Raw genomic sequence first — 92,324 nt, forward strand, 5'->3', positions numbered from 1 at the left:
GACGTGCTGGGCGGCTACTCGGGGAGCGCATGGCCGACACAGACGACGGTGAGGGACCGGGGATCGGAAAAAGCGATGCGGCGATCGCTGCGACGGCGATGGAACGTGACGAGCCGGTTCTCGCCGGCGACAACCACTTCGAGAACATTCCGGGAGTCGTCCACGAAAGTTATCGATAAACACACCGCCGCAAACAGTTTATAAGGCGCCTACGGCGCGCGGGCGACGACGGCGAACGTCTCGGTGCGCTCGGACGCGGAGACAACCTCGAAGCCCGCCGCCTCCAGCGCCGCGACCGCGTCGCTCGCGTCGAACCGCTCGTCGGCCGGCGGGCCGTGCTCGCCGTCGCCCGCGGCCGACCAGTCGAAGAGCGCGAGCCGGCCCCCAGTGCGGATCACGCGGGCCAGCTCCCCGAGGGCGTCGTCGCTCGCGAACTCGTGGTACGTCATGGTCGAGAACGCGGCGTCGAGCTCGCCATCGTCGAACGGGAGCGCCGCCACGTCGCTCTCGACGAGGTCGACGTTCTCGGGGACGCCCTTCTCGCGGTAGAACGCGTGCATCTCGGCCTGCACGTCGACGCCGTAGACGGTCTCGACGTGCGACGCGATATCGTCGGTGTAGAAGCCGGTGCCGCTCCCGAGGTCGGCGACGGCCGCCGCCGCGCGGTCGTCGCGCTCGGCCGTCAGCGCGCCGATGATCTCCTCGGCGGAGACCCAGCGGAACCGGACCTCGGGACGCTCCAGTTGTTCGGCCTTCTCGGCGTCGAACGTGTGAAATCCCATACGCGGTCTTGTGTACGAACCACTAAAACGCGTCCGATCGAACGCTCACCACTCGGCGGCGAGGGCGTCGACCAGCCGGTCGATTTCCGATTCGGTGGAGACGGCGTGTATCGACGCTCGGACCCCGTCCGGGTGCGGTAGCGAGCGGACGACGATCCCCTCGTCGGCGAGTCGGTCGACGGTCGCCTCGGGGTCGTCAACGTCGATCGTGACGAGACCGGATTCGTACTCGCGGGGGCTCAGGAGGCGGCCCTCGGGGACGCCGTCCTTGAACCGATCCGTGAGCGACGCGATCCGGTCTTCGATCGTCGGGATTCCGACCGCATCGATCACGTCGAGCGCCTCGACTAACCCGACGTGGGCGGCCGGCGTCGTCGATCCGACCTCGAAGCGCTTCGCACCCGGTTTGAACTCGATCTCGTCGGCGTTCGGGTCTTCGACGCTCCGGTAGCCGACCGCGTGCGGCGCCAGCTCGGCCGCGGCCTCGCGGTCAACGTAGAGGAACCCGGCCCCCCACGGGCCGAGCACCCACTTGTGGCCGGCCGCCGCCACCGCGTCGGCGCCCCACTCAGACACGTCCATCGCGACCTGCCCGGGCGACTGGACGGCGTCGACGAGCGTGAACGCGCCCGCCTCGTCCGCGATCTCAACGAGGTCGGCGACCGGGAGTCGCGTCCCGTGGGTCCACGTGATCGCGCTGAAACAGACCAGTCGCGCGTCTGCCACGGCCTCCGCGTACGCCTCGCGGTCGATCCGGCCGTCTTCGGTCTCGACGACGCGAACCTCGACGCCCTCGCGTTCGAGCCGCTTCCACGGGAGGACGCCGGCGGGGTGTTCTACGTCGGTCCGGACGACCACGTCGCCCGGCTCCCAGTCGATCGCGCCCGCGATCCGGTTGATTCCGTCAGTCGTACTCTCGGTCAGAGCGATCTCGTCGGGCTCGGCGCCGACGAACTCGGCGACGCGTTCTCGCACCGTCTCGTACGTCCCGAAGGCGCGACTGTACGGGTCCGTCGTCGCCGAGCCGTACTCGTGGTCGGCGAGGTACTCGGAGGCCGCCTCGACGACGTACTCGGGGCTCGGCCCGTGCGCCCCGAAGTTGAAGTACGCGGCCTCACCGAGCGCGGGCACGTCCGCGCGCAGTTCTCGCGGGGTCATCCCGTAGTCGGCCTCGGAGACGGTCATTCAGGCGGTGTGCTCCTCGACCGCGTCGGTAAGCGCCGCTTCCATCTGCGCGCCGACCATCCGCTCCGCGAGCTCGCCGCCGGCGAACACGAGCAGCGTCGGGATACCCTGCACGCCGTACTCGCCGGCGAGCGCCTGGTGCTGGTCGACATCGACCTTCAGGACGGCGGCGTCGGTGTCGTTCGCGACCGCCTCGACGGCCGGCTCCATCATCTGACACGGGCCACACCAGTCCGCGTAGAAGTCGACGAGGACCACGTCGTGGCCCGCGACGTAGTCGTCAAACTCGGTAGCGTCGGTCAGCTGGATCGGCTCCGTCGGAACGGCGTCGGTTGAACTCATCACCTCATCGTACTCGCTCCACTCGGATAATGGTTTTGGATAGAACTCACAATACCATACATCCGGCCGGGCCGCACGTCGATCGCTCCGGCGGCGCGGGTCCGAGGGTTCAAATCCGACCCCGCCGAACCCCGCGACATGTACGCGGTCGTCGGCTGCAACGAGTGCGCGGCGATGTGGCTGCTCACGGATCCCCGGACGAGCGACAGCGCAGGGTGTCCCCGCTGCGGGAAGACGCATCAGACGGCGAAGCTCAAACGCTTCTTCGAGTCGGAGGACCGCGACGCGGCCCGCGAGGCCCGGGCCGCGCTGCTCGCGAAGAAGCGCGACGAGAGCGCGGCGTTCGCCGAGATCGACCACGTCTCGGAGCTCGAACGCGCCGTCGACGAGTCGGGGATCGACGACCGCGAGTACCTCGAAGCGTCCGGGATCGACGCCGACGCGGTCGATGAAGCGGGCGCCCGCGCCGAGGGCGGCGGGTCGAACTCCCGGAGCCGGACCGAACTCGTCCGCGACGCGGTGGCGGCCGTCGACGAGCCGACCGAAGAGAATGTCGTGGCCCACGCCAGCGACCGTGGCGTTCCCCCCGAGACGGCCAGAGAGATCCTGACGCGGCTCGCGCGCCGCGGGGACCTCTCCGAATCCGGCGGCCGGTACCGGGTGCTCTGACCGGGTCGGTAGCCTCGCGACACGGTCTGCGCTTCCCGTCTCTGACAAAGCACTTATGTTGCCGTTCAGACGTGACGCGTATGGACATCCGAACTGCCCTCCTGGCGGCCGCCGCCGCGCTCCTTCTCGCGGGCGCGGTCGGCGCCGTCGCCGCGCCGGACGCAATCGTCGACCCGCGTGAGACAGACGAGCGTCCCGGCGACGTACGCATCGTCGACACGGTCGTCTCGCCGGGTGAGGTGCGCGGCGAGACCGCAGGCCTCCGGCTCGGAGTCGACCTCCGACACCACGGGTCGGCCGTCGAGAACGTCACGGTCCGCCACCGCGCGATCGGCGCCGACTCGGGGCTGCTCGTCGACGAGACGACGGTCGACGTCGGCGAGGTCGACGGCGGCGGCGAGCGGACGATAAACGGCTCCGTCAACGTGGAGCGCGCCGGCGGCTACCGGATCGAGACAGTCGTCTTCGCCGACGGCGAGCGGCGCGCGAGCCAGACGACCCGCGTCGGCGGCGTCGCGGCGCTCACTCCCGACTACGCCGACTCGCGCGTCGGCTTCACCGAGAGCAACGTCTGGCCGACCGTCGCGGTCAGCGTGCGGGAGGCCGACAACGAGACCGCGACGCTGTCGGTGTCGATCTCGGTGACGAACCGCGGCGACGCCGCTTCGGAGCCGCTGGACCTCCGCGTCCTCGTCCGGCAAGCGGAGTCGAACGTGATCGCCGACGAGGCGAGCGAGACCGTCGACGAGGTCCGGGCCGGTCGGACCGACACCGTGACGACGACCGTCGAGGTGCCCGCGAACTACAACTACTACGTCGACGCCGCGCTGTGGAGCGACGACGTGCTCATCGACGAGACACAGGGCGTCGCCAACCTGGATCCTCGCGAGACGATCAGCGCGGACGAGTCCGTCGAAGAGGTGCAGTTCGCCGTTGAGGACTTCAGCCGGGGCGGCGGTAGCGACGAGGCGGACGGCGCTGACCGTGCGCCAGACCGAGGCGCGGACGGCAGCGACCGCGGGACCAGCGGGGACGGAACCCCCGGCTTCGGTCCCCTCGTCGCGCTCATCGCGCTCGTCGCCGCGGCCCTCGTCGCGCGGAGGCGACAATGACCGACGAGCGCGACCGCGGCGACACCGGCGACGACCGCGTTGACTCGAACCGCGACCCAGACGTCGCTGCTCCAGACGACCCTGACAGCCCCGACGACACCCCAGACACACCCACCGGACCCATGACCGATATCGCCACCGACACCGACGACGCGACCGAGACGAACCACGCACCGCGCACGACCGACCCCGCGAGCGACGCCGGGAGAGACACGAACGGGAGCGACGGTCGGTTCGGTCGGCTCTCGACCGACGCTCTCCGCGGGCTCATCGATCGGATCGGGCTGGCGGCGCTGATCCTACTCGCGCTGATCGCCGGCTGGGGCTTCTACAGTCAGGCCGGCCGGGCCATCCGGACGTGGCTCGACCCGGCGTACCAGCCGATCGCCCTCGCGGCGTTCAACCTCGCGGTGCTGCTCGTCGCGCTCGCCGGCGTCGCCCACCAGCTCTACCGGATCCGCCGGAGCGAGCGGAGCGACGGCGAAGCGGGCGAGTAGCGGTCGACTCGCTTTCACGCCCGCCGCCTACTCCTCGGGGAGGTCACCGGTGTTGGCCGGAATTTGCTCGACCTGTCCCGCGAGCGTCGCCGCGTCGCCCGCGACGGTGGAGGCTTCGACGCCCGCTTCGTTCGCCACCAGTCTGACGTGCGCGGCCAGCAGCGCGAGCGCCCGGAGTCCCTCGTTCTCCGCGTCGCCGTCGCCCCGCTGCGCGAAGGTGGTATCGATCTCACCGTCCCGAACGACGCCGACGTGAACCGCCTCGATGTCCTCGCCGTCGAGGAGGTCGCGGGCGCGGTCGATCTCCGCGGCGAACGCGTCGTCGTCGGCCGTCGATTCGTCTGCGGGACCCTGGTCGTCGCTCATGAAGTCCCGTACGCGAAGCGGAGAGAAAAGCGCGGCGCCCGTCGGAACGCGAGGCTGTCCGACGGCTCCGCGGAGTCTGCTGGTTACTCGTCCGGACGCGGGCGAGCGATAAACAGCGCCTCTTCGAGGGTGAACGGGTCGTACACGGACTGGTGACAGACGCAGTAGCTCCCATTCTCGGCGTCGTATCGGGCCGACTCTTCGAGCACCTTGTAGTCGGGGATACAGCAGAAGTGCGTACAGACGTTGAGGTACGCGATGAACGCCTGGTCGGTAGACGCTTCGAGCCACTCGTCGTCCGAGTTCTCGACTGCCTCTTCGATCCGCGGCGAGCGGATCACGATCGCGTTCAGGTTGGTGTCGGCGTCTTGGGAGCGCCACGTGACGGACGCCGGCTTCCCGACGCCGTCGTCGCCGATTCCGTTGCCCCACTCGGCGTAGTTGTCGAAGTCGTCGATGTGGATCTTGTCGCCCGCGTCGTACGTCTCGTCCTGCCAGTCGTACTTGCCGGGCGCGGCGCGGAAGAGGTTGTCAGACTCGAAGTCCGGAGAGATGTTCTCTTGGGACTCGACGCCGCAGTACTGGAACCACGCGCCGGTGTACGTCCGGCCGCCGAGCTGCTCCTGTGCGACCTGGACCTCTTGTCCCTCCTGCGTGACAGTCTGCGTTTCGGGCCAGATGCCTTCGATAAACCCGTCGTCGGTCACCCGAAGCGGGATCTGCGGGAGACCGCGCGGCGCCGGGCCACCGGTCTTGGCAATGGTCGTCGCGACCGTTGCCCCGCCGCCGACCCCGCCGGCGGTTGTCAGGGTGTTCACCGTCGCCGACCCCATCGCACCGACCCCGGCGAGGGCCGCGCCGCCGACGACGCCTTTCACGAAGCGCCGCCGGCCGGACTCGGCCGGATACTTGTCGGACTGACTCATACTCGATGTTCGGGCTGGGCCGGTAAAAAGGGTGACGAACCCTCCACCCAAGCGGGAACAGAAGCGATCGCCGACACGACAGCGGCCTGAACAGTCAGCGTGATGCCAAACGATCGATCAAGACGTTTACTCGAAACTGAGGCAAACCTTCGTTCAGGCATCGGTTTTAACCCGTCCCGACGGCTGTATCTGTGGTATGGTGTTGCACAATCGAGACGTGCGGACGGATGCCCGCGAGCTCGGCGCGCTCGTCGGGGACGTCCTCTCTACACAGGCCTCCACCGAAGCGTACGAGACTGTTGAGGATCTCCGTAACGCAGCGATCAGATACCGACACGGCGATGCAACGAACCGGAACGCCCTCCACGAGTCCGTCAAGGGGCTGTCGACGAGCCGGGAGGAAATCGTCGCCCGCGCGTTCACGACCTACTTCGAGCTGATCAACCTCGCCGAGGAGCGCGAGCGGGTCCGCGCCATCCGGGACGCCGACGAGGAGGGAGCGCTTCACGACTCTTTCGACGCCACGATCGCCGAGTTTGCCGAGACCGGCGTCGGGCCCGACGAGCTCCGACAGCTGTTGTCGGACGTGCTCATCGAGCCGACGTTCACCGCCCACCCCACCGAGGCTCGGCGGGCCACCGTGAAGGCGAAGCTCCGGTCGATCGGTAACCACCTCGGTGCGCTCGACGAGCGCAACCTCACCGAGCGCGAGCGCAACGCGATCTGGCGCGACATCACCGCCGAGGTGACAAGCCTCTGGGGCACTCGACAGGTACGCCAGCGCAGCCCGGAGCCGGAAGACGAGGCGCGCAACGTTCAGTGGTACTTAGAGAACACCCTCTTCGACGTCGTGGGCGACGCCTACGAGGAGTTCGAGGAAACCATCTCGAAGGAGTACGACGATATCGATTGCCCCAAGCTCTTCGAGTTCCGCTCGTGGGCGGGCTCCGACCGCGACGGCAACCCGTTCGTCACGCCCGAGGTCACCGACGAGACGCTGGCACGCCAACGCGAGGTCGCCGTCGAAAAGTACCGCGACCAGTGCAAGCGGCTCTCGGCCGTACTGAGCCAAGACGGTGAGCGCTACGCGGATAACGATCGGCTCGCGGAATCGCTGGCGGCCGACACCGAGCGGTTCCCGACGGTCGTCGAGGAGGCGCGCGCGCGGTACCCCGACGAGCCGTACCGCCAGAAGCTCCGGCTCATGCGCGAGCGGCTCGACCGCGTCGACGACGTACGGCCCGGCGAGTACCCCGACGGCGACGCGTTCCTCGCGGATCTTAACGTGATCGCCGACTCGCTGGTGGCCGACGGACAGGACACGGTCTGCGAGTCGTTCGTCGAGCCGCTCCGCCGCCAGGTGGACACGTTCGGGTTCACGCTCGCGTCGCTGGACCTCCGCGACCACCGCGAAAACCACACCAAGACGGTCGCCGAGGCGGTCGCCGTCGAGGGCGTCGACTACCGTGAGATGGACGAGGACGCCCGCCAGGAGTTTCTCACCGAGGCGATCTTACAGGACGATCCGGTCATCGACATCGATGAGCCCGGCGACGTCTCCGAGATCACCGAGCAAGTGCTTCGCCGGTTCGAGGAGTTCGCCGAGTGGCAGGACGAGTACGGCGCGCAGGCGATCGACACCTACTGCATCTCGATGACGGAAGAGCCGAGCCACGTGCTCGAAGTGCTCTTCTTGGCCGATCAGGTCGGCGTCGTCTCGCTACCGGACCACTCCGGAGTCGACGTGGTCCCCCTGTTAGAGACCGAGTCCGCGCTCAACGGCGCCGAGCGTATCCTCGGCGAGCTGTTCGACAACGAGGCGTACGCGACGTCCCTGGAGGTCCGCGGGGAGGTTCAAGAAGTAATGCTGGGCTACTCCGACTCCAACAAGGAGAACGGGTTCCTCGCCGCGAACTGGGACCTCTACGAGAACCAGCGTCAGATCGCGCGGTTCTGCCGCGAAGAGGATGTCACCCTCCGGCTGTTCCACGGGCGCGGCGGCTCCATCTCGCGGGGCGGCGGCCCGATGAACGAGGCGCTGCTCGCGCTCCCCAACGAGACCGTCACGGGACAGGTGAAGTTCACCGAGCAGGGCGAGGCGATCGCCGAGAAGTACGCCAACCCGCGGATCGCCGAACGAGAGCTCGAACAGATGCTCGACGCGCAGATACGCGCGCGTCAGGAAGCCAACGAGGAGCCCACCGAGGACGTGCCCGAGCGCTGGGTGGACGCGATGGAGACGATGGCGCCCGCCGCCCGGGAGACGTACCGCGATCTGTTGAACACCGACGGATTCGTCACCTACTTCGGGCAGGCGACGCCCATCTCCGTCGTCGAGAACCTCAACCTCGGGTCGCGTCCCGCCTCGCGCTCCGGCGAGCGCACCGTCGAGGACCTCCGAGCGATCCCGTGGGTGTTCTCGTGGACCCAGACCCGGCTCATCCTCCCGGGGTGGTACTCGCTCGCGTCCGGCCTCGACGCCTACCTCGACGAGGTCGGCGAGGAGGAGGGCTTCGAGACTCTCCAAGAGATGTACGAAGAGTGGCCGTTCTTCCGTACCACCCTGAACAACGCTGCGCTCGCGCTCGCCCGCACTGAACCGGAGATCGCCGCCGAGTACGCCGACCTCGCGGACGACGAGCTCCGTGAGCGCTTCTTCCCCGAGCTGGTCGGCGAGTACGAGCGCGGCCGCGAACTCGTCTTGGCGATCAGCGGCCGCGACGAGCTGATCCGGCGCGAGTGGCTCGAAGAAAGTCTCGACCGGCGGAACCCCTACGTCGACCCGCTGAACCTGCTGCAGGCGAACCTGCTCGGGCGCACCCACCGAACCGAAGAAGAGGAGCGGACCCTCCGGCTCACTGTCAACGGCATCGCCGCCGGGATGAAGAACACGGGGTAGTTCGGCGCCCCCACACGGCCGTCCGCCGCCGCGAGGAGTCCGACGGTTTTCCGTGCGACTTCTTCATCGACGTCGATACGACAATACCAACGGAGGCGGTTCCGCACCTCCTGCCCGGTGGCGTCGCTGCGGGCGGTGGCGACACCGTAGGGTTCCCCGACCACCGGAGTCGGGAACCACCGTATACCGCCCTCTTCGACGGGTTCAGCGTCCTTCGAGAAGGCACTCGGGCCCTCTGCCATCAAGTGAGATCTGAATCCTCGTTCTCTGGGATCGAAATACCTTCAGAACACACCGATGATGAATCCAACGCCCATGATGATGAGGACTCCAGCCGAGAAGACCGGTACGTACGGCCGATACTGTTTAACTGTCTCCTCATGGTGCTGATAGCCCGCAACCAACAGCATCGTCAGTCCCACGATGCCGATAATAACGGTAATCGCGTATGCACTCATCAGTTCAAGACAGTAGTTCGACCCGGCACATAGGGCGATAATCTCGAACTCTTCCTCGTGAGCGAACCCGAGCAGGAAGGCGAACCAAGCGATTCCGAACAATCCCCGCTCGGCGACATCATCGGAACTCTCGTGTGTATGTGAGTATCCCTCGAAGAACGGAAGTGTGCGCTTCAGGCGAGAGCCGAGTCTCTCGTCGTCCTGTGAATCGAGGTGGTCGTGGGTATCTCCGTGGCCGTGGTCGTGTGATGTGTGTTTCGTCGACTCGTAGTCGGGACTCTCGTGCGGGTGGGAGTGGTTCCCATCGGGACTGTTATGCGAGTGGTCGTGGCGGTACTCTCGGATCCCAAGACCGATCAGTAGTACGCCAGCAACCAGACTGACCGGGCCACCTATTTGGATCCCTCTGAGAATCGTGAGTGGCTCGTTGATTTGAGTGAGACTGAAATAGGATTTCGCGTAGAAGAACACGCCAACCATCGCGATGCTACTGATGAGGTGCCCGACACCGAGGATGAAACTCGCAGCAAAGCCGTAGAGCCACTTGTTTGTCTGATCCAACGCATACGAGGCGGCAACAGGCCACCCATGACCAGGTTCGACCCCGTGGACGGCCCCAAGTGCGACCGCACCGAGAAACAAGCCGAAAGCGTCTCCTGGTACCATCATCGTACCCTGAACTCGGCAAGAACGCCGAATAACGGTTGTTAATACCTGATCAGGGGAACCGTCATACTCGGGACTCTTGTGTCCGGATACCGGATATGACCGTATGCGAACGAGTTTCAATATCCCCGATGCGGTGGTTGACGAGTTCGATCAGGTCTGGCAGGACGAGGGACTGGACAATCGGTCTCGGGCCGTCCGGGAAGCGATACAGGAGTACATTGAATCGCATTCTCGACTCGAAGACCTCAGCGACGACGTTATCGCACTCGTCGCGTTTGACTACCGTCATCACGAAGTGATCGGAGAACTCCACGCCGTCCAACACGAGCACCAAGACGTGATTCTCAACACGAGTCACACACACCAGGGGGAATGGTGTCTCGAGTCCTTATTTTGCCAGGGAGCAGGCGAACGGGTTCGAGAGCTGACCTACCGACTTCGTGACTTCGACGGGGTGAACCGAGTGAAAATTATGGTGATTCGAGACAACTGAGAGCGGCCCACGCTTTGTTGATCCGCTCACTCAGTCTGCTGTTGTTGCCGTGTTTTTGCTCGGCTCGGACGGCGTGTTCAAGTAGAGATAGACCAACACGAGGATCAAGACGACCTGAACCGCCTTGTCGACGTAGTCGACAATCCCGTACTCCGACTTGACCACGAGCCAGAGCGGGATCTGGACAGCCGTATACGGGATCCCAACTAAGTAGAGCAGTCGCCGCCGATAGTCTAAGAAAAAGAGCATAAGTGCGCCGGCGTAGCCAACGCCTGCCAGCGCAACAGGAATCCGTCCCTCGATGACACCAGCATACACGTGCAAGACGCCAGTAATCACAATCAGTACAACTGCCAACCATTGAATCTGGGTGAGCGACCCGATCCGAGTTGCTGAATTATTTTGTGCTTTCACTACAATACTAACCTGTATTGGTTGGGTGATAAGGACTGTTATTATCTAACTCATAGTGTCATCATACGACGCCCATAAGCCGCAATTCTGCTGTTGCAGCATCTGGCCATAGGTCCGTCTTTGCTCGGAAAAATAGTATCCGCACAGCAGCTCCGGTCGATCGATACTGGTTATGCGTTGAGGTCACCCGATCTCCCACAATCTCGGAGGATGTGTTTGATGCGTAACTTATTTTCACAGCTATTAGAGATAGTTATTTGTTGAGAGAATGTGCGTATTAATCGCCGTCGTCACCGACTAGATGACTGAGTGAAAACAGCGATAGAGACGAAGCTTAATCTCCGACGGCATTTGGTTAATTGTCATTTATAGATACAATTTTAGACGTGACAAGATTATTTTTGTTAGTGTATTTGTGACAGGCCTCGTAGCTGTCGGCGCTTTTGGGGCATTTATACTCGGACAAACGCCCTCTGTGTTTCTCCGTGACAAATTTACTGACCCTATCTGGCTATTCAGCTGTGTGTTTCTGGTGACCATCTGGGTTTGGATGTATCCAAGATTACAAACGAACCGCGATAAACAAACAAACTAATTCTCTGCTGGCTTGTCATCTACTTGGTCTGTATTGACCGCGACCGGGTCAACACGTATCACTAACTGAGGATCTCAACAGGCAAGTCAATAAAAAGCGGGACTGCTTTACCTACTTCCCACGAATACACACCGAGATGGCTCGGCGCGTCTTCTATCACCACCCACAGGCCGAGAATTTCTCACTCAAATATAGCTCTGCATCCTTAGCAGAGCTCCGATCTCAGCGAGAGCAATCCAACGAGTCGACGAAGCTCGTCCGGTACCCCTTTGAAACACCGATCTATGTGCTCTACGAAGGCGATTCAGAGATCGAATCTGCCCAAGACATCGACTTCGATCAGGAATGGCTGAGCGGACGCATCCGTGACCTCCCTCGTGCTGGGCAAGTTGTCGCATTCCGATTAGTGGAGCTGCTCGAAGCCGCTGTCGATGTTCGAGATGAAGATGAGTTCCGGCTCTACAAAGAGTTCGAACCGCAAAAGATCCAGCAGGCACTCGATCACGTGTCCTGGGGAGCACCACTTCCGAACGTCGCTGGGGAAGTGATGTCGAATTTGATTCTCCGGCACTCTCTCCCGAATGCGAATCATCGAACTGGCATCGCGATGCTACAATTCTGTATTGAGAGCGTAGAGCCGGGTTTTGAGATGCCACGAACACACGTCGACGACGATACCTGGCGAGAATGGGTCGATCCCTACATCGTTGATTCCAAGCGGCTCATTACTGTTCGTCGGAACAACCTTCGTTTCAAGCAGCTCAAAGAGTTGGACGTCGACCTCGTCGAGCGGAAAGACGGGATCCAAATTCGATTGTCCGAATTCGAACTGGATATGCACTGGCGAGAAGCCCTCTCAGAGTACGCCGGGCAGCACGAGTCCCACTGTACGGACTTCGCTCAGGCAATCCTCCAACGTGCAGAACGGGATGATCTGCTCGATCGTCAAGGACCAACGAAACAAGAGTTCATCACGTATCTGGAGGACGGACTCGTCGAACGAGACTTCAGAGAAATGTTCTGATCAGTCGCGAAGCTCGGCGACCGACTGGCCGACCTCACGGACGTGTTCACTCCGCTCAAGGTCAAGTTCTTCAGCGAGGTAGTCAACTGTCTCTTCAAGACTCATACTGGAAGGAAGTCCGTGAAGCGGGATAAATCTAGTGCTGATATTTGCGCTCTATCGTTTCCGTTGAAATCCTCTTCTTCAGAGATATTATCGTCTGAAACAGCCGGTCGCTGAAGAGTGCGGTATAGGGCGCTCGTCGTTTAATCAGACAGGGAGCCAGTATATTTATTCATCTTACACTTCAAGACAGAGTATGGTTTCACGAGAAAACAAAATAATCGTAGTCTTCGTGCTCGTAGGATTTGCTCTCCACACAGCTACGTTCTATTTTACCGAACTCCCGGACAAAGTGAGGATAGGCCTTCTAATATTGGTGGCTGTCATTACTCCGATGACGATGAAGCCTCTGGACGACTACTCTCGCTTACCGGGGCCGAGTCCGGGTTTCGAGAACCCGCAACGGTCGCGATCGACATCACGAAGGTTCCCTACTATGGCCAAGTGGAAGGAATGCCGATGGTGAGTGGCGATACTAATGGTGAAGGTCATGTGTTCAAGTACGCGACTCTCACGATCGTCGGCAGAAACATTCCCTTCATCCTCGAAGTAGAGCCTGTTCGCGAGAGTTCTGCGTGGGACGAGAATCCATCAAATCGGATACATAGGACGGTGCGACGGCTTATTCAGCGGGCGCGTGAACACGTCGATATCGAGATGGTTCTCTGTGACGCGGAGTTCGATTCAAACCATGTCCTTCAGACACTGTCGAACCTGAATGTGGATTATCTCATCTCGACACGAGTCAATGGGCCTGAAAAGGAGGCCATTGAACGAATGAATAACGACGGGCAGGAAGTTGCTGTTGAGAAGAGCAGTGTCCATCTCAAGAATGGGTCCCACTCGATGCGATTCCTGTACGTTCCATCAAAGAACAGCGATGGGACAAGTGTGTTCGCAACGAACGTCGACGTCGGTCCAGCTGAGGCAAAGTCGCTCAGTCGGAGATACAGTTCGCGCTGGCAGATTGAGAGTGAATACAAATCGATCAAACACGAGTTCCTCGCTAAGACATCTTCCAAGGACTACCGCGTCAGGTTGTTCTACTTCGTGTTCGGTGCGTTGTTGCACAATATCTGGCGGATGACAGATTTCCTGTTAAAAGCAGAAGTCGGTGGACTCGAGGACGGAGTATTCGATTGACCACCAGTCCTTACAGCCGGAGAGACGACGGAGTTGGTCTCATCAGCACTTCTGCCGTACGGGTAGTGCTTAGCTGAGAACCCGATTCTCGTGACGGCTATGAGTGGCAATACTGCCACTTCAGAGGAAATTTCGGTCGTTTCTTCGTTTACTCTCCAGATTCTCTTGGAGATATCATGCTACTAGTGAGTGAACTGCTTTGAGACCCTTTCTTCGGGTCCTCCAATCCCGGAAACCTATCTATTTCTGGCTATCCTCCGAAACGGTAATCTCCGAGACCCGCCAATTCTATATAGCGATACTCGATATATGCCGCCGGACGAGAGATGATCGTCGCTGAGCGTCGACACAAGAGCAGAACCGCTGAGCCGTCGACCATCGCGGAATTAGACGGAACACACCGCAGAGCTGCGGCTCAAGGAGCGAACGAGACGCACAAAAAGCGAATCCTCGATCTACGCGTAGCGTTCGAGTTCCGGTCGGTCGAGGTCGTCGAAGACGTCGGTGGCGACCTCGGAGAGGAACGCTTCGCCCTCGTCGGAGAGCCGACGGCCCTCGCCGGCGGCGGTCATCACGAGCCCGTCGTCTTCGAGGGCCTGGAGCGACGTGCGGATGAGGTTGCGGGAGCCGCCCTCGTGTTCGCCCGGGCGGACGGAGTAGCGGTTCGAGCCGCGCTTCTTCGAGCCGTACTCGGTGGCGAGCCGCTCGATGCCGATCGGCTCGTTCTGGGCGACCTTCCGGAGGAGGCTGGCGGAGCGCACGTACCAGAAGTCCTCCTGTTCCGGCGGGAGCTCTTTACCGGCGCCGCTCTTAGCGAACTCGACCCAGTCGGGCTCGTCGATCCGGTCCTCGAGTCGTGCGGCGACCTCCTCGATGAGGGCGTCGGCCGGCACGTCGTAGATGGTTACCATTGCAGTGTTTTTCAGCCTAACGTCGTTTAAACCCATCGTATTCGAGAAACGTCGTGTGACCCGTTTTCACGGGGCAGCGGAGCCATAGAACCGGAATCAGGAGCGAAAACTCTCGTCGTCGACGCTCCGAACAGCTACTCGACGTACTCGTACTTTCGCTCGTTCATCCGGCCCCAGCCGGTGAAGACGAACTCCGCCTCGGGCTGTGTGAACTCCTCGATCTCGCGTTCGACGTCCATGTCGTACTCGTGGACGTCGTGGACGTCCTCGTACTCTTCCCACGTGAGGTCGTAGCGGGCCGCGAGCCGGTCGTCGATGTCGAGTTCTTCGATCTCCTCGCGCCATCCCTCACGAATCGTCTCCGCGTGGATCTCCGCCTGTGCGCCGGAGCCGTAGGAGGCGACGAGCAGCGTGTCGTCCACGAACGAGCGGTCACGGGTCAGCGCGTCCCGCAGCGCGCTGATGCGCGCGATGTGGACCGAGCTCGTGTACCAGTTGCCGACCTCCCGCGAGAGCCCGAGCGTCGGCTCCACGGCGGTGTCGTACCACGTCTGGTACTGCTCGGTCGTCTTCAGCTTGTCCATGTAGTCGCGGATGGCCTCCTCGTAGGCCTCGCGGTCCGCGTAGTCGCCCTCGCGAGGCTGCCGGCCGATCTCGCCGGCGAGCGCGTCCTCATGCTCCGTGTCGCGGATGACGTGTCGGTACGCCAGCAGCGCCGCCTTCCGGACCATCCCCGGGAACGGCGTGTGGAACGGGGCGTACACGAAGTCGTCGAGTTCGATGTCGTCGGTGACAGACTCGTAGTCTTCGAGGGCCTCGCGCATCCGGGAGAGGTACACCTGCACCGAGCGTTTCCCGTCCACGCTCGGGAACTGCTGGTTCGGCTTCAGAAAGTCCGTCTCGTCTTTCGAGCCGTACCCTTGGTCCGTCGAGAGCGCGACGACCGAGGGGTCCTCGTCGATCAGCATCGCGACGGCGCCGGCGCCCTGCGTCGCCTCGCCCGGGTCTCCGCGGGCGTACAGCGCGGTGTCCGTGGTGATAACGATCGCCGGGCGACCGCGGTTCCGTCCCGCTCGGATCCAGTTGTAGGCGTCGTCGATCGCCTGCGTGCCCGCCAGGCAGGCGAATTTGCGCTCGCCCTTGTTGGCGTGGGTGAAGTCGCCGTCGTACACCTGTTCGAGACAGCCCGCGATGTACGTCGACACCGGTTTCGAGTGGTCGAACGCCGACTCCGTGGCGACGTCGATTCGGCCGATGTCCGACGGAACGAGCCCTTTGCGGTCCATCAGCCCCTTCGCGGCGTTCGCGCCCATCGTGACGATGTCCTCGTACACGTCCGGGAACGAGGAGTTGTTGAGCCCGAGCCCCTTCGTGTACTTCTCCGGGTCGTCGCCCTTCTCCGGCGCGAACGTGCCCGGTAAGTCGAGCTTGAGGTTTCCGGTCCAAATTTCGACGGCGTCGATGCCGACTTCGGTCATACACGGTCGTTCAGACGGCCGGCATATGGCTTTGTCGATGGTGGGTTACGTCGATCGTGGAAGTATTTGCGGTGAACTGTTTACGCGGCTGGTCAGTGTCGAAGTTATCGTAATTACTGATCTACTTCGCGTGATTGCAGTCGGTTTAAGCAAAACGTATCACTGGGTAGTATTCAATCACTTCGGATCTTAGTTTATCAGTTTGACTTTGTGGTAGCTATACGCTCGAATTAGCAAACGTGTGTACTTATACTAGTGAATTAGTGACAAAATTGCAGATTTAAGATACTAGGCTGATACAAAATATTGTGCTCTGGTGCCGTCGTCGTAATCGAGTGTTACAATGAACCAATCATTTTTATTGGCCTTTTGCATACCCCTAATTTCCAAGTCTTTGGTCTCGGCTGCTGACAAGGACACAGGAGGATCAAGAGGTACACGATCTCCTCCTACGTCGAACGGGACGAGGCCTGCAGCAGATCCATCGCGAACATCTCCATCGGTGACCTGACCACCTTGGTTATTCGAGTTGTAATAGTTCAGTCTAAATTGGGTGATATTCTGCTCTGTGTCACCAGTATTGGTAAATTCAAGATTCCATCCATTGTTAACTTTCTCAGCCCCCTCAAATACAACTCCATTGACGTTAGGGTTGGCTTCTGATTCTCCTCCACCCACACCGCCTGCGGCACCGAGGTCGGCAAAGAGGACCGATTCCCAAGGCCGGTCCACGTCCTCAAACTCGTTGATATGGAATTCGACGTCGCGGACTGCGTCTACCTCGTACTCCACACGGCCCGATTCGTCGGTCGAAAGGGTTGCGTCGGCTGTCCCGTTATTCTCGACGTCGACTTCGACCTCGGCACCCACAACCGGATTGTTGAACCGGTCTCGAACTTCGGCGACGGCGACACCGTCAGTTGACGAGACGTTTGTTATGTACCCTGTCGACTCGTCCGGCGCGCTTGTGCCGGTCCCCAGTCCGACCTTCCCAAGTTCAAGCCGGTAGCTCTCGGTCCCATTTAGTTCGACTCGAACCGTGCCGCCCGCGACGGTGACGTCCTCAACGTTCGCATCGTCTTCCGCAAGCCCGTCGCGCCACGCCGACTCGAGATCCCCGGCCCGCTCCGTCGACACGTCGGTCGGCAGTTCGAGGACGATCGGGCCGGTTCCGGTCGAGTTTAGCGTCACCGAGCGCCGGCTCTGCGAGAGCGTCTCCGGGTCCAGACTCGTCCGTTCGATGCCGGACTCGTCCACGGTCCCGTTCAGCGCGGTCAGCCGGATCCGGTTGTCGCTGTCTACCACGGTCTGCCCGGTCCGAGAGAGGACCGTATTCTCGAACTCGGCGACGACGAGCGAGTGCTCGTACACGAGATCGGGACCGTCCCGGAACTCGTGGTACCGGGGCGAGTACCGCAGCGAACGCGTGTCGAACGCGATTGCTCCGTCCGTTTCGGTCCGGTTGTTCCAGTATACGACGACATTTCCGTCGCCTTCGACCGTTGCGTTCTCGATACGCAACTCACGCGGGTCGGTCGTCGACAGCTGACCCGAGGCCGGCGGGGGATTCAGCGCGAACGTTCGCTGAGGGTACCGCGTTCCGAGTTTCACTGATGTCGATCGACCGGCACCAGTCCGACTCGCGCTCAAGACTGCGTTTCGCAAGTCCAGGAACTCGCCTTCGATTTGCTGGCTGTGCTCGAACTCGATGTCGCTGTTCTCCTGCGGCACCACCTGGACCTGATACAACGAGAGCGCCAGAATCAGGAACCCGAACAGGATCACCGTCCCGACCACGACCGACTGGCCTCGACGGTCGCGACTGAAGCGCATTAGGAGATATCGACGCCGGACGGGTATAAAATCCTCCGTCCAGGGTCTCAGTCGCGATAACCACTCGTGCGGTCGCGATCGGCGTCGCAGTCACCGAGAGTCAGTCGCCGTCGACCCGCCGCGCCGTCAACCACGCCGACAGAACGGAGACGGAGGCGGCGAACCCCCCGAGCAACACGGCCTGCGTCCAGTTGAACCCGAGCAGCGTCCCCGCGACCGGGGTGATGAAGAGGAACGTGACCAGCAGCGCACCGAGCGACGACGCGAGAGAGACGGTGGATCCGTCGGAGTCAGTCATATCCCGGATCTGGCGTGCGAGAGCGATAAACCGGCCGATCGGACGACATCGGTGGGGTCGTCGAGGCCACCAGCTCAGTCGACCAGAACGTAACATAAATCTCATTTCGCGATATTAAATACGAGAACTCGCTGGCCCGCATTCCGATCACGCAGACTGAGGAGATGGCGCCTCTAGGATATGGACGCGATTCAGGCGTCGTCCTGTTCGTAGGCGTCGAACCAGCCGCTAACGGTCTGTTCGAGCGCCCCGGTCGTGCTCCCGAGGTTCAGCATCTGGTAGCCGTTCCCCGCTTTTTCGTTCACGTCGTCCATCCCGAACCCGAGGCCAGCAACGGGGACACCCGCATCGACGGCCTTCGATCGAACCGTCTCGACGGCCTCCTCTACCTCCGGATGATCGATTTCACCCGGGTGGCCGAGCGACACCGAGAGGTCGAACGGGCCGATGAAGACGAATCCCAGCTCCGGGACCGCGAGAATGTCGTCCACGTTCTCGACGGACGCCTCGGTCTCGATGGTCACACCGACGAGGGTCTCTCTGTCCTCGGTGGCGACGTACTCATCGGCAAGCCCCCAGCGAGACGCCCGGGGCGAGGCCAGTCCCCGATCGCCGGGGCCGCCATCGTAGCGAAACCGAGCGGAGCGAACTCCCTCTCGGACTTCGTCGGCGGTTTCCACGCGCGGAAGGAACACGTTTCTCGCACCGAGGTCCAGCGCTTTCCGGACGAGCGTCGGGTCCGTGTCGGGGAGCCGGATAAGTAACTCTATATCCGTCCGTTCGCCCGCGCGGAGCAGGTCTTCCAACTGGCCCCCGTCCCACGGGTCCGGGCCACCGTGTTCGAAGTCTAACCAGACGAAATCGACGCCGAGTTCGCCGTAGAACTCCACGAGCGTTGGGCTGTACGTGTTGTCGAGCACTCCGAGTGCGACGTCTCCGCCGTCGAGAGTCGCGGCGAGGTCGTTAGTGGGTTGGGAAGCGGTCACAAACTACTGGACGGGACTCGGGCGAATTGTTATACATACCGTACTCGCGTATGGCGGGAGTAATCCCCTGTTACCGGCGTGTCAGAGTGCTCCACCCAGCGATCCGAAGGGGAACAGAGTCACCCGATTCGAAGCGGATAATCTAGTCGAAAGCGTTGACGCTATCAGATCCGGATGGAAAGCGGACGTCGCACTATCTCCCGGGGTTGCGTGTCGTTCCCGCCGCCCGACCGGTCCGTTTTTGCGCGCGGCCGCTGTCTCGGCGCGTATGGCGAAACAGCCGCACCTGCTGGTCGAGGAGGGCGACGTCCACGAGATCGCGATCATCCCGGGCGACCCGGGACGCGTCGACCGAATCGCCGATCTGTGTGACGATAGCGAACTCGTCGCGCAGAACCGCGAGTACAAGATCGTCAACGCGAGCTACGAGGGGACCGACCTCACCATCTGCTCGACCGGGATCGGCTGCCCGTCGGCCGCCATCGCGGTCGAGGAGCTCTCGCGGGTCGGCGTCGAGACGTTCCTCCGGTGTGGCACCTGCGGCGCCCTGCAGGCCGACATGGAGGTCGGCGACATGGTGGTCGCGACCGGCGCAGCCAAGGAGGAGGGGACGAGCAAGCGGTACGAAGATGAAGTGTACCCCGCGGTCCCCGACTACGACGCGCTCACCGAACTCGTCGGCGCCGCCGAGGACAACGACGAGGAGATCCACGTCGGGCCGATCGTCTCCGACGACGCCTTCTACAACGAGAGCGACGAGTACGTCGAGGAGTGGAACGACGCGAACCTGCTCGCGATCGAGATGGAGGCGGCGACCGTCTTCGCGCTCGCGCGCCGGAAGGGGCTGCGCGCCGGCGCGATCTGCACCGTCGACGGCAACCTCGTCGCGGGCAGCCAGAAGGGCGCGGACTCGGACGACGAGCTGCCGGAGAAAGCCAAGGACAACGTCGAACGCGCGATTCGGATCACGCTGAACGCGGTCACCGCGCTGTAGGCGCTGATTCCGAGAATCGGTCCGTTACTCTTCCGCTCGGAACTCCACCAGCGTCAGGTCGCGGTCGAGCGCGCAGGTGTCGTGCGGGGGCTCGCCGAGCACCTGATCGATCACGCGCTCGTCGTCGAAGTCGGCGCCGTCGGGGACGCAGTACCCGTGGCTCGGGCACTCGGTGTGCGGGCACGGACCGGCGAGCGAGACTCGCCCGCCGGCGTACGCCTGCTTCGACGGGACGTTCGCGGGGACGGGCGCGGGCTCGACCTCGACCGCGCGGACGCCCGCGTCGTGGACGGCGCAGTCGAGCGTCTGCGCGTTCTCGCGGATCCCGGTCACGCGGTACCGAGTCCCCTCGGAGAGGTTGAGACACTGGCTCCGGTAGGGACACCCCTCGCAGTCGGGCGACTCCCCCTGATAGACGAACTCGCGGCCCGTGTCCGCGAGCCGCGTGCCGATGAGCGTGACCGTGGTCATATCCGGGGTGACGCGCCGAGAGTCCGTAAGCGTCCCGCCTCGCGAGGCACGGGACGGGCGATGCGGAGGACGAGCGACCGGGAGGGAGTCGGCGCTTCCGGAGGGCAAGACACATCCCCGCCCCCCGGCAACGACGAGCGAACGATGATCGCGGCGCTGGCGCGGGACGCGAAGCGGGAGGCCGAAGCGGCGAACGAGCGGCGCGTGCTCGTGTTCGCCGGCGACCGCGACCGCGGATTCGACGCGGCCTACAGCGCGATCGAGGCGGTCGAGCCCACGTCGACGGCTATCGTCTCCACGCGCGAGGGGTTCCGGTTCGAGGAGCATCGCCCGCGAAGCGCCGACGAGCTGCTCGGCCGCACCCGCGAGGTCGTCGTCCTCGACTGCCACGAGCAGTTCGTCCCGAACGCGCTCGGTCGGAGCGTCGGCGCGGTCGACGGCGGCGGCCTCCTCGTCCTCTTGACGCCCGACCTCGACGCGTGGCCCGCGATCCGCGACCGGTTCGACGACTCGCTCGCTGTCCCGCCGTCCGAGATCGACGACGTGACCGGCCGCTTCCGCGATCGCTTCGTCGGGACGCTTCGGTCGCATCCGGGGATCGCGATCGTCTCGCTGGGGGCGGGCGGGCCGGAGGACGACGCGATCGAACGCGACGGGCTCACCGGTCCAGAGAGCGATGCGGCCGCGGAACGGGCCTCCGCACCGGCCTCCGCACCGACCGCCCCGCCGAACGCAACGTTCCCGGCGGCGGTCTACGACGCCTGTCTCACGGGCGATCAGGTCCGGGCCGTGAACGCGTTCGAGTCGCTCGCAACGCCGGGCGACGCGGTCGTCGCCGAGGCGGACCGCGGGCGCGGGAAGTCGAGCGCGGCGGGGATCGCGGCGGGCGCGCTCGCGCTCGCCGGGCACGACGTGCTCGTCACGGCTCCGGCCTTCCGCAACGCGGCGGAGGTGTTCGCGCGAGCGAGCGAGCTGATCGGCGAGAGCGAGAGCGACCCCGAGAGCGACGCCCGCCGGCTCGACGCGCCGAGCGGGGGGCGGGTTCGCTTCCTCGCGCCCGCTGAGGCCGCCGACCTCCCCGACGACCCTGACGTCGTGATCGTCGACGAGGCGGCCGCGCTTCCGGTGCGGCTGCTCGAACGGTTCCTCGACGCGCCGGCGGTCGCGTTCTGCACGACGGTCCACGGCTACGAGGGCGCCGGACGCGGGTTCTCGATCCGGTTTAAAGAACGTCTGCATGCGAGCCCGTTCACGGTCCGAGACGTGCGGCTCGACGAGCCGATCCGGTACGCCCGGAACGACCCGGTGGAGGCGTGGGCGTCGCGCGCGCTCCTGTTGGACGCCCGCCCGGCGGTCGACGAGGCGGTCGCGGGCTCGGCGGTCGAGGAGGCGACGTACCGACGGCTCACCCCCGACGACCTGCTCGCGGACGAGGCCCTACTCAGGGAGGCGTTCGGGCTGCTCGTCGCCGCGCACTACCGCACGGAGCCGAACGACCTCGCGCGGCTGCTCGACGCCCCGAACCTCGTCGCGCGGGCGCTCGTTGCCAAGGAGCGGATTGTCGCGGTCGCGCTGCTCGCGCGGGAGGGCGGGCTCGACGCCGAGACCCGCCGGCGGATGTACGAGGGCGAGCGCGTCCGCGGCAACATGGTGCCGGACGTGCTCACGAGCCAGCTCCGCGACGAGGGCGCGGCCGAGCCGCGGGGGCTGCGAACGGTCCGGATCGCGACCCACCACGCGCTCAGAGGCGAGGGGTTCGGCTCCCGGCTGCTCGACGAGGTACACGAGGAGTTCGGTCGCGATATCGATTACTTCTCGGTCGGCTACGGCGCGACCCCGCGACTGCTCCGCTTCTGGCGGCGGGCGGGCTACCGGACGGTTCACCTCTCCGCCTCTCGCAACGACGCCTCCGGCGAGCACTCGGCGATCATGCTTCGGCCCGCGAGCGACTCCGGGAGATCGCTCCTCGACCGCAACGCTGCCGCGTTCCGCGACCGCGAGCGCGACGGGCTCTCGGACGCCCACCGCGACGTGGACCCCGACGTGGTCGTCGGCGCGCTCCGCGCCTGTCCGGCGTCGATGCCCATCGACCTGACAGAGACCGAGTGGTGCTCCGTCGTCGGCGCGTCGTTCGGCCCCGGGATGTACGACAGCGCGCCCGGCGCGTTTCGCGACCTCGCCCTCGCGGCGCTGATCGAGGGTGACGAAGGCAACGAGACGGACGAAATAGCCCTCGACGGCCGGGAGGAACGCCTCCTCGTCCGGAAGGTCTTGCAGGGCCAGCCGTGGGAGTCGGTCGCCGCCGAACTCGGGTACGTGTCGACGGCCGCCTGTATGCGCGCGCTCGGCGACGCGTACAAGCCCTTAGTCGAGCGGTACGGGACCGACTTCGCGCTCGCGGAGCGGGAGCGGTTTATAAACGACTGAGAGACGTCTACGCGGTTACTTATAAACAGCTGTGCGGTGGCGCGTGTCGATGAGCAGCCGTCAGGCTGCGAATCGCACGCGCGAGGGAGCGGTGAGCGCTCGGAGAGCGCGAACCGCGAGGCTGGGGAGGCGTGAGGTGCTGTGCGGTAGCTGTGCGGGGCGGGGCTCAAAGGGGCAGTCGCGAGGGCGGCGTAGGCGACGGAAGCACCGCAACGAGAGAGCGAACGAAGTGAGCGATCGAGTGAGGAGCGCAGCGAGCGTACGCCGCCCTCGCGACTGGGGCTTTGGCGGCCGTCACCGCACCGCCGACAGCAACGACGTATTGCCGAGCGATGGGACTTTGGCGGGTTTTCCGTCGATCCGCGATCAAGGACGTATAAGTGGTCTGCGGTGGCTTCGGAGGCGAGTACGACGCCCTCGACCGTTTATAAGCGGTTCTCGCGGCCGGGGTCGACATCGATCGCGTCGACGGGGCAGACGTCCACACACAACATACAGTCGATACACTGGTCCTCGTCGGCGGGGTTCGCCTTCCGCTCCGACTCGGGGTGACCGGGGGTGTCGACCCACGCGAACACGTCGACCGGGCAGTCCTCCAGGCAGGCGCCGTCGGCGAGACAGATGTCGAAGTCCACCGCGACGTGCGTGCCGCGGATCCCCTGCTTCTCCGGCGGCTCGACGGGTCCCCAGACGGCGACGCCGTCCTCCTCGCCGACTTGCTCCCGGTTCTGTTCGAAGTTCGAGTCGATAGCCATCTTGGCCGTAGTTCCGGGGCTCGCTATTTAACCCCCGCGGCAGGGAGTCACGGAACGCCCGGACCAGCCGCCCGAAGCCGCCTACGGGTGCGCGTAGTACGCGAGCAGGTCCTCCTCCCCGGTCGGCCCGTCGGGCTCGTCGGTCGCCTCGGGGTCGAACGCGTCGATCCGAGCGAATCCGACGCGAACGAACTGGACGACGGTGTCGGGAGCCATCTCGGCGAGCGCGGGCTCGGCGATCCCGCGAACGTCGCCGGAGACGGTCCGAAGGAGCGTGTCGAGCCCCTCCTCAGCCGGCACCCAGTGGATTACGTCCACGTCGCCGTCGCGGACCACGTCGATGTCGGCGTCGACGAAGGTCAGTTCGTCGCCCGCGTACCGAACGCAGCCGTACCCCTTGAGCCAGACGCGCTCGCCCTCGCTCGGGAGGTCGGAGGACTCGACGACGATCCGCCCGGCGGGCACCTCGCGGTCGCCGCGGTCGGCGTGATCGGGGTGAAGCGGCGGGTGGCCAGCCTCGGGCGCGGGGGCGTCGCCGTCGACGATCGAAAGCTCAACGGCGGGGTCGTCGTCGCGGTCGCGCACGAGGAAGTACCGGTTCGCCTCGTCGTCGACCAGGTCGCGGTTGTTCGCATACACCGACGACATCGCGAGATCGACGTCGGAGGTGGACATCCCCAGGTCCGTCATCGAGTCGACCAGCGCCTGCCCCTGGATCCCGCGGCGGCGCATGGACTGGATCGTCGGGGCGCGCGGGTCGTCCCAGCCGGTCAGCTCGCCGTCCTCGATGAGGGCTTTGATCGTCGAGGTGGAGAGTGTCACGTCGTACTCGTCGACCTGCACGTGGCCCCAGTGGAGCACCTCGGGGTACTCCCAGTCGAAGTAATCGTAGACGAACCGCTGGCGCTTCGCGGAGTCCTGGAGGTCGATCCCGCGGATGATGTGCGTGACGCCCGTGAGGTGATCGTCGACGCCCGACTGGAAGTCAAGCATGGGCCAACAGCGGTAGTCGGCGGCCTCCTCGCGCGGGTGCGGGGTGTCGATCATCCGGAACGCGACCCAGTCGCGCAGCGCGGGGTTCTTGTGCTCGATGTCGGTCCGCACGCGGAGCACCATCTCGCCGGCCGAGTGCTCGCCGTCGACCATCGCCGAGAACTCCTCGTGAACCGTCTCAGTATCCTTGTCGCGGTGGGGACACGCCTCGGCGTCGTTTTTAAGCGCGGAGAACTCCTCGCCGGAACACGAGCAAGTGTAGGCACCGCCGGCGTCGATCAGGTCGCGGGCGTGGTCGTAGTAGGTCTCCACCCGGTCGGAGGCCCGGATCACGCGGTCGGGCTCGAAGCCGAGATACTCGATGTCCTCCAAGATCGCGTCGTACGCGTCGAGGTCGGGCCGCTTCGTCTCCGGATCAGTGTCGTCGAACCGGCAGATGAACGCGCCGTCGTACCGTTCCTTGTACGTCCCGATCACGGCGGGCATCCGGGCGTGACCGACGTGCCACGGGCCGTTGGGGTTCGGCGCGGCGCGCATCACGACCTCGCCCTCCTCGGCGTTCGGGAGGTCGGGAAGGACGTGTTCGTCTTCCTCGTCGTCGGCCTCGAGCTCCGCGAGCCTGTCGGGCGCGAGCTCGCCGAGCCGTTCTCGGCGCTCAGCCTCGTCCATACCGGCGATTCGGTTCACGACCGGCGCGACGACGCCGGGGATCTCGTCGCCGTGCGGTCGGAACTCGGGGTTCTCGCCCATGAGCGGGCCCATGATGGCACCCACGTCCGGGTCGTTGCCGTGTTTGAGCGCGTTGAACAGCGCGGCGGCCTCGCCGGCCGCCTCGACGCGCTCGCGGAGTTCGTCGTCCATGCACGACGCTTGTCGGGGTCGGCTCAAAAACGCCGCGGAACGGCGGTCGAAGAGGTGACTCGGACAAAACCGGATCGCAACGGGGGGCCGCGGGCAGGGGTATCGAACTCACGAGTCCGGACCGAGTTAAACCGTCGAGACCGTTCACGCCGGTAGGTGCCCGCTACCCGCGTGAACGGTCGGTGTACTTATCAGGACTCGACGGGCTACGTGAACGGATTCGCATTTATTCGCGTCGCCGTCCGCCCGCCTCCGCCGGGTTGATATCGGGGCGAGCCGTGGATGACGCATGAACACGAGAGCGATCGAGGCCCGAGCGCGGACCGCGGAGGGGTCGGCGTGGTAGGACCGATGACGGAGGCGGAGCGCGACGCCGGCAACCGACGTATAAAAGCCGTTATCCTCCTTATCGTGGCGGTGTCGCCGCCGCTCATCGCGCTCCAGTTCGGCCCCTCGCCCGTCGAACTGCTCGCGGCCCTCGGCGGCGGCGTCGCGCTCGGGCTGGTCGTCGTGTGGTACCTCGGGCGGTTAGGCAAGGAGTTCGCCGGGAGTTCGCGTCGGCCGGGTCGGCGGCGCTGAGGCGGGGTATTTTTGGCTCTTAGTCCTGCTCGATCCGCGAGGCCGCCGATCGGGGCGCACCCGGTCCCGCCACGACCTCGCCAGCGCGGTCGCCCGCGGTCGACCGTGACGACGACAGCGGCGAGATGCTCACCTCACCCTCGATGGCCGCGAGCCGGTCGGACCCGGGATCGTCGGCGACGTCGCCGCGGAGGAACTCCCGCCAGAACCGGTCGCGGAGTTCCATCCCCATCTCTCCGCGCCGCTCGCTGAACTCCCAGCCTTCGGGCACGTTTTCGTTTTCGGGCTCCGCCTCGCCCGGGTGGAACTCGATCACGTCGAAGCCGCGCGCGGGTTCGGTCAGCCGGTAGGTCGGGTCGTCGGCCGCCTCGTCGTCGGCGGCGGGGACGTTGACGTTCAGCACGTCGGCGCCGAACGGGAGAGCGAGGGCGGCGTCGGCGTCGACATCGCGTTCCGCGCGGTCGAGCAGGTCGGCGACGACCTCCGCGGCGACCGCGAAGTCGCCGTTGTCGAGCGTCGGTGGCACCGGGAGGTTGCCGCGGTCGTACAGCGACACCGCGATCGCCGGCGTGCCGAGGAACGACGCCTCCATCGCGGCGCCGACCGTGCCGGACTGCCCGAGGATGTGGGCGCCGATGTTCGGCCCGTGGTTACAGCCGGAGACGACGGCGTCGGGGTCGAGCCCGAGCGCCACGTCTGCGACGGCGACGCAGTCGGCGGGCGTCCCCTCGACCGCGTAGCCGGCGTCGGTCTCGGTGTACTCCACCGTCGTGTCCCACCACGAGCGCGCGCCGCCGACGCCGGACTGGTTGCTCGCCGGCGCGACCACCGTCACGTCGTAGTCGCGAGAGAGCGCGTCGGCCAGCGCCCGGATCCCGACGGCGTCGATGCCGTCGTCGTTGGTGAGGAGGATCTCCGTCGTCATGGCCAATACTGGGAGGGGACGGGGGAAAACGTCGCCGGTCGCGGGTAAACGGGGACAGGCCGGTAAGCGCAGAACGAGGACCGACGGATGAGCGCAAAACGGGAAACGGAACCGCGGACGCCGGCTGGGTGGTACTCGGTGGTCAGCGAGAGGACGCGAGACGCGGGAACGCGCGCCGGATCGAAGGCGGGGTCAGTCGGCCGCGACGTGACGCGTGGGGTTCGCCAGCTCCAGCACCTCGTCGAAGAAGCTGAGCGAGTCGTGCGGGCCGGGGTTCGCCTCCGGGTGGTACTGACGGGTGATGACGTCGAGCTCCTCGCTGTCGAGCCCCTCGACGGTGTCGTCGTTGACGTTCACCTGCGTCACCTCCAGCGGTCCAGTATCCGCGACCGTGTAGCCGTGGTTCTGCGTCGTCATCACGACCTTCTCGCTCCGGAGGTCCCGGACGGGCTGGTTGACGCCGCGGTGACCGAACGCCATCTTCTCGGTCGAGCCGCCGAGCGCGCTCGTGATCACCTGCTGGCCGAGACAGATGCCGGCCATCGGTAGGTCGCCCGCGAAGGCGTCAACGACTTCCTGGGCCGCGACGAAGTTCTCCGGGTCGCCCGGTCCGTTCGAGACGAACAGCACGTCGGGGTCCACGTCGGCCACGTCCTCGGGGGTCGCGTCGTACGGGAGGACGTGGACGTCCGCGCCGCGCTCGGTGAGCGAGGAGATGATCGAGCCCTTCGCGCCGCAGTCGATCAGGGCCACGTCGGCGACGCCGTCGCCCTCGTAGACGGCCGGCTCCGACACGGACACCTGCGCGCCGATGTCGACGTGGTCGCTCATCGGCTTGCAGGCCTCCATCTCCGCGACCGCGTCCTCGGGGGTCGCGTCCGGGCCGGCGGCGATCCCGCAGGCCATCGCGCCCTCCTCGCGGACCGTGGTGACGATCTCGCGGGTGTCGACGTGGTCGACGGCGGGCACGTCCTCGCCGGCGAGCCACTCGGCAACGTCGTCGGTCAGTTCGCGGGCGATCGCCGCGCGCGGCTGGACCGAGTCCGACTCGAACCGTTCGCTTCGGACGCCGTAGTTCCCGATCAGCGGGTACGAGAAGGTGAGAATTTGTTCGGCGTAGGAGGGGTCGGTGAGCGACTCCTCGTAGCCTGTGTACGCGGTCGTGAACACCAGTTCGCCACGGGTGCGCCCCGGCGCACGAGCGCGCGCTTCGAGCACACGTCCGTCAGCCAGCGCGATATAGGCGTCCGACATTACGAGATACGTACGCGCAGTGGGTAATAAATGCGTCGTTCGTAGTTACGTTACGATATTCGTAACGAGTAAGTCGCCGGGGCGAGACGGACGGATATGGACGACCTCGATCGCCGAATCCTCTCGATACTGCGACGGGACGCGCGAACTCCGTACACGGAGATCGCGGACCGGGTCGGCACCTCGGAGGGGACGGTTCGCAATCGCGTCGACCGCATGACCGAGGAGGGGGTCATCGAGCGGTTCACCGTCACGACCCGCACCGGCAACGTGAAGGCGATGATCGAGATCTCGGTGGAGATGAACGTCGATACCGCCGCCGTCGGCGAGCGCATGGTCGACTGGGAGGAGGTGGATTTCGTCTGGCAGGTGTCCGGCGAGGACGACGTGGTGCTCGTCGTCGACGCCGTCGACACGCGCGCGGTCAACGAGCTCATCTCCCAAGCGAGGGAGATGGACGAGGTCAAATCGACGAAGACGCGGCTCATTCTCGACGAGCGGCTGGGGTAGGCGGCGACGGCTACTTATAACTGAACACGCGGTGGCGTGCGCCAGCGAGCGGTCGACAGGCCGCGAGCAGGCACGCGCCACCGCCTGAGTTATATTTCGATTTGGGGGAGTTTGTCATCCCCCGCCCGATCCGCGCTCGCCCGGAACGATACGTTGATACGTCGACCGCCGGTATCAGATGAGACGATGGACGACCGGACGCGCGAGTACCTCAAGGGGCGGTTCGGCGACTACTACCGCCGGGCCTCACCGGCGCTCCCGCCGGACGCGAACCTCCGCGAGTGGGGCCACATCCCGTGGACTCCGGGATCTGGCACGACGATGCTTCGCCACCAGTCGCTGTACGATCTGGGCGACGTCGACACGTTCTTCGCGGATAACGCGCCCCGGCACGCGTACTTCTCGGCCGCCCGCTACGACGACCCCGGCGCGTCGACGATGGCGGGAAAGGACTGGCGCTCCGCCGATCTGGTCTTCGACCTCGACGCCGACCACCTCCCCGGGGTGGACCCGGACGAGACCGCCTACGCCGACATGCTCGCCGAGTGCAAGGGGGCGCTCCTCCGGCTCCTCGACTTCCTCGAAAACGACTTCTCGTTCGACGACCTCACGGTCGTCTTCTCCGGCGGTCGCGGCTACCACGTCCACGTCCGCGACGAGAGCGTCCGCGAGCTGGACAGCGAGGCCCGCCGCGAGGTCGTCGACTACGTCCGCGCGATCGACCTCGACACCGAGGGGCTGATCCGGACGGTCTCCGACCGCGGCACGACCAAGCGCGTCCTCCGCACCGAGGGCGGGTGGGGCGCGCGCGTTCACGAGGCCCTGATCGAGTACGCCGACGACCTCCGCGACATGGACGAGGACGCGGCCCGCGAGCGGCTGATGGAGCTCGAGGGGATCGGCGAGGGGCGCGCGGAGACGATCCTCGGCGCCTTCGAGCGTAACCCCACCGCGGTCCGCGAGGGCAACGTGGAGGCCGGCGGGCCCGGCGTCCGCCGGCTCGTCTCCGCGCTCGCCGCGCGCGTGACCGCGACCGACACCGCGCCGATCGACGAGCCGGTCACCACCGATACGCGTCGGCTCATCCGGCTTCCGAGGACGCTTCACGGCGGCTCCGGGCTCGTCGTCACGCCGCTCGACCGCGACGAGTTGGAGGACTTCGACCCGCTCCGGGACGCGGTGCCGGACCGGTTCGTCGGCAGAGAGATTCGGATCGAGACCGACGTCGATCGGACGGTAGAATTAAACGGCGAGCGCGTTAGAGTTGAACCCGGTAGAAACACCGTGCCCGAGTTCGCGGGGGTCTTCTTGATGGCCCGCGGCGAGGCGCGGAAAGCCCCCGAACGATGAAACTCGACGAGCTCAGATCGGCCCAAGCGAAGGAACGCCGCAAGGACAGCCTCCAGCACCTGCGGGACTCCTTTTACGACGACGTGGCCGCCTACGTCTCCGACCTGCGCGCGGCCCGCGATCGGCGCGCCGAGCAGGTCGACAAGCCGTTCTCCGACGACGACGTGCGACGGATGTCGGACGAAGTCGAGACCGCCGAGGAGGTCGCGGAGGCGTTATACGAGCGTCGCGTCGGCAAGGTCGTCAAGCTCGCGTCGTTCGCGGCGGCGGACATGTCGGTCGACGCCGACGGCATGACCACGGAGGAACGACAGCTCTTCGACGACCTCGTCGACCGAATCAGCGAGAACAAGTCGCGCGTACTCAACGTGCTCGCCGGCGAGGAGCCGCCGTCGTCGGCCGCCGCAGTGTCGACGGACGACGCGGCGCCACACGAGGAGACGGCGACGGCGGGAGACGAGGCGGACGCGATCAGGGAGACGGACGAGAGTGCGACCACGAACCCGGCCCCGCCCGCGCCGGATCCCGAGCCTCCGGCGGAAATACCGCCGGGCAGAGACGACGGGACCGCGAACACCGCGGAAACCGAAGGGAGCGGCGACGCGCTCGCGGGCGCCATGGGCGGTTCGGACGAGGAAGTGGCCGACGCCCTCGACGCCGCGACCGACGTCACCACCGACGGCGGTTCACGGACGGCCGACGGTCCGACCTCGGACGGCGACGCGACAGCAGGCGACGGTCCGACTCTGGTCCCGCCGGAGCCCGCCCCGCCGGGAGCACCGGGCACGGAGGGGAGCGACGGCGTCGGCCCGGCTGCGAGCGACGACGGCGCGACCGGCGACACCGCAGACGCAGCGGCCGCCGCAGGCGCAACCGACGCCGACGACACCGACCGCACCACGGTCAGGATCACCCGCGACGTGGGGTCGATCTTCGGAATCGACGAGCGAGAGTACGACCTCGCGAGCGAAGACGTCGTGACCCTGCCCGCCGAGAACGCGGAGCCGCTGGTCCAGCGAGACGCTGCAAAGCGGCTGGACTGAGACGAGGCTCCGATGTCTCCCGACGACGCCACCGTCCCTCGTGCCCTCGGCGCCGCGGCGACGCTGCTCGCGCTCGGTGGGATCGCGGTCGCGATCCTCCTCGATCCGACGTTCTCGTGGACGAGCGACGCGCTCTCCGACCTGGGAGTCCGCGACCGAAGCGCTCTCGTGTTCAACTGGGGACTCATCCTCGGCGGCGTCGCGGGCGTCGGCTACGCGCTCGGCCTCTGGCAGTCGCCAACTGAGCGCGGGATTGCGGGCGCGACGCGCACAGCGGTCTTGGCGCTCGCAATGGTCGCGATGGCCGGCGTCGGGGTCTTCGATCTCACGGAGCCGCTCCACGCCCCGGCCGCGCTCGGTTTTTATATCCTCGTCACGGTCACGTTCGCAGTCGACGGCCTCGCGCGGCGCGGGACGACGAGCGGGCGCGTCGCCCTCGCGTTCGTCCCCGTCCACGTCGCCGTCTGGGCGACGTTCGCCGCGGGCTGGTGGCCGGTGTCCGGGCTCGCGCTCCCGGAGCTGCCGGGCGCGCTCATGCTCGCGGCGTGGGTGTGGGTCCTCGGTCCCTCACCGGTCCTCGGCCCGGTTCTTGACTCGGGCGCGCCGCGCCGCGACGGCGCCGACGGCGCGTAACCGATTCCGGGACCGACGAGCACTACCGCCGTGGGCGAGTACGGTTCTCGCATGGAGGTCGAGTTCCTCGGCGGCGCCCGAGAGGTGGGTCGGAGCGCGGTCCTCGTCGACGACGCGCTGCTGATCGACTACGGGCTGCTGACCGCGGACCCCCCGCAGTACCCCCTCCGCGACCCCGAGCCCGACGCGGTCGTGGTCTCGCACGGCCACCTCGACCACGTCGGCGCAGTGCCGGCCCTTTTAAAAGGAGATCGCCGGCCCGCGATCCACTGGACGCCACCGACCGCGGCGCTCGCGCGGACGCTGGCGCGCGACACCCTGAAGCTCCACGGCAACAGCCCCCTCTGCCCCTTCTCGGAGGAGCACGTCGCGCGGCTCGGCGAGGTCGAGGCGCGACACGCCTACGGGGAGCCGTTCGTCGTCGAGGCGGGCGGGACCACCTACGAGGTGACGTTGTTCAACGCCGGCCACATCCCGGGGTCTGCGCACGTGCTCGTGGACGATGGTAACACCCGCCTCCTCTACACCGGCGACTTCCACACCGACGACCAGCGACTGGTGTCGGGAACGACCGATCGGCCCGACGCCGACGTCGTGATCTGCGAGTCGACGTACGCCGACGTGACCCACGAGGACCGGCGCGCCGTCGAGGACCGCTGGGCAGAGCGCGTGCAGACGACGATCTGGGAGGGCGGCACCGTCGTCGCGCCCGCGTTCGCGATCGGGCGCACGCAGGAGCTCATACTCGTCGCCGACGCCAACGGCCTGACCCCCTACGTCGACGGGATGGGGACCGAGGTGACGCGGATCGTTCGCCGGCACCCCGAGTTCCTGCGCGATCCGGAGGCCCTCCGCCGGGCGAAGGGCGCCGCGCGCTTCGTCACCGGTCGCGACGGCCAGCGCGAGCGGATCGCCGACGACAACGAGCTGATCATCACCACCTCGGGGATGCTCGCGGGCGGGCCGGTCCACTCGTACCTCCCGAAGGTCCGTGGCAATCCGACGAACACGGTGACGCTGACGGGGTATCAGGTCGAGGGAACCCCCGGCCGGGAGCTACAGGACCACGGGCGGCTGGCGATCAACGGGACGGTGCGTCCCGTGAGCGCGCGGGTCGAGTCGTTCGACTTCTCCGCGCACGCCGACCGCGAGGGGTTGGAGTCGTTCTTGGAGTCGTATCGGGGGGCGCGGGTCCTCGTGAACCACGGCGATCGCTGTGCGGCGTTCGCCGAGGACCTCCGCGGGGACGGGTTCGCGGCGAGCGCGCCCGAACTGGGAGAGCGGATCGAGCTGTAGGTCTCAGCAGCCGACCGCGTCGCACGCGGGATCGACGGTGTCGGTCGTCGTCGACGGTGTCGGTCGTCGGCTAGCGGATCAGAATCGGGTCATCGATGTTGCGGGTCGCTACCGACTTCGCAGTCAACGACAGGGAGCTGAGGTGCGACAGATCGACCGCTGAGAGCGCGGCCGATCTTAAAAGGAAAGCGCGTCGACAGCGTCCGTCGAACCGGTGAGAGCCGACCTACGCGCCGCCATCGGTGTACGCCCGGTCGCCGAGTACGCGGTCGGCGGTCGCGTTCGCCTCCGCGGGGCTGGGGCAGTCTCCGGAGACGACCTCGTCGGCGAGGTCAGAAGCGAGCGCGAAGACGGCCGACCCGTCGGCGCGATCGGCGACGCGCTCGAAGGTCGGGCGGTAGCCGGCGGCCGTGCGCTGTCCGGTCTCGTCGAGCGAGGCGTCGATGGCGTATTCGAGCTGGCGGACCGCTTCCTCTGGTTCCATACACCACCATCTGTCCTATGCCTACTTAAATGTACTCGGATTCGGAATTGAGTTAATTGTTCGAGAGTCCATCGGTGACGCTCGCGGGATCGACGTTTATACGCGTCCGGCGGTCGGAGCGTGGCCATGGCTGACACAGACGAGCGCGCCGCCGTCGCCGAGCGCGCGGCGCGAGCCGGCGCGCAGGTCGCGAACGAGCGGTTCCGGAGCGATATCGACGTCGAGACCAAAGGCGAGGACGACGTGGTGACGGAGGCGGACCGCGCGGCCCAGCGCACCGTGATCGAGGCGATCCGCGAGACGTTCCCGGACGACGCGGTCGTAGGCGAGGAGGAGGACGAGCGCAAGACAGTCCCCGACGAGGGCGCTGCATGGGTGATCGACCCGATCGACGGCACCAACAACTACGTCCGAGACATCCGCGTGTGGGGGACCGCGGTCGCGGCGGTCGTCGACGGCGAGCCGGTCGCCGCGGCCACCGTCGCGCCCGCGTTGGGAGACGTGTACACCGCCGAAGCGGACGGCGCGTACCGGAACGGGGAGCGGCTGTCCGTCAGCGACGTGTCGGACCCGCGGCGGGCCACGGTCGACCCGACGCTGTGGTGGGCGTTCGACGCCCGCGACGAGTACGCCGCCGCCTGCGAGGCGATCGTCCGGCGGTTCGGCGATATGCGCCGCCTCGGCGCCGCACAGATCGTGTTACCGACTGTCGCCGCTGGCGGGCTAGAGGGGACCGTCTCGAACCTGCAGGCGAACCCGTGGGACTCCGTCGCCGGCGTGTTCATGGTCCGACAGGCGGGCGGGAAAGCGACGGACTTGGACGGGAATCGCTGGCGACACAACTCGACCGGGCTCGTCGTCTCAAACGGGGACCTTCACGACGAGGTGCTCGAAACGGCGCGCGCGATCGACGGGCTCGACTGAGGCCGGCTCGGGCGGCAGGACCGGGACGTTACGGCGACGCGGACGGGCCGCGCTCGCGTCGCACCGCGAGCGCGCCGTGGTAGAGGATGGTCGCGCAGACGAACAGCGCGGAGCCGACGAGCAGGACGAAGCTCACCTGATCGAGGACCGGCATCGAGAGCCACGCGGCGGCCTCGCCGAGCGCGACGGCGACGCTCGCAGCGAGGAGCATGAGCCCGAAGTAGATGGTCACGTCGTCCTCGTCCACGTACGCGGTCGCCCCGGACCCGATCCGGGCGCCGAGTGCGCTCCCGAGCAGCAGCGCGGTGACGATCCCCAGATCGATCACGCCGGCGCGCCCGTAGGTGAACGCGCCGACGCCCCCGGAGAGCAGGCCGGTGAACAAACTCGTCCCGACCGCCGCCGCGAGCGAGGTGCCGATCACGTAGTAGATCGCGGGCATTCGGACGAACCCGCCGCCGACGCCGAGGAACCCGGAGATCACCCCGACACCGGCGCTGACACCGGAGATGGTCCACAACGAGGCCGTCTGTCCGTCCGCCAGCGTCATCATCGGGGGGATGTTGTACGACTGGATGGTCTGGGCGATCGCGGGGACATCGTCGTCGTTTGCCCCTCCGCGTTCGCCGCTGGCATCGTCCTCGTCGTCGCCGGCCTCGTCGGCCTCGTCGTCGTTCAACGCGCTCCGCGTGAAGAGGAGGCCGATGGCGGCGAGCACAATGACGTACGCGACCCCGACGACCGCCTCCGCGATGCCGAGCATCTCTAGGCCGAACACGAGCCGGCTGCCCGCTTCGATCCCGAGGGCGATCCCGACGAACATCAGCGCCCCGAGCCGGTAGTCCACCTCGCCCGAGTCGTGGTGTTTCATCGTCGCGATCACGGCAGTCCCGAACACGAACGCCATCGAACTCCCGATCGCGACCGGGGCCGGATACCCGAGGATGAGCAGCGCGGGAGTCACGAGGAACGACCCGCCCATGCCGAAGAAGCCGAAGAACACGCCGACCATGAAGCCGAAGACGACGAAGAGGGCGAAGAGGCCGGGGGTCAAACCGAGTAAATCGAGCATCTATCGCCGGGCGATCCGTTTGAACACAACCGGACCGAGCCGGTCTTCGAGGATTCCGTACCCAGCGTACAACAGCAGGGCTTCGAGGACGACCACTCCGAGCACGACGAGGGCCGCCACCGTGGGTGAGCTACCGGGCAACAGCTCCGTTCCGGTCATCGGGCCTCCTCCGTGATCGACCGGCTCGCGCTCGGTGACTCGCGCAATCGGATTTCGGTCATATACCAGTTCCTAGCAGTCGGTAGGATATAATGGTTTTGGGCCTATTGTACAATACTATATCCGCATGATGAACGCGGCACCATCCGTAACGTATACCGTGGTTATGACGTTTCGCGGTCCGACCTCGTTACTATCTACCAAATCGTGGTATGGCGTAGTATGATTAGTGAGAACGTACTACATCCGCGAACCGCCTTCGAGCGGAGCGGTCGAGCGTCGATAGTCACCGCTTGCCAGAGGGGATGCAGTTGTGTGTGTAGACAAAACGATTATCGCGAGATCGTGGCGTCGTCGCAGCTACTGTTTCAGGTTGTCGTCCTGGTACCGGTCCGGGAGAAACGGCGACAGTGAGTCCGGGGCGTAGGGGATGATCCGGGCCGCGAGCTCCGCGAGATGGCGCCGAGTCACCGTGTACACGGCGGCGACGACGAGCGTGCCGAGCACGATCTGCCGAAGCGGGCCCTCGAGCAGGTACAAGAGGGGAAGCGACAGTCCGATCGACAGCGCGAGGTCCTCGACCGCGCCGTCGTATCGGACGAGCTGCCGCGGGGCGATCCACGTCCCGTGATAGTGGTTGTACACGGCGCGGTCGGAGTTCCCCTCCCACGGCCGCAGCTCCAGCCCGCCGCCGTACATATCGGCGACGCTGTGGACCGCCGCGCCGAGGAGGAACAGGGCAGCGGCGACGGTCACCGTCGACGGCGCTACGAGAGCCGCGAAGAGCGCGAGCGCCGCGAACAGGCTGTAGTACACGGGGTAGTGGAGGGTTCTCCGATGGCCGACGTACATGTCCAGGTCCGGGAAGAGCCCCCCGAGGAACCCGGCGACGAAGCCGATCGGCGCCAGTTCCGGGGCCACACGTATCAACGGCACGGCGAGCAGCATCCCGCCGAGCACGTGGGTCGGAAGCATCATTATGGCCTAACTGAAGCGACAGATCCCTATTAACGTGTCGGCAGATGGTGAGGAGTGTTGACAGGAGGCTCATACGGGCGTCGACGACGGAATCAGCGGTCACGACGGCGCCCTTATGCCGATGGAGTTCGGTGACGGCGTATGCTCATGACGCCGGGACCCACCGCGGTCCCCGCCCAGGTCCGCGACGCGATGAGCCGCGAGCTGATAAACCCCGACGTGGATCCCGAGTTCCACCGGATCTACGACCGGCTGACCGATCGGCTGGCGACGGTCTACGGCGTGGATCCGCTTGGAGGCGCCCCGGACGGCGACGCCCGAGACGCCGCCGCGACGGCGACGCGCGACATTGTCGTCCCCGGTGGCGAGGGAATCCTCGGACTCGAGGCCGCGATCGCCTCGCTGGTCGAGCCCGGGACCGAGGTGCTGTGCCTCTCGAACGGCCTCTACGGCGACGGCTTCGCCGACTTCGTCGCGGACTACGGCGGCGAGGCGACGCTGGTCTCGGCCGACTACGACGACGCCCTCCCGCTCGCGGAGTTCGAGTCGCTGCTCGCGGACGACGACCACGAGTTCGAGGTCGCGACGATGGTCCACTGCGAGACGCCCACGGGGACGCTCAACGACCTCGGGCCCGCGCTCGACCTCCTAGAGACGGCGGACGGGGAGATCGTCACCGTCGTCGACGCCGTCTCCTCGCTCGGAGGCGTCCACGTGCCGACCGATCGGATCGACGTGTGTCTGGGGGCCTCTCAGAAGTGTTTCAGCGCGCCGCCGGGGCTCACTACCGCCGCGATCAGCGACCGCGCGTGGGCGGCGATGGAGGAGCGAGACCCGCACTCGCTGTACACGAACTTCCTCCCGTGGCGCGACACCGACGAGGGGTTCCCGTACACCCACCTCACGACCGAGGTCGTCGCGCTCGACGAGGCCCTCGGGCTGTGGCTCGACGAGGGACTCGACGCGGTTCGGGACCGACACCGGGCCGCCGCAGCGCGGTGTCGCGAGCGCGGCGCGGAACTCGGGCTCGAGCCGTACCCGGATCCCGAGCGTAGCTCGCCGACGGTGACCGCCTTCAAGGTTCCAGGGCGAGCCGGGGAGTTGCAGCGCCGGCTCCGCGAGGAACACGACGTGCTCGTCGCGACCGGGTTGGCGTGGCTGGCCGACGACGTCCTGCGGATCGGGCATATGGGGCATACTGCGCGGATCGAACAGGTGGACGAGGCGATGGACGCGCTCGCGGACGTGGTATAAGTAGTGGATGCGCCGGCGGCGGGCTTCCGGCTGCCCACGCGCTTCGTCAGCGCGTAGCGGTCACTCCTCGCGGGCCGCGTCGAGCGTCGGGTCGTCGGCGTCGACCATCGGACAGTTTCGGACCCGGAACTCGTCGAATCCGACCGCCTCGAGGATGGTCGTCCCCTCGTGGCCGCAGGCGACTTCCGGCGGCGCAGAAAAGTGCGGGCACTGCTGGCAGTACGTCCGCTTCGAGATCACGCGCTCGACGCTCGTATCTCCGGCGCCGAGCCGCCCCCCGAGGCCGGAACCCGTCGAGTCCGCCTCCGAGACCGTGCTTCCGAACGCCCCGACCGGTCCGCCGCCGGCGCCCTCGTCGATCGACTTCCAGACGTCCTCCTCAGAAAGGTCGCCGACATCCATCCGCTCGAACACCTCATCGAGGGCCGCGTCGCCCTCGCCGGTCGCCGGGCCGAGTTCGTCGAATGGGTCGTCGACTTCCGATCGGTCCGTCCTCGCGGCGGACCGAGAGCCCGACGCAGCGTCGGCGTCCGTTGTGTCGGGATCGCTCTCGCCGGTCTCCGTCCTCGCCTCGCCAAAGAGCGGGCCCTCGGTCGGGGTGTCCTCCTCGGGTGCGTCCTCGTCCAACTGGTCGAAGGGATCGCCGATCGCGTCGGAGTCGTCGAGCGACTCGTCGGTCACGGGCTTCCGCCTCCGTCGGCGTCGCGGGTGCTCACGCCGCTTCCATCGGCGGCGTTCGCTTTTGGCCCAGCTGCGTCTGCGGGAGACCCGCTCACGTCGCCGTCGAGCGCCGGCCGGTCACCGACGACCAGCCGCGAGGTACCGAGGAACCCGGGATTCGGCTCTAGTTCTTCGAATCCGCGACCACAGTGGGGGCACTCCGGCGCCGTCAACAAACCGAGATCGACGGTCTCGCCGCAGTCGGTACACTTCGCCTTCCGGACTCCAGCGCGGTTCGCGGCAGCGGTCAGGGCGTCGAGCCGCTCGCGCTCGGCGCGGTCACGCTCGGCCGCCTCCAGCCGCCGGCGGATCCTGACGACCGCGCTCGCGACCCGAGAGAGCTTGTCTTCGGTTTCGTCGAGGTCGGCGACGCGGTCGGAAAGCCCCGCGAGTTCGTTCACCCGGGATTCGAGGTCGTCGAGCCCCTCGGTGCGGCGTTTCAACTCGTCTATCTCGTCGGTCCGTGACTCGACGCCGACGAGCCGCTCGTCCAGCGCGTCGATCGTGTCCTCGACCGCCTCGCCGACGGTCGCCGTCGCGGCTGCTTCGGCCTCTACGTCGTCGAGGCGGTCGGCGACAGCGTCGAGATCGGCCGCGATCGCGTCCAGCCGTTCCGTCGTTTCCTCGTGGGTATGGTCGGCGGGGGCCGTCGACTCCAGCTCGCGGTACAGCTCCACGAACCGCTCTCGGAGGTCTCCAACCTTCTCGTCGACCTCGGCGTCGAGATCGTCGAGCCGCGACTCGATCGCCGCCACTTCTTCCGCGTCCGGGACGTCGATCCCCTCCGCGTCCGCGAGCGCGACGATAGCGCGCTTCACCAGCGCCTCGTGACTGACGCCGACCTCTTCGGCGGCAGCCGTGGCGGCGGCCTCCGCGACCTCGGAATCGGATTCGGCGGCCGCAGCAGTGCTGTCGCCGCCGTCAGTCGGATCGAGATCGCTCATCGAGGATCCCCCATCATCTATGCCATCTTTTAGGAGCAGACATAAGTAATCTGTCGCGTCGTTCTCTGGATCGATACTTGGGAAGGACTCACCGGTGTCCGTCTCGGGGACCGTCCTCACCGGATCTTGCGCACGTCGCTGATGTCGAAGCCGCCGTCGTGGATCTCAGTCTCGAACCGGACGATGTTCTCCGACTCCAGCCGCGAGAGCACGCCGCGGAACTCGCGGACGAACATTGTTCTGGCCCGCTGGGACCCCCCGCTCTCCCAGGAAAACTGGAGGGTTCCGCCCGCGGCGTCCATCAGCGCGCCGAACTCGCGGTCGGTGAGCGAGTCGGTGTTGACCAACACGAGGATGAGCCCGCCCCACTCGTAGGCCGCCTTCTTGAGCCCCTTCATCACCATCGCCACGTCGCTCCACTGGGTGTCCTCGTCGACCATCGAGACGAGATCGGTCACGGAGTCGATACAGACTAAGCTGTCGTCGGCGTGCGCCGACAGATAGTCGCCGAACGCGGTGAGCACGTCCTCGTACTCGCCGCGGTCGCCGAGCTCCGTGATCGACGCCGTCTCGTCTTCGTACCAGTCGCGGGGGATCGGGCTGAGTTGGAAGTACTCCGGCGAGAGGTCTCGGAACTCGATCCCGCCGATCGCGGCGTCGACGATCTCGTCGGCCATCGTGTACCCCATCTCTCGCGTGAGCGCGTCCGTGTCGGCGGTAAAGGATAGGTAGTGGACTTCGTCTGGAAGCGCCGCATCGTTGTGAAGGTCGCCGTAGTAGAGGTCGAACAGTTCCGCGTCGGCGTGCCCGAGGGCGTTCATCGCCGCGCTGGTGTACAGGAATTCGCGCGCGCCGGCGCCGGACTCGCCCGCGAGCAACACGACGTTCCCCGGCGGCGCCCCGCCCCCGAGGATCGAGTCGAGCCGGGCGACGCCGAACGGGAGACTCGGCATACTCCGTATGGGGAGGCCGTTCCGCTTAGTGTTGTTGCTCGTTCGCGACCTTCCCCCCGCCGGTCCTCACTTCGGTCCCGTCACTCGCGCCCCGCCGTCGGTCGCCGGAACGATCGAGACCGACCCGTCGACGCCCGCCTCGTCGAGCGCACGCTCGCCCGCGGTCGCGGCCGCGCTCGCGTTCGCGGCGTCGGTGACCCCGTATACGGTCGGCCCCCACGACGACTGGCCGGCGCCGAACACGGCCGCGGACTCCGACAGCGACGCCACCACGTCCCCGACCGGCGGGCGGTAGACGCCGCCCTGCTCGTCGGCGTACCACGCGCCGTTAAGCCGGCCGATCTCTGCGACTGCGGCACCGAAGCGCTCGGCGTTCCCCGTCGCGATCGCGGGGAGCACGCGCCGGGTGACGATCCCGCCGATCCGGTCGGCGAGGCCCGGCTCCGCGCGCTCGACCGCGGTCCGCATCGCGTCGTCCTCGGCCTCGCCGTTCTTCCCTGGGTCGGCGTCGGGGCGGACGAGCAGGAACCGCCAGTCGTCGGGCACGTCGTGTTGGGCGGCCACCGGCGGCACGGTCCACTCGCCGTCGGCGGGGCGGTCGGTCGTGAACCGCGCGGTCGGGTGGCCGGCGTCGAGCACGAACCCGCCCGCCTCGAACGTCGCGACGCCGATACCTGAGCGCCCGCCGCGGCCGAGCGCCGGGGCGCGCTCGCGGACGCGGGGCTCCTTCCGGTGGGCGGCCGCGACCGCCGCGAGCGTCGCCGCGGCCAGTTGGGTGCCGCTCCCGAGCCCGGCGTGGCGCGGGAGGGTCTCGTGGACCGCGATTCGGGCGCCGTCGACGCCGAGGAGCTCGGCGGCGGTGCGGGCGTACTCGCGGGCGTCGTCGACGGGTGCATCGCCGGCGGGCGTCTCGGCTTCGACGGTCACGTGGTCGGCCGGCTCCGCGTCGACGACCACCCGCGGCTCCGCGAGCCCGAGCCCGAGAGCGCCGTACAGCCGCTCGTGTGAGAGGCTGAGGTTACAGAAGCCGAAGTGGAGCCGCGCCCCGGCGCTCACGCGTGCCATGGTTGCTCCGTGATTCGGGAGCGATTGATAAAGGGTGCGTGACAGTGGCGGGAGTTGCCCCGGAACGCGGAGCGCGACGCTTCGATCGAGGTGGTAGTTTATAAACGAGTCACCGTCGCTCACGGGTTGTAACGGGACTGAGAGAACCGAGAGAACCGCGATCGCGCCGTCGCCTCAGAACGTCTCGAGGTAGCGGTCCTCCTCCCACTCGGAGACCTGGGTGAGGTATTCGCTGAACTCCTGGGACTTCGCCTCGGCGAACTTCTCGGAGGTGTGCGGACCGAGCGCCTCCTGGAGCACTTCGTCTTCTTCGAGCTCCTCAACGGCGGCGCCGAGGTTCGGCGGGAGCGTCTCGATGCCGTACTCCTGGCGCTTCGCGTCGTCGAACTCGTAGATGTCCTCGCGGACCGGGTCGCCCGGGTCGGCCTCGGTCTTGATCCCGTCGAGGCCGGCGGCGATGAGCGACGCCATGCCGAGGTAGGGGTTACAGGACGGGTCGGGGCTGCGGACCTCGAAGCGTGCTGAGACGCCCGCAGCGTCCGGGACGCGGACGAGCGCCGAGCGGTTCGTGTCGGACCACGCGACGTAGATGGGCGCCTCGTAGCCGGGCACCAGGCGCTTGTAGGAGTTCACGGTCGGGTTGGTGACGGCCGTGAACGCCTTGGCGTGGTTCAGGATGCCGCCCATGAACTGGTAGGCCGCCTCGCTCAGGTTGAACTCGTCCTCGTCGTCGGCGAAGGCGTTGCCGTCCTCGTCGAACAGCGAGATATGGCTGTGCATCCCCGAGCCGTTGATGTTGGCAATCGGCTTGGGCATGAACGTCGCGTGGAGGTCGTGCTGACTCGCGACCGCGCGGACGACGGCGCGGAACGTCGCGATGTTGTCCGCGGTCGTGAGCGCGTCGTCGTACTTGAAGTTGATCTCGTGTTGGCCCTCGGCGACCTCGTGGTGGGACGCCTCGATCTCGAAGCCCATCTCCTCTAAGGTGAAGATGATCTCCTTGCGGACGTCGCTCGCGAGGTCCTTGGGCGCCAGATCGAAGTAGCCGCCGTTGTCGTGGGGGATCGTCGTCGCGTTCCCCTCGTCGTCGGTCTTGAACAGGAAGAACTCGGGCTCCGGACCGATGGAGACGGAGTAGCCCATCTCTTCGGCCTCTTCGAGGACGCTTTTCAGCACCTGGCGCGGGCCGCCGACGAACGGTTCGCCTTCCGTGGTCACGATGTCACAGATGAGCCGCGCGGCCCCGCTGTCGTCGTCACCGTTGCTGCGCCACGGGAGCAGCGAGAACGTGTCGGGGTCGGGAACGAGCCGCATGTCCGACTCCTGAATGCGCACGAATCCCTCGATGGAAGAGCCGTCGAAGTAAATTCCCTCGGTGAACGCCTTCTCCGCCTGATGGGCAGGCACGGAGACGTTCTTTACGACGCCGAGGATGTCGGTAAACTGGAGCCGCAGGAAATCGACGTTTTTCTCTTCGATCTCGTCGAGTACCGCCTGTTCTTCGGCCGTGAGGCCGCCGTCCGGTTTTGCGTGTTCGTCCGTCATGTTCTGGACGGTTCATTCCTCGTCTGCCAGTATAAAGGCCTTATCGCTTGGTGCATGAACCGCCAGTCGCGCAAGAATGCTGGACGTTCGTAAAATTATAAACCCCCGAGAACGTGGATAGGTTTGATGACGTACGAAAACCTCGATGCGAAACTCGTCAACTCCCTTCTCAGCAACGGGCGGGCGAGCCTCAGAAGCCTCGGCGACGACCTCGACGTATCGGTGACGACGGTGTCGAACCACCTCCGCGACCTCGAAGACGAGGGCGTGATCCGAGGGTACACACCCATCGTCGACTACGGCAAGCTCGGCTACGACGTGACTGCGGTACTCCAACTCAAGGTCGAGGGGAGCGCGCTCCCCGAGGTGACCAAGAAGCTCAAACAGGAGAAGCAGATGGTGAGCGTCTACGAGGTCACGGGCGATTACGACGTGATCGCCATCGGGAAGTTCACGGACACGGACGGCATGAACGACCAGATCAAGTCGATCCTCACGGACGCCGACATCCGCGAGTCGAACACCAGCGTCGTCCTCAACGCGGTCACCGAAAACGAGCAGTTCGACCTCGACCTCAACGTGGAGTAGTCGCGGCCAACTGATTCGCGGCCGACTGGTTCGCGACCTACTGTTCTGCGGCCGCCGCTTCCAGCGTTTCGACCGCCGGCAGCGGCTCGCCCGTCAGCGCCCGGATGTACGCCCCGCCCGCGATGGAGACGTGCGAGAAGTCGTCCTCGTCGAGCCCGTACATCTCGATTGCCCGCGAGGTGTCGCCGCCGCCGACCACCGAGAAGCAGTCGGTCTCGGCGATCGCCTCAAGCACGCCTACCGTGCCGTCCGCGAATCGCTCGTCCTCGAAGACGCCGAGCGCGCCCTTCACGAACACCGCGTCGGACTCGTGGATCGGCGGCTCGTAAGCCGTTACCGTCTCCGAGCCCACGTCGAGGTACCCCTCCGTCTTCTCGTCGATGTCGTCGACGGCGACCTCCGCGCGGTCGCCGTCGGAGCCCTCGTACGCGAGGTCGGTCGCGAGGTGGATCGCGTCGCCGCGCTCGTCGAGCACCGACTCGATCAGCTCGCGGTTCGCCTCCCACTGCTCGTCGAACAGGTCCATCTCTCCCACGTCGTGACCGACCGGGTGACCCGCCGCGCGCAAGAAGAGCTCGCCGGCGACGCCGCCGAGGAGGAAGCGGTCGACCCGGTCGTCCAGGGCGTCCATCACGCCGATCACGTCGGTCGCTTTGGTCCCGCCGACGACCATCGTCACCGGCCCGTCGAACTCGCGGGTCGCGATGGCGGTGTTGGCCTCGTACTCCGTCTCCATCACGCGACCCGCGTACGCGGGAAGCGCGAGCGGGAACCCGACGAGCGACGCGTGCTTCCGGTGAGCCGCCGAGTAGGCGTCGTTGACGTACGCGTCGAAGCGCGGCGCCAGCGTCTGCACGAACTCCGTCTCGGCCTTCTCCTCGGGCGACGCCTCGGGGAGCTCGTCGTCGCACATTCGGGTGTTCTCGAGGAGGAGCACCTCGCCCGCGCCGAGCGCGTCGATGGACTCCACCGCCTCGTCGCCGTAGGTGTCTGCAACGAACGCCACGTCGTGATCGATGTGGTCGGCGAGGATCGCCGCGTGGCCCGAAAGCGACGTGAAGTCGTCGCGGCCGGGGCGGCCTTGGTGGGCCATGAGTACGACGCGGTGGCCCGCGTCGGCGAGTTCGCGGACCGTCTCCGCGTGGCGCTCGAAGCGGCGGTTGTCCTGCGGTTCTCCGTCCTCGATCGGGGAGTTGAGGTCGAGCCGAACGAGGACGCGCGAGTCTGCCGGGATGTCGTCGATGGTGTGGAAAGCTGCCATGGGTCGTTGGTCGTCGATGAGATATTTAAGCGGTGGTTCTCCGGGGGAACGTTGCCGCCGGGAGGCGAGGTCGCGGAACGCGTCAGCCGCTTAGGCTTCGTCCTGGACGTAGGCGGCCATGTCGAGCATCCGGTTCGAGAAGCCGTACTCGTTGTCGTACCAGGTGAGGATCTTCAGGAGCTTTCCGCCGGCGATGACGTTCGTCGACTGCAGGTCGACGTAGCTGGAGAAGGGGAGCCCGGCGATGTCGCTGGAGACGACCTCGTCGTCGGTGTAGCCGAGCACGCCCGCAAGCGGGCCGGAGTCGGCGGCGTCGCGGAAGGCGGCGTTGACCTCCTCCTCGGTGACGGTTTCGTCGAGGCTGACGACGAACTCGGTGATCGAGCCGGTCGGGACCGGAACGCGGATCGCCATCCCGTCGATCTTGCCGTCGAGCTCCGGGAGGACCTTCTGTGCGGCGCCCGCGGCGCCCGTCGAGGTCGGCACGATGTTCTCGGCGGCCGCGCGCCCGCGACGGGTCTTCGCCTTCGGCCCGTCGATAAGCGCCTGCGAGCCGGTGTACGCGTGGACGGTGGTGAGGGTGCCGGCGTCGATGCCGAACTCCGCGTCGAGCACCTTCGCGACCGGCGTGATGGAGTTGGTCGTACAGGAGGCGTTCGAGATCACGTCGTCGCCGTCGTACTCGTCGTGGTTGACGCCGTAGACGAGCTGTTTGACCGGCTTCTCGCCCTTCGGGGGCGCCGAGATGATCACGGTGTCCGCGCCGCCGTCGAGGTGCGCGCTCGCGTCGTCGCGGGTGCGGAAGACGCCCGTACACTCCAGGGCCACGTCCACGTCGAGGTCGTCCCACGGGAGGTCGGCGGGGTCCTGCACGTTGTACAGCGGGACCGAGGTGCCGCCGATCGTCAGCGCGTCGCCGTCGCGTTCGACGCCCTCGAGCCGCCCCATGACGGTGTCGTACTTCGCGAGGTACGCCATGTCGTCGAAGTCCATCACGTCGTTGATGCCGACGAGTTCGATCCGCGGCGACTCCAGCACTGCGCGGAAGACGTTGCGTCCGATCCGTCCGAACCCGTTGAGGCCCACCCGGACGACCTCGTCGTCGCTCACGTCGTCGCCCGCGCCAAGATATGATTTACTCATATCCGAAAAAGGTGAGCCCAGATACTTAAATCCGACCGAGTCGCCGCGAGACGGTCACTATCGTTCGTATTCGTTACGTCCGGTCTGCGCTCGGTTGGCCGGTTTCGCGGTTTGAACTCCCCCGCAGTTCTCGGTGTCGAGAGCGGCGACCGATCGGCAGAGGGAGAACAGCGAACGGACGGCGGGGAGGCAGCGAACGGTCGACTCACAAAGACGCCGCGTACCGGCCGCGAGGGGCCTGTACAGTGGCAAAAGACGATCGTGGACAGAAGGCTTATCGGGGTCACCACCCTCACGTGAGGTATGGATAGAGACGACCGTGACGATCCGTTCGGGGACTTCTTCGAGGAGATCGAACGGATGATGAACGAGATGGCCAACGGGGACCCCGGAAGCGAGGACGCCGGCTTCGGATCGGCGACGCACGTGGACGCGTACACGACCAACGACGGCGTGCGGCTCGTCGCCGACCTCCCGGCCGTCTCGAAAGAGGAGCTCTCCCTGCAGTGCGACGGAGAAGCGCTCACCATCTCCGCGGCGTCCGATCGGCGGGAGTACGACGAGACCGTCGAGCTCCCCGTCCCGGTCGACGAGCACTCGGCGGACGCGACGTTCAACAACGGCATCCTCGAGGTCACGTTCGACCGCGACGACGACTCCGCCTCGATCGATCTCGAATAGTCGCTGACTCGTTTTTTATTTCTCCGCGGCGGTCCGCTCGATCAGCCCCGCGAGCCGGTCGTAGAAGTCGGGCTCGTATTTCGTGGCCGCATCGACCGTCGGCCGCGCGTTCGTCTCGTTGACGACCAGCCGCTCGTCCGCTTGGAGCAGGTCGACGCCGAGGTATTCGATTCCGAGCCTCTCGGCCGTCTGCTCGGCGAGCTCGCGGGCGCGGTCCGGCAGGTCGATGCCTGTCGCCTCGGCGCCGCGGTGGACGTTGTGCTTCCATCGCCCCTCCTCGACCGCATCCGGGGAAAGCTTTCGTTCGACCGCGCCGACGTACACGCCGTCGACGACCATCGCCCGGTAGTCGCGCGCGTTCGGGAGGAACTCTTGTATCAGATACGACTTGTCGCCGGTCGCGCGGTAGTCGTGGACGAGGTTCAGGTAGTCGACGACGCCTAAAAGGGAGTCGAGGTCGGTCGCGGTCGCGACGCCGACCCCCCGGGTCGCGGAGTTCGGCTTGACGACGACCGGGTAGGAGAACGGCTCGACGGCCTCGGTGACGACCGCCTCGTTGACGGGGTTCGATATCAGGGTCGTCCGCGGCGTCGAGAGTCCGGCGTCGTCGAGCGCGGCGAGCACGCCCGCCTTGTTCCGGGAAGTGAGCACGGCCTCGCGGTCGTTCACCCACGGGACCGACAGCCGCGCGTCGACCACGGCACCCTCCATGAGCCGCGAGGGGTAGACGAAGCCGGCGTCGAAACCGTCGAACTCGTCGGTAGTCCCGGCCGCACCCTTCCCGCCTCCGCCGCCAGAGACGCGAAGCGCCCGCTCTTTCGCCCGCATGTGGTCGACCGCGATTCCGCGGTCGGCGAGCGGCCCGCGCACGCGTTCGAACGTCTCGGCGTCCGTCGTCATCGCGAGCCGAAGCATACGTTCGATCGGGGCCGTTCGGACTTAAAAATCGCGAGGGGCGCGTCGCGTCCCGCTCACTGGAGGTGACCTTCCTCGCGGAGCTGTTCGGCCTCGCTCTTCTCGTAGCGCCACGCGATATCGCCCTTCTCGTCTTGCCAGTCCCACGGCTCGACGAGGACGATGTCGTCCTCGCGGATCCAGACGCGCTTCTGCATCCGGCCGGGGATGCGCGCGGTCCGCTCTTTCCCGTCCGCACAGCGCACTCTGACTCGGTTCGCACCGAGCATCTCGACGACCTCCGCGAACACCTCGTCGTCGTCGGGCATTCGGAGGTCGTTTCGACCGCCGCCGTCTCCGTTGGTCATGCGTACGCGGTGATACGCGCTCCCGAAAATAAAAGGGCCGCTCTCCGCGCGGAAACCCCCCTTTTAAACCGCGACGGCGTCGATCGAGTGCCATGCGCGACACACTCGGGTCCGAAGGCATCGCCGGCGTCGCGGTCGTCCTCGTCGCGGTCGGGATTCTGACAGTCCACGACCCGATCGTCGGCGCGGGCGTGATGATCCTGTTGGCCGGCCTCGCGCTGATCGCGAAGGGCATCGCCGACTCGACGATGCGGGCGTTCGGGCTTAAGTAGCGCGTAGACGGGAGTTCTCAGTGAACGCGGAGCGGCGCCGCGCACCCGAAAGAGTAATGTTCTATCACCGATGCGGCTCGGTATGGTCGACGCACCCGCGGTCGCTGCTGAACTGATCGAACTCCTCGCCGTCGTCGTCGGCGCCGGCGCCGCCTCGACGATCGGGGTCGTACTCGAACGCGTCGGACTCGACGCGGTCACCGGCGGCGACCTCATGCTCGGCGCGTGGGCGGTCGTGATGGGTCTGCTGGCGCTGTACGTCGGCGTCGTCGCGCTCGGCTACGAACAGGCGCTTCCCCGCCTGCAGCGGCTCACCGCCGGCGAGTAGGGCTGCGACGCCGAACCGCGGTCGAACGCTTATAACTCTCCGTCCGCCGCCATCTCTCTCACCACAGCCGCCCGCTCGCGGATCTCGGTCCACTCGTCTTCGTCTTTGTTGTCGACGTGCGAGTACATCAGTCCCATCCGGCCGGTGCCGCGGAGGGTCTCCTCATTCTCCTTCAGGAAATCCCAGTAGAGGGCGTTGAGCGGGCACGCGCCCTCGCCCGTGGTCCGCGAGACGGTGTACGGGCAGGAGGCACAGTGGTCGCTCATCCGGTTCACGTAGTTCCCCGAGGAGGCGTACGGCTTCGAGGAGAGCACGTCGGTCCCGAACGACCCCATCGCGACGACGTTCGGCGTCGTCACCCAGTGGTAGGCGTCGACGAAGCCGAGGTGAAACCACTCGTTCAGCTCAGCCGGATCGACCCCGTAGATCAGCGCGACGTTCGAGAGCACCATCAGCCGCTCGATGTGGTGGGCGTAGCCGTACTCTCGCACGTGGCCGACCGCCTCGGAGAGACACTGCATGTCCGTGTCGCCGTCCCAGTAGGCCGGCGGGAGATCCCGCGACTGCGCCAGCTGGTTGGCCGTCGCCAGCTCCGGCATCGTCTCGCGGTAGACGTGTCGCATGAACTCCCGCCAGCCGATCACCTGGCGGACGAATCCCTCGACCGCGTTGAGCGGGACGGGAGCGAGCCCACGGTCGTCTGTCGAACCGCCACCGTCGCCGAACTCGTCGAGCGACGTTGCGCCCGCGTCCGGGGTTCCGTGTTCGTCGGGATCGTACGCGCCCGGTTCGACGCCGCGTTCGGCGTACGCCGCCTCGACCGCCCGGACTGGCTCGTGCGGGTCGAGCAGCCCGAGGTTGATCGCGGGCGAGAGCAGCGAGTGCGAGAGGAACGGCTCCCCGGTCACCATCGCGTCCTCGTACCGTCCGAACGAGGGGAGCCGATCGCGGACGAACGCGTCGAGCGCCCTCTGCGCCTCCTCGCGGGTGACCGGCCACGCGAAGCCGTCGAGCGAGTCGGCCCCCCACGTGTCGAACCGCTCGCGGACCCACGCGTGGGTCTCGCGGGTGAGCTCGTCCGGTTCGAACCGCGGCCCCTCGGGCGGCTCCCAGCCGTCGGGCGGCGTCTCCTGGTTCAGGTCGTCGTAGTTCCACTCGCCGCCGACCGGCTCGTCGCCGTCCATCAGCACGCCCGTCTCGCGGCGAACGTGACGGTACCAGTTCTCCTGTCGGTAACGCCTGTCGGCGCTCCCGTCGTCGCCGACGATCGGTTCCGCCTCCTCTTCGTCCGACTGGCCCGTCCGCTCGCCCGCCCACTCGCGCCAGTCTGCGGGCGTCGTCCAGAACAGCTCGTTGTCCAACAGCTCCAGCGAACCGCCCCGCTCGGCGACGAGCTCCCGCAGCCGGTCGCCCGCGCCGTGGCTCGCGGGACGCATGAGCCGGAGGTCGGCGTCTCCCGGCTCGCCGGCGACCTCCTCGTCGAAGAACGCGTCGAGCCCCTCGCCGAACGACTCGGCCTGCAGGTACGTCACGTCGTGACCGCGCTCGCGGAGGTCGTCGCGGGCGTGGCGCATCGCCGAGAACACGAGCGTCAGCTTGTGGGCGTGGTACGGCTTCCGGTCGGCGAAGCCGTGCGCCTCGATCAGCAGCACCTCGTCGGCATCGGCGAGCGCGTCGAGGTCGGGGTTGAGCTGGTCTCCCAGCAGCCAGAGGACGGCATCTTCGCTCATGTAACACGACACGCGCTCGGTCGACGTAGGTCTACGGGAACGGGCGGGACGGTCGCCGCTTTCAACACCCGCCCTTTTTACTCGGCCTCGGCGAGAGTTTGGGTATGGACGAGATCCTTACGAACTGGCTTCTCGGTCTGATCGCCGCCCTCCTCGCCGTGCTCGTGCTCGACTCGACCGGGCAGTCGTTCCTCGAACCGCTCGCCCCCGTCGCGAACGTGCTCGCGCTCGTGACGTTCCTCGCGTTCGTGCTCCTGACGGGCGCGTTCCTCGTGTACACGGCGTCGTTCCGGAACAGCTAGGGCTCTCACGACGGTCCCGCCCGAACCCGCTCCGGCGCGGGTAGCTTTTTAGTTCCGGTCCGTCTGCTCGTCGTATGGAGTATACAACGCTCGGGAGCACCGGGACGACGGTCTCGAAGATCTGTCTCGGCTGCATGAGCTTCGGCGACTCGGACTGGCGCGAGTGGGTCCTCGACGAGGAAGAGGGGAAGAAAATCGTCGAGCGCGCGCTGGAACTCGGCGTGAACTTCTTCGATACCGCCAACATGTACTCGACCGGCGAGTCGGAGCGGATCCTCGGCGAGGCGCTGGAAGGCCACCGCGAGGAGAGCGTCGTCGCCACGAAGGCCTACTTCCAGATGGACGAGTCGAACCCGCACTCGGGCGGACTCTCGCGGAAGGCGATCGAACAGGAACTGGAGAACAGCCTCGATCGGCTCGGCATGGAGACGATCGATCTCTACCAGATCCACCGGTGGGACGACGACACACCGATCGGAGAGACGCTCGCCGCGCTCGACGACGCGGTCCGGCGCGGGAAGGTGCGTCACATCGGCGCCTCGTCGATGTGGGCCCACCAGTTCGCCGAGGCGTTGCACACGAGCGACCGGGAGGGGTACGAGCGGTTCGCCACCATGCAGAACCACTACAACCTCGCGTACCGCGAGGAGGAACGCGAGATGCTCCCCCTCTGTGAGGAGGAGGGGATCGGCGTGATGCCGTGGAGTCCCCTTGCGCGCGGGTACCTCACGCGCCCGGACGAGGACGTGGACGCCACGCTCCGCGGAGAGACCGAAGAACATCTCTACGAGCACCCCTACCGCGAGGGCGGCGGGCCGGCGGTCAACGAGCGCATCGCCGAACTGGCCGACGAGAAGGGCGTGAAGATGGCGCAGATCGCGTTGGCGTGGCTGTTCCACAAAGAGCCGGTCGACACCCCGATCGTCGGGACGACTAGCGTCGAACACCTCGAAGACGCCGTCGAGGCGCTCGACATCGATCTGTCCGCGTCCGATATGGAGTGGCTCGAAGCGCCGTACGAGCCGGTCCGCGTCTCAGGCCACGAGTGAGGCGTCGCGACCGAGGTCGGCGCTTCGTCGACCGCTTATAAACGCACCGTCACGGGCGGCACGACAACCCTTTTCGGCCGGGACGCCGAACCGAGGTGCATGGCAGACGACGATCCCACAGACGCCGATGCCGGCGAGGAACAGGCCGAGAACGCCCCCGGGGCCGAGGGCGGCGACGCCGAAGGCGACGACGGCGAGGAGAAGTCCTTCCGCGAGCGCGTCGAGGAGATCCGCGAGCGACGCGAGGAAGAGCGTGAGGAAGGCGACCGACCCGATCCGGAGGAGATGATGGGCGGCGGCGGCGGCCCGCCGGGGATGGGCGGCGGTGGCGGCGGCAACCCCTTCGCGCAGATGATGTCCGGGATGATGGGCGGCGGCGGCGGTCCCGGCGGCGCGGGCGGCCCGCCGGGGATGGGCGGCGGTCCCGGCGGCCCGGGCGGTCGCGGCGAGGAGCGCGGCGACCAGGCCGGCAACGAGGAGCTCGTCCGTGAGGTCCGACAGCTCCGCGACGAGGTCCGCGACGCCACCCGGCAGCTCCAGCGCATCGCGCAGGCGCTCGAAGACGACTGAGTTACCGGCAGTTTTCTGCAGTTGCGGTTCTGCACCGTTTTCCGACGTGTGCAAGCGTTGTACTCAGTAGCTGATCGATGGCGGGAGTGAGTGTTGCAGATCGGTGGCGTCGATGCAGCAGTTAAATAACTGTGAGTGGCTGCGACGATCGCTTATATATTGCAGTGCGGTGGCGCGTGCCTGCGAGCGGGCCATCGGGCCGCGAGTCAGCACGCGCGAGGGATGCGGCGAGCGCTCGGAGAGCGCGAACCGCGAGGCTGGGGAGGCGTGAGGTGCGGTTGCGGTCGGGGCGGGACTCAAAGGGGCAGCCGTCGAGGGCGAAGACGGGCGACGCAAGGACCACAGGGAAGGAGCAAAGCGACTGACCGAGGACCGCAGCGAGCCCATCGAGTCCTCGCGGCTGGGGCTTTGGAGGTGTCTGTCGTCGATCCACGGTCAACGGATTATAAGCGAGCACCTAGGGATTTGGAAGTGTTTACCACAGAGTCGTCGATCGGTTATAAATAGCCGACAGCAACACCACTCGATCGCTTATAAACGCCTACTCACGCAATCCGAGACACCCACTCCCGTAATCGATCAAGAAGCACGCGTCAACGATCAAAACGCGGTCCACTCGGACGGCTTCCCGACCCGACCGCGGACGCGGAACTCCCGGTCGTCGCCCTCGACGCGGGTCTCGACGATCACGTCGAACGGCTCGTGGAGGGTGTGAACTACCTGTTCGTCGTGGGCGGTCGAGTTGACCACACCGACGAACGGCCACCCCTCCCCGGAGGTCTGGGAGGTCATCACACGGGTGAACCGGTAGATCCGATCCGAGTCCCAGTACATCAACAGCTGGGACAGCGAGTAGACGCCGACGGCGCGGTCGCGGCCGGCCGAGGACTCGACGACGTCGGTGAACTTGATCCCGATGTCGGTGAGGTTACCGGCGCTGGCGACGTACTTCGTCGTCGGCGTATCGTCGCGCTTGTCGCCCTGCTCGTGGGTGACGCAGTCGATGACGATCACATCGTCGCCGTCGCGGTCGGTGATCGCCTCGTAGTCGCCGCGGACCTTCTCCGCGGTGCGGCCGGTGGAGATAACGATCGGGGCGGTCGACCACTCGGCGAGCAGCCGGTTGAACAGGTCGTACTTCCCGCTCATGGGCGGCCCGGTGACGAGCACGCTGTCGGCGTCGCGGACAGCGTCGGGAAGTACGCTCATGTGTCTGTTTTGAGGGGGTATCGGGTAAAACCCTTCCGAGGGATCACTTTCGGAGCATCGACGGGAAGTCGAGCGACGACGGGGGGCCCTCGCGGGGGCGCCTCGTCAGTGTCAGTTCCGTTATCGCTCCGGGGAGAGCGGCCGAGATGGGCGATCCGCGAGGGGAGCCAGCTCCGTCGACGAGCCGGTCCCAGACTTCCTCGGCGTCGTCGGCCTCGGGAGCAGCCTCTAGGGCCTTGGTCCGGCCCTCGTCGTACGCGAGCTCGATCAGGCTCTGGTCGTACGCGCTCTCGAAGACATCCAGAACGCGGTCGAGTTCGGCCGGCCGCGCGCTGCCGACACCGGCGGCGACGCCGAGCGCAAACGCGCGCTCGACCGCCTCCTGGCGAGAGAGGTCGTCCCACTCCGTGCCGAAGGTCCGGTCGTACATCAGTGGCTCACCGTCGCGGCCGAGCCGACTCGGAGTCCGCCATCGGTGAACTCGATGCCCTGGATGTCGGTGTCGACGTCGGTCCCGCGCATCTTCAGCACCTGAATCCCGCGGCGCATCCCGTCGTCTTCGAGATAGTTGTGCATGAAGACGACACCGTGCGCGAGGTAGTGCTCCTCGGAGTAGGCGCTCGGGTCTGTCATCTCGGAGATGAGCAGCGTCGTCGCATCGGTACGCTTCAGCGAGGAGAGCAGCTGGATCATCGTGTCCTCGTCGTCGTCGAGGAGGAACCGCAACAACATCGTGGAGTCGAAGACGACGCGATCGATGTCCCGAGAGTTAATAAAGCCCGTGAGCCGGTTCGTGACTCCGGAGTGGTCTCGCCGCTCGCCGGGAAGGCCGAAGAAGCGACGACCGTCCGAGGAGAAGGAGTCGAGGAACGTGATCCGGTCCGTGTCGAGCGCCCGGTCGAACCCGAAGTCGTATCCGCTCATGTCGCGGCGGATCCCCTCTTTCGTCTCGTGCATGCTGACGTACAGCACGTCCTCGCCGTTGCGGGCGCCCTGCGCGGCGAACTGTGAGCAGAACGTCGTTTTCCCGCTGCCGGGAGGGCCGCTGACAACGTACAGACGATTCTCCGGGAAGCCACCGTCGACGAGAGCATCAAACCCGGGAACGCCGCTAGAGGCGCGCATACGTACTAACTCATCGGTTGTCGGATAAGGGTTACCACCCGGTTCTCACGGATGAGAACGACTCGCGAACGACTCGCGAACGACCCGCGAACGACACTCCGACCGTGGGACAGGGTATTGTCGGCCGACCCGCTATTCGTCGGCTTGTCCCGTCTCCGCGGCGAGATCGGGAGCCTCGAGGTCCTCGATCTCGTCGATGTCCGGGGAGACCCAGACTACGAAGCGGTCGTCGGATTTAACGATCCCGTTGACTCCCTCGTCGTCGACGGTCGTCGCTTGATCCACGTCTTCCGGAGCCACGTCACGGACTTGGAACACCTCGTCGACCATCCAGCCGACGGTACCGCCCTCGTCGATCTCCTCGTCGTCGAACACGACGATCCGCTCGCGGGGCCCCTTCTCGTCGATCGAAAAGAGCGTCTTCGGGTCGACAATCGTGGTTGTGCGTCCCCGCAGGTCCATTACGCCCTCAACGTGGTCGGGTGAGTTGGGGATCCGCGTGAGCTCGCCGGCGTCAACGATTTCGTCGATGATCCCGATGTCCAGACAGTACGTCCCGTCGCCCAGGCCAAACTCCAGCACTTTCGTGGGTTCGGCGTCCGTCTCGATGGCTGCCATGAACGAAATTGCGGGGAAGGGGCCAATAACCGTGTCCCCTGAATTATCAGGTGTGATTACCGGGTCCGTGGATTTATGCTGATTCTGCGCCCGTTTCTCTATATGAGTAGGACGACGGATCGGCGAGGCGGTCGCGACGATTCCTTGCGGGTAGTTATCGTCGACGACTCGCCATTCATGCGAGGGTTGATCTCCGACCTCTTGACCGACGCGGGGGTCGCGGTCGTCGGCGAAGCGGGCGACGGCGCCGAAGCGCTGTCGGTGGTCGCCGAGACACGGCCAGATGTCGTGACGATGGACGTCGAGATGCCGGGGATGGGCGGGCTCGAGGCCGTCGAACGGCTGATGGCCGAGACGCCGACGCCGGTGTTGATGCTTTCGGCGCACACCGCTGAGGGCGCCGAAGTGACCTTCGAGGCGCTCGAACGGGGCGCGGTCGACTTCTTCTCGAAGCCCGGCGGCGAGGTCTCGACCGGCGTCTCTCGCGAGTCAGAGCGTCTCGTCAAGGCCGTCCGGTCGGTCGCGGACGCCGACCTCGCCGCGGCGACTCGCGACCGGCGCGAGCGAGAGAACGCCGGCAGCGGGTCGAAGACGACGACGGCCGGTGTGTCGACGCCGACCGCGTCGGCCGCGACCGTCGACGGCCCGCTGACGGTCGTGATCGGCGCGTCGACCGGCGGGCCAAACGCGGTCGAGCGCGTCATGTCGGCGCTGCCGATGGCCGACTGCCGGGTCGTCATCGTCCAGCACATGCCGGAGGCGTTCACCTCGCGGTTCGCGGACCGGCTCAACGAGGCCTCCGCGTACGACGTGCGCGAGGCGAGTGACGGCGCCCGGATCGGCTCCGGCGAGGCGCTCGTCGCCAACGGCGGGAGCCACACCCGGATCGATAGCTATCGATCGGGACGGCTCCGCGTCAAGCTCGAAGAGGACGACTCACAGTCAGTCACACCAGCTGTCGACGTGACGATGCGCTCGGCGGCGGAAGTCGTCGACGGCCCGCTGGTGGGCGTCGTGTTGACCGGAATGGGTGCCGACGCCTCCGAGGGAATCCGAGCGATGGCGGACGCCGGAGCGCGGACTATCGCCCAGAGCGAGGACACCTGCGTCATTTACGGAATGCCGAAGCGCGCGGTGGAGACGGGCAGTATCGACGAGGTACACGACCTCGATGACGTTGCCGGCGCGATCGTGGGGGGTGTCGCCTGATGGACTCTCACCGCGCCGCGTTCGTCGCCGAGGCCGAAGACGGGATCACCGACCTGAACAACGCCCTCCTCGCGCTGGAGGCCGACCCCGGAGACGCCGAGGCGATGGACGACGTGTTCCGCGTCGCCCACACGCTGAAGGGCAACGCCGCGGCGATGGGGTACGAGGATGTCTCTAGCTTCGGACACGCGCTCGAAGACCTACTCGACGCGGTCCGACAGGGCGACCGCGAGGTGACGCCCGAACTGATGGACCTGCTCTTCGAGGGGGTCGACACCGTCGAGGCGATGGTGTCGGAGATCGCCGAGACGGGTGACGTGTCGACTGACCCCTCCGATCTGGAGGGCCGCCTCCGCGAGATGGAAGAGCAGGGGACTGTCGGGGGCGACGACGGTGTCGACACTGCAGACAGCGACTCCGAAACTGATACGATCGATAGTGACGACGCCGGCGATGCTGACGCGGACGAGGGGTCTGCCGACGAGAACACCGAGGACGACGCGGACGATACGAACGACGTTTCCGTCCCCGAACTCCCCGACGCGGCGACCGCCCTCGACGACCCGGTCGTGTACGGGGACGTGACCATCGGCGAGACCGCCATGGCGGGTGTCGATGCCGCACTCGTGTTGCAGGCGCTCGACGGCCAGTTCAGCGAGTACGTCACGGTCCCCGCACCCAACGCGCTGGAGGACGGGGAGTACGACGAGGGGTTCGACGTATTCGTGGCCGACGCCGACCCCGGCGTGGTCGCCGAGGGGCTCGCCGCGCTCACGCAGATCGAGTCGATCGCGACGGCCCTCGTCGGAGAGGCGGACAGCAACGCGGGCGAGGCCGAACCGACTCCCGACGCTGTCGGCGACGCAGACGCCGTCAGCGAAACCGACGACGCAAGGAACAGAAACGACGAAGCCGCCGGCGACGAGAGCACTGAGGGCGAGGGCGCTGAGAACGGTTCCTCGCCCGGGTCGAACTCCTCAGCCAACTCCACGTCGAGCTCCAAGTCTGCCGACGAGATCAAGTCGATCCGGGTCGACGTCGGCCAAGTCGACGAGCTGTACGGGCTCGTCGAGCAGCTGGTGACGAGCCGGATCAAGCTCCGTCGAGAGCTGGAGGAGCGGAACGGGCAGTCTGACGCGTTAGACGAGCTCGACAAGCTCGCCTCCAGTCTGCAGGACACGGCGATGGACATGCGGCTCATCCCGTTCTCACAGGTCTCTGACTCGTTCCCACGGCTCGTCCGCGACATCTCGCGGGATCTCGACAAACGGATCGACTTCGAGATCGAGGGCGCCGACGTGGAACTCGATCGAACCATCCTCACGGAGATGCGCGATCCGCTCGTCCACGTCCTGCGGAACGCGGTCGATCACGGGATCGAGTCTCCCGAGGAGCGTGAGGCCGCCGGGAAGGACTCCACCGGCCACGTCAGGCTCACGGCCGAGCGCGAGCGCGACCACGTCATCATCGAGGTGGCCGACGACGGCGGCGGGCTCGACCCCGATCAGCTCCGCGAGAAGGCGGTCGACGAGGACGTCAAGAGCCGGGAAGCGGTCGAGGCGATGGAAGACAGCGAGGTGTTCGACCTCGTTTTCCACCCCGGCTTCTCCACCGCGGAAGAGGTAACCGACGTCTCCGGGCGCGGCGTCGGGATGGACGTGGTCCGGACGACCGCCCGCGACCTCGACGGCTCGGTCTCTGTCGAGAGCGAACCGGGCGAGGGGACGACGGTTCGGTTCCGTCTCCCCGTCACCGTCGCCATCGTGAAGGTGATGTTCGTCGACGTGGGCGGCACTGAGTACGGGATCCCGATCAAGTCGATCGCCGAGGTCTCCCGCGCGAACGACGTGGAGGAGGTCCACGGCGACGAGATTGTCCGCCACGAAGACGATCTCTACCCCGTAATCCGACTGAAAGAGCGGCTCGCGGACAGCGGTGCCGCAGCGGTCGGGTCGGGGGGTGGCGGTGTTCCCGACGCACCCAGCGATCCTGCTGTGGCGGTCGGCGGTGGGGCCGACACCGAGTCCGCGAAGGCCGACGCCGCCTCCGCGACGACCGACGGCGGCGTGACCGACGACGGGATGCTCGTGCGGATCCGCGAGGAAACCCGACAGGTCGCGCTCCACTGTGACGCCGTGCTCGATCAAGAGGAGGTAGTCGTGAAACCGCTCGACGGACCGCTGTCGGGGACCCCGGGCCTCAGCGGTACGGCGGTCCTCGGCGATGGCGACGTCGTGGCCGTCCTCGACGTGGTGAGCCTATGAGCGGCGAGAGCGAGACACCATTCGAGGGCGTCCTCAGGCAGATCGACGACACGGTCCCGTTCGAGCCCGGCTACTACAACGAGTCGTACCTCGATCGGCGGATCACCGCCCGGATGCGCCGGCGTGACACCGAGTCGCACGCCGAGTACGAGCGGCTGCTCCGGGAGGACGACGACGAGCGTGAGGCGCTGATGGACGCACTCACGATCAACGTGACAGAGTTCTTCCGCAACCCGGAGATGTGGGACGTGCTGCGCGACGTGCTCCGCGAAAAGACCGCTGAGAAGCGCCGGGTCCGCGTCTGGTCGGCCCCCTCGGCCGACGGGCGGGAGCCGTATTCCGTCGCAATGCTGGCCTGCGACGACCCCGAGATCGACGAGTCACGGGTCGAGGTGCTCGGCTCGGACATCAGCGAGGAGGCGCTCGAAAACGCCAGAGACGGCGTCTATCACACCACCCGCACGACGGATATCGAGGCGGAACTCGAACCGCTCTCCACCCCCGACCGCTATGTTGAACACGACGGGGACACGTTTCGGGTCCGTCCGGAGGTCCAGCGTCTCGTGACCTTCGAGACACACGACCTGATCAGCGATGGCGCGCGCGATCCCTTCGACGTGGTGTTGTGCCGCAATCTGCTGATCTACATCGATATCGACCACAAGGGGGCGCTGTTCGACACGCTCGAGGCGTCGCTCGCCGACGACGGCGTGCTCGTGCTCGGCATGACCGAGAGCATTCCCCCGGACCGCTCGGACAGGTACGACTCGATCGACAAGCGCCGGCGGGTGTTCCGGAGGGCCTGATGTCGCTGTACCAGCACGCGCGGGACGGGAACGCCGAGCGGCTCAGAGACGCCATGGGCAGCGACAGCGCCGCGGTCCGAAAGCGCGCTGCCGAGTTTCTCGGTGAAGTCGCCGACACCGACGACCAGCCGTCCATCGACGTGCTCTTGCGCGCCGCGACCAGCGACGAGGACGCGCAGGTCCGCGGATCCGCGGTCGACGCGCTCGACGAGATCGGCGAAGCGGCGCTCGAACAGCTCCTCTCGGAGCTCACGGGTACCAATAAATCCGAGGCGGAGTGGGTTACCGCCCGCAAGTTCGCTCGCGCGCTACAGGCCGACCGCCCGGAGCTGCGGATGGCCGCCGCGAACGCGCTCGGCCGGCTTGACGACGCGAGCGGGCTCCAGCACCTCGTCGAGGCGCTTGACGACGAGGATCCCCGCGTCAGGCTCCGAGCGTGTCAGGCTTGCGGGACCTTCGCTGACCCGCGCGCGGTCCCCGGGCTGACGACCCGGCTCGACGACGAGCCGCGTGTCCGGCGGGCCGCCGCGAACGCGCTCGGGAATATCGGTACCGACCGGGCGCTCTCGCCCCTCCTAGAGCTGCTCGACGATAGCGATGAGTCGCTCCGCCGGATCGCCGCCGGCGCGCTCGGAAAGGCGAGCAACCCGGAGCCGGTCGAGCCGCTGGCGCGCGCGCTCGGCGACGAGAGCGCGGTGGTGCGGAACGCCGCGGTGTACTCGATCATCGAGCTGCTCTCGAACGTGCCGACCAAGCAGAGCCACGCGGTCCGCGACCGCGTCGTCTCCGAGCTGAAGCAGGCCGACGACGAGACGGTCGTCGAGCCGCTCGTCGAGATTCTCACGGAGGGCCAGCAGAGCCGCCAGCGACGGAACGCGTCGTGGATTCTCGGTCGCGTCGCCGAGCCGAAGTCGGCGATCGCGGTCGAGGCGCTCGCGGACGCGCTCGCGGACGATGACGCACAGACCGCGCAGTTCGCGGCCACCAGCCTCAAGAGCCTCGGCGGGCCGGTCGTCGAAGACCGGCTCTTGGACCGGCTCGGTACCGAACACCCCGAAGACGCCCGGGCGAAGGCGGTGTTCGTACTCGGACAGGTCGGCGGGCAGGAGACGCTTAACCGGCTTGAAGGGTTCACCGACGACGAGAGCCCGGCGGTCCGGAAGCGGGTGTTCTCGGCGGTCTCAAAGCTCCGGGCAGGAGGACCGTAAATGTCGGGCGGCAGCGGGGAGTACAAGGTTGCCGACACGCAGGCGCGGTTCGCGGTCGCCGTCCGCGACGGGCGGAAGGTGAGCGACGTCTCGTGGACGGCTGGTCGCGTGCTCCTCTCGAATCGCCGACTAATCCTCGCCGGAAACGACGGGAAGCGCACGGTCCCGCTCTCAGATCTCAAGGGACTCGGCGGTCGCCACGACGCCAACCAGTCCGTCGCGCGGGTCTCCAACTACGTCAGCTTCGACCTCGGGGATCAGGTGTTGCTCGTCGCCGCCGCGGAGCACGAGTCGTTCGAGCGCGACGTGTACCGGGCGCTGCTCGACCAGCGGACGGTGACCGCGAAACACCCCGCGATCGAGGGTGGCGTCGTTCAGGAGACGGACTGGGAGCAGGCACGGGTGAAGATCGATGACAACGGGCTCAACGCAGCCCTCGAAAGCGGCGCGTTCGTGAAGTTCGATCTCGACGACATCAGCGGACTCGACGCCGCGAAACGCACCGTCAACGGCGAGAAGAAGCCCGTGATCGAGGTGTCACACACCGACGACGAGGGGACGAGCATCGAGACCCATATCGCCGGCGATCCCAATCGGATGCGGTTCGTCGAGGCGTGGCTCCGGAAAGGCGAGGAGCGCAGCTCGACGAACGTCGACCTTTCCAGCCGCGACCGGGAGGTGTTGATGGCGCTGTACTCCGGCGTCTCGCCGTTCGAGATCCCGTCGTTCCTCGGGATGGACGTCGACGCCGTCGAGGAGACGTTCGAGCGGCTCGTCGAGCTCGAAGTGGTCGAGGAGGTTCGGGTGCGCCGCGAGGTGGCGCTGAACTCTCGCGGTCGCAACATCGCCAGCGAGGCGATGAACGAACAGTAGCTGGCGGCCGACCGCTCGCTAGCGGAACGTGGAGAACAGCCGGCGCGATCGGAGTTCCACGGCGGTGCGCCGGACTCCCGCCTCGGCCGCCGCGGACGGTGACTCAGGTCACGGGTGCGGTGGCCGCGGTATCGGTAATAAACGGTGGGCCGTAGGGGGAGGTTCGCGTCGCTGGCGCCGAATTACTCTTAAGTTGCAGCCCGACCGAGGAAGCGCATGAGCTACGAGGCGGTGTTTTTCGACCTCGATAACACCCTGTACCCGTACGCCCCCTGCAACGAGGCGGGCAAGCGGGCCGCCCTCGCGGCGTTCCGCGAGCGAGGGTACGAAATCGATCGCGAGACGTTCGACGAGTTGTACGCGACCGCCCGCCGAGAGGCCAAACGCGAGACCCGCGAGACCGCCGCCTCTCACGACCGGCACATCTACTTCAAGCGCGCGCTGCGGCTCCACGCCGGCGGACACGACGCCGCGGACGCGCTGGCGCTCGGCGACGCGTACTGGGAGGGGTACGCGAGCGAGATGGAGCTGTGTGACGGGGTCGAGCGCGTCTTCGACGCCCTCGCCGAGGCGGGGACGGACGTCGCCGTCGTGACCAACCTCACCACTCGCGTTCAGCTACAGAAGCTCTCGCGGCTCGCGATCGACGACCGGATCGACCGGCTCGTCACCTCCGAGGAGGTCGGCCGCGAGAAGCCGAGCGCGATTCCCTTCACAATCGCGCTTGCCGCGTTCGACCGCCGGCCGAGCGAGGCGCTCATGGTCGGCGACAACGCCGACGCCGACGTGGCCGGCGCGAACGCACTCGGGATGGACACGGCGCTGTTCGTCGCCGACGGCGACACGCCCGCCATCGACGAGCTCGACGGCGACCGACGCCCGAACCACCGGCTCGATGCGTTCGCCGATCTGACGGAGGTCGTGGCGTGACCCGAGAGCGTTCCGATGCCGACACCGACGCCACCGCCAATCCCGATCTCCTGCACGAGGCGCGCGAGGCGGTCGTGGAGTACGCGCCGGCGCTCGCGGACCTGACGCCCGGCCGGACCGGGAACCTGAGCGTCCGCGAGGGGGACGCGGTCGCGGTGACGCCCACGGGCGTCCCGTACGACTCCTTCGACGCGACCGATGTGCCGGTGGTCTCGCTGGAGGGCGAGCGGCTGGCGGGCCGGATGGCGCCGTCGAGCGAGGTGCCGATGCACACGGGTATTTATAAACACGACCGGCCGGGCGCGATCGTCCACACCCACTCACCGTGGGCAACGACGATGGCGACGCTCCACCGGAAGCTCCCTCCCGTTCACTACATGATCGCCGCCGTGGGGCGGGAGGTTCCGCTGGCCGACTACGCGCCGTACGGCACCGAGGCGCTGGCCGCGAACGTGGTGGCCGCGATGGCCGAGGCCGACTCGGACGCGGCGATCCTCGCGAACCACGGGCTGGTCGTCACCGGTCCCGACATCGAGACGGCGGTGGAGAACACCCACCACGTCGAGGACATCTGCCGGCTCTACCTCCGTGCGTCGTCGGTGGGCGAGCCGCACGTGCTCTCCGACGAGCAGATGGCGACCGTCGAGGAGCGGTTCGAGAGCTACGGCCAACAGCCCGGTGATGACGACGCATAGCGAAGGACGGAAACCAAACGCCGACGGCTCGCACCCGATCGCCTCTCCCGGTTTTATAAATAGCGGGCCGGTTACTGGATCGGTATGACCGATACGGAGCCGGCGGCTCCGGTCCGGGAGACCGCCGAATCGATCGCGACGATGGAGGTCCGCGGCGCGGCGACCATCGCGTCCGCGGCCGCCGAGGCGCTCGCCGCCCAGGCCGAGGCTGCAGCCGAGTCCGAGGGAACCGCGAGCGACCCCGGTGCCTTCCGCGCGTCGATGCGTGCCGCGGGACGGAGCCTCCGCGAGACCCGGCCGACCGCCGTGTCGCTACCGAACGCCCTCCGCTACGTCCTCCAGCGGATGGAGGGAGAGACGGTCGACGAACTGCGCCGCAGCGTCGTCGACGCGAGCGACGCGTTCGTCCACCAGCTCGACTGCGCGCAGGACGACCTCGGGCAGGTCGGCGCGAACCGCCTCGCCGACGGCGACACGGTGATGACCCACTGCCACTCGACGGACGCGCTCGCCTGCATCGAGGCCGCCGTCGAGCAGGGGAAGTCGATCTCGGCGGTCGTCAAGGAGACGCGGCCGCGCCAGCAGGGCCACATCACCGCCGAGGCGCTCCGCGACGCCGGCGTCCCCGTCACCCTGATCGTCGACTCCGCGGCGCGGCGCTACCTCGACGAGGTCGACCACGTCGTCGTCGGTGCCGACTCGATCGCCGCGGACGGCGGCGTGATCAACAAGATCGGCACGTCGGGGCTCGCGGTCAACGCCCGCGAGCGCGGCGTCCCGATCATGACCGCCGCCCAGACGATCAAGCTCCATCCGGAGACGCTAACGGGCCACACCGTCGAGATCGAGATGCGCGACGAAGGCGAGGTGATCGATCTCGAGACCCGCGAGGAGATCGGCGAGATAACCGTCGAGAATCCGGCGTTCGACGTGACGCCGCCGCGGTACATGGACGCGATCGTCACCGAGCACGGCCAGTTTCCGCCCGAGAGCATCGTGGCGCTGATGCGAGAGCTGTTCGGCGAGGGCGCCGCCGAGCCGTGGGCCGAGCCATGAGCGGCGAGGACGCAGAGCACGGTGGTCCAGACGGCTGGGACGAGGAGCTCGCAGAGTGGGACCAAGAGATCTCCGAGTGGGAGGACGGCGAGGGGACAGACGAGGGAGGCGACCCGGTCGACAACGATCCCGACTTGGAACCGGAGTCCTCTGGCCGCGCCCCGAAGGTGGTCTCAGCGGGCCACATCAACTGGGACGTGACGATTCACGTCGACGAGCTGCCGGGGCCGGACGGAGAGACGCGGATCGATCTGCTCGAACAGTCCGGCGGCGGCAGCGCCGCGAACGTCGCGGTCGGGCTCGTTGGACTCGGCGGCCGGTCGGTCGTCTACGGGAGCGTCGGCGGCGACGAGTCGGGGGCGCTGGCGCTCCGCGAACTGGCGAGCGCCGGCGTCGACCCGGGACAGGTGCTGGTCGACGCGGACGAGCCGACTTCGGTGAAGTACGCGATCGTCGACGGGAGCGGAGAGCTGCTCATGTTAGCGAACGACGGCGCCAACGAGTCGTTCACCGCGGCCGAACTCGACCGCGACACGCTGAGGGCGGCCGACCACCTCCATCTCACCGGTCAGCAGCCGGGGACCGCGGCCGCGCTCGCGACCGCCGCGGGCGAGGCCGGAACGACGCGGAGCTTCGACCCGGGGCGCCGGGTCGGCGACCGCGAGTTCGAGGCCGCGCTCCACGGCACGGACCTGTTGTTCGTGAATGCTCCGGAGGCCGACGCGCTCGCCGACTCGACCGACATCGACCCGTGGGAGCCCGACGACCGCGTCGTCGCGATCAAGCTCGGCGAGGAGGGCGCGACGATCCGAACCCCCCACGGCGACGTGTCGCATCCGGGGTTCGACGTCGACCCGATCGACACTGTCGGCGCCGGCGACGCGTTCGCGGCCGGGTTTCTGGGCACAGCGCTCAGAGACCCCGAGATCGCCGGTGAGGGCTTCTCACACGACCCCCGCGACTACCAGGTGCCGCTGCTCGTCGGCAACGCCTGCGGCGCGATCGCGGCCGAGACGGTGGCCGCCCGCGCCGACCTCTCGTGGGAGCGCGTCCGGTCGATGATGGGCGAGTCGCCCGAGTCGGACCTGCTGATCGAGATTCGGGTCTAACGAGTGCTCTTCGATCGATAGCGGGAGTATGTGTGTCAATTCAGTTGATCGGTTGTTTATAAGCGATCGAGTGATGTTGCTGTCGAACGTTTATAAGCGATCGACGAGTCTGCGGTGAACACCTGCAAAGCCCCAGCCGCGACGACTCGCGCGGCTCGGTGCTCTCCTCGCTCGTTCGCTCCGCTCAGTCGCTGCGGTGCTTCCGTCGCCGTGCTTCGTCCTCGCGACAGCGAGGCGCTTCGCGCCTCTGGCAGCCGGACGTAGTCCGGCGACTGCCCCTTTGAGTCCCGCCCCGCACAGCACCGCCCCACACCTCACACCTCCCCAGCCTCGCGGTTCGCGCTCTGCGAGCGCTCACCGCGTCCCTCGCGGACTCCTCGCGGTCGCCGGCGGCGACCGCTCGGAGGCGCGCCACCGCAGTTCATTTATAAGCAATCGTCGCAGTCGCTCACAGTCATTTAAATACTTCATCGCCACCACCGCACTGATACACTCACTCCCGACATCCATCACTCCCGCGTCCGTAGCGATCTTAGAAAATCCGCGTCGTCAGGCGCTCGTTACCGTCGTCGAGTCGGCCCGTCTAACACTCCGACCAGCCGCACGACTCGCACGTCTTGCAGCCCTCAGAGTAGTAGAGGTTCATCCCGCCGCACTCGGGACACTCGGGCGACTCGCCCGCCGCGATCAGCTCCTGCATCGCGTCGTCCGCGCCGTCCGCGTCGTCCGTGACCTCGGGACCGTCTGCGGTGGAGATGTCGGGCGTGACGTCGACCGGAGCGTCGGTCGCGGTTCCGGCGTCGACTGCACCGCCGTCGGTCTGGCTCGACGACTCGCTGACGCTCTCCACGTCGTCGAGGCTCTGCTGCTGGGGAATCCCCTTGTCGATCTCGTCGTCGAGGTAGCGGCGGAGCGCGGTGCCGATCGCGTCCGGGATCGACTGGATCTGCTCGCCTTTATCCCACGCGACCTTCGGGCTCCGGGTGCCCTGCAGCTCGTCGACGATCTCCTCGGGGTCGACGCCCGAGCGGAGCGCCGTCGAGATGACCTTCGCGAGCGCCTCCGTGAAGGAATTGGTGTAGCCGCCGGAGTGGCCGATGTTCGCGAACAGCTCGAACGGCAACCCGTTCTCGTCCTCGTTGATGGTGACGTACATCTTGCCGTATCCCGTCTCGACGCGTTGGGTGACGCCGTTCAGGGAGTCGGGACGCGGACTGCGCTCGCTGTAGTCGACCCGGGACCCCTCGCTGGCTTCGAGCAGGTCCGAGATCTCCGCGTCGATCGCCCGCTGGACGTCCTCGTTGTCGAGGAACGCCTCGACGCCGCCGAACACCTCGCCGATCTGCTCGACGATCGTCTCGGCCGCCTCGCTCTCGTCCGCGAACTCCGCGTTCTTCGCGCGGGTCGTGAGCACCTGCTTCGAGCGGGTGCCGTCACGGTAGACGGTGACGCCCTTGCCGCCGTGGTCGTAGATGTAGCGGTACACGTCCTCCATCTCCTCGGCGGTGGCGTCGTTCGGGAAGTTACACGTCTTCGAGATGGCCGAGTCGACGCCCTTCTGGCAGGCGCACTGGACCGCCGCGTGCTGCTTGCCCGAGAGGTCGCCGGTGACGACGAACAGCTCGCCGATGGCGTCCGGGACCGTCTCTAACCCGTCCACGCCGTCGAACTCGTTCGTCGCCATCTGATCTTGGGCCTCCTGCTTGACGGCGTCGACGTCGACGTCGTTCTCCTCTAAGGTGCGCAGGAAGTAGTCGTCGAACTCGACGAGCATCTCGTCGCCCTGCACGTCGTCGGAGACGTTCTTGTAGTAGGCGACGTTGTAGATGGGCTCACAGCCGCCCGTCGTGTTGCCGATCATCGACGTCGTGCCCGTGGGGGCGATCGTCGTCGTGTTGTGGTTGCGGATCGGGAACCCGTCTTCCCACTCGTCGGCGTCGAGCCCGGTGTAGTGCTCGAACCAGTCGCGGTACTCGGTGGGGTTCGCGTACTTCGAGTCCTCCCAGTCGTTGAACGTCCCGCGCTCCGTCGCGAGCTCGTGGGAGGTCTGCTTCGACGCGTGGTTAATGTGGGTCATCAGCTGGCGGGCGACCTCGTGGCCCGGCTCGGTGCCGTACTGGATCCCGAGCTGGATGTACAGCTGGGCGAGCCCCATGATTCCCAGTCCGATCTTCCGCATGTCGCGGACCTTCTGCTCGATCTTCTCGACCGGGAAGTCCGACATCGTGACCACGTTCTCTAAGAATCGGGTCCCGTAGTCGATCCGCTCGTCGAACTCCTCGAAGTCGATCGCCTCCTCGAGGAAGGCGTCGATCGCCGCCGCCTGCGAGTCGTACTCGTCGGCGTGCTCGGCGGACCAGACCCGCCAGTCCGGCGCGTCCTGCGCCGCGAGCGTCGAGAGGTTGATGTGGCCGAGGTTACAGGCCTCGTACTCTTCGAGCGGCTGTTCACCGCAATTGTGAACCACGAGTCCGTTCGCGACGAACGAACTCGTCTCGGGCTCCGTCAGGTCATAGACAGCCTCGTAGCCGTCGTCTTCGACCGCGCAAACGGTCGCTTCGAATCCCTCGCTGTACGGTCCGCGGTCGTAGTTTGCGAGACGCTCGTCGAGTGCGTCCTGTTTCGAGTCGAGGAGGAATCCGATCTCCTCTGTGAACCGGACGAGATTGTCCTTCGAGATGACGAGATCGTGGTCAGCCTGTCGCTCATATTCCGCAGTTCCACCCTTTCCGTCAGGCATCTCTTGGACACCGGCCTCGTGGCGCTCTTCGTAGATCTTGCTGAAGATTCCGAAGTTGAGCAGGAGTTGCTGGACTTCTTTTAAAAGACCGGTACTCGTGCTCGTGAGCCGGACGGAGACGCCCTTCTCGACGTTCCCCTGAACGCCGCCGTCCGCGGAGAATAACCCGCGGAGGTATCCGCGCGCCATCTCCTCGCTCCCGCGCATCACGGCTTCGGGAACCTGATGCTTCTCGTCAACTAAACCGGCTTCCTCAGCGTACTCGTACAGCCGAGCCGAGCGGATCCGCTGCTCGATGGCCTGCGCACCGCGGTAGTCATCGCCCCTGGCGATCTCGTTGACGCCGACCTCGTAGTCGGCGTTACCGACAGGATCACGAACGACTTCATTCACGTCGGCTGCGAACGATTCCGAGACCTCGGAGTCCTCGTCGTAGAAGTTGAGGACGGCGCGCTCCTCTCCGGTCTTGAGATGGCCGTCACCGACCATCCAGCCGAGCACACGGCCTTCCGCGGCCGTTCCGTGCTGACCGAACGAGCCTTTCCGGTTCTGGATGTGAACCGTGTCGCCCGCACCGAGATCTCCGGCTTCGACCCATCCGTCATCCGTCATGACGCGATGATCGGCAGTAAGGCGGAGTTCGTACCCTTCTTCGGTTGTGAGCTTATAAACGTCCTTCTCGCCGGTCTTGTAGACGCTACTCGCTTCCTTGAGCGTCTCCTCGCTGAGGCGCCCGTCGACGACGACATCGCGTGCGACGCCCTGCTCGTAGAGTTCCTCGGCTTCGACGAGACCGTTCTCGGTACTGATCAGCGTGTCGCCGGTGACACAGGGGTTCGTCGCGAGGATCCGGTGGTCCGGGTGCTCCTCGGTGTCGAAGGAGTGCTCTTTGTTCACCCGTTCGAGGTAGATGACGCCCGGCTCGCCGTTCTCGTGGGCGCCCTCGATCATGTCGTCCCAGAGTTCCTGGGCCGGGATCGAGAGGACCTCGCCGACCTCGACGTACTCGCCGAGGCCGAACATGTCGTAGATTTCCTTCGTCTCGGGGGTCGCGACGTGCGGCTCCTCGGTGCGGGGGTTGGTGAAGGTGAACTCCTCGTCGTTGTACAGCGCCTCCATGAAGTCGTCGGTGACGCCGACGCTGATGTTGAAGTTCGAGAGGTGGCCCTCGACCGCGTTCCGGAGGTGTTCGGGCACCTTGCCGTCCTCGTCGATCAGCTCGCGGGCCTCCTCTAAGGCGTCCGCGAAGGAGTTGTGCGTGAAGTCGTCGGGGTCGTTCAGTCGCAGCGAGTGGGCTAAGGAGACGTCCTTGTTCTTCGAGTGGATGAACTGGATGACGTCCGGGTGCGAGACGCGCATGACACCCATCTGGGCGCCGCGGCGCGCGCCGCCCTGCGCGATCGTCTCGCACATCTGGTCGAACGTCCGCATGAACGTGATCGGCCCGGAGGCGATGCCGCCGGTGGAGCCGACGGAGTCGCCGTAGGGGCGGAGCTTCCAGAACGCGTACCCCATGCCGCCGCCGGACTGGAAGACCTCGGCCGCCTCCTTGGCGGTCTGGTGGATATCGGTGATGTCGTCCGCGGGCGAGTCGACGAAGCAGGCGGAGAGCTGCTGGAGCTCGTCGCCGGCGTTCATCAGGGTCGGCGAGTTCGGCATGAACGAGAGCCGTTCCATCCCCTCGCGGAACCGGTCAGCGGTCGCCTCGACGTGCTCGCGCACACCGTCGGGAAGCTCGGGGACGACAGTGGAGTACGCGAACTTGTTGACGTTGTGGGCGGTGAGCGTCGTCTCCGCATCGTCGTCGGCGGTCGTTCCCGTGCCGAAGACCTCGGCGGCGAGCTCGTCGCGCCGCGGGTGGTCGGGCTTCAGCTGGTCGGGCGTGACCGTGACCTCGACGTCCTGTTTCTCGGCCTCGAAGACCGCTTCCGCGAGCGCGACGTTGCGCGCGACGCGGTCGAACAGCTCTTCGGGGTTTTCGATCGGCTCCCCGTCCGCGTTCTTCCGGAGGTAGCGCGCGGGCAGGATGTTGTGGTAGGCGTTGGCCGTGAGACGCTCCTCCATCGTCTCGCCCGTCGTGCGTTTGATCGGCAGTTCGAGTTCGTCCGCGGCGACGCCGTCGCTGCTCATTCGACGGCCACCCCGCTCGGTTGGTGTGAGATATGGATCATCTGTGGTGTTGGTGTACTGGCGAGGCGGGCCCTTGTACGTTCGGATGTTCGGACCCGACAGGCGCCTTTATGTACGATTCGTTATGCAACGTCCGTTCGGTGCGTCTGACGCTGGATTCCGGTACATCGGCAATAAACGGACTCCGAACACATAAGGGTAGCCAGACCGGAGTGAAACTGATTGTCGATCGGAAAAACCGCCGTAAGCAGACCGCTTCCCACCGGAACAGAAGGGGGGTTGTTTGACGGCGATCACCAGTGGAACTCGCCGCGGTGGTGCCGTTACACACATCCTACTGGTGATCAACCGTCGGGCTTCGTCGCAATTCTTACCACGGACCTATCAGAATCAGATAACAGATCCGCAGACCTCATCCCCACAAGCTTATGCCCGACCTTACCGTGGGCTCGGACATGACAGCCTCACTCGCCGCACTCGTAGCCTCGGAACCGCTTCAGGCCGGTCTGCTCGCCAGCCAGCCCGGACAGCTGCTCGTCGCGCTCGTCGCCGTCGCGATCGTGATCATTCTCGGGAAGTTCGTGTTGAAGCTCGCGTGGCGGCTCGTCACGATCGGGATCGTTCTCGTCGCCGTGTTCTACCTGCTGTCGATGCTCGGTGTCATCTAAAAAAACCGCGCCGCGACCGGACCGAATTGGACGGAATTGGACCGAAACTCTACTGGAACGCCGTCCCGGGCTCGGTCTCCTCGCGGTTGACCTCCGACCGCTGGAACTGCTTTTCGATCTCCTCGTAGCGCTCGCGCGTCTCGGGGGTGACGCTCGGGTTCACCTCGTCTAAGGCGTCCTCGAAGTGTTGCATCGTCACGCGGACGTTGCCGACGGACTCGCCGACTTCCTCGCGCGAGACGCTCCCGATGAACTCTCGGGAGGCGTTCATGGAGGCCTCGCGGGCCACCGCCTCGATGTCGGCGCCGACGTAGCCCTCGGTCTTCCGGGCGATCGCGTCGAGATCGACGTCGTCGGCCAGCGGCTTCTCTCGGGTGTGGACCTCCAGGATCTTCCGGCGCGCGTCCTCGTCAGGCACGGGGACGTGCACGTGGCGGTCCAGCCGGCCGGGCCGGAGCAGCGCCGAATCGATCAGGTCCGGGCGGTTCGTCGTCGCGATGACGACCACGTCCTCCAGCGATTCGAGCCCGTCGAGCTCCGTCAGCAGCTGGGAGACGACGCGCTCGCCGACGCCGGAGTCACCGGAGTTCTTGCCGCGCTCGGTCGCGATCGAGTCGATCTCGTCGAAGAACACGATCGTCGGCGCGTTCTCGCGGGCCTTGCTGAACACCTCGCGGACGCCCTTCTCGGACTCACCCACGAACTTGTTCAGCAGTTCGGGCCCCTTGATCGAGATGAAGTTCGACTCCGCCTCGTTGGCGACGGCCTTCGCGAGCAAGGTCTTCCCCGTGCCCGGCGGGCCGTACATCAGGACGCCCTTGGCGGCCTGCATGTCGAGTTCCTCGAACACCTCGGGGTACTCGAGCGGCCACTGGATCGTCTCGCGAAGCCGCTCTTTGGTGTCTTCCAAGCCGCCGACCTGGTCCCAGTTCACGTCCGGGACCTCGACGAACACCTCGCGGAGCGCCGAGGGCTCGATCCCCTTCATCGCCTCCTTGAAGTCGGACTCCGTGACCTGGATGGAGTTCAGCACGTCGGCGTCGATCTCGTCGCTTTCGAGGTCGATATCGGGGCGGATGCGCCGCAGCGCGTGCATCGCCGACTCCTTCGCGAGCGACTCCAAGTCCGCGCCGACGAAGCCGTGGGTGTTGTCGGCGTACTCGTCTAAGTCGATCCCCTCGACTAACGGCATGTTCCGCGTGTGGACCTGCAGGATCTCCTTGCGGCCGTCTCGGTCGGGGACGCCGACCTCGATCTCGCGGTCGAACCGGCCGCCGCGCCGGAGCGCGGGGTCGATGGCGTCGACGCGGTTCGTCGCCCCGATGACGACGACCTCGCCGCGCTCTTCGAGCCCGTCCATCAGCGAGAGCAACTGGGCCACGACGCGGCGCTCCACGTCGCCGCCGGCGTCCTCGCGTTTTGGCGCGATGGAGTCGAGCTCGTCCATGAAGATGATCGCGGGCGCCTCCTCGGACGCCTCATCGAACACTTCGCGGAGCTTCTCCTCCGACTCGCCGTAGTACTTCGACATGATCTCCGGCCCGGAGATCGTGTGGAAGTTGGCGTCAATCTCGTTGGCGACGGCCTTGGCGATCAGCGTCTTCCCCGTGCCCGGCGGGCCGTGCAGGAGGACGCCCTTCGGCGGGTCGATACCGAGCCGCTTGAACAGCTCCGGGTGCCGCATCGGCAGCTCGATCATCTCCCGGACCTGTTCGAGCTCGCTGTCGAGCCCGCCGATGTCCTCGTAGGCCACGTCCGGGCCCTCGCCCGAGCCGTCACCGGTGTCGCTCGGCCCGGTCAGCTCCTCGGCGGGGACCTCCGAGATCTCGATTTCGGTGTCGTCGGTGATGACGACGGTCCCCGAGGGGGTCGTCGAGGCGACCTTCATCGGCACCGCCTGCGACTGGCCGCCCATCAGGCCGAAGCCCATCGACGTGCGGATGGTCTGCCCCTCGGTCACCGGCTGCCCGGAGAGCTTGTCGCGGATGAACGGGGCGATCTGCCCGCGGACGCGAAGCTGGCTCGGGAACGCGATCGTCACCGACTCCGCCCGCGAGACGTCGACCGACTCGACGGTCACGCGGTCGTCGATCCCGACGTCGGCCTCCTGGCGGAGGCGGCCGTCGATACGCACGACGCCGGTCCCGTCGTCTTCCGGGTAGCCGGGCCAGACGCGTGCGATCGCGGCCCCGTCCGAGCCCTCGACGCGGACGATGTCCCCGCCGGAGAGTCCGAGCTCCTCGGCGGCGACGCGGTCGATCGCCGCGAGGCGGCGCCCGGCGTCCTTCTGTTTCAGCGGCCTGACGGTGAGTTTCATCGCTGCCCCTCCACAGTGACAACGCCGTTCTCGACGAGGACCGAGTCGGCCGCGCCCGGGAGCTCGAACTCCGACTCGATCGGCTCGCCGTCGCCTTCTATCACGACGATCGCGGTCTCGCCGACGGTGTCGACGGAGACGTTCTCGGCGTCGGCGCCCAGATCGGCGGCGACAATCCACCCATCCTCGTACTCGAACCGGCGGAGCAGCGGACCGTCGCCGGTCGATCGGGTCTGTTGGTGATTCATGCTAACTACAAGTTAGGTGCGAGAGTATTTAAATACATCGTTGAAAACCGCATGACGTGAGATACTATCTTCGCATCGGTAGTGTTGCGGTTCGGGTCACACTCGGGTCGATCTCCGCCAACTCGGATCGGCTCGGGTCGGTCGCGTCCGAACACGGATCATGGCGATCGCCATCGGCGAGACGCCGGTGCCGTCGGCGGTTTTTATAAGTGAGGCGCGGAAGCAACGACCATGCAGCGGGTCACGCACCACGGCCGCGACACGGCCTACCGGGTCTCCGATCGCGGCGGCGACGGACCGACGGTCTGTTTCGTCCACGGGAGCGGCGGGAGCAAAGACATCTGGAAGGCGCAGGCGCGCCTGAGCGACCGGTTCCCGGTCGTCGCGCTCGACCTGTCGGGCCACGGCGACAGCGACGATATCGGCAGCGACGGTGTCGACGTGCCCGCCGGTCCCGAGACGCTCGACGCGTACGCGGACGACGTGGTCGCCGTCGCCGAGGAGACGGACGCGACCGTCCTCTGCGGTAACTCGCTGGGCGGGGCCGTCGCGCTATGGGTCACCTTGGAACGCGATCTCGCGCTCGACGGCCTCGTGCTCGCCGGGACGGGGGCGAAGCTCGCCGTCGCCGAGCCCCTCCGCGACGCGCTCGCGACCGACTTCGACCGGGCGATCGAGCTGCTTCACGAACCCGATCGGCTGTTCCACGACGCGCCGCCGGAGTACGTCGAGCTGTCGCGCGCCGGGAAGCGCGACTGCGGGCGCGCCGTCGCCGAGCGCGACTACCTGACCTGCCACAGCTTCGACGTTCGCGATCGACTCGACGAGATCGCGGTCCCGTCGCTCGCGGTCGTCGGCGAGCACGACGGGCTCACGCCCGTCATGTATCACGACTACTTCGCGGACCGGATCGACGACTGCGAGCGCGCGGTGATAGCGGACGCCGCACACCTCGCGATGCTCGAACAACCGGAAGCGTTCAATGCGGCACTGGCGGCGTTCTGCTCGCGGATCTCGGAAAATCGGCGTACCGGCGACTGAGTCGGCGCTCGTCGATGTCGTGACGGTTTAAAGGAACCTGCCGAGCGAAGCAGTCGTTCGGGGCGCGTCTCGGGACGGAGACGCAGCCCGCGCCTGGAAGCCGACTGGACAGAACTCGATGCGGTACCTCCCGATCGTCGATGGGCGTTGGGTTCGGTCTCCGATGTGCTCCGTACTCACCCCGTGTTACAAGTTACCATGCCACAGTATTTAAATCGTTCGCCGATCCGCTCTGTTGACCGGCGGCACCCTTTTTGAACGATAGCCTCGATCGGGGCCCAATGGACGGCTCTGTCTCCGACGGCGACTCCGATCGCACCGGGCCCCGCGAGAGCGACGCCGAATCCGATACCTCACGTGGTCCTGACGTCTCACGCGATCCCGACGCCTCGACCCGCGGCCCCGCGGACCCGGATATCAACGATCTACTGGCGAAGCTCGACGCCCTGAGCGACACCGTCGACGACGATCACGAGCGCGAGAAGGTGCGCCAGACCATCTCGCTCGTCGAACGGATGCCCGGCAGCTCGGCGTTCACGGTCCGAATCACGAAGTACACCTCCCGCGACATGGCCGAGTCGTTCGTCGGGGCGGTTCTCTTCTCGCTGCCGCTACTCGTGGAAGGGGGCGTCTTCGAGATCGCCGCCTGGCTCGCAGCGACCACCGTCGCCGGCGTCCCCGTCTTCCTGCTCGCGCACGTGGCGTTCGTACTGGTCATGACCGCCGGCCTGCTCTACGGCGCCGACTTCCGGCAGATCGATATCAGGCACCCGATCCTCGGCGTCATCCCGCGCCGGTACGCCGGGGTGTTGCTCGTCTCGCTGCTCACCTCGGCGTCCATGCTGCTCCTGTGGGGCCGGCTCCACGAGGGCGATCCGACGGGGGCCGAGCGGGGCGCCCGGGTGCTCGTCGTGTGGGCCGCGGCCGCGTTCGGCGCCGGGCTCGGCGACATCCTTCCGGGCGAGTCGCAGGGGGAGGACATCGGGGAGATCGATCTCGACTTCGATCGGACCAGCTGATCTCGTCCGACCGGAGCCGCCCCCCTTTTCCACACCTTTTTCGCCGCGGCGACCGTAGCTCTGCGTATGTCAGCGTTACGCGACGCGCTCCGAGATCTCCCGGACGCGGTGTTTGCAGACCTGCTCGAATCCGACGAGGGATACGTGCTCGTCGTCGACCTCCCGGGTGCCACCGCCGAGACCACCGAGGTCCTCGCGGAGGACGGCCGGATCGTCATCGAAGGGCGCCGCGACAAGGGGGTCCCCGAGGGGTTCCGGTACGTGCGCGAGGACCGGCCGCTGTTCCTCGACGCGGAACTCCCGCTTCCGAGCGACGCGGACGGCAGCGGCGCCGACGCGGAGATGGACCGCGGGGTCCTCGAAGTGACGATTCCCAAGCGGACCGGCGACGCCTCCCGCACGATCCCCGTCGATGAGGCCGGCGAGGAGAACGACGAGACGGCGGACGGCGACATCGATGCCGACGACAGCGCCTGACGGGTGGTCACGCTGGTGAACCTCCGCGCCTACTGGCGGTTCTTCGTGGTCATGCGGCAGTTCTCGCCGCTGATCGTCGCCTACTGGCGAGATCGAAAGCGGTACTTCCTGTTCGGCGGGGGCCGCGAGGTCGACGCCGAGACGCAGCGCGAGCGCGCCGCCGTCCTCCTCGACATCCTGCTCACGCTCGGACCCACGTTCATCAAGCTCGGGCAGATCCTCTCGACTCGCCCGGACATCCTCCCGCCGGCCTACATCGAGGTGTTAGAGGGGCTCCAAGACGACGTGCCGCCCGCCCCGTGGGAAGAGTCGAAGGTCGTTCTCGAAGACGAGTTCGGTCCCGTCGACGAGACGTTCGACGACTTCGACCGAGAGCCGATAAGCGGCGCGAGCCTCGGACAGGTGTACACCGCCCGCTACGAGGGGACCGAGGTGGCGGTGAAGGTCCGCCGTCCGGGGATCGAATCGCTCGTCGAGGCGGACCTCCGGACGATCCGGTGGTCGATCCCGATCGTTCGGCAGTTCACCGGCAGCGGACGGGCGTTCTCCCTGGAGAACCTCGCCGACGAGTTCGCGAAGACGATCCGCGAGGAGATGGACTACGACCGCGAGCGCGAGATGCTCGAGGAGATCCGCGCCAACTTCGCGGACGAGGACCGGATCCGGATCCCGACCGCCTTCGAGGCCGTCTCCGGTCCGCGCGTGCTCACGATGGAGTACATCCCCGGGACCAAGATTAGCGACGTCGACGCGCTCGATAACGCGGGGATCGACCGGAACGCCATCGCCGAGACGCTCCAAGAGGTGTACCTCCAGATGATCATCGAGGACGGCGTGTTCCACGCCGACCCCCACCCCGGGAACCTCGCGGTCGACGACGACGGCACCGTAATCTTCTACGACTTCGGGATGGCGGGGCGGGTGGACCCGTTCATCCAAGAGAAGATCATCGATTTCTACGTCGCCGTCGCCCGGCAGGACATCGACGGCATCCTCGACACGCTGATCGCGATGGGCACCCTCTCGCCGGAGGCCGACCGCGAGGTGATGGGGAACGTGATGGAGCTGGCCATCGCGGACGCCAGCGGGGAGGACATCGAGCAGTACCAAGTGAACCAGATCATCGAGCAGGTGGAGTCGACGATCTACGAGTTCCCGCTCCGGCTCCCCCCGAATCTCGCGCTCGTGCTGCGCGTCGCCACCGTCGTCGAAGGGGTCTGCGTCACCCTCGACCCCGAGTTCGACTTCATCTCGACGGCGACGGAGTACCTCAGGGATGAGGGGTACTACGAGCAGACCGCCCGCGACCTCGCCGAGGACGCCGGAAAGCAGGCCCAGAAGACCGCAGAGGCGCTGTTCACGGTCCCGCCGAAGGCCGACGACTTCCTCGACCGGGCGAACCGCGGCGACCTCCACATCGACGTCACGATCGACGACGGCTCGAGGGTCCTCGACAAGCTCGCGATGCGGATCGCCTACTCGGTGCTACTCGCCGTCGGCGTCCTCTCCGCGACGATCCTCTACTCGTTCGCCCAGTCGTGGCGGCTCGCCGCGGTCGTCCTCCTACTCGCCGCGCCGCTCGCCGTCGCGCTCTACCGCTCGTTCCGGAAGAAGAGCGGGATCCGGACGACACCCCAGTTCACCAGACAAGGAATGAAAAAGCAGCGCGAGGACTGACCGCGGTTCGCGCCGCGTGAGTCGAGCCGCTCACGCCGGAATGACTTCGATCGGAACGAGGAGGAAACAGAGCGCTCCGACGGCGAACGTCCCGAGTCCGACGGCGAGCCGGGGCCACCCGAGCCGTTCCTCGTCCGCGGGGTTCGCGGGCCCGTTGAACGCGATCACGAGCGAGAACAGCCCCCAGAACGTCCACAGGCCGACCGACTGGTCGATCCCGAAGCCGCGCCAGAAGTAGAGGTACGCGGCGATAGCGAAGAGGGCACCGGGGACGAGCGCCGCGACCGTCTCCTGTCGGGGGCCGACCATCGCCCGGACCATGTGGCCTCCGTCGAGTTGGCCGACCGGCAGGAGGTTGAGCAGCGTGAAGAACATCCCGACCCAGCCGCCGATCACTACCGGATGTGCGGTGAGCCCCGGATCGTCGTACGCCGTCGGTTGGCCGATGAGATCGGCGATGAGTCCCAAAAGCGGCGGGTTGTTGAACCGGATCATCGGTCCCGACGCGGTAGCGAGCTCGGCTGGGACCCGGATCGGGTCGAGCGAGAGTCCGATCACGGTGACGACGACGGTCGCTATCAGCCCCGCGATCGGACCGGCGACGCCGATATCGAACAACGCTCTCCGTGACGGCATCCGACCTCGCATCCGGATAATCGCTCCGAGAGTCCCGAAGGGGAAGACGAACGGGATAACGTACGGCAGCGAGACGTCGACGCCGTGGTATCGCCCGGCGGCGTAGTGACCGAGCTCGTGGGTCATCAGGACGCCGAGCACCGCCGCGGTGAACGGCCACGCCCGAAGCAGCGCCAGTGGGTTCGCGCTGATGGTCTCCCACCCGACGTAGTACCACCCGTACGCGCCCACGAACAGCGTCGACAGGATCGTCGCCGCGAACATGACGACGTTGAGCCACGGGATCCCGCCTCGCCCGTGATTGAACGGCGTCGCGACGACGACGTGACCGTCCGCGACCGTCTCCACGTCGACGTCGTACCCGGCGTCGCGGAACCCCGGGACCAGCTTTCGCAACAAGGTGCGCTCCGGGATGTACGACTCCCCGACGTACCGAACGCGACCGTCCTCCCGACGGACATCGTCGACCCGGAAGAACGTCTGGAGCGGCTCCGGACGCGGAACGTCGGCCGAGCCCGACGGCCCACTGTCCTCGTGTTCTGGCATCGTCGGCCGTAGCCCGTCGGCGAGTATAAACCCCGCGTCGGGCGAGGCGTTCGCCGATCGCTTCGAGACGATCCGAAGCCCGCGCCGATCGGCGGAGCCGCGATCCGTCAGCGGGAGAAAAAACGGAGGGGGCGGTCGTCAGCGAGGAAAAGGGGACTGAGAGGAGTCGTCAGCCGGTACGAGGGAGTTATCGTGCGGTGGCGGGGACGCGCTTGAGCGCGTTGTTCGGGGATGTCGCTACCGGCGGTCAGGCGGGCTCGACGCGCCAGGTCGTCGCGCCCGTGTACGACCACTTCTCGACGGTGAGTTCCGTGGCGGAATCACGGAGCTTCACCATGAGGGCGCCGATCTCTTTCGGAGAGAGCTCGACGTCCTCGGAGATGAACTTCCCTTTGAAGTACATCTCGCCGTCCTCCGCGCGGTCGAGCAGGTACCGCTTCAGCCGCTCTTCCTTGCTGAGGTCGTCGGTCGTTGTTGCGGTCGTGGAGGGGTTTGCAGTCGCGCTCATGGTACACCCACTGATTGCCCCCGGACGGTGTTATAAAGGTACGACCGTTGAGGGCTGTTCAGTGGCTTTCATGGCGTTTCAGACCGGGGAGATTGACTAAAACGTGTCTGACAGACCGTTCAAAACAGTTCTAAAACCGCTTAGAAATTTTATAGTGTGATTTAAACGGTTTATTTTTGCTTTGCTTCTCGGAGATGACGCTGCTCCGGGGGATCGATAACGAACAGCTTAACCAGACTATATTGCCGGTAAATGGCGGGATCAGTCCACCGCCACCGGTCACGCGACCGAACGAGTGATCAGTCGCGCCGGTGGACCCAGAACTCCTCTGCCTCCGTGGCTTCCTTTTTGAATATCGGTACCTCGTCTTTCAGCCGGTCGATCCCGTCCTCGACGGTTCGGAACGCCTCCCGGCGATGACCCGCGAGGGCGACGACGAACACGATGTCCTCGCCCGCCTCGACCACGCCCGTCCGGTGGTGCATCCGGACCTCGAACACGCCGTCGCGCTCGGTCAGTTCCGCGGCGATGGCGTCCATCCGCTCCGCGGCGACCCCTTCGTACTTCTCGAACGCGAGGTGTGTCGTTCGGTCGTCGTCGGGAGCGTCTCGCGCTCGGACGCGTCCGGTAAACGTCGCGACCGCGCCGGCACGGTCCGCGTCAGCGGATTCCTCCACCCGGCGCACGAGCGTCTCCCGAGTGATCCACGGCTCCGCGGCGTCGAGATCGTCGACGAGTCGGTCGAGATCGACCTCTCCGGGCCCGTCCCCCGCGGCGATCACCGTGCCGGGCACGTCCTGAGAATCCGCGTCCGCCCCGAGCAGAACCGTCGACACACGCAGGCGGGAGTCGCCGACGGCGATCAGGTAGTCGTGGTCGGGCGCGAGCCCGTCAAGGAGGTCGTCGAGCCCGTCCACACTCCCGCGGCCGGTCCACGAGCCGTCGGCGTCGAGCGCGAGCGTCGTGTCGGCGGCCGCTCCAGTCCGGTCCTCCCCGACTGCGACGCCCCCATCGGTCGCCTCGGAATCGGCGGTTCGGCGGACGCGCTCACCCTCACCCGCGCAGTCGACGACCGCTACCCGCCCGTCGAGCCGGTTCGCGAGCGGTTCCGCGAGATCGGGCGCTCCCGGACCGACGATCGATATCGGTTGCATACCCGAGAGCGGGCTGCGAGCGGCTTAGGCGTTTCCCGGGGTCTCGGGGAGCAGCCGGGAGCGACCCGGTCCCGCTTGATAATCCTTAAGACCGCGACAGGGATATTCGACGGTAATGAGAGTCGTCGTTTCTATCGGCGGGAGCGTGCTCGCGCCCGATCTTGACCCCGACCGGGTGGCCGCATACGCCGAGGCGATCGAGCGACTGGTGGCCGACGGCTGCGAGGTCGGCGTCGTCGTCGGCGGCGGCGGCGTCGCGCGAGAGTACATCGAGACGGCCCGCGAACTGGGCGCCAACGAGGTCGAGCTCGATCAGCTCGGCATCGGGACGACCCGGCTCAACGCCCGGCTGCTGATCGCCGCGCTCGCGGACGACGCGAACCTCTCGCCGGCGACGGACTACGACGAGGCGGCCGCCGCGCTCCGGCGCGGGGAGGTGTCGGTGATGGGCGGCGTGACTCCCGGCCAGACCACCGACGCGGTCGCCGCCGCCTTCGCGGAGTCGGTCGACGCCGACCTCCTCGTGTACGCCACGAGCGCGAACGGCGTGTACGACGCCGACCCGAACGTCGACGACGACGCGAGCCAGTTCGGGTCGATGTCGCCGACCGAACTCGTCGATATCGTGCTCCCGATGAGCCGGAACGCGGGGGCGTCTGCGCCGGTCGACCTGCTCGCAGCCAAGCTGATCGACCGGGCGGGCATCCGTTCCATCGTCCTCGACGGGACGAACCCCGGCGTTGTCGTCGACGCCGTCCTCCGCGGGGACCACACCGGCACCGACGTGGTTCCGACCGGAAGCGACGAGCCGACGTACTGGACGGGGGCGGGAGACGCGTGAGCACCGACGACGCCCCGCACGACGATTCCCCACATATCCTCTCGGAGCAGTCTCGAGGCGGCGGTGCCGCGGGAGTCGGCGACGAAGCTGCCGAGAGCGGTGGAGAGGGGTTCCACGCCTTCTGGGCCGACGTCGTCGCCGACGAGATCGAGGCGCGCGAGCCCGGTGAGCCGATCGTGATCAAGGGCGGCGTCTCTCCCTCGGGGGTCGCGCACCTCGGCAACTTCAACGAGATCATCCGCGGGTACTTCGTCGCCGCGGTGCTGCGCGAGCGCGGCCACGAGGTTCGGCAGGTGTTCACCTCCGACGACAAGGACCCGCTCCGCAAGCTCCCGCGGAAGCTGGCGAACGCCGACGGGGAGATCGTCGGGCTCGGCGAGGTCGACGCAGGCGCGCTCGGCCGAAACCTCGGGAAACCGTACACCGCGATCCCGGACCCCTTCGGCGAGCGCGACTCGTACGCCGCCCACTTCGCCGCCCTGCTGAAGGCCGACGCCGACCGGCTGGATATCCCGGTCGAGATGGTCTCGAACACCGACCTGTACGCCGACGGCGACTTCGACGACGTGACCCGAACCGTCCTCTCCGACCTCGACGGGGTTCGCGAGGTGCTCTCGGCGTACCAAGACAAGGTCGACGGCGAGTACGTCCCGTTCAATCCGGTGTGTGCCGAGTGCGGGAAGATCACGGAGACGGTCACGAGCGTCGATCTCGACGCCGAGACCGTCGAGTACGTGTGTACCGATATGGAGGCCGGAGACAACATCATCGAGGGCTGCGGCCACGAGGGAACCGCCACGTTCCGCGAAGGGAAGCTCCCGTGGCGGCTGGAGTGGCCCGGCCAGTGGGACGTGCTCGGCGTCGACTTCGAGCCGTTCGGGAAGGACCACGCGGAGGGGTCGTGGCCCTCGGGCGTCGACGTAGCTCGGAACGTCTTCGGGGTCGAGCCGCCAGTCCCGATGGTGTACGAGTGGTTCACGCTCAACGGCGAGCCGCTCTCCTCGTCGGCCGGCAACATCGTCACCGTCCCCGAACTGCTCCACCTGCTCGAGCCCGCCGTGCTCCGCTACTTTTTCGCGCTCCACCCGAAGAAGGCCCGCGATCTCGACATCGAGCGGCTCGACCAGCTCGTCGACCGCTTCGACCGCTTCGAACGCGCGTACTTCGGCGCGGTCGACGACGAGGACCTGACCGCCTTCGCCGAGCGCGCCTACCCGTTCGTCGTCGGGCGCGCGGACGACCCGCCGACCGAGAAGCCCGTGCGGCTCCCGTACACCTTCGCGGCCGTCCTCGGGATGGTCGACGACCCCGCGTTCCGTGAGCAACTCGCCCGCGACGAAGGCCACATTCCCGCAGACGCCTCGGAGGAGACCGTTGACGCCGCGCTCGCCCGCGTCGAGAAGGCGCGCAACTGGGCGGAGCGCACCGGCAACGAGTACGACTATCGGCTCCAGACCGACCTGCCCGACGCCGACTTCGACGACGAGGTCGCGGCCGCGCTCGACGACCTCGCCGACTTCGTCGCGGCCGGTCACGACGGCGAGGCGATCCAAGCGGAGATGTACGAGACGGCACGCGCACACGACGTGGAGGTGAGCGACTTCTTCGCGGCGGGCTACCGGCTCTTCTTCGACGACACGCAGGGGCCGCGGCTCGGCGAGTTCCTCGGCGAACTGGAGCGAGAGTACGTCGTAGCGCGGCTCCGCCGGGAGGCGTAGATGCCAGAAGACCGATCACTCGACGAGTTCGCGGGGTCGAGCGGGGACAGCGAAACTGACGCGGACTCCGCAGACGTGGACTCCGCCGGCGCCGACGTAACCGACATCGAAGCCGACGACCCGACCCCTTCGACGGCGACGTGGACCGCCGGCGGCGCCGACTGCGAGCGGTGCGGCGACCGCGTCGAACGCCGCTGGCTCGACGACGGGGATCGGGTCTGCCCCGGCTGCAAGTCGTGGTGATCCGAGTCAAGGTTTAATACGGACTGGAGTTAGTCGTTAGTTACGACAGCGAGCGATTGATGTTTAGTGGATAATAAATGAAACTAGAATCCGACGTCGTCTTCGGCCGAACGCCCCGAGAACTCGCCGTCGGGTATTTTTGCCTCGGGGCGGTGTTCATCGTCGCGGCCGATCTCGCGGTCGCGTCGGCGGTCGGATCGCTCTCGACGTGGACGCCGATACGGGCGGCCGGCGGTGGGGCGTTCCTCGTCGTCTCGTCGCTTTTCCTCTACGGCGCCACGGCGCACCGGCAGCGCCGTGCGGTCGCCGCCCGGAGTGAGCTCGAGACGTCGAACCAGCAGCTCCAAGTGTTGAGTCGGGTGTTCCGACACAACGTGCGGAACGACCTCAACGTCATTCAGGGGTACGCGGACCTCCTCGCCGACCGGATCGACGACGATCGGAGTCGAGAGTGTCTAGAGACGATCCGAGAGACGACGGACGACATGGTCGCGATCAGCGAAAAGCTGCGCGTCATCGAAGACGCGTCGACGGCACCTCCGAGCGGGCGGGTCGATCTCGTCGACTCGGTCCGCGAGGCGGCCACAGACATCGACCGCGCGGACGTCTCGCTGACTGTCGACGCGCCCGTCGAAGCGTGGGTCCGGGCGGACGAGTCGATCGAGTACCCGATTCGAGAGGTGTTCGAGAACGCCGTCACACACAACGACGAGTCGGTGCGCCGGGTCGACGCCTGCGTCAGGAAAAGCGGGTCCACAACCTGCTTGGAGATCCGCGATAACGGTCCGGGGATCCCCGACGACGAACAAGCGGTGTTGCGCGCGGAGGAGGAAACGCCGCTGTCACACGCGAGTAGTATCGGGCTCTGGCTCGTCAAGTGGATGTGTGAAACCCAGGGCGGGACGGTCGGGTTCGAGACGAGCGACGACGGGACGACGGTCCGCCTCCGGTTCGAGTCGGCCGACGGTCCGACGGCACCGACTATCGGCAGCGAGAGAGAGACGCTAAGCGGGGCCGAAACGAGGGGTTCGGGGACGAAAGAGAAGGCCGATCCGGGGCGCGAAACTAGTCAAGCTCCGTGATCGTCACCGCGTACACCGCCCCGCAGGCACCGCATTCGACGTGGACCCCGCGACTCGTCTCTCCGCGGGTGAACTCGGAGATTTCCTCCGAACACGAGCACTCGAACTGAACTTTCACTACTTCCAATTAATTGCGCTAGTATTTAAAAGAATCCGTCCCGAAATCGCGTCTGAAAATCGGGCACACCGGTCAAAAGCGATCGCCGTCGTCGACGGTCAGTCGTCGACGATCACTTCGACCGGTTCGTCGCTCGCGTCCGCGTCGCCGTCGTCGGACGCGTCGGAGGCCCCGCCCGACTGCGTCTGCTGGTAGTAGAGCCCGCCGGCGACCGCGAGAACGATCCACGACCGCCAGTTCGCCAGGTTCAGCGTGTATCCGATGCCGAACGGCTTCTCGACCAACATCCCCTTGCCGGGCTGCCAGTAGGACGAGAGCAGCCGGCCGAGACTCGGCCGCTCGAAGTTGTACGGGATCCCGATGATCTCTCCCGAAGACGGTTTATCTGCCATATCCGTACATCACCCGCCGGGCATATAAAGCGTGGCGCAACTCGGCGTCGGTTCTCGTCCGCCGGCGCTCATCGGTCCCAGTTCCGGTGGCTCACGACCGCTCACCGGTACCGACCGCGTCCCTCCACGTCGCGAAGCCGGTCGAGGACGCCGCCGTCGCCGACCGACGCGTACCCGACCTCAAACGCCTCGATCAGCGGGTCCGGGTCGGACGCCGTCGCGCGGACAGATCCCTCGAACACGTGGAGGTCCATCGCGTGGTCCTCCACGTGGCCGGTGTGGTAGGCGAGCCCGAAGTCGATGAGCGTCGCTCGCGAGCCGCCGTCTTCTCCTTGTTCGATCCGCACGTTCCGCGTGGTCGGGTCGCCGTGGACGATCCCCACGTCGTGAAGCCGCGCGAGGTGCCGACCCACGGACGCCACGCGCTCGGTCCCCTCGTCGAGAGCGGCGGCGAGGTCACGCTCACCGACGTGCTGGAGGGTCAGCGTCGCGTTCGGCACGTCCGCGTCGTCCAAAAGCGGCGTCGGCACCCCCGCCCGGCGCGCCTCGCTCGTCAGCCTGGCCTCCGCGACGGTCCGATCGCGCCTGAGCGTCCGGTCGAGTTCGGGATGGCGGTACGCCTTCGGGACGCGGCGCTTGATCACGCGGCGGTCGGCGGCGTCTCTTTCATCGCCGTCTCCCTCACCGCCCGCGACGATCTCCACCGTCGCCTCGGCGCCTCGCCGATCGGCGTCCGTCCCGTCGGCGCCCCCTCCGGGATCGCGTCCCCGAGCGACGGACTCCCCGTCTCGCCACGTCACCGGAACCTGATCCGGGCGGAAGTTCGGGTCGATCGCGGACTCCGAGATGGGGACCGTGTCGCCGGCCTCTGCCATCTTGGCGCCCAACACGGCGATCATCCCGGCGTTATCGCGAAGGAAGCGCGGCTCGGGAGCGTGGAACGTCGCGCCGCGGGCCGCACACATCGACGCCAACATCTCGCGGAGCCGATCGTTCTGTGCGACGCCGCCTCCCAACACGAGCTCGTCGGCGCCCGTCAGCGAGAGGGCGCGCTCCGAGACCTCCGTCAGCATCGCAAACACGTGTTCTTGCAGGGAAAAGCAGATCTCTTCGACCGGGATCCCGTCGTCGGACGCGTCGTTGGCGGCGGAGCTGATTCCGGAAAAGGAGAAATCCATCCCCTTGACGACGTACGGGAGATCGAGGAGGTCGTCCGAGCTGTCGGTCCCCTCGGCGTACCGCCGCGCCGCCGCTTCGACCTTCGGCCCACCGGGGTGATCCCAGCCGACGTGGCGGGTGAACTTGTCTATCGCGTTGCCGACGCCGGCGTCCATCGTCTCTCCGAGCACGCGGTAGCGCCCGTCGTGGTAGCCGAGCAGGTGGGCGTTCGCGCCGGAGGCGTTCAGACACACCGGGTTCTCGAAGCCCGAGCGATGGCGACCGATCTCCAGGTGTGCGACCATGTGGTTGACGCCGACGAGCGGCACGTCGAGCGCCCCCGCGAGCGACCGAGCGGCGGTCCCGACGATACGGAGACACGGGCCGAGTCCCGGCCCCTTCGAAAAGGCGACCGCGTCGATCGCGTCGGGCCCGTACTCGTCTTCGGCTGCCGTGAGGACCGCGTCGACGACCTCGGGGACCGCCTCGGACATGTGCTCGGCGGCCTCGCGCGGGTGAATGCCGCCGCTGTCCGGCTCGTACGGATTCGATTCGATGAGAACGGAGTCCGTCTCGGCGTCGTACAGGGCGGCGCTCGCGCACCACGCGGTTCCCTCGATGCCGAGAACGCGCATTCAGCTGGCGTTAGGCCTCTTCGGCGTCCGCGTCGCCCTCGCCGCCGATCTTGTTGCGTTCGAGCATGTACTCCTGCTCGACGTCGAGCGCGTCCTCCGCGCTGTCGTACACCTTCGCGTAGCCGACCGTTTTGCGCATGCCGAACTTCGTGTCCAGCTCGTGAACGACGACTTCCTCGGAGGCCTTGTCGAGCTTGGCCGCGAGCGAGTCGCGAACCGACAGACGGGAGGGGGTCGCCTCCTCGTGGGTCGTCTCGAATCGGATGTCCGTGCGGTGCAACATCGGGTTCTCTTCCTCGGAGATGATATCGACGTCCATGGTTCAGTTAGGCGTATATCCCCTCGAAAGCTGTAAAAGGATTTCGAAGCGGGGGTGCCGTCGAGCTTCGGTACTCGGTCGTCTTCGCCGGGATCCTACCGGTCTTCGTCAGGGACGCGGCCGATCGCCTTGTACGCCGCCTCGATGTCGCCGTCGAGCCCCTCGAAGAGCTCTCGGGCCTCCGCGCGGGACTCCGGCGTGACCGCGACGCGGACCATCCCTTCTCCCGGCTGGCCGTAGACGACGCTCGCGCCGTCGGGCGCGGCGAGGATCGCCGGCAGGGCGGCCAGATCCTCTTCGCCGGTCACCTCGATGATGACCGGGTCGGCGTCGGAGAGCGCCTCGCCGAGCGCCTCGAGGAGCTCCGCCGACAGCGACGCGGCGGGGTTCTCCACGGGGATCCGGCGGTCGTTCGCGGCCGCAAGTGCAGACTCGATCGCCGCGTCGACCGCCTCGCGTTCGGTCTTTCCGTCGATCAACGCGACGTCGGGAACGCGACCCGCCTTCCGCAGGTGGTAGGTGACGACGTCTCCCACCGCAATGATGGGGGCGTCGGGCGCGACCCGCTCGCCGCGGGTCTCAGCCGCGCCCGCGAGCAACTCGTCTGCATCCGTCGTCACCGGACCGAGCGGCTCTTTGAACGCGTCGCGCAGGGAGTCGGGAAGCGTGAGCATTGGTGTGAAAACGTGTCGTGGACGGTCGCCGTCTTAGCGGACCTTCAGCGCGTACGACCCGGCCTTCGTGACGTTCATTTCGTCCGCGATCTGACTTTCCTCGGGCCGGGTGATGATGACGTAGCCCGCCCAGTCCTCGGTGAGCGACGACGACCCGCAGTGCTCGCAGGTCTGGGAGTCGGGGTCGTTGACGTGGTGACACTCACGGCACGCCAGGCGGTCCTCGGCCATCAGTCGGCCTCCTCACCGGTCTGTTCGCGGTGAAGTCGTTGCCCCTCCAGCCACTCGTGTTTCCCGAGGCCCGGCTGTTTCGCGGTGAGCCCGATCTTCGAGTCGCGCGGGTTGCGCTCGTCGATACTCTTAGTTACCACACGCACCCGGACGGCGTCGTCGACGCCGAGGCTCTTGTCCGAATCCGAGGACGCGAGCTGCTGGTTCACCCCGTCGAACGTGAGGTACTCGTCGGTGATCTGCGAGACGTGGAGCAGGCCGTCGACCGGCCCGATCCCGACGAAGGCGCCGAACTCGACGGTCTCGACGACCGTGCCGTCGGCGACCTCCTGCATATCGGGGTCGTAGGTCAGGGCGTCGAACTCCGCCTCGTAGTAGACGCCGGGGCGGTTGTGCAACACCGCCCCGTCGCCGATGTCGTGGACCTCGATGACGCTCACGACGCTCCCCACGTCCTCGTCCATTCGTCCTTCCAGTTTGTCCTGCAGCAGGGCTTTCACCCGCTCGTCGGTGACGTCCGCCAGGTGTTTCGGCGGTACCTCGACCGTATCCTTGAGTCGAACTCGTTTGTACATATTCGTTGGTTGTCCGCGTCCGCTAGGGTTCCGTTATCGCCAGTGTGTTCCGACCCCTTAAACCGATTACTGGTGCGCCCGCCTCCAGCACCCGATTCGCCAGCGGTCGATCGTTGGTGACGACGCCGTCGACCCGGCCCTCGGTGGCCAGTTCGACGAGCGCGTCGTCGGCGTACGATTCTGCCGTCTCCACCGTCTCCGCCCGCGTCGCGAGGTCCGAACCCACGCTCGCCGCGGTCGCCTCCGCGCCGTTCCCGCCCTGCAGCCGGTCCAACTCCGACACGACCGCCGTCGGGACGACGACCTCGTAGGCGTCGAGGAGCCGATCGAGCTCCTCGAACAGTCGGAGGTCCGCCTCGACCGGCGCCATCAGCGCGCTCGCGTCGAGGGCGACGACCGGGGCGCCGTCGGGGGCGTCCCCCGCGAGGCCCTCTGTACGGGCATCGCCCGTGGGAGTCGGCTCCGGGCCGTCCGCGCGGGCGGTGTCGGTCACGCTACGAGAGCGTCCCGACGCCGATGAGCCGCCATCGCGCGCCGACGCGCCGGTTGATCGCGATCTGTGCGCCCTCCTCCGCGCAGACGGGGCGCTTGAGGCTCACCTCGCACTCGCCGTCGCGCGCGCTCGTCACCGCGCCGACCGTCGTCGCGGTGCCGACCGTGAGCATCAGCGGCTCACCGGTGGAGATTTCCTCGATGTCGCTCTCGCCGCTCTCGTCGTCTTCCTTACCGACGACGCGGTCGAGCAGGTCGACCTGCATCTCGAACTCGTTGCGCGTCGGCGGGAGCGTGCCGGGCTCACCGGCGACCTGTCCCGCGAGCGCGTCGCCCTTCGTCAGGCTCGGGTCGAGCCCGGTGCCGACGCCGAGCAGCCCGCCGGGCCGAGCGGACTCCACGTCGTTGCTGCCGGCCTGCAGCGAGCGCACCGCGGTTTCGAGGGGGCGCCACTCCGTCTGCCCCTCCTCGTCGACCTCGCGGCCCGGGCGGATCTCCAGCCCGTCGCCGACGGACAGCTCGCCGCTGACCAGCGAACCCCCCACGACGCCGCCCTTGAGGTCCGCCGCGGTCGCACCCGGGCGGTTGATGTCGAACGAGCGGGCCGCGTACATGCGGGCGCTCTCGCCGGGATCGCGGTCGGGCGTCGGGATCTCCGATTCGATCGCATCGATGAGGAGGTCCATGTTGACCTCCTGTTGCGCGGAGACGGGGACGATCGGCGCGTCTTCCGCGACGGTCCCCTCGACGAACTCCTGGATCTGCCGGTAGTTGTCGACGGCGCGGTCGCGGTCGACCAGATCGACCTTGTTCTGCGCGATGACGATGTTCTCGATCCCGATGAGATCGAGCGCCATCAGGTGTTCTTCCGTCTGGGCCTGCGGGACGTCCTCGGTCGCGCTCACGACCAGCACGGCGCCGTCCATGATCGAGGCGCCCGACAGCATCGTCGCCATCAGCGTCTCGTGGCCCGGGGCGTCGACGAACGAGACCGTTCGGAGCGGCTCGCTCTCGGAGCCGTCTTCGCACTCCTCGTCGACGGTGTAACACTCGGGCGCGTCGACGCCGGGACAGCGCCGGAACGTCGCGTCCGCGTACCCCAGCCGGATCGAGATACCGCGTTTCATTTCCTCGCTGTGCTGGTCGGTCCACGAGCCGGACAACGCCTGCACGAGCGTCGTCTTCCCGTGGTCGACGTGACCGACGAGACCGATGTTCACCTCCGGTTGTGTGTTGGCTTCAGTCACTGTTGGACCTCCTAACGGAGTAGTCTTACCGGAAATTCGCCCCGTGCGAGTGATAAAGTTGCTGTTATAGTGGCGAGAGATGGCCGCGTCCGGGGCGGCGACGACGCCGAGGTCGACGGCAGCGACGCGCCGAGAGCGATGCCCGGTCCGACGCCGCTTTAGGACCCACCGGCGTAGGTCGCCTCACAATGGGATACGCGTGCCCCGTCTGTGAGACCCCCCAGCGCGACGGCGAGCACCTCGCGCACCACCTCGCGTTCACGGCGATGTTACACGGCGACGACCACGAGGCGTGGCTCGACGACCGCGTCCCCGACTGGAGCGACCGCGAGCCCTCGGGGCTCGCGGCCGAGGTGACACCGCACGCCGAAGACGCCGAGTACCACGAGGTGTTCGAGGACACCGTCGATCGCGGGCGGCCCGACGTCGACCTCGGAGCGCACGACCGCGCGGGACACGGTCAGGCGGACCACGACCACGCGGATCACGCCAGTCACGATCACGCCGCGGGCGGCAGGTCCGGTGCCGTCGACGCGACCGGCGAGACCGATCCGGAGGTGGCCAGCGCGATCCGTGAGGCTCGCGAGATGGCCCGCGATGTCGAAGGCGGTGACGACGACGAGGAGACTGACGACGCCGCTGACACCCCCGACGATCCGTCCGCGTAACGGAACGCCCTTTTCAGTCGGCGGGGAACGATGGGTATGCACACTAAGGGAACGTTCGCCCCGGAGACCCGCGCCGACGCGCTCGAGTACTACGAGGACGTCGGCCCGGTCGCGCAGGTCGTCGTCCGCGAGGCGACGAAGGCGATGTCGTTCGGTGCCGAGGAGTACGACGAGCGGGTCACGCCCGAAGTGATCCGGACCGCGCGCGACGCGACGTTCGCCGAACTGCTCGCGGTTCACGTCGGCGAGGAGGAGGAGTTCGACGAGTGGCTCGCCGGAAGCGAGTTCGAGGAGGACGACGTGGTTCGAATCGGGTCAGACAACGTCGACAACGTCGTGTGGCACCCGATCCCCTTCGCCGACACCGTGATCGCGGCGACGTATCAGGAGGAACCCGACGCGGCCGCGGGCACCCTCCGTCGGAACGCCTTCGGGCGGGTCTACCGTGAGGAGTTCTACGAGTCCGGGCGGTAGACGAGACAGATTTCAGACGACACAGATCACAGACGGTACAGCCATCGCTGCTCGGTAGAAAAAACGGAGAATTCGTGCTGCGACAGCCGGGTCGGCGACTCCTGTGAGACGTCGACCACCTATCTTGATACAGCGAGAGAATCCCGCCGTTCACGGCGGGCGTGAATCGCGTACACTTCGATGAGAAACCGCACGTTACTGCTGGTCTTGAGTCTCCAACGTTTCGAGTCCTGCTTCTAACACCTCTGCATAGGCTTCCGAGAGGTCCAAATCGTTTGCTTCTGCGTAGTCTTTGACTCGGCCACCGAGCGTGTGTGAAATGTCGATGTTGGGCCGCATACGAAAAGACTTTAAGACTAAAAGTATAATAATCTGTTGTCGTGAAGCGTGCCAACTCATTTGTCGTGCGCCCGCTCACCGACGACGATGAGCAGGTGCTACGGGACTTGTTGGACGCTTCCGCCGCTCTCTGGAACGAGATCAATTACCAGCGCCTCATGCGCTACAACGACGAAGACGGCTTCGAGGGCGGCGTGTGGGACGCCGATACCGGCGCTCTGGAAGGGAAATACAAAGCCGTTCTCGGCGCGTCCACCGCCCAGACTGTCCGACGAGCAAACACCGAAGCATGGCGGTC

The 92,324-nt window shown here is 66.6% G+C and carries 94 protein-coding genes and 3 pseudogenes (1 of these 97 running past the window's edge); 47 read left to right on the forward strand and 50 right to left on the reverse strand.

Annotated elements, in window-relative coordinates; all coding sequences use genetic code 11:
* A protein-coding gene (locus tag ACNS88_RS11040; protein WP_435097256.1) for a PIN domain-containing protein crosses the window boundary here: on the forward strand, positions 1–179 show its 3' portion. The gene continues 229 nt to the left of window position 1, outside the view; 179 of the gene's 408 nt are visible here — the last part of the coding sequence; its start codon lies off the left edge, out of view; it ends in the stop codon at positions 177–179.
* A gap of 30 nt (positions 180–209) precedes the next feature.
* Here the strand turns inward: ACNS88_RS11040 and ACNS88_RS11045 are convergent, their stop codons facing one another.
* The 3 genes from ACNS88_RS11045 to trxA are packed head-to-tail and all read right to left on the reverse strand — an operon-like array spanning position 210 to position 2,309.
* Entirely contained in the window at positions 210–782 is a 573-nt protein-coding gene (locus tag ACNS88_RS11045) for a class I SAM-dependent methyltransferase (RefSeq protein WP_435097259.1), read from the reverse strand.
* Positions 783–827: 45 nt separating this feature from the next.
* Positions 828–1,967 (reverse strand): aminotransferase class V-fold PLP-dependent enzyme, encoded by a 1,140-nt coding sequence (locus ACNS88_RS11050; protein WP_435097262.1) that lies wholly within the window; start codon positions 1,965–1,967, stop codon positions 828–830.
* Positions 1,968–2,309, reverse strand: coding sequence for a thioredoxin (gene trxA, locus ACNS88_RS11055; protein WP_435097265.1), 342 nt, complete (start codon positions 2,307–2,309; stop codon positions 1,968–1,970). It lies immediately after the preceding gene.
* A 138-nt stretch (positions 2,310–2,447) separates the two neighbouring features.
* On the opposite strand from trxA, the gene ACNS88_RS11060 reads away from it, so the two are divergent.
* From ACNS88_RS11060 to ACNS88_RS11070, 3 genes are all read left to right on the forward strand, one after another.
* Positions 2,448–2,978 carry a DUF5817 domain-containing protein gene (locus ACNS88_RS11060; protein ID WP_435097268.1) on the forward strand — a complete coding sequence of 177 codons (531 nt, stop codon included), beginning with the start codon at positions 2,448–2,450 and terminating at the stop codon, positions 2,976–2,978.
* A gap of 80 nt (positions 2,979–3,058) precedes the next feature.
* Positions 3,059–4,090 (forward strand): DUF7490 domain-containing protein, encoded by a 1,032-nt coding sequence (locus tag ACNS88_RS11065; RefSeq protein WP_435097271.1) that lies wholly within the window; start codon positions 3,059–3,061, stop codon positions 4,088–4,090.
* A complete protein-coding gene (locus tag ACNS88_RS11070; RefSeq protein ID WP_435097274.1) occupies positions 4,087–4,587 on the forward strand; it encodes a DUF8060 family membrane protein in 501 nt (166 codons plus the stop codon). Before ACNS88_RS11065 ends, ACNS88_RS11070 begins: the two co-directional genes overlap by 4 nt.
* Positions 4,588–4,614: 27 nt before the next feature.
* On the opposite strand, the gene ACNS88_RS11075 is transcribed toward ACNS88_RS11070, so the two are convergent.
* Positions 4,615–4,953, reverse strand: a complete 339-nt coding sequence (locus ACNS88_RS11075; RefSeq protein WP_435097277.1) for a DUF8113 family protein — start codon at positions 4,951–4,953, stop codon at positions 4,615–4,617.
* An 83-nt stretch (positions 4,954–5,036) separates the two neighbouring features.
* Positions 5,037–5,879, reverse strand: coding sequence for a ubiquinol-cytochrome c reductase iron-sulfur subunit (locus tag ACNS88_RS11080; RefSeq protein ID WP_435097280.1), 843 nt, complete (start codon positions 5,877–5,879; stop codon positions 5,037–5,039).
* 196 nt (positions 5,880–6,075) lie between these two features.
* Here ACNS88_RS11080 and ppc point away from each other — a divergent pair, with 196 nt between their 5' ends.
* Positions 6,076–8,778, forward strand: a complete 2,703-nt coding sequence (gene ppc / locus ACNS88_RS11085; protein ID WP_435097283.1) for a phosphoenolpyruvate carboxylase — start codon at positions 6,076–6,078, stop codon at positions 8,776–8,778.
* A 284-nt stretch (positions 8,779–9,062) separates the two neighbouring features.
* On the opposite strand, the gene ACNS88_RS11090 is transcribed toward ppc, so the two are convergent.
* The gene (locus ACNS88_RS11090; protein WP_435097286.1) at positions 9,063–9,902 is read right to left on the reverse strand and encodes a sulfite exporter TauE/SafE family protein; all 840 of its coding nucleotides are present in this window, start codon (positions 9,900–9,902) and stop codon (positions 9,063–9,065) included.
* A 106-nt stretch (positions 9,903–10,008) separates the two neighbouring features.
* On the opposite strand from ACNS88_RS11090, the gene ACNS88_RS11095 reads away from it, so the two are divergent.
* Positions 10,009–10,398: a CopG family ribbon-helix-helix protein gene (locus tag ACNS88_RS11095; RefSeq protein ID WP_435097289.1), complete on the forward strand. Its 390-nt coding sequence runs from the start codon at positions 10,009–10,011 to the stop codon at positions 10,396–10,398.
* 30 nt (positions 10,399–10,428) lie between these two features.
* On the opposite strand, the gene ACNS88_RS11100 is transcribed toward ACNS88_RS11095, so the two are convergent.
* The gene (locus ACNS88_RS11100; RefSeq protein ID WP_435097292.1) at positions 10,429–10,812 is read right to left on the reverse strand and encodes a DUF7475 family protein; all 384 of its coding nucleotides are present in this window, start codon (positions 10,810–10,812) and stop codon (positions 10,429–10,431) included.
* A 731-nt stretch (positions 10,813–11,543) separates the two neighbouring features.
* Between ACNS88_RS11100 and ACNS88_RS11105 the strand changes: the two genes are divergently transcribed.
* The 3 genes and pseudogenes from ACNS88_RS11105 to ACNS88_RS11110 all read left to right on the forward strand — a co-directional run.
* A complete protein-coding gene (locus ACNS88_RS11105; protein WP_435097295.1) occupies positions 11,544–12,431 on the forward strand; it encodes a DUF8172 family protein in 888 nt (295 codons plus the stop codon).
* A gap of 298 nt (positions 12,432–12,729) precedes the next feature.
* Positions 12,730–12,816, forward strand: a pseudogene (locus ACNS88_RS17660) (DUF7987 family protein); the annotation flags it as partial.
* A gap of 56 nt (positions 12,817–12,872) precedes the next feature.
* A pseudogene (locus ACNS88_RS11110) lies at positions 12,873–13,742 on the forward strand (transposase); the annotation flags it as partial.
* Positions 13,743–14,131: 389 nt separating this feature from the next.
* Here ACNS88_RS11110 and ACNS88_RS11115 read toward each other — a convergent pair.
* The 5 genes from ACNS88_RS11115 to ACNS88_RS11135 all read right to left on the reverse strand — a co-directional run bounded on the left by ACNS88_RS11115 (position 14,132) and on the right by ACNS88_RS11135 (position 19,182).
* Entirely contained in the window at positions 14,132–14,587 is a 456-nt protein-coding gene (locus tag ACNS88_RS11115) for a 30S ribosomal protein S19e (protein WP_435097298.1), read from the reverse strand.
* 134 nt (positions 14,588–14,721) lie between these two features.
* Positions 14,722–16,065 (reverse strand): hydroxymethylglutaryl-CoA synthase, encoded by a 1,344-nt coding sequence (hmgB, locus tag ACNS88_RS11120; protein ID WP_435097301.1) that lies wholly within the window; start codon positions 16,063–16,065, stop codon positions 14,722–14,724.
* Between the two features lie 288 nt (positions 16,066–16,353).
* A complete protein-coding gene (locus ACNS88_RS11125; protein ID WP_435097304.1) occupies positions 16,354–17,862 on the reverse strand; it encodes an Ig-like domain-containing protein in 1,509 nt (502 codons plus the stop codon).
* Positions 17,863–17,998: 136 nt separating this feature from the next.
* Positions 17,999–18,196, reverse strand: a complete 198-nt coding sequence (locus ACNS88_RS11130) for a hypothetical protein (protein ID WP_435097307.1) — start codon at positions 18,194–18,196, stop codon at positions 17,999–18,001.
* 191 nt (positions 18,197–18,387) lie between these two features.
* The gene (locus ACNS88_RS11135; protein WP_435097310.1) at positions 18,388–19,182 is read right to left on the reverse strand and encodes an HpcH/HpaI aldolase family protein; all 795 of its coding nucleotides are present in this window, start codon (positions 19,180–19,182) and stop codon (positions 18,388–18,390) included.
* A 268-nt stretch (positions 19,183–19,450) separates the two neighbouring features.
* Between ACNS88_RS11135 and ACNS88_RS11140 the strand changes: the two genes are divergently transcribed.
* Positions 19,451–20,176, forward strand: coding sequence for a guanosine phosphorylase (locus tag ACNS88_RS11140; RefSeq protein WP_435097313.1), 726 nt, complete (start codon positions 19,451–19,453; stop codon positions 20,174–20,176).
* A gap of 24 nt (positions 20,177–20,200) precedes the next feature.
* Here the strand turns inward: ACNS88_RS11140 and ACNS88_RS11145 are convergent, their stop codons facing one another.
* On the reverse strand, positions 20,201–20,647 hold the full coding sequence (locus ACNS88_RS11145) for a UPF0179 family protein (protein WP_200531097.1): 447 nt from the start codon (positions 20,645–20,647) through the stop codon (positions 20,201–20,203).
* A 144-nt stretch (positions 20,648–20,791) separates the two neighbouring features.
* Here ACNS88_RS11145 and tmcA point away from each other — a divergent pair, with 144 nt between their 5' ends.
* Complete coding sequence (gene tmcA / locus ACNS88_RS11150) at positions 20,792–23,074, forward strand: tRNA(Met) cytidine acetyltransferase TmcA (protein ID WP_435097538.1); 2,283 nt, start codon at positions 20,792–20,794, stop codon at positions 23,072–23,074.
* 425 nt (positions 23,075–23,499) lie between these two features.
* Here the strand turns inward: tmcA and ACNS88_RS11155 are convergent, their stop codons facing one another.
* Both ACNS88_RS11155 and ACNS88_RS11160 read right to left on the reverse strand, forming a co-directional pair.
* Entirely contained in the window at positions 23,500–23,829 is a 330-nt protein-coding gene (locus ACNS88_RS11155) for a 4Fe-4S dicluster domain-containing protein (protein WP_435097317.1), read from the reverse strand.
* An 81-nt stretch (positions 23,830–23,910) separates the two neighbouring features.
* A complete protein-coding gene (locus ACNS88_RS11160; protein WP_435097320.1) occupies positions 23,911–25,683 on the reverse strand; it encodes a glutamate--tRNA ligase in 1,773 nt (590 codons plus the stop codon).
* A 339-nt stretch (positions 25,684–26,022) separates the two neighbouring features.
* Between ACNS88_RS11160 and ACNS88_RS11165 the strand changes: the two genes are divergently transcribed.
* Complete coding sequence (locus ACNS88_RS11165; protein ID WP_496923275.1) at positions 26,023–26,262, forward strand: DUF8527 family protein; 240 nt, start codon at positions 26,023–26,025, stop codon at positions 26,260–26,262.
* A gap of 19 nt (positions 26,263–26,281) precedes the next feature.
* Here the strand turns inward: ACNS88_RS11165 and surE are convergent, their stop codons facing one another.
* Both surE and carA read right to left on the reverse strand, forming a co-directional pair.
* The gene (surE, locus tag ACNS88_RS11170; RefSeq protein WP_435097323.1) at positions 26,282–27,187 is read right to left on the reverse strand and encodes a 5'/3'-nucleotidase SurE; all 906 of its coding nucleotides are present in this window, start codon (positions 27,185–27,187) and stop codon (positions 26,282–26,284) included.
* 192 nt (positions 27,188–27,379) lie between these two features.
* The gene (gene carA, locus ACNS88_RS11175) at positions 27,380–28,441 is read right to left on the reverse strand and encodes a glutamine-hydrolyzing carbamoyl-phosphate synthase small subunit (protein ID WP_435097326.1); all 1,062 of its coding nucleotides are present in this window, start codon (positions 28,439–28,441) and stop codon (positions 27,380–27,382) included.
* A gap of 96 nt (positions 28,442–28,537) precedes the next feature.
* Here carA and ACNS88_RS11180 point away from each other — a divergent pair, with 96 nt between their 5' ends.
* From ACNS88_RS11180 to ACNS88_RS11200, 5 genes are all read left to right on the forward strand, one after another.
* Positions 28,538–28,951 carry an Lrp/AsnC family transcriptional regulator gene (locus ACNS88_RS11180; RefSeq protein ID WP_127118450.1) on the forward strand — a complete coding sequence of 138 codons (414 nt, stop codon included), beginning with the start codon at positions 28,538–28,540 and terminating at the stop codon, positions 28,949–28,951.
* Between the two features lie 186 nt (positions 28,952–29,137).
* Entirely contained in the window at positions 29,138–30,301 is a 1,164-nt protein-coding gene (priS, locus tag ACNS88_RS11185) for a DNA primase small subunit PriS (RefSeq protein WP_435097330.1), read from the forward strand.
* Positions 30,298–31,344: a DNA replication complex subunit Gins51 gene (locus ACNS88_RS11190; protein ID WP_435097333.1), complete on the forward strand. Its 1,047-nt coding sequence runs from the start codon at positions 30,298–30,300 to the stop codon at positions 31,342–31,344. The genes priS and ACNS88_RS11190 overlap by 4 nt, the downstream gene beginning before the upstream one ends.
* A 12-nt stretch (positions 31,345–31,356) precedes the next feature.
* Positions 31,357–31,977, forward strand: coding sequence for a DUF998 domain-containing protein (locus tag ACNS88_RS11195; protein ID WP_435097336.1), 621 nt, complete (start codon positions 31,357–31,359; stop codon positions 31,975–31,977).
* 51 nt (positions 31,978–32,028) lie between these two features.
* Positions 32,029–33,273 (forward strand): MBL fold metallo-hydrolase, encoded by a 1,245-nt coding sequence (locus ACNS88_RS11200; protein WP_435097339.1) that lies wholly within the window; start codon positions 32,029–32,031, stop codon positions 33,271–33,273.
* 226 nt (positions 33,274–33,499) lie between these two features.
* Here ACNS88_RS11200 and ACNS88_RS11205 read toward each other — a convergent pair whose 3' ends face one another.
* A complete protein-coding gene (locus tag ACNS88_RS11205) occupies positions 33,500–33,757 on the reverse strand; it encodes a hypothetical protein (RefSeq protein ID WP_435097342.1) in 258 nt (85 codons plus the stop codon).
* Between the two features lie 126 nt (positions 33,758–33,883).
* Here ACNS88_RS11205 and ACNS88_RS11210 point away from each other — a divergent pair, with 126 nt between their 5' ends.
* Complete coding sequence (locus tag ACNS88_RS11210; RefSeq protein ID WP_435097345.1) at positions 33,884–34,681, forward strand: inositol monophosphatase family protein; 798 nt, start codon at positions 33,884–33,886, stop codon at positions 34,679–34,681.
* A gap of 28 nt (positions 34,682–34,709) precedes the next feature.
* On the opposite strand, the gene ACNS88_RS11215 is transcribed toward ACNS88_RS11210, so the two are convergent.
* From ACNS88_RS11215 to ACNS88_RS11225, 3 genes are all read right to left on the reverse strand, one after another.
* Positions 34,710–35,753 (reverse strand): sulfite exporter TauE/SafE family protein, encoded by a 1,044-nt coding sequence (locus ACNS88_RS11215; protein WP_435097348.1) that lies wholly within the window; start codon positions 35,751–35,753, stop codon positions 34,710–34,712.
* Positions 35,754–35,912 carry a DUF7512 family protein gene (locus tag ACNS88_RS11220; protein ID WP_435097351.1) on the reverse strand — a complete coding sequence of 53 codons (159 nt, stop codon included), beginning with the start codon at positions 35,910–35,912 and terminating at the stop codon, positions 35,754–35,756.
* A 360-nt stretch (positions 35,913–36,272) separates the two neighbouring features.
* Positions 36,273–36,890: a metal-dependent hydrolase gene (locus ACNS88_RS11225; RefSeq protein ID WP_435097354.1), complete on the reverse strand. Its 618-nt coding sequence runs from the start codon at positions 36,888–36,890 to the stop codon at positions 36,273–36,275.
* 141 nt (positions 36,891–37,031) lie between these two features.
* On the opposite strand from ACNS88_RS11225, the gene ACNS88_RS11230 reads away from it, so the two are divergent.
* The gene (locus tag ACNS88_RS11230) at positions 37,032–38,144 is read left to right on the forward strand and encodes a pyridoxal-phosphate-dependent aminotransferase family protein (RefSeq protein WP_435097357.1); all 1,113 of its coding nucleotides are present in this window, start codon (positions 37,032–37,034) and stop codon (positions 38,142–38,144) included.
* A gap of 60 nt (positions 38,145–38,204) precedes the next feature.
* Here ACNS88_RS11230 and ACNS88_RS11235 read toward each other — a convergent pair whose 3' ends face one another.
* The 5 genes from ACNS88_RS11235 to glnA form a co-directional block, all read right to left on the reverse strand.
* Positions 38,205–38,825, reverse strand: a complete 621-nt coding sequence (locus ACNS88_RS11235) for a DUF8135 domain-containing protein (protein WP_435097360.1) — start codon at positions 38,823–38,825, stop codon at positions 38,205–38,207.
* Complete coding sequence (locus ACNS88_RS11240) at positions 38,822–39,808, reverse strand: DNA repair protein RecN (protein WP_435097363.1); 987 nt, start codon at positions 39,806–39,808, stop codon at positions 38,822–38,824. The genes ACNS88_RS11235 and ACNS88_RS11240 overlap by 4 nt, the downstream gene beginning before the upstream one ends.
* Before the next feature lie 116 nt (positions 39,809–39,924).
* On the reverse strand, positions 39,925–40,761 hold the full coding sequence (locus ACNS88_RS11245; RefSeq protein ID WP_435097366.1) for an RAD55 family ATPase: 837 nt from the start codon (positions 40,759–40,761) through the stop codon (positions 39,925–39,927).
* A 66-nt stretch (positions 40,762–40,827) separates the two neighbouring features.
* Positions 40,828–41,826 carry a beta-ribofuranosylaminobenzene 5'-phosphate synthase family protein gene (locus ACNS88_RS11250; protein ID WP_435097369.1) on the reverse strand — a complete coding sequence of 333 codons (999 nt, stop codon included), beginning with the start codon at positions 41,824–41,826 and terminating at the stop codon, positions 40,828–40,830.
* 174 nt (positions 41,827–42,000) lie between these two features.
* Positions 42,001–43,371, reverse strand: coding sequence for a type I glutamate--ammonia ligase (glnA, locus tag ACNS88_RS11255; protein WP_435097372.1), 1,371 nt, complete (start codon positions 43,369–43,371; stop codon positions 42,001–42,003).
* Positions 43,372–43,497: 126 nt separating this feature from the next.
* Here glnA and lrp point away from each other — a divergent pair, with 126 nt between their 5' ends.
* Positions 43,498–43,959: an HTH-type transcriptional regulator Lrp gene (lrp, locus tag ACNS88_RS11260; protein WP_435097375.1), complete on the forward strand. Its 462-nt coding sequence runs from the start codon at positions 43,498–43,500 to the stop codon at positions 43,957–43,959.
* A gap of 37 nt (positions 43,960–43,996) precedes the next feature.
* Here the strand turns inward: lrp and ACNS88_RS11265 are convergent, their stop codons facing one another.
* Both ACNS88_RS11265 and gap read right to left on the reverse strand, forming a co-directional pair.
* Complete coding sequence (locus tag ACNS88_RS11265) at positions 43,997–45,220, reverse strand: phosphoglycerate kinase (protein ID WP_435097379.1); 1,224 nt, start codon at positions 45,218–45,220, stop codon at positions 43,997–43,999.
* 90 nt (positions 45,221–45,310) lie between these two features.
* Positions 45,311–46,363, reverse strand: a complete 1,053-nt coding sequence (gene gap / locus ACNS88_RS11270; RefSeq protein WP_435097382.1) for a type I glyceraldehyde-3-phosphate dehydrogenase — start codon at positions 46,361–46,363, stop codon at positions 45,311–45,313.
* A gap of 303 nt (positions 46,364–46,666) precedes the next feature.
* On the opposite strand from gap, the gene ACNS88_RS11275 reads away from it, so the two are divergent.
* Positions 46,667–47,044: an Hsp20/alpha crystallin family protein gene (locus ACNS88_RS11275; protein WP_435097385.1), complete on the forward strand. Its 378-nt coding sequence runs from the start codon at positions 46,667–46,669 to the stop codon at positions 47,042–47,044.
* Between the two features lie 15 nt (positions 47,045–47,059).
* On the opposite strand, the gene ACNS88_RS11280 is transcribed toward ACNS88_RS11275, so the two are convergent.
* Both ACNS88_RS11280 and eif1A read right to left on the reverse strand, forming a co-directional pair.
* On the reverse strand, positions 47,060–47,959 hold the full coding sequence (locus ACNS88_RS11280; RefSeq protein ID WP_435097388.1) for an ATP-grasp domain-containing protein: 900 nt from the start codon (positions 47,957–47,959) through the stop codon (positions 47,060–47,062).
* Positions 47,960–48,015: 56 nt separating this feature from the next.
* The gene (gene eif1A / locus ACNS88_RS11285; RefSeq protein ID WP_435097391.1) at positions 48,016–48,306 is read right to left on the reverse strand and encodes a translation initiation factor eIF-1A; all 291 of its coding nucleotides are present in this window, start codon (positions 48,304–48,306) and stop codon (positions 48,016–48,018) included.
* A gap of 92 nt (positions 48,307–48,398) precedes the next feature.
* On the opposite strand from eif1A, the gene ACNS88_RS11290 reads away from it, so the two are divergent.
* Positions 48,399–48,578, forward strand: coding sequence for a DUF7470 family protein (locus tag ACNS88_RS11290; RefSeq protein ID WP_435097394.1), 180 nt, complete (start codon positions 48,399–48,401; stop codon positions 48,576–48,578).
* 82 nt (positions 48,579–48,660) lie between these two features.
* Positions 48,661–48,906, forward strand: a complete 246-nt coding sequence (locus tag ACNS88_RS11295; RefSeq protein ID WP_435097397.1) for a DUF8151 family protein — start codon at positions 48,661–48,663, stop codon at positions 48,904–48,906.
* 29 nt (positions 48,907–48,935) lie between these two features.
* On the opposite strand, the gene ACNS88_RS11300 is transcribed toward ACNS88_RS11295, so the two are convergent.
* A complete protein-coding gene (locus ACNS88_RS11300) occupies positions 48,936–50,636 on the reverse strand; it encodes a cryptochrome/photolyase family protein (RefSeq protein ID WP_435097400.1) in 1,701 nt (566 codons plus the stop codon).
* A 104-nt stretch (positions 50,637–50,740) separates the two neighbouring features.
* Here ACNS88_RS11300 and ACNS88_RS11305 point away from each other — a divergent pair, with 104 nt between their 5' ends.
* The 3 genes from ACNS88_RS11305 (at position 50,741) to ACNS88_RS11315 (ending at position 52,557) form a co-directional block, all read left to right on the forward strand.
* The gene (locus ACNS88_RS11305) at positions 50,741–50,938 is read left to right on the forward strand and encodes a hypothetical protein (protein ID WP_435097403.1); all 198 of its coding nucleotides are present in this window, start codon (positions 50,741–50,743) and stop codon (positions 50,936–50,938) included.
* 74 nt (positions 50,939–51,012) lie between these two features.
* Positions 51,013–51,987 (forward strand): aldo/keto reductase, encoded by a 975-nt coding sequence (locus tag ACNS88_RS11310; protein ID WP_435097406.1) that lies wholly within the window; start codon positions 51,013–51,015, stop codon positions 51,985–51,987.
* Between the two features lie 99 nt (positions 51,988–52,086).
* Positions 52,087–52,557 carry a hypothetical protein gene (locus ACNS88_RS11315; RefSeq protein ID WP_435097409.1) on the forward strand — a complete coding sequence of 157 codons (471 nt, stop codon included), beginning with the start codon at positions 52,087–52,089 and terminating at the stop codon, positions 52,555–52,557.
* A 600-nt stretch (positions 52,558–53,157) separates the two neighbouring features.
* Here ACNS88_RS11315 and ACNS88_RS11320 read toward each other — a convergent pair.
* The 4 genes from ACNS88_RS11320 to ACNS88_RS11335 form a co-directional block, all read right to left on the reverse strand.
* Entirely contained in the window at positions 53,158–53,766 is a 609-nt protein-coding gene (locus ACNS88_RS11320) for a DUF7504 family protein (RefSeq protein WP_435097412.1), read from the reverse strand.
* A gap of 43 nt (positions 53,767–53,809) precedes the next feature.
* Positions 53,810–54,196 (reverse strand): DUF8057 family protein, encoded by a 387-nt coding sequence (locus ACNS88_RS11325; RefSeq protein WP_435097415.1) that lies wholly within the window; start codon positions 54,194–54,196, stop codon positions 53,810–53,812.
* On the reverse strand, positions 54,196–54,891 hold the full coding sequence (locus ACNS88_RS11330) for an RAD55 family ATPase (protein WP_435097418.1): 696 nt from the start codon (positions 54,889–54,891) through the stop codon (positions 54,196–54,198). Before ACNS88_RS11330 ends, ACNS88_RS11325 begins: the two co-directional genes overlap by 1 nt.
* A 132-nt stretch (positions 54,892–55,023) precedes the next feature.
* Complete coding sequence (locus ACNS88_RS11335; protein ID WP_435097421.1) at positions 55,024–55,509, reverse strand: chemotaxis protein CheW; 486 nt, start codon at positions 55,507–55,509, stop codon at positions 55,024–55,026.
* 102 nt (positions 55,510–55,611) lie between these two features.
* Between ACNS88_RS11335 and cheB the strand changes: the two genes are divergently transcribed.
* The 9 genes from cheB (at position 55,612) to ACNS88_RS11380 (ending at position 65,659) form a co-directional block, all read left to right on the forward strand.
* Positions 55,612–56,718, forward strand: coding sequence for a chemotaxis-specific protein-glutamate methyltransferase CheB (cheB, locus tag ACNS88_RS11340; protein WP_435097424.1), 1,107 nt, complete (start codon positions 55,612–55,614; stop codon positions 56,716–56,718).
* Positions 56,718–58,982: an ATP-binding protein gene (locus ACNS88_RS11345; protein ID WP_435097428.1), complete on the forward strand. Its 2,265-nt coding sequence runs from the start codon at positions 56,718–56,720 to the stop codon at positions 58,980–58,982. The genes cheB and ACNS88_RS11345 overlap by 1 nt, the downstream gene beginning before the upstream one ends.
* Entirely contained in the window at positions 58,979–59,788 is an 810-nt protein-coding gene (locus tag ACNS88_RS11350; RefSeq protein WP_435097431.1) for a CheR family methyltransferase, read from the forward strand. The genes ACNS88_RS11345 and ACNS88_RS11350 overlap by 4 nt, the downstream gene beginning before the upstream one ends.
* A complete protein-coding gene (locus ACNS88_RS11355) occupies positions 59,788–60,996 on the forward strand; it encodes a HEAT repeat domain-containing protein (protein ID WP_435097434.1) in 1,209 nt (402 codons plus the stop codon). The genes ACNS88_RS11350 and ACNS88_RS11355 overlap by 1 nt, the downstream gene beginning before the upstream one ends.
* Positions 60,997–61,869, forward strand: coding sequence for a CheF family chemotaxis protein (locus ACNS88_RS11360; protein WP_435097437.1), 873 nt, complete (start codon positions 60,997–60,999; stop codon positions 61,867–61,869).
* 216 nt (positions 61,870–62,085) lie between these two features.
* A complete protein-coding gene (locus tag ACNS88_RS11365) occupies positions 62,086–62,799 on the forward strand; it encodes a ribulose-1,5-bisphosphate 5-phosphatase (protein WP_435097441.1) in 714 nt (237 codons plus the stop codon).
* Entirely contained in the window at positions 62,796–63,494 is a 699-nt protein-coding gene (locus ACNS88_RS11370) for a ribulose-1-phosphate aldolase (protein ID WP_435097444.1), read from the forward strand. Before ACNS88_RS11365 ends, ACNS88_RS11370 begins: the two co-directional genes overlap by 4 nt.
* An 84-nt stretch (positions 63,495–63,578) precedes the next feature.
* Complete coding sequence (locus ACNS88_RS11375) at positions 63,579–64,550, forward strand: ribose 1,5-bisphosphate isomerase (protein ID WP_435097447.1); 972 nt, start codon at positions 63,579–63,581, stop codon at positions 64,548–64,550.
* Positions 64,547–65,659, forward strand: a complete 1,113-nt coding sequence (locus tag ACNS88_RS11380; RefSeq protein ID WP_435097450.1) for an ATP-dependent ribose-1-phosphate kinase — start codon at positions 64,547–64,549, stop codon at positions 65,657–65,659. The genes ACNS88_RS11375 and ACNS88_RS11380 overlap by 4 nt, the downstream gene beginning before the upstream one ends.
* Positions 65,660–66,242: 583 nt before the next feature.
* On the opposite strand, the gene ACNS88_RS11385 is transcribed toward ACNS88_RS11380, so the two are convergent.
* Complete coding sequence (locus tag ACNS88_RS11385) at positions 66,243–70,529, reverse strand: ribonucleotide reductase barrel domain-containing protein (protein WP_435097453.1); 4,287 nt, start codon at positions 70,527–70,529, stop codon at positions 66,243–66,245.
* A gap of 428 nt (positions 70,530–70,957) precedes the next feature.
* Between ACNS88_RS11385 and ACNS88_RS11390 the strand changes: the two genes are divergently transcribed.
* Entirely contained in the window at positions 70,958–71,197 is a 240-nt protein-coding gene (locus tag ACNS88_RS11390; RefSeq protein ID WP_435097456.1) for a DUF8029 family protein, read from the forward strand.
* Between the two features lie 49 nt (positions 71,198–71,246).
* Here the strand turns inward: ACNS88_RS11390 and ACNS88_RS11395 are convergent, their stop codons facing one another.
* Together ACNS88_RS11395 and ACNS88_RS11400 are read right to left on the reverse strand one after the other, a co-directional pair.
* Positions 71,247–73,514, reverse strand: a complete 2,268-nt coding sequence (locus tag ACNS88_RS11395) for a CDC48 family AAA ATPase (protein ID WP_435097459.1) — start codon at positions 73,512–73,514, stop codon at positions 71,247–71,249.
* Positions 73,511–73,762 carry a DUF7127 family protein gene (locus ACNS88_RS11400; RefSeq protein ID WP_435097462.1) on the reverse strand — a complete coding sequence of 84 codons (252 nt, stop codon included), beginning with the start codon at positions 73,760–73,762 and terminating at the stop codon, positions 73,511–73,513. The genes ACNS88_RS11395 and ACNS88_RS11400 overlap by 4 nt, the downstream gene beginning before the upstream one ends.
* Before the next feature lie 231 nt (positions 73,763–73,993).
* On the opposite strand from ACNS88_RS11400, the gene ACNS88_RS11405 reads away from it, so the two are divergent.
* The 4 genes from ACNS88_RS11405 to ACNS88_RS11420 all read left to right on the forward strand — a co-directional run bounded on the left by ACNS88_RS11405 (position 73,994) and on the right by ACNS88_RS11420 (position 77,976).
* Positions 73,994–74,803: an alpha/beta fold hydrolase gene (locus tag ACNS88_RS11405; protein ID WP_435097465.1), complete on the forward strand. Its 810-nt coding sequence runs from the start codon at positions 73,994–73,996 to the stop codon at positions 74,801–74,803.
* Between the two features lie 281 nt (positions 74,804–75,084).
* A complete protein-coding gene (locus ACNS88_RS11410) occupies positions 75,085–75,822 on the forward strand; it encodes a DUF2391 domain-containing protein (RefSeq protein WP_435097468.1) in 738 nt (245 codons plus the stop codon).
* Positions 75,823–75,888: 66 nt separating this feature from the next.
* Positions 75,889–76,299 (forward strand): Hsp20/alpha crystallin family protein, encoded by a 411-nt coding sequence (locus ACNS88_RS11415; RefSeq protein WP_435097471.1) that lies wholly within the window; start codon positions 75,889–75,891, stop codon positions 76,297–76,299.
* A gap of 3 nt (positions 76,300–76,302) precedes the next feature.
* Positions 76,303–77,976: an ABC1 kinase family protein gene (locus tag ACNS88_RS11420; protein WP_435097474.1), complete on the forward strand. Its 1,674-nt coding sequence runs from the start codon at positions 76,303–76,305 to the stop codon at positions 77,974–77,976.
* A gap of 30 nt (positions 77,977–78,006) precedes the next feature.
* Here the strand turns inward: ACNS88_RS11420 and ACNS88_RS11425 are convergent, their stop codons facing one another.
* From ACNS88_RS11425 to ACNS88_RS11435, 3 genes are all read right to left on the reverse strand, one after another.
* A complete protein-coding gene (locus ACNS88_RS11425) occupies positions 78,007–79,158 on the reverse strand; it encodes a site-2 protease family protein (RefSeq protein WP_435097477.1) in 1,152 nt (383 codons plus the stop codon).
* 247 nt (positions 79,159–79,405) lie between these two features.
* A complete protein-coding gene (locus ACNS88_RS11430; protein WP_004047147.1) occupies positions 79,406–79,666 on the reverse strand; it encodes a DUF7123 family protein in 261 nt (86 codons plus the stop codon).
* Positions 79,667–79,965: 299 nt separating this feature from the next.
* On the reverse strand, positions 79,966–80,820 hold the full coding sequence (locus ACNS88_RS11435; RefSeq protein WP_435097480.1) for a molybdopterin synthase: 855 nt from the start codon (positions 80,818–80,820) through the stop codon (positions 79,966–79,968).
* 115 nt (positions 80,821–80,935) lie between these two features.
* Here ACNS88_RS11435 and pyrH point away from each other — a divergent pair, with 115 nt between their 5' ends.
* The 4 genes from pyrH to ACNS88_RS11455 all read left to right on the forward strand — a co-directional run bounded on the left by pyrH (position 80,936) and on the right by ACNS88_RS11455 (position 84,704).
* Complete coding sequence (gene pyrH / locus ACNS88_RS11440) at positions 80,936–81,661, forward strand: UMP kinase (RefSeq protein WP_435097483.1); 726 nt, start codon at positions 80,936–80,938, stop codon at positions 81,659–81,661.
* On the forward strand, positions 81,658–83,379 hold the full coding sequence (gene lysS / locus ACNS88_RS11445; RefSeq protein ID WP_435097486.1) for a lysine--tRNA ligase: 1,722 nt from the start codon (positions 81,658–81,660) through the stop codon (positions 83,377–83,379). The genes pyrH and lysS overlap by 4 nt, the downstream gene beginning before the upstream one ends.
* Entirely contained in the window at positions 83,380–83,622 is a 243-nt protein-coding gene (locus ACNS88_RS11450; RefSeq protein WP_435097489.1) for a DUF7573 domain-containing protein, read from the forward strand.
* A gap of 77 nt (positions 83,623–83,699) precedes the next feature.
* Positions 83,700–84,704 carry a sensor histidine kinase gene (locus tag ACNS88_RS11455; RefSeq protein WP_435097492.1) on the forward strand — a complete coding sequence of 335 codons (1,005 nt, stop codon included), beginning with the start codon at positions 83,700–83,702 and terminating at the stop codon, positions 84,702–84,704.
* On the opposite strand, the gene ACNS88_RS11460 is transcribed toward ACNS88_RS11455, so the two are convergent.
* From ACNS88_RS11460 to ACNS88_RS11500, 9 genes are all read right to left on the reverse strand, one after another.
* On the reverse strand, positions 84,688–84,822 hold the full coding sequence (locus ACNS88_RS11460; protein WP_435097495.1) for a hypothetical protein: 135 nt from the start codon (positions 84,820–84,822) through the stop codon (positions 84,688–84,690). The genes ACNS88_RS11455 and ACNS88_RS11460 overlap by 17 nt on opposite strands.
* A 98-nt stretch (positions 84,823–84,920) precedes the next feature.
* The gene (locus ACNS88_RS11465; protein ID WP_435097498.1) at positions 84,921–85,214 is read right to left on the reverse strand and encodes a DUF5808 domain-containing protein; all 294 of its coding nucleotides are present in this window, start codon (positions 85,212–85,214) and stop codon (positions 84,921–84,923) included.
* Between the two features lie 101 nt (positions 85,215–85,315).
* Positions 85,316–87,007 (reverse strand): bifunctional N(6)-L-threonylcarbamoyladenine synthase/serine/threonine protein kinase, encoded by a 1,692-nt coding sequence (locus tag ACNS88_RS11470; RefSeq protein ID WP_435097501.1) that lies wholly within the window; start codon positions 87,005–87,007, stop codon positions 85,316–85,318.
* 10 nt (positions 87,008–87,017) lie between these two features.
* On the reverse strand, positions 87,018–87,326 hold the full coding sequence (locus tag ACNS88_RS11475; RefSeq protein ID WP_004047156.1) for a 30S ribosomal protein S24e: 309 nt from the start codon (positions 87,324–87,326) through the stop codon (positions 87,018–87,020).
* A 95-nt stretch (positions 87,327–87,421) separates the two neighbouring features.
* Positions 87,422–88,000, reverse strand: coding sequence for a GTP-dependent dephospho-CoA kinase family protein (locus ACNS88_RS11480; RefSeq protein ID WP_435097504.1), 579 nt, complete (start codon positions 87,998–88,000; stop codon positions 87,422–87,424).
* 33 nt (positions 88,001–88,033) lie between these two features.
* Positions 88,034–88,231: a transcription elongation factor subunit Spt4 gene (gene spt4 / locus ACNS88_RS11485; protein ID WP_435097507.1), complete on the reverse strand. Its 198-nt coding sequence runs from the start codon at positions 88,229–88,231 to the stop codon at positions 88,034–88,036.
* Entirely contained in the window at positions 88,231–88,806 is a 576-nt protein-coding gene (locus ACNS88_RS11490) for a DNA-directed RNA polymerase (protein WP_435097510.1), read from the reverse strand. Before ACNS88_RS11490 ends, spt4 begins: the two co-directional genes overlap by 1 nt.
* 22 nt (positions 88,807–88,828) lie before the next feature.
* Complete coding sequence (locus tag ACNS88_RS11495; RefSeq protein WP_435097513.1) at positions 88,829–89,299, reverse strand: type II toxin-antitoxin system VapC family toxin; 471 nt, start codon at positions 89,297–89,299, stop codon at positions 88,829–88,831.
* 1 nt (position 89,300) lies between these two features.
* Positions 89,301–90,545 (reverse strand): translation initiation factor IF-2 subunit gamma, encoded by a 1,245-nt coding sequence (locus ACNS88_RS11500; RefSeq protein WP_435097518.1) that lies wholly within the window; start codon positions 90,543–90,545, stop codon positions 89,301–89,303.
* 188 nt (positions 90,546–90,733) lie between these two features.
* On the opposite strand from ACNS88_RS11500, the gene ACNS88_RS11505 reads away from it, so the two are divergent.
* From ACNS88_RS11505 to ACNS88_RS11515, 3 genes and pseudogenes are all read left to right on the forward strand, one after another.
* Positions 90,734–91,213: a DUF5810 domain-containing protein gene (locus ACNS88_RS11505; RefSeq protein ID WP_435097529.1), complete on the forward strand. Its 480-nt coding sequence runs from the start codon at positions 90,734–90,736 to the stop codon at positions 91,211–91,213.
* A 36-nt stretch (positions 91,214–91,249) separates the two neighbouring features.
* Entirely contained in the window at positions 91,250–91,687 is a 438-nt protein-coding gene (locus tag ACNS88_RS11510) for a DUF5809 family protein (RefSeq protein WP_435097532.1), read from the forward strand.
* 380 nt (positions 91,688–92,067) lie between these two features.
* Positions 92,068–92,324: pseudogene (locus tag ACNS88_RS11515) on the forward strand (RNA-guided endonuclease TnpB family protein); the annotation flags it as partial.

Source organism: Halorubrum shenae (genome assembly GCF_051194165.1).
GTDB lineage: Archaea > Halobacteriota > Halobacteria > Halobacteriales > Haloferacaceae > Halorubrum.

Coding starts and splice junctions, on each gene's coding strand:
- ACNS88_RS11045 (WP_435097259.1), bottom strand. CDS start 782: ATGGGATTTCACACGTTCGACGCCGAGAAGGCCGAACAACTGGAGCGT.
- ACNS88_RS11050 (WP_435097262.1), bottom strand. CDS start 1,967: ATGACCGTCTCCGAGGCCGACTACGGGATGACCCCGCGAGAACTGCGC.
- trxA (WP_435097265.1), bottom strand. CDS start 2,309: ATGAGTTCAACCGACGCCGTTCCGACGGAGCCGATCCAGCTGACCGAC.
- ACNS88_RS11060 (WP_435097268.1), top strand. CDS start 2,448: ATGTACGCGGTCGTCGGCTGCAACGAGTGCGCGGCGATGTGGCTGCTC.
- ACNS88_RS11065 (WP_435097271.1), top strand. CDS start 3,059: ATGGACATCCGAACTGCCCTCCTGGCGGCCGCCGCCGCGCTCCTTCTC.
- ACNS88_RS11070 (WP_435097274.1), top strand. CDS start 4,087: ATGACCGACGAGCGCGACCGCGGCGACACCGGCGACGACCGCGTTGAC.
- ACNS88_RS11075 (WP_435097277.1), bottom strand. CDS start 4,953: ATGAGCGACGACCAGGGTCCCGCAGACGAATCGACGGCCGACGACGAC.
- ACNS88_RS11080 (WP_435097280.1), bottom strand. CDS start 5,879: ATGAGTCAGTCCGACAAGTATCCGGCCGAGTCCGGCCGGCGGCGCTTC.
- ppc (WP_435097283.1), top strand. CDS start 6,076: ATGGTGTTGCACAATCGAGACGTGCGGACGGATGCCCGCGAGCTCGGC.
- ACNS88_RS11090 (WP_435097286.1), bottom strand. CDS start 9,902: ATGGTACCAGGAGACGCTTTCGGCTTGTTTCTCGGTGCGGTCGCACTT.
- ACNS88_RS11095 (WP_435097289.1), top strand. CDS start 10,009: ATGCGAACGAGTTTCAATATCCCCGATGCGGTGGTTGACGAGTTCGAT.
- ACNS88_RS11105 (WP_435097295.1), top strand. CDS start 11,544: ATGGCTCGGCGCGTCTTCTATCACCACCCACAGGCCGAGAATTTCTCA.
- ACNS88_RS11115 (WP_435097298.1), bottom strand. CDS start 14,587: ATGGTAACCATCTACGACGTGCCGGCCGACGCCCTCATCGAGGAGGTC.
- hmgB (WP_435097301.1), bottom strand. CDS start 16,065: ATGACCGAAGTCGGCATCGACGCCGTCGAAATTTGGACCGGAAACCTC.
- ACNS88_RS11130 (WP_435097307.1), bottom strand. CDS start 18,196: ATGACTGACTCCGACGGATCCACCGTCTCTCTCGCGTCGTCGCTCGGT.
- ACNS88_RS11140 (WP_435097313.1), top strand. CDS start 19,451: ATGGCGAAACAGCCGCACCTGCTGGTCGAGGAGGGCGACGTCCACGAG.
- ACNS88_RS11145 (WP_200531097.1), bottom strand. CDS start 20,647: ATGACCACGGTCACGCTCATCGGCACGCGGCTCGCGGACACGGGCCGC.
- tmcA (WP_435097538.1), top strand. CDS start 20,792: ATGATCGCGGCGCTGGCGCGGGACGCGAAGCGGGAGGCCGAAGCGGCG.
- ACNS88_RS11155 (WP_435097317.1), bottom strand. CDS start 23,829: ATGGCTATCGACTCGAACTTCGAACAGAACCGGGAGCAAGTCGGCGAG.
- ACNS88_RS11160 (WP_435097320.1), bottom strand. CDS start 25,683: ATGGACGACGAACTCCGCGAGCGCGTCGAGGCGGCCGGCGAGGCCGCC.
- surE (WP_435097323.1), bottom strand. CDS start 27,187: ATGACGACGGAGATCCTCCTCACCAACGACGACGGCATCGACGCCGTC.
- carA (WP_435097326.1), bottom strand. CDS start 28,441: ATGTCGGACGCCTATATCGCGCTGGCTGACGGACGTGTGCTCGAAGCG.
- ACNS88_RS11180 (WP_127118450.1), top strand. CDS start 28,538: ATGGACGACCTCGATCGCCGAATCCTCTCGATACTGCGACGGGACGCG.
- priS (WP_435097330.1), top strand. CDS start 29,138: ATGGACGACCGGACGCGCGAGTACCTCAAGGGGCGGTTCGGCGACTAC.
- ACNS88_RS11190 (WP_435097333.1), top strand. CDS start 30,298: ATGAAACTCGACGAGCTCAGATCGGCCCAAGCGAAGGAACGCCGCAAG.
- ACNS88_RS11195 (WP_435097336.1), top strand. CDS start 31,357: ATGTCTCCCGACGACGCCACCGTCCCTCGTGCCCTCGGCGCCGCGGCG.
- ACNS88_RS11200 (WP_435097339.1), top strand. CDS start 32,029: ATGGAGGTCGAGTTCCTCGGCGGCGCCCGAGAGGTGGGTCGGAGCGCG.
- ACNS88_RS11205 (WP_435097342.1), bottom strand. CDS start 33,757: ATGGAACCAGAGGAAGCGGTCCGCCAGCTCGAATACGCCATCGACGCC.
- ACNS88_RS11210 (WP_435097345.1), top strand. CDS start 33,884: ATGGCTGACACAGACGAGCGCGCCGCCGTCGCCGAGCGCGCGGCGCGA.
- ACNS88_RS11215 (WP_435097348.1), bottom strand. CDS start 35,753: ATGCTCGATTTACTCGGTTTGACCCCCGGCCTCTTCGCCCTCTTCGTC.
- ACNS88_RS11220 (WP_435097351.1), bottom strand. CDS start 35,912: ATGACCGGAACGGAGCTGTTGCCCGGTAGCTCACCCACGGTGGCGGCC.
- ACNS88_RS11225 (WP_435097354.1), bottom strand. CDS start 36,890: ATGATGCTTCCGACCCACGTGCTCGGCGGGATGCTGCTCGCCGTGCCG.
- ACNS88_RS11230 (WP_435097357.1), top strand. CDS start 37,032: ATGCTCATGACGCCGGGACCCACCGCGGTCCCCGCCCAGGTCCGCGAC.
- ACNS88_RS11240 (WP_435097363.1), bottom strand. CDS start 39,808: ATGAGCGATCTCGATCCGACTGACGGCGGCGACAGCACTGCTGCGGCC.
- ACNS88_RS11245 (WP_435097366.1), bottom strand. CDS start 40,761: ATGCCGAGTCTCCCGTTCGGCGTCGCCCGGCTCGACTCGATCCTCGGG.
- ACNS88_RS11250 (WP_435097369.1), bottom strand. CDS start 41,826: ATGGCACGCGTGAGCGCCGGGGCGCGGCTCCACTTCGGCTTCTGTAAC.
- glnA (WP_435097372.1), bottom strand. CDS start 43,371: ATGACGGACGAACACGCAAAACCGGACGGCGGCCTCACGGCCGAAGAA.
- lrp (WP_435097375.1), top strand. CDS start 43,498: ATGACGTACGAAAACCTCGATGCGAAACTCGTCAACTCCCTTCTCAGC.
- ACNS88_RS11265 (WP_435097379.1), bottom strand. CDS start 45,220: ATGGCAGCTTTCCACACCATCGACGACATCCCGGCAGACTCGCGCGTC.
- gap (WP_435097382.1), bottom strand. CDS start 46,363: ATGAGTAAATCATATCTTGGCGCGGGCGACGACGTGAGCGACGACGAG.
- ACNS88_RS11275 (WP_435097385.1), top strand. CDS start 46,667: ATGGATAGAGACGACCGTGACGATCCGTTCGGGGACTTCTTCGAGGAG.
- ACNS88_RS11280 (WP_435097388.1), bottom strand. CDS start 47,959: ATGCTTCGGCTCGCGATGACGACGGACGCCGAGACGTTCGAACGCGTG.
- eif1A (WP_435097391.1), bottom strand. CDS start 48,306: ATGACCAACGGAGACGGCGGCGGTCGAAACGACCTCCGAATGCCCGAC.
- ACNS88_RS11290 (WP_435097394.1), top strand. CDS start 48,399: ATGCGCGACACACTCGGGTCCGAAGGCATCGCCGGCGTCGCGGTCGTC.
- ACNS88_RS11295 (WP_435097397.1), top strand. CDS start 48,661: ATGGTCGACGCACCCGCGGTCGCTGCTGAACTGATCGAACTCCTCGCC.
- ACNS88_RS11300 (WP_435097400.1), bottom strand. CDS start 50,636: ATGAGCGAAGATGCCGTCCTCTGGCTGCTGGGAGACCAGCTCAACCCC.
- ACNS88_RS11305 (WP_435097403.1), top strand. CDS start 50,741: ATGGACGAGATCCTTACGAACTGGCTTCTCGGTCTGATCGCCGCCCTC.
- ACNS88_RS11310 (WP_435097406.1), top strand. CDS start 51,013: ATGGAGTATACAACGCTCGGGAGCACCGGGACGACGGTCTCGAAGATC.
- ACNS88_RS11315 (WP_435097409.1), top strand. CDS start 52,087: ATGGCAGACGACGATCCCACAGACGCCGATGCCGGCGAGGAACAGGCC.
- ACNS88_RS11320 (WP_435097412.1), bottom strand. CDS start 53,766: ATGAGCGTACTTCCCGACGCTGTCCGCGACGCCGACAGCGTGCTCGTC.
- ACNS88_RS11325 (WP_435097415.1), bottom strand. CDS start 54,196: ATGTACGACCGGACCTTCGGCACGGAGTGGGACGACCTCTCTCGCCAG.
- ACNS88_RS11330 (WP_435097418.1), bottom strand. CDS start 54,891: ATGCGCGCCTCTAGCGGCGTTCCCGGGTTTGATGCTCTCGTCGACGGT.
- ACNS88_RS11335 (WP_435097421.1), bottom strand. CDS start 55,509: ATGGCAGCCATCGAGACGGACGCCGAACCCACGAAAGTGCTGGAGTTT.
- cheB (WP_435097424.1), top strand. CDS start 55,612: ATGAGTAGGACGACGGATCGGCGAGGCGGTCGCGACGATTCCTTGCGG.
- ACNS88_RS11345 (WP_435097428.1), top strand. CDS start 56,718: ATGGACTCTCACCGCGCCGCGTTCGTCGCCGAGGCCGAAGACGGGATC.
- ACNS88_RS11350 (WP_435097431.1), top strand. CDS start 58,979: ATGAGCGGCGAGAGCGAGACACCATTCGAGGGCGTCCTCAGGCAGATC.
- ACNS88_RS11355 (WP_435097434.1), top strand. CDS start 59,788: ATGTCGCTGTACCAGCACGCGCGGGACGGGAACGCCGAGCGGCTCAGA.
- ACNS88_RS11360 (WP_435097437.1), top strand. CDS start 60,997: ATGTCGGGCGGCAGCGGGGAGTACAAGGTTGCCGACACGCAGGCGCGG.
- ACNS88_RS11365 (WP_435097441.1), top strand. CDS start 62,086: ATGAGCTACGAGGCGGTGTTTTTCGACCTCGATAACACCCTGTACCCG.
- ACNS88_RS11375 (WP_435097447.1), top strand. CDS start 63,579: ATGACCGATACGGAGCCGGCGGCTCCGGTCCGGGAGACCGCCGAATCG.
- ACNS88_RS11380 (WP_435097450.1), top strand. CDS start 64,547: ATGAGCGGCGAGGACGCAGAGCACGGTGGTCCAGACGGCTGGGACGAG.
- ACNS88_RS11385 (WP_435097453.1), bottom strand. CDS start 70,529: ATGAGCAGCGACGGCGTCGCCGCGGACGAACTCGAACTGCCGATCAAA.
- ACNS88_RS11390 (WP_435097456.1), top strand. CDS start 70,958: ATGCCCGACCTTACCGTGGGCTCGGACATGACAGCCTCACTCGCCGCA.
- ACNS88_RS11395 (WP_435097459.1), bottom strand. CDS start 73,514: ATGAAACTCACCGTCAGGCCGCTGAAACAGAAGGACGCCGGGCGCCGC.
- ACNS88_RS11400 (WP_435097462.1), bottom strand. CDS start 73,762: ATGAATCACCAACAGACCCGATCGACCGGCGACGGTCCGCTGCTCCGC.
- ACNS88_RS11405 (WP_435097465.1), top strand. CDS start 73,994: ATGCAGCGGGTCACGCACCACGGCCGCGACACGGCCTACCGGGTCTCC.
- ACNS88_RS11410 (WP_435097468.1), top strand. CDS start 75,085: ATGGACGGCTCTGTCTCCGACGGCGACTCCGATCGCACCGGGCCCCGC.
- ACNS88_RS11415 (WP_435097471.1), top strand. CDS start 75,889: ATGTCAGCGTTACGCGACGCGCTCCGAGATCTCCCGGACGCGGTGTTT.
- ACNS88_RS11425 (WP_435097477.1), bottom strand. CDS start 79,158: ATGCCAGAACACGAGGACAGTGGGCCGTCGGGCTCGGCCGACGTTCCG.
- ACNS88_RS11430 (WP_004047147.1), bottom strand. CDS start 79,666: ATGAGCGCGACTGCAAACCCCTCCACGACCGCAACAACGACCGACGAC.
- ACNS88_RS11435 (WP_435097480.1), bottom strand. CDS start 80,820: ATGCAACCGATATCGATCGTCGGTCCGGGAGCGCCCGATCTCGCGGAA.
- pyrH (WP_435097483.1), top strand. CDS start 80,936: ATGAGAGTCGTCGTTTCTATCGGCGGGAGCGTGCTCGCGCCCGATCTT.
- ACNS88_RS11450 (WP_435097489.1), top strand. CDS start 83,380: ATGCCAGAAGACCGATCACTCGACGAGTTCGCGGGGTCGAGCGGGGAC.
- ACNS88_RS11455 (WP_435097492.1), top strand. CDS start 83,700: ATGAAACTAGAATCCGACGTCGTCTTCGGCCGAACGCCCCGAGAACTC.
- ACNS88_RS11465 (WP_435097498.1), bottom strand. CDS start 85,214: ATGGCAGATAAACCGTCTTCGGGAGAGATCATCGGGATCCCGTACAAC.
- ACNS88_RS11470 (WP_435097501.1), bottom strand. CDS start 87,007: ATGCGCGTTCTCGGCATCGAGGGAACCGCGTGGTGCGCGAGCGCCGCC.
- ACNS88_RS11475 (WP_004047156.1), bottom strand. CDS start 87,326: ATGGACGTCGATATCATCTCCGAGGAAGAGAACCCGATGTTGCACCGC.
- ACNS88_RS11480 (WP_435097504.1), bottom strand. CDS start 88,000: ATGCTCACGCTTCCCGACTCCCTGCGCGACGCGTTCAAAGAGCCGCTC.
- spt4 (WP_435097507.1), bottom strand. CDS start 88,231: ATGGCCGAGGACCGCCTGGCGTGCCGTGAGTGTCACCACGTCAACGAC.
- ACNS88_RS11490 (WP_435097510.1), bottom strand. CDS start 88,806: ATGTACAAACGAGTTCGACTCAAGGATACGGTCGAGGTACCGCCGAAA.
- ACNS88_RS11505 (WP_435097529.1), top strand. CDS start 90,734: ATGGGATACGCGTGCCCCGTCTGTGAGACCCCCCAGCGCGACGGCGAG.
- ACNS88_RS11510 (WP_435097532.1), top strand. CDS start 91,250: ATGCACACTAAGGGAACGTTCGCCCCGGAGACCCGCGCCGACGCGCTC.